The sequence below is a fragment of the Pseudomonas fragi genome, assembly GCF_025426255.1.
GTDB classification, from domain to species: domain Bacteria; phylum Pseudomonadota; class Gammaproteobacteria; order Pseudomonadales; family Pseudomonadaceae; genus Aquipseudomonas; species Aquipseudomonas kulmbachensis.
This window is the reverse complement of record NZ_CP104861.1, coordinates 4635001-4750343: the sequence shown is the minus strand read 5'-3', so window position 1 is coordinate 4750343 and position 115343 is coordinate 4635001. Positions and strand designations below refer to the sequence as shown.

Annotated in this window: 93 protein-coding genes, 1 rRNA gene and 1 pseudogene (2 of these 95 only partly in view); 36 read left to right on the top strand and 59 right to left on the bottom strand. The window is 59.0% G+C overall.

The features are described 5' to 3' along the window. From N7D90_RS21880 to urtA, 6 genes are all read right to left on the bottom strand, one after another. Positions 1 to 742, bottom strand: the 5' portion of a protein-coding gene (locus N7D90_RS21880; protein WP_261739930.1) for an urease accessory protein UreD. 98 nt of this gene lie to the left of the window's left edge; 742 of the gene's 840 nt are visible here — the first part of the coding sequence; it begins with the start codon at positions 740 to 742; its stop codon lies off the left edge, out of view. A gap of 33 nt (positions 743 to 775) precedes the next feature. Then, positions 776 to 1474, bottom strand: a complete 699-nt coding sequence (gene urtE / locus N7D90_RS21875) for an urea ABC transporter ATP-binding subunit UrtE (protein WP_261739929.1) — start codon at positions 1472 to 1474, stop codon at positions 776 to 778. Positions 1475 to 1612: 138 nt separating this feature from the next. Continuing rightward, the gene (urtD, locus tag N7D90_RS21870; RefSeq protein ID WP_261739928.1) at positions 1613 to 2458 is read right to left on the bottom strand and encodes an urea ABC transporter ATP-binding protein UrtD; all 846 of its coding nucleotides are present in this window, start codon (positions 2456 to 2458) and stop codon (positions 1613 to 1615) included. Continuing rightward, on the bottom strand, positions 2455 to 3534 hold the full coding sequence (urtC, locus tag N7D90_RS21865; protein ID WP_261739927.1) for an urea ABC transporter permease subunit UrtC: 1080 nt from the start codon (positions 3532 to 3534) through the stop codon (positions 2455 to 2457). The genes urtD and urtC overlap by 4 nt, the downstream gene beginning before the upstream one ends. Beyond that, the gene (gene urtB, locus N7D90_RS21860; protein ID WP_261739926.1) at positions 3534 to 5036 is read right to left on the bottom strand and encodes an urea ABC transporter permease subunit UrtB; all 1503 of its coding nucleotides are present in this window, start codon (positions 5034 to 5036) and stop codon (positions 3534 to 3536) included. The genes urtC and urtB overlap by 1 nt, the downstream gene beginning before the upstream one ends. Before the next feature lie 148 nt (positions 5037 to 5184). Next, positions 5185 to 6450, bottom strand: coding sequence for an urea ABC transporter substrate-binding protein (urtA, locus tag N7D90_RS21855; RefSeq protein ID WP_261739925.1), 1266 nt, complete (start codon positions 6448 to 6450; stop codon positions 5185 to 5187). A gap of 361 nt (positions 6451 to 6811) precedes the next feature. Here urtA and N7D90_RS21850 point away from each other — a divergent pair, with 361 nt between their 5' ends. Next, positions 6812 to 10243, top strand: coding sequence for a DUF4329 domain-containing protein (locus tag N7D90_RS21850; protein ID WP_261739924.1), 3432 nt, complete (start codon positions 6812 to 6814; stop codon positions 10241 to 10243). Here the strand turns inward: N7D90_RS21850 and N7D90_RS21845 are convergent. The 14 genes from N7D90_RS21845 to cbiE form a co-directional block, all read right to left on the bottom strand. Then, positions 10240 to 11250, bottom strand: coding sequence for a FecCD family ABC transporter permease (locus N7D90_RS21845; RefSeq protein WP_261739923.1), 1011 nt, complete (start codon positions 11248 to 11250; stop codon positions 10240 to 10242). The genes N7D90_RS21850 and N7D90_RS21845 overlap by 4 nt on opposite strands. Then, positions 11247 to 12197 (bottom strand): ABC transporter substrate-binding protein, encoded by a 951-nt coding sequence (locus tag N7D90_RS21840; protein ID WP_261739922.1) that lies wholly within the window; start codon positions 12195 to 12197, stop codon positions 11247 to 11249. Before N7D90_RS21840 ends, N7D90_RS21845 begins: the two co-directional genes overlap by 4 nt. Next, entirely contained in the window at positions 12194 to 12982 is a 789-nt protein-coding gene (locus tag N7D90_RS21835; protein ID WP_261739921.1) for an ABC transporter ATP-binding protein, read from the bottom strand. Before N7D90_RS21835 ends, N7D90_RS21840 begins: the two co-directional genes overlap by 4 nt. Before the next feature lie 84 nt (positions 12983 to 13066). Further along, a complete protein-coding gene (locus tag N7D90_RS21830) occupies positions 13067 to 15193 on the bottom strand; it encodes a TonB-dependent receptor (protein WP_261739920.1) in 2127 nt (708 codons plus the stop codon). A gap of 164 nt (positions 15194 to 15357) precedes the next feature. Next, positions 15358 to 16734 carry a PepSY-associated TM helix domain-containing protein gene (locus N7D90_RS21825; protein WP_261739919.1) on the bottom strand — a complete coding sequence of 459 codons (1377 nt, stop codon included), beginning with the start codon at positions 16732 to 16734 and terminating at the stop codon, positions 15358 to 15360. A gap of 140 nt (positions 16735 to 16874) precedes the next feature. Beyond that, a complete protein-coding gene (locus N7D90_RS21820; RefSeq protein WP_261739918.1) occupies positions 16875 to 18953 on the bottom strand; it encodes a TonB-dependent copper receptor in 2079 nt (692 codons plus the stop codon). 93 nt (positions 18954 to 19046) lie between these two features. After that, positions 19047 to 19424, bottom strand: coding sequence for a DUF2946 domain-containing protein (locus N7D90_RS21815; RefSeq protein ID WP_261739917.1), 378 nt, complete (start codon positions 19422 to 19424; stop codon positions 19047 to 19049). A 48-nt stretch (positions 19425 to 19472) separates the two neighbouring features. After that, on the bottom strand, positions 19473 to 19967 hold the full coding sequence (locus N7D90_RS21810; protein WP_261739916.1) for a copper chaperone PCu(A)C: 495 nt from the start codon (positions 19965 to 19967) through the stop codon (positions 19473 to 19475). A gap of 49 nt (positions 19968 to 20016) precedes the next feature. Next, positions 20017 to 20415, bottom strand: a complete 399-nt coding sequence (locus N7D90_RS21805) for a DUF2946 domain-containing protein (RefSeq protein ID WP_261739915.1) — start codon at positions 20413 to 20415, stop codon at positions 20017 to 20019. 104 nt (positions 20416 to 20519) lie between these two features. After that, complete coding sequence (locus tag N7D90_RS21800; RefSeq protein ID WP_261739914.1) at positions 20520 to 20843, bottom strand: DNA-binding protein; 324 nt, start codon at positions 20841 to 20843, stop codon at positions 20520 to 20522. 5 nt (positions 20844 to 20848) lie between these two features. Then, positions 20849 to 21187 (bottom strand): type II toxin-antitoxin system RelE/ParE family toxin, encoded by a 339-nt coding sequence (locus N7D90_RS21795; protein ID WP_261742506.1) that lies wholly within the window; start codon positions 21185 to 21187, stop codon positions 20849 to 20851. A gap of 48 nt (positions 21188 to 21235) precedes the next feature. After that, on the bottom strand, positions 21236 to 21964 hold the full coding sequence (locus N7D90_RS21790) for a cobalt-precorrin-6A reductase (RefSeq protein ID WP_261739913.1): 729 nt from the start codon (positions 21962 to 21964) through the stop codon (positions 21236 to 21238). Beyond that, complete coding sequence (locus tag N7D90_RS21785) at positions 21961 to 23058, bottom strand: cobalt-precorrin-5B (C(1))-methyltransferase (protein ID WP_261739912.1); 1098 nt, start codon at positions 23056 to 23058, stop codon at positions 21961 to 21963. The genes N7D90_RS21790 and N7D90_RS21785 overlap by 4 nt, the downstream gene beginning before the upstream one ends. Next, a complete protein-coding gene (gene cbiE / locus N7D90_RS21780) occupies positions 23051 to 24259 on the bottom strand; it encodes a precorrin-6y C5,15-methyltransferase (decarboxylating) subunit CbiE (protein ID WP_261739911.1) in 1209 nt (402 codons plus the stop codon). The genes N7D90_RS21785 and cbiE overlap by 8 nt, the downstream gene beginning before the upstream one ends. Before the next feature lie 287 nt (positions 24260 to 24546). Here cbiE and N7D90_RS21775 point away from each other — a divergent pair, with 287 nt between their 5' ends. From N7D90_RS21775 to cobJ, 5 genes are all read left to right on the top strand, one after another. Next, positions 24547 to 29742 carry a dermonecrotic toxin domain-containing protein gene (locus tag N7D90_RS21775; RefSeq protein ID WP_261739910.1) on the top strand — a complete coding sequence of 1732 codons (5196 nt, stop codon included), beginning with the start codon at positions 24547 to 24549 and terminating at the stop codon, positions 29740 to 29742. A 90-nt stretch (positions 29743 to 29832) separates the two neighbouring features. Next, positions 29833 to 31164, top strand: coding sequence for a precorrin-3B synthase (cobG, locus tag N7D90_RS21770; protein ID WP_261739909.1), 1332 nt, complete (start codon positions 29833 to 29835; stop codon positions 31162 to 31164). After that, positions 31157 to 31783, top strand: a complete 627-nt coding sequence (locus N7D90_RS21765; protein ID WP_261739908.1) for a precorrin-8X methylmutase — start codon at positions 31157 to 31159, stop codon at positions 31781 to 31783. Before cobG ends, N7D90_RS21765 begins: the two co-directional genes overlap by 8 nt. Beyond that, positions 31783 to 32514 (top strand): precorrin-2 C(20)-methyltransferase, encoded by a 732-nt coding sequence (locus tag N7D90_RS21760; RefSeq protein ID WP_261739907.1) that lies wholly within the window; start codon positions 31783 to 31785, stop codon positions 32512 to 32514. The genes N7D90_RS21765 and N7D90_RS21760 overlap by 1 nt, the downstream gene beginning before the upstream one ends. Next, positions 32511 to 34175 (top strand): precorrin-3B C(17)-methyltransferase, encoded by a 1665-nt coding sequence (gene cobJ, locus N7D90_RS21755; RefSeq protein WP_261739906.1) that lies wholly within the window; start codon positions 32511 to 32513, stop codon positions 34173 to 34175. The genes N7D90_RS21760 and cobJ overlap by 4 nt, the downstream gene beginning before the upstream one ends. 165 nt (positions 34176 to 34340) lie before the next feature. On the opposite strand, the gene N7D90_RS21750 is transcribed toward cobJ, so the two are convergent. The 14 genes and pseudogenes from N7D90_RS21750 to N7D90_RS21685 form a co-directional block, all read right to left on the bottom strand. Continuing rightward, a complete protein-coding gene (locus tag N7D90_RS21750; RefSeq protein WP_261739905.1) occupies positions 34341 to 34937 on the bottom strand; it encodes a MarC family protein in 597 nt (198 codons plus the stop codon). A 57-nt stretch (positions 34938 to 34994) separates the two neighbouring features. After that, complete coding sequence (locus tag N7D90_RS21745; RefSeq protein WP_261739904.1) at positions 34995 to 37775, bottom strand: hybrid sensor histidine kinase/response regulator; 2781 nt, start codon at positions 37773 to 37775, stop codon at positions 34995 to 34997. Between the two features lie 99 nt (positions 37776 to 37874). Next, a complete protein-coding gene (gene purD / locus N7D90_RS21740) occupies positions 37875 to 39173 on the bottom strand; it encodes a phosphoribosylamine--glycine ligase (protein ID WP_261739903.1) in 1299 nt (432 codons plus the stop codon). A 180-nt stretch (positions 39174 to 39353) separates the two neighbouring features. After that, positions 39354 to 40961, bottom strand: a complete 1608-nt coding sequence (purH, locus tag N7D90_RS21735; protein WP_261739902.1) for a bifunctional phosphoribosylaminoimidazolecarboxamide formyltransferase/IMP cyclohydrolase — start codon at positions 40959 to 40961, stop codon at positions 39354 to 39356. An 81-nt stretch (positions 40962 to 41042) separates the two neighbouring features. Continuing rightward, complete coding sequence (gene fis / locus N7D90_RS21730; protein ID WP_019408796.1) at positions 41043 to 41363, bottom strand: DNA-binding transcriptional regulator Fis; 321 nt, start codon at positions 41361 to 41363, stop codon at positions 41043 to 41045. After that, positions 41360 to 42373, bottom strand: coding sequence for a tRNA dihydrouridine synthase DusB (dusB, locus tag N7D90_RS21725; RefSeq protein ID WP_261739901.1), 1014 nt, complete (start codon positions 42371 to 42373; stop codon positions 41360 to 41362). Before dusB ends, fis begins: the two co-directional genes overlap by 4 nt. 217 nt (positions 42374 to 42590) lie before the next feature. Beyond that, positions 42591 to 43823: a DUF3426 domain-containing protein gene (locus N7D90_RS21720; RefSeq protein ID WP_261739900.1), complete on the bottom strand. Its 1233-nt coding sequence runs from the start codon at positions 43821 to 43823 to the stop codon at positions 42591 to 42593. 77 nt (positions 43824 to 43900) lie between these two features. Next, complete coding sequence (prmA, locus tag N7D90_RS21715; RefSeq protein WP_261739899.1) at positions 43901 to 44779, bottom strand: 50S ribosomal protein L11 methyltransferase; 879 nt, start codon at positions 44777 to 44779, stop codon at positions 43901 to 43903. A 285-nt stretch (positions 44780 to 45064) separates the two neighbouring features. Next, complete coding sequence (accC, locus tag N7D90_RS21710; protein WP_046810401.1) at positions 45065 to 46423, bottom strand: acetyl-CoA carboxylase biotin carboxylase subunit; 1359 nt, start codon at positions 46421 to 46423, stop codon at positions 45065 to 45067. A 17-nt stretch (positions 46424 to 46440) separates the two neighbouring features. Beyond that, on the bottom strand, positions 46441 to 46899 hold the full coding sequence (gene accB, locus N7D90_RS21705) for an acetyl-CoA carboxylase biotin carboxyl carrier protein (RefSeq protein ID WP_095001030.1): 459 nt from the start codon (positions 46897 to 46899) through the stop codon (positions 46441 to 46443). Between the two features lie 25 nt (positions 46900 to 46924). Next, on the bottom strand, positions 46925 to 47380 hold the full coding sequence (gene aroQ / locus N7D90_RS21700) for a type II 3-dehydroquinate dehydratase (RefSeq protein WP_048360251.1): 456 nt from the start codon (positions 47378 to 47380) through the stop codon (positions 46925 to 46927). Between the two features lie 130 nt (positions 47381 to 47510). Next, complete coding sequence (locus N7D90_RS21695; protein WP_261739898.1) at positions 47511 to 49277, bottom strand: protein-disulfide reductase DsbD; 1767 nt, start codon at positions 49275 to 49277, stop codon at positions 47511 to 47513. Between the two features lie 220 nt (positions 49278 to 49497). After that, positions 49498 to 50013, bottom strand: a pseudogene (locus N7D90_RS24750) (methyl-accepting chemotaxis protein); the annotation flags it as partial. Positions 50014 to 51538: 1525 nt separating this feature from the next. After that, positions 51539 to 53182, bottom strand: coding sequence for a PleD family two-component system response regulator (locus tag N7D90_RS21685; protein ID WP_261739896.1), 1644 nt, complete (start codon positions 53180 to 53182; stop codon positions 51539 to 51541). A 258-nt stretch (positions 53183 to 53440) separates the two neighbouring features. Here N7D90_RS21685 and N7D90_RS21680 point away from each other — a divergent pair, with 258 nt between their 5' ends. The 4 genes from N7D90_RS21680 to speA all read left to right on the top strand — a co-directional run bounded on the left by N7D90_RS21680 (position 53441) and on the right by speA (position 57840). Continuing rightward, positions 53441 to 54508, top strand: coding sequence for a DUF2333 family protein (locus tag N7D90_RS21680; protein ID WP_261739895.1), 1068 nt, complete (start codon positions 53441 to 53443; stop codon positions 54506 to 54508). Between the two features lie 3 nt (positions 54509 to 54511). Beyond that, positions 54512 to 55054, top strand: coding sequence for an NUDIX hydrolase (locus N7D90_RS21675; protein ID WP_261739894.1), 543 nt, complete (start codon positions 54512 to 54514; stop codon positions 55052 to 55054). Positions 55055 to 55342: 288 nt separating this feature from the next. Continuing rightward, a complete protein-coding gene (locus N7D90_RS21670; RefSeq protein ID WP_261739893.1) occupies positions 55343 to 55714 on the top strand; it encodes a translation initiation factor Sui1 in 372 nt (123 codons plus the stop codon). A gap of 206 nt (positions 55715 to 55920) precedes the next feature. Further along, on the top strand, positions 55921 to 57840 hold the full coding sequence (gene speA, locus N7D90_RS21665) for an arginine decarboxylase (RefSeq protein WP_261739892.1): 1920 nt from the start codon (positions 55921 to 55923) through the stop codon (positions 57838 to 57840). 77 nt (positions 57841 to 57917) lie between these two features. On the opposite strand, the gene N7D90_RS21660 is transcribed toward speA, so the two are convergent. Next, the gene (locus N7D90_RS21660; protein WP_261739891.1) at positions 57918 to 59261 is read right to left on the bottom strand and encodes an MATE family efflux transporter; all 1344 of its coding nucleotides are present in this window, start codon (positions 59259 to 59261) and stop codon (positions 57918 to 57920) included. A 249-nt stretch (positions 59262 to 59510) separates the two neighbouring features. Here N7D90_RS21660 and N7D90_RS21655 point away from each other — a divergent pair, with 249 nt between their 5' ends. Then, positions 59511 to 64400 (top strand): alpha-2-macroglobulin family protein, encoded by a 4890-nt coding sequence (locus N7D90_RS21655; protein WP_261739890.1) that lies wholly within the window; start codon positions 59511 to 59513, stop codon positions 64398 to 64400. Between the two features lie 180 nt (positions 64401 to 64580). Here the strand turns inward: N7D90_RS21655 and N7D90_RS21650 are convergent, their stop codons facing one another. Continuing rightward, on the bottom strand, positions 64581 to 64874 hold the full coding sequence (locus N7D90_RS21650) for a hypothetical protein (RefSeq protein WP_261739889.1): 294 nt from the start codon (positions 64872 to 64874) through the stop codon (positions 64581 to 64583). A gap of 84 nt (positions 64875 to 64958) precedes the next feature. Between N7D90_RS21650 and pbpC the strand changes: the two genes are divergently transcribed. From pbpC to N7D90_RS21635, 3 genes are all read left to right on the top strand, one after another. Further along, on the top strand, positions 64959 to 67250 hold the full coding sequence (gene pbpC, locus N7D90_RS21645; RefSeq protein ID WP_410012335.1) for a peptidoglycan glycosyltransferase PbpC: 2292 nt from the start codon (positions 64959 to 64961) through the stop codon (positions 67248 to 67250). Between the two features lie 319 nt (positions 67251 to 67569). Continuing rightward, positions 67570 to 68847: a collagen-like triple helix repeat-containing protein gene (locus tag N7D90_RS21640; RefSeq protein WP_261739887.1), complete on the top strand. Its 1278-nt coding sequence runs from the start codon at positions 67570 to 67572 to the stop codon at positions 68845 to 68847. Positions 68848 to 69038: 191 nt separating this feature from the next. After that, positions 69039 to 70721 carry a ShlB/FhaC/HecB family hemolysin secretion/activation protein gene (locus N7D90_RS21635; protein WP_261739886.1) on the top strand — a complete coding sequence of 561 codons (1683 nt, stop codon included), beginning with the start codon at positions 69039 to 69041 and terminating at the stop codon, positions 70719 to 70721. Between the two features lie 133 nt (positions 70722 to 70854). Here the strand turns inward: N7D90_RS21635 and N7D90_RS21630 are convergent, their stop codons facing one another. Next, a complete protein-coding gene (locus N7D90_RS21630; RefSeq protein ID WP_261739885.1) occupies positions 70855 to 71262 on the bottom strand; it encodes a response regulator in 408 nt (135 codons plus the stop codon). A 49-nt stretch (positions 71263 to 71311) separates the two neighbouring features. Beyond that, positions 71312 to 71533 carry a Flp family type IVb pilin gene (locus N7D90_RS21625; protein WP_261739884.1) on the bottom strand — a complete coding sequence of 74 codons (222 nt, stop codon included), beginning with the start codon at positions 71531 to 71533 and terminating at the stop codon, positions 71312 to 71314. Between the two features lie 330 nt (positions 71534 to 71863). Here N7D90_RS21625 and cpaB point away from each other — a divergent pair, with 330 nt between their 5' ends. From cpaB to N7D90_RS21585, 8 genes are read left to right on the top strand one after another with little or no spacing between them, the layout of a single operon-like run. Beyond that, a complete protein-coding gene (gene cpaB, locus N7D90_RS21620) occupies positions 71864 to 72790 on the top strand; it encodes a Flp pilus assembly protein CpaB (RefSeq protein WP_261739883.1) in 927 nt (308 codons plus the stop codon). Positions 72791 to 72829: 39 nt separating this feature from the next. Further along, positions 72830 to 74056, top strand: a complete 1227-nt coding sequence (locus tag N7D90_RS21615; RefSeq protein WP_261739882.1) for a type II and III secretion system protein family protein — start codon at positions 72830 to 72832, stop codon at positions 74054 to 74056. Continuing rightward, positions 74053 to 75252 carry a pilus assembly protein gene (locus tag N7D90_RS21610; protein WP_261739881.1) on the top strand — a complete coding sequence of 400 codons (1200 nt, stop codon included), beginning with the start codon at positions 74053 to 74055 and terminating at the stop codon, positions 75250 to 75252. The genes N7D90_RS21615 and N7D90_RS21610 overlap by 4 nt, the downstream gene beginning before the upstream one ends. Then, a complete protein-coding gene (locus tag N7D90_RS21605) occupies positions 75249 to 76523 on the top strand; it encodes a CpaF family protein (RefSeq protein WP_261739880.1) in 1275 nt (424 codons plus the stop codon). Before N7D90_RS21610 ends, N7D90_RS21605 begins: the two co-directional genes overlap by 4 nt. Before the next feature lie 9 nt (positions 76524 to 76532). Next, entirely contained in the window at positions 76533 to 77417 is an 885-nt protein-coding gene (locus N7D90_RS21600) for a type II secretion system F family protein (RefSeq protein WP_261739879.1), read from the top strand. A 1-nt stretch (position 77418) separates the two neighbouring features. Beyond that, a complete protein-coding gene (locus N7D90_RS21595) occupies positions 77419 to 78303 on the top strand; it encodes a type II secretion system F family protein (protein ID WP_261739878.1) in 885 nt (294 codons plus the stop codon). Between the two features lie 14 nt (positions 78304 to 78317). Further along, the gene (locus N7D90_RS21590) at positions 78318 to 79007 is read left to right on the top strand and encodes a tetratricopeptide repeat protein (RefSeq protein ID WP_261739877.1); all 690 of its coding nucleotides are present in this window, start codon (positions 78318 to 78320) and stop codon (positions 79005 to 79007) included. A gap of 17 nt (positions 79008 to 79024) precedes the next feature. After that, on the top strand, positions 79025 to 79291 hold the full coding sequence (locus N7D90_RS21585; RefSeq protein ID WP_261739876.1) for a DUF3613 domain-containing protein: 267 nt from the start codon (positions 79025 to 79027) through the stop codon (positions 79289 to 79291). A gap of 119 nt (positions 79292 to 79410) precedes the next feature. On the opposite strand, the gene N7D90_RS21580 is transcribed toward N7D90_RS21585, so the two are convergent. Both N7D90_RS21580 and N7D90_RS21575 read right to left on the bottom strand, forming a co-directional pair. Then, positions 79411 to 80199 (bottom strand): response regulator transcription factor, encoded by a 789-nt coding sequence (locus N7D90_RS21580; protein ID WP_261739875.1) that lies wholly within the window; start codon positions 80197 to 80199, stop codon positions 79411 to 79413. A gap of 117 nt (positions 80200 to 80316) precedes the next feature. Further along, positions 80317 to 80790 carry a prepilin peptidase gene (locus N7D90_RS21575; RefSeq protein ID WP_261739874.1) on the bottom strand — a complete coding sequence of 158 codons (474 nt, stop codon included), beginning with the start codon at positions 80788 to 80790 and terminating at the stop codon, positions 80317 to 80319. Between the two features lie 71 nt (positions 80791 to 80861). Here N7D90_RS21575 and N7D90_RS21570 point away from each other — a divergent pair, with 71 nt between their 5' ends. Further along, positions 80862 to 81308 carry a TadE/TadG family type IV pilus assembly protein gene (locus N7D90_RS21570; RefSeq protein ID WP_261739873.1) on the top strand — a complete coding sequence of 149 codons (447 nt, stop codon included), beginning with the start codon at positions 80862 to 80864 and terminating at the stop codon, positions 81306 to 81308. Further along, positions 81295 to 84042, top strand: coding sequence for a PAS domain-containing sensor histidine kinase (locus tag N7D90_RS21565; protein WP_261742505.1), 2748 nt, complete (start codon positions 81295 to 81297; stop codon positions 84040 to 84042). Before N7D90_RS21570 ends, N7D90_RS21565 begins: the two co-directional genes overlap by 14 nt. Before the next feature lie 207 nt (positions 84043 to 84249). Here the strand turns inward: N7D90_RS21565 and N7D90_RS21560 are convergent, their stop codons facing one another. From N7D90_RS21560 to N7D90_RS21530, 7 genes are all read right to left on the bottom strand, one after another. After that, a complete protein-coding gene (locus tag N7D90_RS21560) occupies positions 84250 to 86244 on the bottom strand; it encodes a pilus assembly protein TadG-related protein (RefSeq protein WP_261739872.1) in 1995 nt (664 codons plus the stop codon). 244 nt (positions 86245 to 86488) lie between these two features. Further along, positions 86489 to 87076 carry a DUF4136 domain-containing protein gene (locus N7D90_RS21555; protein ID WP_261739871.1) on the bottom strand — a complete coding sequence of 196 codons (588 nt, stop codon included), beginning with the start codon at positions 87074 to 87076 and terminating at the stop codon, positions 86489 to 86491. A gap of 20 nt (positions 87077 to 87096) precedes the next feature. Further along, positions 87097 to 87711, bottom strand: coding sequence for a DUF4136 domain-containing protein (locus tag N7D90_RS21550; protein WP_261739870.1), 615 nt, complete (start codon positions 87709 to 87711; stop codon positions 87097 to 87099). Between the two features lie 20 nt (positions 87712 to 87731). Beyond that, positions 87732 to 88481: a methyltransferase domain-containing protein gene (locus tag N7D90_RS21545; RefSeq protein ID WP_261739869.1), complete on the bottom strand. Its 750-nt coding sequence runs from the start codon at positions 88479 to 88481 to the stop codon at positions 87732 to 87734. Continuing rightward, positions 88478 to 88783, bottom strand: a complete 306-nt coding sequence (locus N7D90_RS21540; protein WP_261739868.1) for a nucleotide pyrophosphohydrolase — start codon at positions 88781 to 88783, stop codon at positions 88478 to 88480. The genes N7D90_RS21545 and N7D90_RS21540 overlap by 4 nt, the downstream gene beginning before the upstream one ends. A gap of 153 nt (positions 88784 to 88936) precedes the next feature. Next, positions 88937 to 89791 carry a MaoC family dehydratase gene (locus N7D90_RS21535; protein ID WP_261739867.1) on the bottom strand — a complete coding sequence of 285 codons (855 nt, stop codon included), beginning with the start codon at positions 89789 to 89791 and terminating at the stop codon, positions 88937 to 88939. A 3-nt stretch (positions 89792 to 89794) separates the two neighbouring features. Continuing rightward, positions 89795 to 91147 carry a 3-oxoacyl-ACP reductase gene (locus N7D90_RS21530; RefSeq protein ID WP_261739866.1) on the bottom strand — a complete coding sequence of 451 codons (1353 nt, stop codon included), beginning with the start codon at positions 91145 to 91147 and terminating at the stop codon, positions 89795 to 89797. Positions 91148 to 91269: 122 nt separating this feature from the next. Here N7D90_RS21530 and N7D90_RS21525 point away from each other — a divergent pair, with 122 nt between their 5' ends. Next, positions 91270 to 92544 (top strand): acetyl-CoA C-acetyltransferase, encoded by a 1275-nt coding sequence (locus N7D90_RS21525; protein WP_261739865.1) that lies wholly within the window; start codon positions 91270 to 91272, stop codon positions 92542 to 92544. A 137-nt stretch (positions 92545 to 92681) separates the two neighbouring features. Here the strand turns inward: N7D90_RS21525 and N7D90_RS21520 are convergent, their stop codons facing one another. Continuing rightward, complete coding sequence (locus tag N7D90_RS21520) at positions 92682 to 93734, bottom strand: bile acid:sodium symporter family protein (protein WP_261739864.1); 1053 nt, start codon at positions 93732 to 93734, stop codon at positions 92682 to 92684. 82 nt (positions 93735 to 93816) lie between these two features. On the opposite strand from N7D90_RS21520, the gene N7D90_RS21515 reads away from it, so the two are divergent. Together N7D90_RS21515 and N7D90_RS21510 are read left to right on the top strand one after the other, a co-directional pair. Beyond that, positions 93817 to 94611 (top strand): AraC family transcriptional regulator, encoded by a 795-nt coding sequence (locus N7D90_RS21515; protein ID WP_261739863.1) that lies wholly within the window; start codon positions 93817 to 93819, stop codon positions 94609 to 94611. A 126-nt stretch (positions 94612 to 94737) separates the two neighbouring features. Continuing rightward, complete coding sequence (locus N7D90_RS21510) at positions 94738 to 95631, top strand: PA4780 family RIO1-like protein kinase (RefSeq protein ID WP_261739862.1); 894 nt, start codon at positions 94738 to 94740, stop codon at positions 95629 to 95631. Positions 95632 to 95729: 98 nt separating this feature from the next. Here the strand turns inward: N7D90_RS21510 and N7D90_RS21505 are convergent, their stop codons facing one another. Continuing rightward, a complete protein-coding gene (locus N7D90_RS21505; RefSeq protein WP_261739861.1) occupies positions 95730 to 96593 on the bottom strand; it encodes an MBL fold metallo-hydrolase in 864 nt (287 codons plus the stop codon). Between the two features lie 92 nt (positions 96594 to 96685). Here N7D90_RS21505 and N7D90_RS21500 point away from each other — a divergent pair, with 92 nt between their 5' ends. From N7D90_RS21500 to N7D90_RS21490, 3 genes are read left to right on the top strand one after another with little or no spacing between them, the layout of a single operon-like run. Continuing rightward, the gene (locus N7D90_RS21500) at positions 96686 to 97015 is read left to right on the top strand and encodes an ArsR/SmtB family transcription factor (RefSeq protein ID WP_133079610.1); all 330 of its coding nucleotides are present in this window, start codon (positions 96686 to 96688) and stop codon (positions 97013 to 97015) included. 43 nt (positions 97016 to 97058) lie between these two features. Continuing rightward, the gene (locus tag N7D90_RS21495) at positions 97059 to 98624 is read left to right on the top strand and encodes a bifunctional protein tyrosine phosphatase family protein/NAD(P)/FAD-dependent oxidoreductase (RefSeq protein WP_261739860.1); all 1566 of its coding nucleotides are present in this window, start codon (positions 97059 to 97061) and stop codon (positions 98622 to 98624) included. 8 nt (positions 98625 to 98632) lie between these two features. Continuing rightward, complete coding sequence (locus N7D90_RS21490; RefSeq protein WP_261739859.1) at positions 98633 to 99430, top strand: sulfite exporter TauE/SafE family protein; 798 nt, start codon at positions 98633 to 98635, stop codon at positions 99428 to 99430. Between the two features lie 158 nt (positions 99431 to 99588). Here N7D90_RS21490 and cueR read toward each other — a convergent pair whose 3' ends face one another. The 3 genes from cueR to N7D90_RS21475 form a co-directional block, all read right to left on the bottom strand. Continuing rightward, positions 99589 to 100005: a Cu(I)-responsive transcriptional regulator gene (gene cueR, locus N7D90_RS21485; protein ID WP_261739858.1), complete on the bottom strand. Its 417-nt coding sequence runs from the start codon at positions 100003 to 100005 to the stop codon at positions 99589 to 99591. 13 nt (positions 100006 to 100018) lie between these two features. Then, positions 100019 to 102367, bottom strand: coding sequence for a heavy metal translocating P-type ATPase (locus tag N7D90_RS21480; protein WP_261742504.1), 2349 nt, complete (start codon positions 102365 to 102367; stop codon positions 100019 to 100021). 123 nt (positions 102368 to 102490) lie between these two features. Then, positions 102491 to 102871, bottom strand: coding sequence for a hypothetical protein (locus tag N7D90_RS21475; RefSeq protein ID WP_261739857.1), 381 nt, complete (start codon positions 102869 to 102871; stop codon positions 102491 to 102493). Positions 102872 to 103017: 146 nt separating this feature from the next. On the opposite strand from N7D90_RS21475, the gene N7D90_RS21470 reads away from it, so the two are divergent. Further along, on the top strand, positions 103018 to 103218 hold the full coding sequence (locus N7D90_RS21470) for a heavy-metal-associated domain-containing protein (protein WP_261739856.1): 201 nt from the start codon (positions 103018 to 103020) through the stop codon (positions 103216 to 103218). A 264-nt stretch (positions 103219 to 103482) separates the two neighbouring features. Beyond that, positions 103483 to 104679, top strand: a complete 1197-nt coding sequence (locus tag N7D90_RS21465) for a multidrug effflux MFS transporter (RefSeq protein ID WP_261739855.1) — start codon at positions 103483 to 103485, stop codon at positions 104677 to 104679. A 1-nt stretch (position 104680) separates the two neighbouring features. Here the strand turns inward: N7D90_RS21465 and N7D90_RS21460 are convergent, their stop codons facing one another. Both N7D90_RS21460 and N7D90_RS21455 read right to left on the bottom strand, forming a co-directional pair. After that, a complete protein-coding gene (locus N7D90_RS21460) occupies positions 104681 to 104851 on the bottom strand; it encodes a hypothetical protein (protein WP_261739854.1) in 171 nt (56 codons plus the stop codon). A 123-nt stretch (positions 104852 to 104974) separates the two neighbouring features. Continuing rightward, positions 104975 to 105988 carry a zinc-binding alcohol dehydrogenase family protein gene (locus N7D90_RS21455; protein WP_261739853.1) on the bottom strand — a complete coding sequence of 338 codons (1014 nt, stop codon included), beginning with the start codon at positions 105986 to 105988 and terminating at the stop codon, positions 104975 to 104977. Positions 105989 to 106112: 124 nt separating this feature from the next. Between N7D90_RS21455 and N7D90_RS21450 the strand changes: the two genes are divergently transcribed. Then, a complete protein-coding gene (locus N7D90_RS21450) occupies positions 106113 to 107018 on the top strand; it encodes a LysR family transcriptional regulator (RefSeq protein ID WP_261739852.1) in 906 nt (301 codons plus the stop codon). A gap of 124 nt (positions 107019 to 107142) precedes the next feature. Here the strand turns inward: N7D90_RS21450 and N7D90_RS21445 are convergent, their stop codons facing one another. The 5 genes from N7D90_RS21445 to N7D90_RS21425 all read right to left on the bottom strand — a co-directional run bounded on the left by N7D90_RS21445 (position 107143) and on the right by N7D90_RS21425 (position 111265). After that, positions 107143 to 108096, bottom strand: a complete 954-nt coding sequence (locus tag N7D90_RS21445) for an adenosine deaminase (RefSeq protein WP_261739851.1) — start codon at positions 108094 to 108096, stop codon at positions 107143 to 107145. Positions 108097 to 108191: 95 nt separating this feature from the next. After that, complete coding sequence (locus tag N7D90_RS21440; protein ID WP_261739850.1) at positions 108192 to 108878, bottom strand: SDR family oxidoreductase; 687 nt, start codon at positions 108876 to 108878, stop codon at positions 108192 to 108194. Positions 108879 to 109035: 157 nt separating this feature from the next. Beyond that, a complete protein-coding gene (locus N7D90_RS21435) occupies positions 109036 to 109638 on the bottom strand; it encodes an IMPACT family protein (RefSeq protein ID WP_261739849.1) in 603 nt (200 codons plus the stop codon). Positions 109639 to 109651: 13 nt separating this feature from the next. Then, positions 109652 to 110302 (bottom strand): TetR/AcrR family transcriptional regulator, encoded by a 651-nt coding sequence (locus tag N7D90_RS21430; protein ID WP_261739848.1) that lies wholly within the window; start codon positions 110300 to 110302, stop codon positions 109652 to 109654. 42 nt (positions 110303 to 110344) lie between these two features. Further along, positions 110345 to 111265 (bottom strand): LysR family transcriptional regulator, encoded by a 921-nt coding sequence (locus N7D90_RS21425; protein ID WP_019825763.1) that lies wholly within the window; start codon positions 111263 to 111265, stop codon positions 110345 to 110347. Between the two features lie 124 nt (positions 111266 to 111389). Between N7D90_RS21425 and N7D90_RS21420 the strand changes: the two genes are divergently transcribed. The 3 genes from N7D90_RS21420 to N7D90_RS21410 form a co-directional block, all read left to right on the top strand. Further along, positions 111390 to 112739, top strand: a complete 1350-nt coding sequence (locus tag N7D90_RS21420) for an aspartate aminotransferase family protein (protein ID WP_261739847.1) — start codon at positions 111390 to 111392, stop codon at positions 112737 to 112739. A gap of 82 nt (positions 112740 to 112821) precedes the next feature. Further along, the gene (locus N7D90_RS21415) at positions 112822 to 114315 is read left to right on the top strand and encodes a CoA-acylating methylmalonate-semialdehyde dehydrogenase (RefSeq protein WP_261739846.1); all 1494 of its coding nucleotides are present in this window, start codon (positions 112822 to 112824) and stop codon (positions 114313 to 114315) included. Between the two features lie 568 nt (positions 114316 to 114883). Then, positions 114884 to 115343, top strand: a 16S ribosomal RNA gene (locus N7D90_RS21410); it runs 1077 nt beyond the window's last position.

Sequence of the window (115343 nt, the reverse complement as noted above, 5' to 3'; positions counted from 1 at the left end):
CTTCACCCGCCAGACAGCGGGCTACCAGCAAACCCGATAATTGGGTCAAGTCACCGCGCACCGGATTGGGCAGCGAGCGACAGGTTTCCAGCAGCTCGGAACTGATTTCACCTGTCACCAGCAAGGTGGCGAACACTGGGTTGCCGTCCAGGCCTATCGGTGAATCCAGCAACCCGTCGCCACCCACAATGCGCTGGCGCTCATGCCAGAGCAACTGGCCATCGCGGCGAATATCCAGCCGCGATTGAAAGTGCCCGCGCTCAAAACGCTCGCCGCTGGCCAGTCGTCCCAGCGCTACCATGTCCCAGTAAAACAGCCGCGCATCGCCTTCAAGGTCGATGCGGGTGGTGAGCTCGGCCTGGGCGGCGCTGAACACGATGGTTTCTTGCGGTAGCCATTCGAGGGTCGCACCTGCGGCCACTTTCAAGCTTACGTTCTGATAGGCAGGGCCCGCTGCGCGATACCACTTGGCCGCGCCGGGGCTGGTCAGTTGTGCCCAGGCACCGGGGCCGACACTGGCGCTGATATTCAGCTGGTCGCCACCGGCCATCCCGCCCGGTGGGTGGACGATGATGTGCTGGCAAACTTCAGGGCCTTCGGCGTACAGGTGCTTCTGCACCCGCAGCGGGCCAAGGTGGCGGCGCAGGACAGGGCGCGTGCTGTCGCCAAAACGGCCATAGCCCAGCTCCAGCTCGGCATGCCAGCTGGGGGTGAACAATGCAGTGTTGGCGGGTAAGTTCATATGTAGGACTTTTCGCATTGATAACGTCGAAGATTAAATCGTAACCAGCCCGCGCACACCCTCTGTTTGCATATTTTCACCGCGGCCTTGCTGCACGATTTCGCCCCGTGACATCACCAGGTACTGGTCGGCCAATTCTTCGGCAAAATCATAAAATTGCTCCACCAGCAAAATCGCCATGTCCCCGCGTGCGGCGAGCATTTTGATTACGGCGCCGATTTCCTTGATCACCGAGGGCTGGATGCCTTCGGTGGGCTCGTCGAGGATCAGCAAGCGCGGGCGGCTGGCCAGGGCACGGCCGATGGCCAACTGTTGTTGCTGGCCGCCGGACAGGTCGCCGCCACGTCGATGCTTCATTTGCAGCAATACCGGGAACAGTTCGTAGATAAACGCAGGCACCTCTTTGGCCTCGCTGCCTGGGAAGCGCGACAGGCCCATCAGCAGGTTTTCTTCTACCGTCAGGCGTCCGAATATCTCCCGGCCTTGAGGTACGTAAGCGATCCCGGCGTGTACCCGCTGGTGAGGCTTGAGTGTGGTGATGGTTTGGCCTTCCCACTGCACATCGCCTTCCTTGACCGGCAGCAAACCCATCAGGCACTTGAGCAAGGTAGTTTTGCCCACGCCATTACGGCCCAGCAGGCAGGTGACCTCGCCGACTTTTACCTCGAAGGACAGCCCGCGCAGAGTGTGGCTGCCGCCGTAGAACTGATGCAGTTTTTCGACTTGAAGCATGTTTGGATTCCTTTTTAACTGCACCGAACCTGTAGCCGCTGCCGCAGGCTGCGATTGAACGCGAGCGGTCGCGCTCTTGAAGTGGTTGAAGCCCCTGCGGGCCTTATCGCAGCCTGCGGCAGCGGCTACAGGTATTCGTCAGCGGCCCAGATAAACCTCGATTACCCGTTCATCCGCCTGCACCTGCTCCAGCGAGCCTTCGGCCAATACACTGCCTTGGTGCAACACGGTGACGTGGTCGGCAATCGAGCCGACAAAGCCCATGTCGTGCTCCACCACCATCAGCGAATGCTTGCCTGCCAGGCTTTTGAACAGTTCTGCGGTGAACTCGGTTTCAGCGTCGGTCATGCCTGCCACCGGCTCATCCAGCAGTAACAGTTGGGGGTCCTGCATCAGCAGCATGCCGATCTCCAGAAACTGTTTTTGGCCGTGGGACAACAGCCCGGCCGGTCGATGGGCCGAGGTAGTCAGGCGGATGGTGTGCAGCACTTCGCCAATACGGTCTTTCTGCTCGCCACTCAGCTTGGCGCGCAGGCTGGCCCATACCGACTTGTCGGTTTTTTGCGCCAGCTCCAGATTTTCAAACACGCTCAGGGCTTCAAACACCGTGGGCTTCTGGAATTTGCGGCCGATTCCCGATTGCGCAATCTGCACCTCGCTCATCTGACGCAGGTCGAGGGTTTCGCCAAACCAGGCTTGCCCTGCGCTGGGGCGGGTCTTGCCGGTGATCACGTCCATCATCGTGGTCTTGCCCGCGCCATTGGGGCCGATGATGCAGCGCAGTTCGCCCACGCCGATATACAGGTTGAGGTTATTCAGCGCTTTGAAACCATCGAAGCTGACGCTGATATCTTCCAGGGTAAGGATGGTGCCGTGACGGGTATTGAGCCCCGAACCGGCGGCCTTGCCCAGACCGATAGCATCGCGGCTGCTGCCTGCGTCCTTGTTTGGTTCGAGGATAGGTTCGAGCATGAAATGCCTCATTGGTCGGCCCTTTTCTTCAGCAGGCCGATCACGCCTTTGGGCAGGTACAGGGTCACGACGATAAACAGCGCCCCCAGAAAGAACAGCCAATACTCAGGGAAGGCCACGGTGAACCAGCTCTTCATGCCATTGACCACCCCTGCGCCCAGCAGCGGGCCGATCAGGGTGCCGCGACCGCCCAAGGCGACCCATACCGCAGCTTCGATGGAGTTGGTCGGCGACATTTCACCGGGGTTGATGATGCCCACTTGCGGCACATACAAGGCCCCGGCCAAGCCGCACAGCACTGCGCTCAGCACCCAGACAAACAGCTTGAAGCCGCGCGGGTCGTAGCCGCAGAACATCAGGCGGTTTTCCGCATCGCGCAGGGCGGTCAGTACGCGGCCGAACTTGCTGCGCGCCAGGCGCCAGCCGAGAAACAGGCTGACGACCAGTAACAGCACGGTGGCGAAAAACAACGCAGCGCGGGTGCCGGGCTCGGTGATGCCAAAGCCCAGAATGCTGCGAAAGTTGGTAAAGCCGTTGTTGCCGCCAAAACCGGTTTCGTTGCGGAAAAACAGCAACATCCCGGCGAAGGTCAGGGCCTGGGTCATGATCGAGAAGTACACGCCCTTGATCCGCGAGCGAAAGGCGAAAAAGCCGAACACCAGCGCCAGCAAACCGGGGGCCAGCACCACCAGGCACATGGCCCACCAGAAATGCTCGGTGCCGACCCAGTACCAGGGCAATTCGGTCCAGGACAAAAAGGTCATGAATGCCGGTAGCTCATCGCCTGAGGCCTGACGCATCAAGTACATGCCCATTGCGTAGCCGCCCAGGGCGAAGAACAAGCCGTGGCCCAGGGACAGCAGCCCGGCGTAGCCCCACACCAGATCCAGCGCCAGCGCGACGATGGCGTAACAGAGAATCTTGCCCACCAGCGTCAGGGTATAGGCCGAGACCTGGAATGGGCTGTCGGCGGGCAGCAGCGAGAGCAGCGGCAATGCCAGCAGCACCAGCAGAATCAAGGCGCCCGCCAGGGTTGTGAGCCTGGGGCCGGCTTTTTGTGCAGCAGTGACCATCAGAGGCTGATTCATCAGTCGATCACCCGTCCTTTTAGCGCGAAGAGCCCTTGCGGACGCTTCTGGATAAACAGAATGATCAGCCCCAGGATCAGGATTTTGCCCAGTACGGCGCCGATCTGCGGTTCAAGAATCTTGTTCGCGATACCCAGGCCGAAGGCCGCGTAAACCGTGCCCGCCAGTTGCCCGACGCCGCCCAGTACCACCACCAGAAACGAGTCGATGATGTAGCCCTGACCCAAGTCCGGGCCGACGTTGCCGACCTGGCTCAAGGCCACGCCGCCCAGCCCGGCGATCCCCGAGCCCAGGCCGAAGGCGAGCATGTCCACGCGCCCGGTGGGTACGCCGCAGCAGGCGGCCATGTTGCGGTTCTGGGTCACGGCGCGCACGTTGAGGCCCAAGCGGGTTTTGTTCAGCAGCAGCCAGGTCAGGAACACCACGGCCAAGGCGAAAACGATGATCACCAGCCGGTTGTACGGCAGCACCAGGTTAGGCAGCACTTGCAGCCCGCCCGACAGCCAGGCCGGGTTGGCCACTTCGACGTTTTGCGCACCGAACATCACCCGCACCAGTTGGATCAGGATCAGGCTGATACCCCAGGTCGCGAGCAGGGTCTCCAGCGGTCGGCCGTAGAGGTGACGAATGATGGTGCGCTCCAGCACCATGCCCACAACCGCGGTGACGAAGAACGCCACCGGCAATGCGAGCAACGGGTAGTACTCGATGGCACCGGGGGCAAAACGCTGGAACAGCAACTGCACGCAGTAAGTGGAATAGGCGCCCAGCATCAGCATTTCGCCGTGGGCCATGTTGATCACGCCCAGCAGGCCGAAGGTGATAGCCAGGCCGAGGGCCGCCAGCAGCAGGATCGAACCCAGGGACAAGCCGCTGAAAGCCTGCCCCAACAGGTCGCCGATCAGCAGTTTGCGTTTGACTTGCGCCAGGCTGGTTTCGGCTGCGGTGTGCACCGTGGCATCAGTTTCGACACCCGGTTGCAGCAGGGCTTCAAGGCGGGTACGAGCCAGTGGCTCGCCGGTTTCACCAAGCAGGCGCACGGCGGCCAGACGCACGGCCGGGTCGGCATCGACCAGTTGCAGATTGGCCAGCGCCAGGCTCAGTGCCGCATGTACATCACTGTCGCTTTCGCCAGCCAGTTGCTGGTCGAGGAATTTGAGTTGCGCAGGCTTTGCGGACTTTTGCAGCTGCTGTGCCGCGCTCAAGCGCAGCGTCGGATCGGCTGCCAGCAACTGATGACTGGCCAGCGCCGTATCGATCAGGCCGCGCAGGCGGTTGTTCAGGCGCAGGGTTTTGGTTTGGCCATCGACGGTGAGCTGGCCCTGTTGCAGGCTGTTGATCAGTTCGATGCGGGCAGGAACGGGTTGTGCCGCCCAGCTTTCCAGCAGTTGGGCTTGCTGGCTGTTGTTGGCGACGGCGAAGTCGCTGGCGTCATCGGCGTTGGCGGCCAATGGCAGCAACAGCAGCAACGCCAGAATGAGGCGGTAGAGGGCAGTAGGCATAACAAATGTCCTGATCATGCACGGACGTTGTGGGAGCTGGCTTGCCTGCGATGGCATCGCTGCGGTGTATCAGATACACCTAGTTGTTTGCATCGCAGGCAAGCCAGCTCCCACATTGACCGCACCAGACAAAAAAGTGTGGCGGGGCTTAGTTACTCTTCACCGCGTAATCCGGCTTTTTGTCATTGCCAGGAATGTATGGGCTCCATGGCTGGGCGCGGACCGGGCCTTCGGTTTGCCACACCACGCTGAACTGACCGTCAGGCTGTATCTCGCCGATCATCACCGGCTTGTGCAGGTGGTGGTTCGTCTTGTCCATAGTCAGGGTGTAGCCCGATGGCGCGGCAAAGGTCTGGCCGGCCAGCGCTTCGCGAACCTTGTCGACATCGGTGGACTTGGCTTTTTCTGCCGCTTGGGCCCACATGTGAATGCCCACGTATGTAGCTTCCATCGGGTCGTTGGTTACCGCTTTGTCAGCGCCCGGCAGGTTGTGCTTCTTGGCGTAGGCTTTCCAGTCGGCGACGAATTTTTCATTGACCGGGTTCTCAACCGACTGGAAGTAGTTCCACGCCGCCAGGTTGCCCACCAACGGTTTGGTGTCGATACCGCGCAGTTCTTCTTCGCCCACCGAGAACGCGATGACCGGAACGTCGGTGGCCTTCAGGCCCTGGTTGGCCAGCTCTTTATAGAACGGCACGTTGGAGTCGCCGTTGACCGTGGAGATCACCGCGGTTTTGCCGCCCGCCGAGAATTTTTTGATGTTGGACACGATGGTCTGGTAATCGCTGTGGCCGAACGGGGTATAGACCTCGTCGATATCCTTGTCGGCTACGCCTTTGGAGTGCAGGAAGGCACGGAGGATTTTATTGGTGGTGCGCGGGTAAACGTAGTCGGTACCCAGTAATACAAAGCGCTTGGCGCTGCCGCCATCTTCGCTCATCAGGTATTCAACCGCCGGGATCGCTTGCTGGTTGGGCGCAGCCCCGGTGTAGAACACGTTGGGTGACATCTCTTCACCTTCGTATTGCACCGGGTAGAACAGCAGGCCGTTGAGCTCTTCGAATACCGGCAATACCGATTTGCGCGACACCGACGTCCAGCAGCCAAACACCACGGCCACCTTATCCTGGGTCAGTAACTGGCGACCCTTTTCCGCGAACAGCGGCCAGTTGGATGCCGGATCGACCACGACCGCTTCGAGCATCTTGCCGTTGACCCCGCCCTTGGCGTTGATCTCGTCGATGGTCATCAGCGCCATGTCTTTAAGTGAAGTTTCAGAGATCGCCATGGTCCCGGACAGCGAATGCAGAATGCCGACCTTGATGGTCTCGGCGGCCTGAAGGGTCCAGGACATACCCATGGCGGCAATCGAGGCCGAAAGGGTGAAAGCTTTGATCAAGCTGCGACGCTTCATGGTGCGATCTCCAGGTATCTGATTTTTTAGTGTCGATCCGAATACCTGAAGGTATTTGCAAGGGGTGTGCCGTGATGGGAAAAAGGCTCTGCAACAGGGCTTTGCGCGAAAAAAAGGCGTGCTCGCGCACCAAGTGGGGGCTTTAAAGGCAGGTGGGTGCACGGCGTGCGCTGCCTTGGTGCTGCGTGCACCAGGGCAGGGAAATATTTAGTTAATACCGATCCAGCGAGGTACCGGCGAAGGATGAAGCTTCCCTCTATCCAGAGAAAAGCCAAATGGAACTTTCAGATCAGTTGTCCCGTGACAAGACCGTACAACTGCCGAGTCTGAGCCCGCCCTTTTTAATCAAGGAAGCACAGCCATGAACACTCCTCGCAACCGCGAAAAACGGCTTGCCCGACCCGCTATAACGGCCCGGCTCCCGGCGTTGAGTCCGGCCTTTGTCAGCGCCGATGATGCCGCCCGGTTCGCTCATCGGTTGATTGGTGATTTTCGCTCGGCCGAATATGGCGGCGTCATCTTGAAAGACGCGCAGGGCTTCTACTATGCGACCCGCCCGGTAAAAGGCAAAACCGGTGCTTTCGATCCGACACTGGTGATCTCAACCAACCCGCAAGGCCACTTTATCCAGCCCTCTGGTTACACCTGTTATGCCTTGTATCACTCGCACCCGGATAACTATGACGCGTTGAAGCGTGGCTTCGGGCGCTGGACCGAGTCGCAGGTACATATCGCAGTGAATTTCTTTTCCAACATTGATGTATTGCTCAACAGTCAGAATGCCTATTTTGCGCGGGTGCACTATTTGTCGGGGGTCAATGGCTCACTGATCAAATATGTCGCCAGCGGATCAGCTCGGGAACGAGCATTGGCAGTGCGTATCGGCGAGGATTCGAGCAAGGGGATTTTAACCTTCAACAGCGCCGTGGGGTTTGTTGAGGCCGCCGCGGCAGCCGGTGACCTGAGCGTGATCCAGTCCAGCGAAGTCTGGGACGGAAAACTCGGGGTGATGGGCGCCGATTACCGGCCATTCACGCCCAAGGCCCTGCAGGATATTGCGCCGGTCATCATTGCCCAGCCTGCCTTTGGCCCGACATTCAGCAGCGCGGAGCTGGCGCTCAAGGATGTCAGGGCGCGCATTCATCAAACCAGCGAGAGCCTCTATGGGGTGATTCTCAAGCGCAAGGGGGTGGGGTTTTTCATCGCTTCTGAGCCGGTTACCGGCGAAACGGATTTTGCATTGCAGCGCATCTTCGGTCGCGACACGGCAGGCAGGCTGCGATTTCCTGAGCAGTTTGACTTGATTGGGGTTTATTGCAGCGATGGCTTTTATCGCGACCCCAGCCTTATGCCCGCCGAAGAAGTGTCGATTTTCAAAAATTTCGTATACCCGCAAACCCTGGCCAAAGGTATTGAGGCGGTCCGGTCGCTGGCGGGAGTAGGGGCCAAACGGTCGCTGGCGCTGTATATCTCGACCCGCGACGGCGCGCTGTTGAAATACGTATCGACCTTTGCCTCGAGCGAACAGAAATTTCTGGCCCGGTTGCCCGAAGGTGAGGGCCAAGGCCTGGCCATTTTGCGTGACATGCTGGGGGGCGTTTATAAAACGACAACCTGTATTCGTGAGCTGGCCGGTGCGGGTGAGTTGAGCGTGCTGCACAGTAGTGACCTGTGGCGCTCTGAAGGCCGGGTTGATGCTGGCTGGGAACCCTATGAAGGGTTTTACCGTCGAGACATGGGGCCGTCCTTTGTCACCCCGGACGATGCTGCCCGCTACGCTCACAAACAAATAGCCAGTCGCACAGCCAGTGTCTATGGCGGCTTGATCTACCAGCGGCTGGATAACCGTTTTGTCGCGACTGAACCCTTGAAGGGCAAAAACGAGACTTTTGACGCCTCGATGGTGTACCCGGCCGAGTTGGCCAGGTTTGTGCCCGCGGGCTGTTCTGTGGTGGCGGTCTATCACAGCCACCGTGTGCATCCGTTGCAATTATGGCGCTCAAAAGATGAAGAAAAACTGTTTCGCAACATGCTTGAGCCCGATGAGGTTTACGACGCAATCCGCAATCGTGACTGGGCCGCAATCCGATATTTTTCAGCGCAGGACGGTGCTTTGCTCAAGTACACCCCCAGCGGCTCACCCCAGGAAGCCGTGCTTGGGGCGCAGCTCGCACCTCCTGCTGACCATCCCGAACGCGTGCGGCACAACACGATGGCAATGGCCATGCGCGGCAACTCGAAAAAGCCCAGCGAGTACATCGCGCTTGTGGCCAAAACCGGGGATTTGCAACTTGTGGTTGGCAGTGCCCTGTGGGGTAGCCCCGGTAAAATTACAGATGGATGGCGGCCTGGAATCGACAGTGGGCAGGCAGTGCAACCGCCGGCACTGAGCCCGGTTTTTGCGCAATCGAAAGACGCCGTGCGCCATGTCCATGAACAGATGGGCGCCCGCCAGTCCGGTCAGTACGGGCTGGTCCTGCGCAGCACTCACAGCGAGGAGTATGTGACGACGCTGGCGCTGGAGGGCGGCGACTTCAGTATGGATCGGCTGTATCAGCGGGATGATCTGACCGGCAGCTACAAACTGCCTGCGGGTTTTAAACCGTTGGCGGTGTATGTGGCAGCGCCTGGGCAGATCGACCTGCAGGGCCATCTCCCCGACAAGCGGGTTTACGAAGGGTTTATTTCACCTTTGGATCTGGTCAAGGGCTTGCAGCTGGCGATCAATCTCCAGAGCCAGACCGATTTTTTGGGGGGCAATTCGGTCCTGTATATCTCGACTGCAGACGGGGCCTTGCTGCGGTTTGCCAGCGCTCTGGATGCGACCCAATTGTCTGCGGGAATATTCAAAAACGCCGGGCAAGTGCTGCTGGACCAATTGACCGCGCGCAGGCTGACGCCCGTTGAATATGTGCGCCAGGTAGCAATGGCGGGGCGTCTTGAGGTGCTGGTAACCAATGGGGTCTGGGCCCATGCCGGCCCGGTATCGGGCGGCTGGCAACCCTTTGGTGCGCAAGTCGGGGGCAGGCCCGAGCGTTCGATCAGACAGTTTCCCGCGAGCCCGGTGTTCAGCTATCCAAACGATGCGGCCCGTTATGTACATGGCAAGATCAAACAACCCCATACCCTCAATATCCTTGGGGGGATTTTGCACCACCCGGCTTACAACACTTACGTAGCGCTCGACCCGGTGGTAAATGGCGAGCCGGTAAATGTCGCAGAAACCCTGCTTGAAACTCATCGCGTCACTCCCGGTGCGTCTTCGCCCAGGGTAGTGCTGCCCGAAGGATTCAAGCTGGCCAGCCTGTATTTCTCGCGCGATATGCGTAACCGCAATGCTGCGGGAGAAGTTGAAACCCTGCTGTTGCGTAACATCCCATGGCCGGAAGATATCTGTTACGCCACCCATACCCTGGACCTCAGGGGGCTGGGAGTCGCTTACCTGTATGTGTCGACCGACGATGGTGGGCTTTTGAGGTATTGGCGGGGGAGCCAGGAGGCCAGGTTCCAGCTGTGCAACACAGTGATTGGCGATGGCTGGTCAGCCTTGGGGTATTTCGAAGAGAACAGTCAGGCGACGCCAGTGAACATGCTGCCCAGCGATATGCTGACCCATGTACTCAATTCTGGTGGGATGCATGTTTTGGTGACCAGCAGCAGTTGGCCACTTGCCGGGATTATTGCTTCAGGGCACACAGTTCGGGCTCAGCCCGAGGCATTCGATTACGAGGGCTCGACGCCGGGCCTGCCAGTGGCAGACTTGAAAGTCGGCCCCCTGCGTGACGAGCTTTAACGCTTGCGCATCAAGCCAATAAAAAACAGGCCGCCAATCGCCGCCGTGGCCACGCCAATGGGCAGGTCCTCGGGGGCGATCAGGGTGCGCGCCGCCACATCGACCCACACCAGAAACACGCTACCCAGCAGTGCCGATACAGGCAGCAAACGCCGATGCTCGGCGCCCACCAAGCGCCGGGCGATGTGCGGGATCATCAGGCCGACAAAGCCGATCGAGCCGCTGATGGCCACCAGTACGCCGGTCATCAGCGAGGCGATCAGAAACACCCGCAGGCGCACGTTGCGCGCATTCAAACCGAGGGTGACGGCGGTCTGTTCGCCCGCCATCAGCGCGTTCAGCGGGCGGGCCATGCCGAGCAATAACACCAGCCCCAGCAGCACGCTGGCGCTGGGGATGGCCAACAGTTCCCAGCGTGCCAACCCCAGGCCGCCGAGCATCCAGAACAGCACGGCGGAGCTGGCGCGATGGTCGCCCAGAAACAGCAGGGTATTGGCCACAGCCATCATTACAAACGACACGGCCACACCGCACAGCAGCAGGCGGTCGCTGTCGAGCCGGCCGTGACGGCTGGCGATGGCCAGCACCAGCAGCATGCTCAACAGGGCGCCGATAAAGGCAGCGATGGGCAAGGTCAGCAGGCCGACGATTTCACCCACATGCAGCACCACAATCACCGCACCCAGGGTGGCGCCGCTGGTGACGCCGAGCAGGTGCGGGTCGGCCAACGGATTGCGCGTCACGGCTTGCAGCACCGCACCGATCAACGCCAGTCCGGCGCCGACCAAGGCCCCGAGCAACATGCGCGGCACCCTGATCAGCCACACGATATGTTCCTGGCCAGCGCTCCAGTTCACCTCGCCAATGCCGAACAATTTGCTCAGCAAAATGTGCCACACCACCTCCACCGGCACCCGCGCCGGGCCAAAGCCCAGTGACACCACGCACGACACCAGCAGCAATGCGCCGAGGCCGATCAGCAACAGGGCGTAGCGGCGAGCCATCATTGTGGGTGGAAACCTTTGGCCAGGGTTTCTATCGCCAGCACGTTGTCGATGCCCGGTGTGGCTTGCACGTAGGGAATGACGATAAAGCGCTTGTTGCGGATCGCGTCCACCGATTGCAGGGCCGGATTGGTTTCAAGGAAACGCTGTTTTTGTTCGGCGCTTACTTCGCTGTAATCGACGATCACGATGACTTCGGGGTTGCGCTCGACCACGGTTTCCCAGTTGATGCGGGTCCAGCTGGCGTCGATGTCACTGAGGATATCGTTGCCGCCTGCGGCTTCGATCAGCGCATGAGGGATGCCCAGTTTGCCCGAGGTCATGGCGCGGTCTTCGCCGCTGTCATATAGAAACACCCGCGGCTTCGTGGCGGGCAGGGACTTTTGCACCTCGGCGATTTTTACCTGCATTTTCGCGATCAACGTATTGGCGCGCTCTTGTACGTCGAAGATTTTGCCCAGGTTGCGCAGGTCGTTGTAGGTGTCTTCCATGCTGGCGGGTGGGCGTTTCATCACAAAGGCGCAGGACTCGGTCAGCTCATAAACATTGATGCCCAGCGGGGTCAGGGTTTGCGGCGTCAAGTCGCCGCCCACGCGCATGCCGTAGTCCCAGCCAGCGAAGAAGAAATCGACGTTGGCATTGAGCAGGGTTTCAACCGAGGGATATTTGCTCGCCAGTTCCGGCAAGCCGTCGAGGATCACTTTCATCTCGGGAGTTACCGCCTTCCAGCCACTGATGCCACTGTAGCCAGCCATGCGCGGCTTGAGGCCCAGGGCGAGCATCATCTGCGTCATATTGATGTCATGGCTGACCGCGTGTTTCGGCGCTTGGTTGAAGGTTACGTCACGGTTGCAGCTTTTGATCGTCAGCGGGTATTTCGTGGCGTCGGCCTGGGCCAGTTGGGCGCCCAGCAAAATGCAAAGGCCGAGTGCAAGGGAGGTCAGCTTCATGGTCGGGTTATCCAGGTGATGCGCGGGTAGCCGGACAGCGGGTGATCGTCGATCAAAGCCGCAACGCCAAACACATCGCGCAGCAGTTCGACGGTCAGCACCTCGCGTGGAGTGCCGCTGGCGATGATTTTGCCGTGGTCGATCACATACAGGCGGTCGCAAAATGCGGCAGCCAGATTGAGGTCGTGGATGCTGGCCAAGGTGCCGATGTTCAGGCGTTTGACCAACTGCAGCAACTCCAGCTGATAGCGCGGGTCGAGGTGATTGGTCGGCTCGTCGAGGATTAGCAGTTCGGGCTGCTGGGCCAGGGCGCGGGCGAGGATCACCCGTTGCTTTTCACCGCCCGAGAGGGTGGCGAAGGCGTGGTCCTCAAAGCCGCTGAGGCCGACTGACTGCAGCGCGTTCCGGGCCAGTTGGCGATCGGCTTCGGTATCACCGTCGAACAGGCCTTTGTGCGGGGTGCGGCCCATGGCGACCACTTCGTCGACGGTCAGGCCAAAGGCGTCAGGGAATTCTTGCAACACCACGGCAATGCGTTGCGCGCACCAGCGCGGTGATTGCTGCCAGAGGCTGTGCGGGCCGAGGTGGACCGCGCCTGCCTCGGGTTTGCTGAAGCGATAGGCACAGCGCAACAGGCTGGTTTTACCGCTGCCGTTGGGCCCGATCAACCCCACAAACTCACCTGCCGCGACGTGCAGGTTGGCATCACGCAGCTGGAACTGGTGATGACAATGGCCATGGCCCAGAGGGGTCCAGGCGAGTTGGGTGAGGGTGAGGCGGGTCATAAATATCCGGTTGTGTTCTCGAAGAATCAAAAGCCCCTCAAACCGTCCCCTCTCCCGGAGGGAGAGGCGTGGTGAGGGCAGCGCTTAAAATGCGTAATCAGCCGTCACAAAGAACGAGCGCGGTTCGCCCATGATCCACTGTTGGCCGCCATTGTATTGGCTAACAGCGTACTGGCGGTCGAACAAATTGTTCAGGCGCAGTCCCAGGGTGGTTTTGGGCAGAGCTTTCCAGCTCACGGTAGCGTCGACCACGGTGTAGCTCGGCACTTCGACGTTGTTGGCCGTGTCGGCATAACGCGAGTCGACATAACGCACACCGGCTCCGGCATTCACGTCATCGGTAATGGCCTTGCTCAACCACAGGTTGGCGGTACGTCGCGGTACATCCGTGGGGCGATTGCCTTTGCGTGACACGCCTTCGTCATTAAACGAGTCGTACTGGGCGCGCACCACAGAGGCATTGGCTTGCAGCTGCCAGCGGTGCGGCAGTTGCAGATCAAGGCTGGCTTCCAGGCCATTGGAGGATTGCTCGCCGACTTGCAGGGTACGGGTGGAATCATTCGGGTCGGTGGTCAGCAAATCCTTTTTGATGATGTGGTACGCGGCGAGGGTCCATTCGCCTCGCTGGTCCCAGAACATCTGCTTGAAGCCGATTTCGGTCTGGCGGGCATGGGCCAGGCTGAAGTCTTGCTGCTTCTGATCCAGACTGATCAGCCCGCCCACGCCATCTACGCTGGTGGCCTGCTGGGCATAGACCGACATGTCTGGTGTCAACTCGTATACCAGGCCGACTTTCCAGCTATTGGCCGACAGGCCTCGGTCGCTGCGTTCGGTGGCTTTATCCAGAAAGAAATCATTGCGATCCAGATGCACGATATCGCGGCGCACGCCGGTGACCAGCGACAGTTGATCGGTCAGCTCGGTGCGATTTTCAGCGAACAGTGAAACCTGCTGCGTGGTGGAGGTGAATTGGTCGCGGTATGGCGACTGACTTTCAAACTCGCCCCGGTCCGGGTGGTACAGATCGATTGGCTGGCCGTTTGTGTTCACATCTGTATACGGCGAGTTGCTGTGCAGGTTGAAGTGGATACGGTTGTAGTCCGCGCCGACCAAGGTTCTGCTTTTAAGGCCGAACAGGTCGTGGTTGAGGATGAAGGTCTGGCGATCACCGACCTGTTCCTGTTCGTGCTTGATGCTGTAGTAACCGCTGCGCAGCAAGGTTTGCTGGCTTTCATTCCATGCGTGGTTTTCGGCGTTCTGCCAGCGGCGCTGGGCCTTGAGGTAGTACAGCTCGTTGCTGGCAGTGAGGTTGTCGTTGATCTGCCATTCGCTGTTCAGGCGCGTCCACTGGTCGTTGTAGTGCAGCTTGGCGTCACGCACGTTGTAGTTTTTGTCACGCAGGCTTTGGTGATATCGGCCATTGATCAGCGGTACACCGAAGTTGTTTTGCGGCTCCTGGTCGCCATAGTCGTGGCTCAGGGTGAATGCCAGATCATCATTGGCCTGCCAGCGCAGGGCGGCGCTGATAAAGGTATTTTCAGAGTTGCCGTGATCGATCCAACCATTGCTCTGGTTGTGATTGATATTCAAGCGGTAGCTCAGGGTGTCGGTCAGCGAACCGCCGCTGTCCAGCGCCTGTTGGCGGGTGTCGTAGGAGCCGTAGCCGACGCGCAGGTGGTTTTCGATTTCGCCGCTGAACGGTTTTTTCGGGAGCACGTTGATCACCGCACCCGTAGCGCCTTCGCCATACAGCACCGAAGCCGGGCCGCGCAGTACGTCGATGCGCTCAACCGACCAATCGTCCACCGGAAAGGTCACGGTGCCCGCGCCGCTGTACATGCGCACGCCGTCATACAGCTGCATCACCGAGCCTTCCCCGACAAAGCCGCGGGCCGAGTAGGCCGAGCCGCCGTTACCCGGCGTGCCGGTGTTGCTGATACCGGTGCTGCGGGTGACGGCGCTTTGCACACTGCGATCACCGCGGGCGCGGATTTGCGCACCCGTCAGGCTCTCAACGCTGGCCGGAGTTTCGAGGCTGTTGAGGTTCAGGCGCGAACCGGCGCTGGTGGCGGTCTTGAGGTCGATGCTTTCAAGATCGACTTCAGGGGCGGTAATGCTCGCGGCTGGCAACATCAGGGACGGGGCGCTGTCATCGGCCTGGGCGCTGTTTATCGCCAGCAGGCAGAGGCTGGACACTAGGTACTTGTTCATCGTGGCAGTGAGTCGCTTTTTTCGAGAGGTGTGCCCGCTGCCTCCTGGCGGCGGGTAATGGAGCTTAAATAGATTGTTATACAGTAACAACTATTTTGTGTCCGATACTGGCGCGCCAGTATAGGGAATGCTCTGGAATGCGCCTCTCGGATGACTCACGTTAGTTATGAGGAGTGCTCATGTTGGGGTTTTGAGCGAAAAACCATCAACAGGCGATCAAGCACCCAAACAGCGATCAACGATGCCCCCACCAGCGGAAACATCACGGCGAGGGCGAGCATGATCACAACCCCGGTCTTCCAGGTCGGCAATTCGTGACGTAGCGGCGGCACGCCCAAACGACCCTGCGGGCGACGTTTCCACCAGATCACCAGGCCGCTGACCGAGCTGAGCAGGATCATCAGGCACACCAGCAGAATCGCGATCTGGTTCAGTGAGCCGAAGAGCTTGCCCTCATGCAGCATCACGCCCATTTCCGTGGCGCGGGCAACGTTGCTGTAATGCTGCCAGCGCACGTCAGCCAGGACCTCGCCGGTGTATTGATCGACATGCAGGGTGGCGTCGTTGCGCGGGTCGTCGGCGAATACCGCGATGGTAAACACGCCGGTTGCGGTGGTGGGCAGGGTGATGCTGTAACCGGGTTCGACCTTGCGCTGGCTGGCGATGTTGACCAGATCTTGCAGCGTGATCTTGGGAGCAGCAGGGCCGCTGGGCATGGCGCCGTGGCCCATGTGCTCGGCGTGGGCGCCGGAGACTGGCATCGGGGTATTTTCCAGCGCCCAGGGCACGGTCTGGCGGGTGGCAGTATTGAGGCTGCGGGCTTCAACATCAGACTTGGGCACGTTGTTCCACATCGCTGCCGGAAACTGGTTCCAGACATCGGCGTATTGCTTGCCCCAGAAGCCGGTCCAGGTCATGCCGCTGACCAGCATAAATAGCAACAGGGCTGCGCCCCAGAAACCGGTTACGGCATGGAAGTCACGCCACAGCACCCGCCCGCGTCGGCCCAGGCGCGGCCACAGTATTCCGGCGGCCGATTGCCCGCGTGGCCACCACAGGTACAGACCGGAAACCACCAGCACCACGCCCCAGCCAGCAGCCAGTTCCACCAGCCGGTCGCCGAGGGTGCCGATCATCAACTCGCCATGCAGTGCCCGAGCCACGGCTTGCAGATTGAGCTTGGCATCCTGCTCGCCCAGCACTTCACCGCTGTAGGGGTTGATAAACACGTTAAGCTCGCGCCCGCCGTTGTGGATCACAAATTGAGCGCTGCGCTCCGGGTTGATTGGCGGCAGGTACTGGCTGATATGGCCCTGTGGATAAGCGGTTTGCACGCGCAGTAATTGCTGGTCGGCGCTGAGGCTGTGATGGCTGGGGCTGACGTTGAGCAGGTGGTCGTAGAGCAGGGGGTCGAGCTGGGGTTTGAACAGGTAAATAATCCCGGTCAGTGCCAGCAGGATCATGAATGGAGCAACAAACAGCCCGGCATAGAAATGCCAGCGCCAGGCCAGGTTGTAGAAAGACGGTGTTGGTTGGCTCATGTGAGCGGCTCCGCAAGGCTAAATACTTTTTGTTGAATCTGGGTCCTGTGGGAGCCAGCCTGCTCGCGATTCAGACGACGCGGTGTAACTGACACACCGCAGCGATCCCATCGCGAGCAGGCTCGCTCCCACAAGGCGGGTTAGAAGCTCACATCAACCTTGGTCCACAACGTGCGGCCCGGTTCATTGATCGGGGTCGGGTCGTTGGCCGGGAAGCCGTAACCGGCGTTGCCCGCCATGTTCAGGTGCTCGCTGTAGTTTTTATCCAGCAGGTTGTCGACCCCGGCGCTGACCTTGAGGTTCTTGTTTATGCGGTACGCGCCATTGAACGAGAACACGCCAAACCCGGCGCTCTTGTCGAAGTCCTTGCCCACCACGTTGCCCGCGTTACGGTCGATGCGGCCCTGGGGTGCCACTACTCGCCACAAGGCGCCCGCGCTCCAGTCGTCTTCGCTGTAGGTCAGGCCCAGGCGGGTGTCCAGCGGCGGCATTTGTGGCAGAGCCTTGCCGTCGGTGGTGTTTTTGCCCCAGGCATAGGCCAGGGTCGCGTCGGCTTTCCAGTTGGAGGTCAGTTGATAGGCCGCGCCCAGTTCACCGCCCATGATCCGCGCGTTGATGTTCTGTGCCTGGGACGCGCCCCTGGCGTAGTCGAACAGAATGTAGTCGCGGACTTCACCGGCATACACCGAGGCCCAGGCTTCCACGGTTGCGGTTTTGTATTGCAGGCCCATATCGAGTTGGGTGGTCTTTTCCGGTTTGATTGCATCGAACGCGTTCACCGAACCGGCAGGGCCCGAGCTTGGCGAAAACAGTTCCCAATAGTCCGGGAAACGCTGCACATGGCCCAGACCTGCATACAAGGTGGTCGGGCTGTCGGCCAGGTCATGCTCAAAACGGACAAAGCCGCTGGGCAGGGTGTCGGCGCGGGTCTGGTCGAGGGTCGGGTTGGGTTTGCTCATCATCCCCGAGCCGAGGCGGGCGCGGTAATCCTTGGCTGATGCACGGTCCAGGCGCGCGCCGGTAATTACCCGATCACGTTCGGCGGCGTACCAGGTCAGCTCGCCAAAGGCACCGTAGTTGTGGAAGTCGGCGTCCTTGCTCCAGTTCTGCTCCTTGTAGGTATCGATGCCCATACCCATGCGTTTGCGGTGTTCGTTGGTCTGTGCGTCGATGCCGCTGATCAACTGGTAATCGGCCCAGCGCCAGGTGGCCTTGATCCGTGCGCCGAGGGTGCGGCGGTCGACGTTGGACGCCATCGGCCCGGCCATCATGCCGGTGCCCGACGGGGTGCGCAGGGTGTAGTTGTCCATCACGTGGTCGGCGTAGTTGTAGTAGACCTGTGCTTCGATCTTGTCGAGAACGTCGCCGATATTGGATTTTTCAAAGCGCAGGCCAAGGCTTTCGCGCAGGTATTGGCTGCCGTCCATGCCGCGCCCGGCCGAACGTGCTTCGCCATCGCCCTTGCCGGCGGTGAGTTCCAGCAGGGTATCGGCATCCGGGGTCCAGCCGAGGGCGATATCACCGTTCCATTTGTCGTAGCGCGACGGCACGGTGTCGCCATTGCCGTCCTTGTAGTCGTCGGAGTGGGCCGTGTTGCCGATCACCCGTACATAGCCCAGCGGGCCACCGGCGGCGGCATCGATGGTTTTGTCGAAGCGGCCGTTGGAGCCTGCCAGCAGGCTGGCGTTGACCCGTGTGCCCAGTTCACCGAAGTGCTCGGGCTCACGCTCGAACAGGATGGTGCCCGCCGAAGCGCCAGGGCCCCAGAGCACGCTTTGCGGGCCTTTGATCACGGTGAGCTTGTCGTAGGTTTCCGGTGAGATATAGGACGTTGGTGCGTCCATGCGCCCGGGACAGGCGCCGAGCATTTCGCCGCCGTTGGTGAGGATCTTCAGGCGCGAGCCGAACATGCCGCGCAATACCGGGTCGCCATTGGTGCCGCCGTTGCGGATCATGGCGAAGCCTGGGATGGTCTTGAGGTAGTCGCCGCCGTCACTGGCGGGCACCGGCTGGCGCGGGTCCTTGGGGTTGGTGACCACGGTCAGGGGCGAGCTGGGGGCAATGGCGGTGATCACCAGCGGGCTCAGTTCATTAGTGTGCCCTGCATGTTCGTCGGCCAGTGCGGTGGACGCCAGCAATGCGCAGCACAGGGTGCTGAGGGCAAAGGGCAAAACCGCCTGGGCGTGAGGCAAACGGGAGGCAGCAGTAAAACGGGACATAAGCATTCCAATATTCAAGCGAATACAACCCGGCACCTGCGGCTGTCTAAAGCAGCGTATGCAGGTCGGCCAGATAATGAGTTGTGTCGAGGCTTAAAAGAATGCGGGTGGGGCTCGCGAGCGCGATCCGGGGAAGACCGGTTGCCGGGCATGGCCCAGCCGGGGGTTGGACGCCAGATAGCGCTTGGGCGCAGGCGCATCAAACAGGTTCAGGTCAACGCTGCCGGGCAGCGCCGGGCAACTGAACAGCAGGGTGCAGTAGCCGCACTTTTCCCATATCGCGTGGTGGTCGGTGGCAGGCTGTTTATGTTCGGCGTGCGCAGACATGTCCATGCTCATATCCATCGACATGGGCATGGACATGGACATGGAGCCGTGATGATCCATCGGCATCGCTTGGGAAATCAGCGGGCCGATAAAAATCATCAACATGGCAAACAGGCTCAGCCAACTGCCGCGAATTTGCGACATGGAGTGCCTGGCGCGAGGTTCGCGCACGGGGTTCAGAAACCTTGGCCGTTAGTGGGCGTGCATGTGTTCCATGCTGTCGGCCGGGGCTGTTTTCTGCACGTTGACTTCAACCGGCACCGCACCGGCTTTTTCAAAGTGCAGGGTCAGCGGGAAGTGCTTGCCGTCCTGCAGCAGGCTGCGATCCTTGAGGCCGAACATCATCACGTGGTACGCCATGGGCGCAAACGTCACGGTGCCGCCAGGCGGGACTTCGACGCTGGCCACCGGCAGCATTTTCATCAAGTCGCCCTCCATCACGTGCTGATGCAGCTCGGCCTTGTCGGCAATAGGGGTGTCGACACTGACCAGGCGATCGGCAGTGGTGCCGGTGTTGTGAATGACAAAATACGCGGCCACGGTCGGCGCGTTGGGCGGCAGCTCTTGCGACCACGGGTGGGCAATTTGTAGCGTGCCGCTTTTGTATTCGTGGGCGTTGGCAAAACAGGCAGGCAGCAATACAGCCGCCGCGATCAGGGCGTGCTTGAGCAGTGAGCGGTTCAACATGGCGATTCTCCGGAACGATTCAAAACGCAAAAGGAGTTGCGAGGCGCAATCAGACCAGAGGTGAGGCGCGGGGGTTGAGGCTCGGCCATTGCTGGCGCGGGGTAGGGCGTTTGAGGTGGTCGGGGATCAGGCTGTGGCCATGTTCGATGGCCGCAAAATACAAGGTGGGAATATGCGCGGGCAGAGCCACCAGCGGCGCAGAACCCGAGCAGCACCAGCAATGCTGCATGGTGGAGTGATCGTCTTGCTGGCTGTCGCCGACATCAATCTTGCCCAGCGACACGGCGACCATCTTGGTGCCGGTTGAGGTGCAAAAGCTGCTCCACATAAACTGTTCGGTGGCAGCAGGTTTAGCGTTACCCATCGCTCCGGCCGTCGACATGGCAAGCATGTTGAACAGCACTGCAAAGCAGGCGATCCAGGCAAATGCAAACCGTTGTCGGGACATGAGCAATTCCATGAGTGAGGCGATCAAGGTGGCTATTAAGCCTGAATGATCGGCGTAAGTAAAAAGAGCGGGTGCGGCTGAGTGTCACCGCACTGGAGTACGCGTCAGTGCGCCGGCACCGCATGTACCTCTATTTGAACCCCGAGATTGCTACGGATAACGGCAAAGATGGCCGCCAGATTGTCCATGCTCGGGTTGCCACTGACCGAGAGCATTCTATGCAGGCTCTTGCTGGGCTTGGCTGTTTCTTTGGACAGGCCTTCAAACCCCACGGTGGCATTGACCAGATCGCGAAGAATGACCCGCGCCATTTCTGGCTCGCCATTCAGGAAAAGAGTAGCGGCTTCATCGAGCAGAGCTTGAGCAAATGCGGGGTCGCGTTGGGCTCGCTCAGCAATTGTTTGCTTGAAACTTCTTGTGAGAGCCATAGCAATTACCTCGTGTGTTGCGTGGTGTTTTTTCGGCTTTTGTACTCGGCAATGAGTTTTTTAGCCTGTTTGATATCGTGTTTCTGGCTGGACTTGTCGCCACCGCCAAACAGGATGATCAAGCGTTTTCCTTCCTGTAACAAATAGATTCTATAGCCGGGGCCCCAATCGATGCGGTACTCCCCCAAGCCTTCAAACCACTTTATGTTCGAAGTGTTGCCCATCTCCATGCGCAAAATTGCTGTGGATACCTTAGCTGCAGCATGGGCATCCAATGACAAAAACCAGCGCTCGAAAGGGCTGGTTTTATCTTGACCGCAATATTCTTCTACGGAGATCGTCATGCCGCTAAAGGTAACAAATAAGTTACCATACGGCAAGGGCGATGAAATTCATGCGTAATGAAGTGCTCTTAAAGTCGTCAGTAACTCATCAGCCAGCACAAACTCCCGATCAACCCTCGCCAGCTCCGGCCGCTTGAGGATCAACACCGGTACTCCACGCTCGCGGGCGACTTCCAGTTTGGGTTCGGTGGCGCTGCTGCCGCTGTTTTTGCTGATCAGTACATCAATCTGGCGCTGCTCGAACAATGCTCGCTCTTCGTCGAGCAGAAACGGCCCGCGTGCGCCGATCACCTCGCAACGTTCATTGCCGGGGTACTGATCCAGAGCGCGCAAGGTCCAGAACTGGTGCTCGGGGATCTCATGCAGATGCTCCAGCGGTTCGCGGCCCAGGGTGAACAGCGGGCGTTTGAATGGTCTCAAGGCTTCGACCAGTTCGGCCCAATCCGCCACTTCCCGCCAGTCATCACCGGCTTGTGCAACCCACTCCGGGCGCCGCAGGGCCCAGCACGGGATGGCGCTGGCTGCAGCGGCAAGAGCTGCGTTACGGCTGATTTGTGCCGCGTAGGGGTGGGTCGCATCCAGCAGCAAGTCGATGCCCTCGTCGGCAATATACCGGGCCAGACCTTCTGCGCCGCCATAACCACCAACCCGTACTTCACAACGCAAATCGGTAGGCACGCGACCGACCCCGGCCAGGCTGTAGACGTGTTGGGGGCCGAGCGTGCGGGCGATGGCCAGCGCTTCGGTGACGCCACCGAGCAACAATATCCGTTTCATGCAAAAGCTCCGGCGTGGCCAACGATGCCGCCTTGGCGGTCGATGGCGAACACTTCAATCTGTACCTGGGCAGGCACCACGCTGCGGGCAAAATTCAGCGCGTGCTGGCATACCGCATCGCCCAAGGCGATACCGACCGCACTGGCCATCGCCAAGGCTTGTTGGCTGGTGTTGGCCTGGCGAATGGCTTCCTGTAGTTGTAGGTCGGCACCAACGGCAGCGGCCCATTGCGCCAGTTGCGGCAGGTCGATGCTGGAGTGACGGCTGTGCAGGTCCATATGGCCCGCAGCCAGCTTGCTGATCTTTCCGAAACCGCCGCAAATGCTCAACTTATCCACAGGGACTTTGCGCAAATGCTTGAGGACCGCGCCGACGAAGTCGCCCATTTCGATCAGGGCAATTTCCGGCAGGTTGTAGACCCGGCGCATGGTGTCTTCGCTGGCATTGCCGGTGCAGGCGGCGATATGCAGGTAGCCGTTGGTTTTGGCCACGTCGATGCCCTGGTGGATCGAGGCGATATAGGCCGCACACGAGAACGGGCGCACGATGCCGCTGGTGCCCAGAATCGACAGCCCGCCGAGAATCCCCAAGCGCGGGTTCATGGTTTTCAGGGCCAGTGCTTCGCCGTCTTGCACGTTTACGGTCACTTCAAAGCCGCCGCCGTAATTCAGCTCGGCTGCCAGTTGCTGCAAATGGTCGGTGATCATCTTGCGCGGTACCGGGTTGATTGCCGGTTCGCCCACGTTCAGTACCAGCCCTGGGCGGGTCACCGTACCGACGCCCCGCCCGGCGACAAAGCCGATGCCCGCTTCGGGCCGCAGGCGCACCCGCGAGTAGAGCAGTGCGCCGTGGGTCACGTCCGGGTCATCGCCTGCGTCCTTGATGGTGCCCGCTTCGGCGCCTGCTTCGCACAGGCGGCAGAATTCCAGACGCATCTGCACCTTTTTGCCTTTGGGCAGGGTGATCTCAACCGCGTCATGGCTGACGCCGCTGAGCAGCAAGCGGGCGGCGGCCAGGCTGGTGGCGGTGGCGCAGCTGCCGGTGGTCAGGCCACTGCGCAGCGGTGCGGGTTGTTCGGCGGTTTCGTCACGCATCGAGGGGCTTGGTCATGTCCAGAAGGGTAATCGGCAGCGCCTGGCGCCAGGTGTCGAACTCGCCCAGCGGTTGCGCCTGAGCGATATGAACCCGCGTCAGTTCGCCGCCGTGGCGTTCGCGCCAGCTCATCAGGAGCATTTCACTTTGCAGGGTGACGGCATTGGCCACCAGTCGCCCGCCGGGCTTGAGTTGCTGCCAGCAGGTGTCGAGCACGCCCTCGCGGGTCACGCCGCCACCGATAAAAATCGCGTCCGGGCGCTCCAGCCCGGCAAGGGCTTGCGGGGCCTTGCCGCGAATCAGTTGCAGGCCGGGAACGCCCAGAGCATCGCGGTTGTGTTCGATCAGTTGTTGGCGGCCCGCATCGGCTTCAATCGCCAGTGTGCGGCAGCTTGGCCAGGTGCGCATCCACTCGATACCGATTGAGCCGCTGCCCGCGCCCACATCCCACAGCAGTTGGCCGGGCAAGGGCGCAAGACGGGCGAGGGTGATGGCCCGCACATCGCGCTTGGTCAGTTGGCCGTCATGCTTGAAGGCCGAGTCAGGCAAGCCGCCACGGGATAGGGGCTGGGTCGAGGCATCGGCCTGGCATTCAATAGCGATCAGGTTGAGGGCTGCGATCGGCGGGTCGCTCCAGGCATTGGCGCAGGCTTCAACCCGGCGTTCCAGTGGGCCGCCAAGATGTTCCAGCACCGTCAGCCGGCTCGGGCCAAAACCCTGTTCGCGCAGCATCGCAGCAATAATGGCCGGGCTACTGCCATCGTTGCTCAACACCAACAAGCGCACGCCGCTGTGCAGATGGGCATTGAGAGCGGCTACTGGGCGCGCTACTACGGACAGCGTGACCACGTCCTGCAAAGCCCAGCCCAGTCGGGCGGCGGCCAGCGAAAAGGACGAAGGCGCTGACAGAACCTGCATTTCATCGCTCGGGACCAATCGTGCCAGGCTGGCACCGACGCCAAACAGCATCGGATCGCCGCTGGCCAGTACGCACACGGGTTCGCCGCGCATTGCCAGCACGGGGGCCAATGAAAACGGGCTGGGCCAGGTTTGGCGCTGGCCACGGATGCATGCAGGCAGCAGGTCGAGCTGGCGCTGGCCGCCCATCACGGTGCCAGCACTCAACAGCGCGCGGCGCGCAGTTTTGCCCAGACCGCTGAAGCCGTCTTCACCGATTCCCACAATTGTTAGCCAGGGCGACATGCCGATCCTCTTGGTGAACGCTGATTTATCCAACTGCCAGCGGGTTTCAAAGGCCCGTAGACAGGGCACGCATGATAGCGCGCCTTGGCCTGCAGGTGCCTTGCGCATAAAGCCACCGGGCGCAATGACGTGACCTTGGCGAAGATTGGGCGGGGCGCTGCAGCCGCGGTTACAACGGTTTGGTGTCGATAAGTATGTAATGCCTTTGCAATGGTGCCGTGGCTTAGCGTTTGAGTTCATTTTCAGGGCGCCCTTCAGGCTCGCCCGTCACGCTTGCGAGATGAACGATGAACGCTATCCCACGCCCGTTTTATGCAGAGCAGGCCTTGTATGAATGCTTCATGAACTGCCTGTCGCTCGCCGAGTTGGCGGGTGACCTCAGTGCTGCCGAAAGCAGCGCGCTGCGCAGTGCGGTAAAGGAAGACCACCCCACCGGGTCGGCGCAGGTGCACAGCCTGTTTGTGTCACGCAAGCAATGCCGCCCGGTGCACTGCGCGGGTGCCCTGCTGTGCCGACCAGGCAATGCCCCAGGCAGCGACGTTTTTTTATTTACCGTGACGGGCACGTTGCGACGGTTCGCCGACGAAAGTGCTTTGCGCCAGGCGCTCGAGCAGCAACTGGACGATCCCGAACAGCGCAGTGAGTTGTTGCGCTTGACCCCTCTGGACGTGCGCGCTGCTCTGATCACGCCTGGTGCGCTGACGCTCGACACCCGGCAGGTGCAATCACCGGTGATGCAGAATGTCAGTCAGGGTGTTAGCGACTTTTTAGTCAGTTGCCGGGTGCAGGCATTGGCCAGTCTGATCACTCTGCCTTCGTTACGCTCGGTCCTCGATACACAGTTGAGTCGTGCGCTGGCGCGGGAGTATCCAGGTTGGCTATTGGATTTTCAGACGATCTGGCTTCGCAGCAGCAGACGTGGGGAACACCCCACGCAGGAAGACCAGGTCACGACAGTAAGCTTGGGCACGGCGGCGCTGGATTTTTACCTGAAGGGTGAATTGCCCGCTGCCGATAGCCGAGAGATTTTGGGGTTGCCTGAGGGCGGCACCCATGAAGTTGAAACGCGCCTTGTTCGAGTGCTGTCGAGTGCAACCAAAGACCTGCCAAAGCGCATGCAGGCGGCTCTGGACACGTATTGGCAGGAGGCGGGTGCAGCGCAAGTCAGCCCGTTTGACCATTGTGTCGCCAGGCTCGGCGACCTGTTTTATCACCAGACGCTACAAGCCCTGCATGACCAGCAGATTACCCGGGAACAATTTGGCCATTTGCAGCAGATGTTTTCGGACGTTAATAACAACGCCCAGGTACAGGCTGCGCGTTTGGCGGTGTTTGATCCGACCAAGGGCGAGTTAGCCTTGTCAGGGGTGTTCAGTGTGTTTTTTCCGAAGCAGGAGAGCCCGGTTTTGTCATTTAGCGCAGCCCAAGGGTTGATCAAGCATGGCACTCGGGCGCGGTTCAAGAGTTGGCTGCTGTCGAGTTTGAGAACCCCTGCGACGTATGCATCGATTGCGCGCTACATCGCTTTGGATCAACGTGAGTCGCTCGCGGCAATGTCCGAGCTTCGATTGAGTGTCGAGCATATTTCCAGCGATGTATTCGCCGCTTGCGTGCAATCAATTCGCACCCGGCAGACCAGCGATTTCAATTTTCTGTTGCAGCAGCTCCGGGCCGGGCATGTCGCGCTGGCGGCGGTCGATCATGCACTCGATGTGCGGCAGTTGATCGACCCTGATCTGTTGGCGTTGAACAGCGGCGGGCGTTGGAGCAGCCGTTATGTGCCGGGTGCAAGCGGTTTTACCCCGGTACCGGACAGCCCCAGTGAGGTCGCCGATGTGCTGGGTTTGAAGTTGATGAACCTGAAGGCTCAGCGGGATGAGCTGCTGCGTTATTGGCCAACCCCATACTCATTTGCTTTGGCCAGGTTGCAGGAACCCATGATCCGGGCCGGGCATGGACGTCTGGATTTTTCCTGCGTGGTGATACAAGCTCGGGACAGCCACACGCCCGTTCGATCAGTGATGCTTGTCGATGCGCTATTGGAGCGGGTGACCGGTTATCGTCCGCTGCCGCTCAACCCTCAGGCGGTTGAGGCCGCTTTGCAATCAAGCAGCAGTGCCGAAGCCAAGCTGCTGAAAACCTTTGCCGGGACCAAGGTGCTGACGGTGCTGGATCAGGCCGCAATGGATTTCAGCGCCCAGTTCAAACAGCGGCTCCGGGGGTTCTTTTTTACCCCTTACAGCCCGCAGGGTCCGGATGCGCTGGCGCTCAGGCTAGCCACCTTGAGGGGCATGATGTTGCGTGCCGAGCTGCGCCTCATGCATCTGGACAACGCTCTTGGCTCGACTGACCGGGCAATCCTCAACACTGTACTGGACTATCCGGTGAGTGATCAGCGCCCGGCACTCAATCAGTTCGTACCGGATGTGCATGGCATCAGCTTGTCGTTTAACGGGGGGCAGGGGGCAATGGCTGTGGCCAATTGTTTTCTGGTCACCGAACGCGGCGGGCTTGAGTCTGCCAACGCAGGTCGTGCAATTGTCTGGACTCCGGCAGCAGGCTTTGAAGGATTTGATTGTTTGGACCATTGCATGGCGCACCTTGAAGCGCTTTTGCTGAGCAAGGTCCGGCGCTGGGAGTTGCTGGACAATGTGAGCACTGCCGAGCAGTCGGGCGTGTCGACGTATCTGGACGGCACGCGTTACTGGAAAGTGGCCGGGCAAAATCGCTGGCTTTACCTGGAGCCGATCGAGCAGGACTTCATCAGCCAATGCCAGATAGCTGCCATCAACAAGGTGCTGCAGGACATCGAACATGTGTGCCGTCTGGCCCGAAATACGCCGTTGTCGGCGCAGGCTTTTGAAAATACGGTGCAGAGCGCGTTGGTTGCAGGCCGGGCCGGGGTAATGCTGGAGCGGGTGATCGAAACGGCTCGTCTGCAACAGTTCAATACCTTGCTGCCCGCCTGGCTGAAAGCGGCCGCGCCAGACGAGCAACAGCAATACGCTCACCTGTTGCAGCGCTTTCAGAGTGCCGGGCAAGCCGATCAGAGTTACTTGCATGACATCCCGGAAATCACCGAGTTTTCACGAGCGGCTCTGGCGTCTCGCCTGAACACCGACTTTCCTGGCCAAGGGCTGCAGCCGGATGCGATTGAGGTGGTGATCGACACCTATCTTGGCGCTCCTGTAGGCGTGGGCAATATTCCGTCTTTTTTGCCCGCGGCCACAACGCGTACTCACCAGAGCCTGACGCAGTTTGCCTTGAATGCTTTTTACCGGCTCAACGCCGGGACGATGTCCTTGCACGGCCACGATGGCCGGGCGCTACCTGCGTTGCTGGACGCCACTTATGTGCGTCAGTTAACCCGGCAACTGGATATCGGCGCTCAGTACCAAACCTTGCTCAAGACCAGACTTGCGCCCGGTAACGATGGCGTTGCACTGCGCCAGCAACAATTTGCCGAGCATTTACGGCTGCAAGTGATTGAGCAGGCATTGCGCGAGAAGCTGATCGACCCGAGAAAGGAAACCTCCTGGCGCTATTTGCAGCATGTGATGGACATGCCCGATGGCTCGGCCCGCGAACCGCTGGACGGTGGCACGATCATCATTCGGCCCTTCGAGTTGATCGCAGAAGAGGGGGATGACCCGGACCGGGTCGCGGGTGTGTACCTGATCGGCCCCGCGGCACCCGAGGCCGGGCCGCAGATTTTGTGGGTCAACTACAGCGAGCAGTTTACGTTCCAGTCTTACGACAGCGACGCCGACGTGCTCGAAGACCTGCGCACCTCCACGCCTATGCAAAATCTGCTGCTGTCACGCATGTCAGCCTTTACCCGCAAGACTTACGCCAATGGCGGTTTTGTCGAACCGCATCTGGCGCGTTATATCAGCTCACCCATACCCGGTCTGTTGCTCAAGGCTTTGCCACCCACTCTGGCTAACCGCCCCATCGCGGGCAATTTGTTTCATGAACTGTACAAGGATAACTACCAATTGCTGCTGCAAATGGCTGCGGAGCAATCGAAAACGACGGCCGAAGCGAATTGGGAGTCTTTCAAGTACCTGTTCAGCCTGATCGTGCAGACTGCGCTGATGTTTCTCCCGGCCAAACTCAGTATTCCGTTGGTGGTTTGGCAGAGCATGGGGGCGCTAAATGAGGGCGTGGCCGCGGCAAGGCGGGGCACGTGGGGCGAGGCCGTGGGGGATTTTGCCCAGGCGCTGCTGATAACGGCCACCCGTCAACGCAGCGGCAAACATACCGAAGGCGTGACGCCGGAGCTGGCCCCACAAGCCGAGTTACAGCCTTTTCAGGTCAATGATGTGGCCCTGAAAGATCTGCACAGAGACCCCTCCACTCATGTTTACAGCGACCCGCGCAGCGGCTTCAACTATGTGCAGTTGGCCGGGCAAGTGTTTCGTCTCAAGGCCTGGCGCGAGCGCTGGCGCATTTTTATCGACGAACAGCTCGACGGCCCACTGCTGAAACTCGACGACAAGCAGCAGTGGGTTCTGGACACCCGCGAGCCGCTGTTGGGCGGCGGCCCGGTGTTTTCCAGAGCGATCATGGGCGGGTATGCCTTTACCTATGAAATGGAAGCCATTGGCATGGACAGTATTCAACGGCGTTTTCCTGAGAAGGCATTGAAGATCCGCGAGGCTCATGAGCTGGCGACTATCTACCTGCAACGCAGTCAAAACGCACTGCATACGCTGAACGAGGCGGGTGAGGTAAATGCTGATAACCGCGAACTGCTGGAGATTTTCTTTGATGTTGAGGCAATTGATCAAGCGATGCTCGAGCGGCTCAAACAAACGGTTGAGCCCATGCTTGCACGGTTTTTACATCCCGATATGGCGCCACTGACGTCAAGCAAATACGTGGTGTGTCGATCCCGGTTTGCGAACAATACTGTGGCTTTTGTCAACCTTGCGGACCCGAGCAAGCGTGTCTATTTGGCCGAGAAGTTCTTCGCCTCGGTGTTTGAATTACCCTATGCGTTAAATCACCCGTACTTGAAGCAGACCGAGCCACCGTTTGCGGTCAACCAGCACTATCGCGCCTCGTTCCTGTTGCACGAGATCAACCATCAAGTACTGAACACGGACGATATTTTTTATTCGAACCCGGGCTTCCCCTATCCCGATCTACTGGATGAGCGTACGGCCTATGGCAGCCGTCTTAAACAGCTCTGTGACGTCGCTCAGCAGTGCCATTCGCCGTACGTGGAGGAGCAGAGGCTGTTTCAGTCGTTCAATCCCGATACCCAGCAGTGGAGCGATATACCAAACGGTCCGGCCAAAAGCCATGTGAAAAAAATTGCCGGGGTGCAAACGCTGGCGCAAGCCCGTGAGGTATTCACCAAGGACCCCATGAAACGTATCGATTTGATGCTGGCCAATGCTGACACGGTAGTCTTGCTGATCAGCCGTCTGGGCCGTGTTCACCCGGTGTTCGCTGAGCCGCCTCAACCCATGTAGGTATTCCGTCCGGCAAGCTTTTCATGGGATTGCCCAAAGCAGGCATAATGCGCCACCTGCAATAGCCCATTGCCTGTTCTGGATAGCCCATTGACCCTGCCACTTGAATTGCCTGTCACGACTTCTGTGCGCCCTTCGGCTTGCCCGGGGTTACTGCGCATCGTTGCCGCGCTGGATGGCGGGATCTGCCGGGTCAAGCTGGACGGCGGCTCGATCACTGCACGGCAAGCCCGGGCGGTGGCTGATGTGGCCCAGCGTTATGCCAGCGGCGTGATCGAGGCGACCAATCGCGCCAACCTGCAGATTCGTGGTGTTGGGCCCAGGCAGCGTGAGCTGATTGAGCCCCTGCTGGCGGTGGGCCTAGGGCCTGCGACCGCAGCGGGTGATGATGTGCGCAACCTGATGCTCAGCCCTACTGCGGGCATCGACCCGCAGATGCAGTTCGATACGCGCCCGCTGGCCCGGCAAATACTCGCGAGTTTGCAAAGTACTGCGCGGTTTGCCGAGTTGTCGGCCAAGTTCGCGGTGCAACTGGACGGCGGCGAAGCATTGGCCATGCTCGAACACCCCCACGACCTGTGGTTGTCGGCGTTCGAGCACAATGGCCAGACGCTGCTGGCCTTTGGTCTGGCCGGGTGCCCGGGCCATGACCGGGCGCTGGCAGCGGTGCCGGTTGAGCACGGGCATGCGCTGGTGCTGGCAGTGTTGACGCTGTTTCTTGATCTGGCCCGCCCGGAACACACGCGGATGCGTCATTTGCTTAAGGAAGTTGCGCTCGCGGATTTTATGGCGCAGTTGGCGCAACGCCTCAGTGTGCCGCTGATGGTGCTGGCACAATGGCGGCGCGAAGGCACTGACGGGTTACGGCACATCGGGACTTATCCACAGATCGAGCAAGGCCGGGTCCATATCGGCGCCGTGCCTGCGCTGGGTCGGCTGGATGCCGCGACCCTGGCCGGGCTGGCTCAACTGGCAGAGACGTTCGGCGACGGCACGTTGCGCTTCACCCCTTGGCAAAGTGTGTTGCTGCCCAATGTTCAGGCGCAGGCTGCGCTCACGGTTACACGACAGTTAGAAGCCCTGGGGTTGCTCTGTGATGTACAGACCCCGCTGGCGCATCTGCTTGCCTGTACCGGTTCAAGCGCCTGCGCCAAAGGCCTGGCCGATACCAAACAGGACGCGCGTCAGCTGGCGGCCGTTTTGCAGCAACCGCACAACATACATCTGACTGGCTGCCTGCGCTCTTGCGCGGCGGCCCACGTTGCGCCGGTCACTTTGCTGGCCGTGGCGCCCGGTCATTACGACCTTTATTTACGTGCCCCAGAACAACCGGGTTTCGGTGTTCTGCGCGAGCGCAACCTTACTATTGAAGCGGCGGGCGCCTGGCTTGAGGCCCGCCAACGGAGCAACACCGATGATTGATTACATCCGCGATGGTCAAGAGATCTATCGCAACTCGTTCGCCATTATTCGTGCCGAGGCCAACCTCGCCAGTATCCCGGCGGATCTGGAAAAACTCGCGGTGCGAGTGATTCACGCCTGCGGCATGGTCGACGCTATCGAGGACCTGCGTTTTTCGCCGGGCGCGGGCAAGGCCGGACGCGATGCACTGGCTGCTGGCGCGGCAATCTTGTGCGATGCGCGCATGGTTTCCGAAGGTGTGACCCGTACCCGTTTGCCGGCCAACAACCCGGTGATCTGTACCCTGCGTGAAGAAGGCGTGCCTGAGCTGGCGCTGGAGAAGGGCAACACCCGCTCGGCGGTGGCCCTTGAACTGTGGCGTCCGTATCTGGAAGGCAGCGTGGTGGTGATCGGAAACGCGCCGACCGCGCTGTTTTACCTGCTGGAAATGATCGATGCCGGGGCACCTAAACCGGCGCTGATTCTGGGCTTTCCGGTCGGCTTTGTCGGCGCAGCTGAATCCAAGGCCATGCTCGCGGCGGACAGTCGCGGCGTACCGTTTGTGATCATGCAGGGCCGCCGAGGCGGCAGCGCGATGGCTGCCGCCGCGGTCAACGCACTGGCGACGGAGATCGAATAATGACGCAACCAGGACGTTTGATCGGTTTGGGCGTTGGTCCCGGTGACCCGGAGCTGATTACCGTGAAAGCCTTGCGCTTGCTGCGCGAGTCGCCGGTGGTGGCGTACTTCGTCGCCAAAGGCAAAAAGGGCAATGCTTTCGGCATTATCGAAGCCCATCTGCAAGACGCGCAAACGCAGATGCCGCTGGTGTACCCGGTGACTACTGAAGTGTTGCCGGAACCGTTGTCGTACGAACAAGTGATCAGCGATTTCTACGATCAGGCGGCTGTTGAAGTGGCCGTGCATCTGGAAGCCGGGCGCGATGTGGCGGTGATCTGCGAAGGCGACCCGTTCTTCTACGGCTCCTATATGTACCTGCACGACCGTCTGGCCCAGCGTTTTGAGGCTCAGGTGGTGCCGGGTGTGTGCTCGATGTTGGGCGGGGCTTCGGTACTGGGCGTGCCGCTGGTGTATCGCAACCAGAGCCTGTCGGTGCTCTCGGGTGTGCTGCCCCACGACGAACTCAAGTCGCGCCTGGCGGTTGCCGATGCGGCGGTGATCATGAAACTGGGGCGCAACTTTCATAAAGTGCGCGAAGTACTGGGTGAGCTGGGCCTGGCCGAGCGTGCGCTATACGTTGAGCGCGCCACCATGAGCAATCAGAAAATCGTGCCGCTCAATGAAGTGGAACCGATGTCTTCGCCGTACTTCTCGCTGATTATCGTGCCGGGCGAGCGGTGGCAAGGATGAATCGACCAGCACCGGCCATTGTCATCCTGGGCAGTGGCAGCTTGAACACCGCTCGGCGTATTCAACAGTGCTGCTCAGAGGCGCTGATTTATGGTCTGGCAGGGCGGGTTGAGGACGTTGACCGCAGTTACAGTGATTTTGGTGCCACCCTGCGTGAGCTGTATCAGCAGGGCACACCGATTATTGCGTTGTGCGCGGCGGGAATTGTGATTCGCACGCTGGCGCCGTTGCTGCTGGAGAAGGGCGCCGAGCCGCCGGTACTGGCCGTTGCCGAAGACGCCAGCGCGGTCGTACCGCTGCTGGGCGGGCTGGGCGGGGTGAACGATCTGGCACGGGAAATCGCTGCCGGCTTGGGCATTGCTCCTGCGATCACCACCAGCGGTGAACTGCGCTTTGGCACCTGCCTGCTTAACCCGCCGAGCGGCTACGCCTTGGGCGATCTGGAATTGGGCAAGCGCTTTGTGTCTGACCTGCTGGCGGGCGAGCCGGTGCGTATCGAAGGTGATGCACCGTGGCTGGTCAGCGCGCAGTTGCCTGAAAGTCAGCAGGCACGTCTGAGTATTCATATCGGCAGTGCCGAGCGTGAACCGGCGGCTGATGAGCTGTTGATCTATCCGCGCAATGTGCTGCTGAAGGCAAGTGCTGAAGTCTCGGCGCAGACGATTCGCGAGGCTTTGCACGAGGCGAAGCTGGCCTGGCAATCGCTGGCGTGCATCGTTGCGCCCGACACCTTGATGGGCAGCGCGCAGTTGCGTGAAACGGCCCTCGAATTGGCTGTGCCGCTTCGGTTTGTCAGCGCTGCCGAGCAACTGCCTGTGGACTGGCGCGAGTCGGGTAGCGGGCTAAAGTTGGGCGTAGCACTCGCACCACTGGACCCACAGCAGATTGGCCGGACGCGTGGACGCTTGGCCGTTATCGGCCTGGGCCCCGGCGCTGCCGAGCTGATGGTGCCTGCGGTCAAAGCCGAACTGGCCCGGGCCAATGATGTGTTGGGTTACGAAACCTATGTGCGCATGGCCGGGCCGTTTCGCGCTGATCAGGTGCTGCATTGCACCGATAACCGAGAAGAAATGCAGCGTGCTCGACATGCCTTTGAGCTGGCGGCACAAGGTCGTTCGGTCGTGGTGGTGTCTTCGGGTGATCCCGGCGTATTTGCCATGGCCGCTGCAGTGCTTGAGGCCTTGCACGAGTCTACTGAACCGCAGTGGCACAGCGTCGACCTGGAGATCCTGCCGGGCGTATCGGCTTCGTTGGCAACTGCTGCACAGGCGGGTGCGCCGCTGGGGCATGACTTCTGCGTAATGTCGCTGTCGGACAATCTCAAGCCGTGGAGCATCATTGAAAAGCGTCTGGACCTGGCATCCGAGGCGGACCTGGCCCTGGCGTTCTACAATCCGATCTCCCGTTCACGACCGTGGCAGTTGGGGGTTGCGCTGGATATCGTGCGCCGTCATCGCACGGCGCAAACGCCTGTGGTGCTGGGGCGCGATATCGGCCGTCCAGGCCAGACCCTGCGCGTGATTACGTTGGGTGACTTGACGCCGGATCAAGTAGATATGCGCACCATGGTGCTGATTGGTTCGTCGACCACCTGCACCTTCCCGCGTGCCGATGGCACACAGTGGGTGTATACGCCGCGCTGGTATGGCGAAAAGCCTTGAGCACAACCGTAGCAGCTGCCGAAGGGACGAGGCTGCGTCCGGCTGCGAAGCAGTCGTAAAACCATTCGGCTTTGGTGAATCAGTTGCACCGTGCTTGCCGGTTTTACGACGATTGCATCGTCGAACGCAGCCTCGTGCCTACGGCAGCTGCTACGCAGACTTTGTTCAAGGGACCATATAGCCCCGAACCCCGGTAAAGATGATTTGCGCTGCGAGGGCGCATACAAACAGGCCCATCAGGCGGCTTACGATCTGTAAGCCCTGCTCGCCCAGAATTCCCTCGATCTTGTTGGAAAGGTAAAGCACCACGCCGACCGTCAGGCTGGCCAGGGCAATACTGACGATAGCCATGAGCTTGTCGTCCCAATGGGGCTGGGTGATGCCCATGACCAGCAGCGCACCAATGGTGCCGGGGCCAACGGTGAGCGGGATGGTCAACGGCACAATGGTTACGTCTTGCTGCACGTTGTCAGTCTGAACCACAGACTTGCCTTGGGCCATGCCCAGTGCCGAGATAAACAGCACGCTGCCGGCACCGATGCGGAACGCGTCAACGGTGATGCCAAACACGCTGAAAATGGTGCGCCCGAACAGATAGAGCAGCACGCTGGAGATCAGCGTGGCCAGGGCCACTTTCCAGGCCAGGCGGCGGCGCTCCTTGTTCGAGTAACCCCGGGTCAGGCTGATAAAACACGACAGTACGAAGAACGGGCTATAGAGCACCAGCATCTTCAAATACACACTGAACAACACATGGAGCATGGTCTGAGCTCACATCGAAGGGGGGCGCGCAAAGTTTATCAGGGGATTGAGTGTATGTTAGGACAGTTGTGCCCTGGATTGACGCAACTCACGCTGTTCGACCCAGAATTCCACCAGTTCACGCAGTTGCGACAGCTCCACGGGTTTTGACATGTGCCCGTCCATGCCTGCCTGTCGAGCGCGTTCCTTGTGCTCGGTAAGGATGTGCGCGGTCAACGCAACCACCGGGGTGCGTACCCGCTGATGGCTGACTTCCCAAGCGCGCAATTGCTCGGTAGCGGAAAAACCGTCCAGTACCGGCATTTCACAGTCCATCAGAACCAGGTCGTAGCGCTGGGTTTTCATCGCTTTCAGCGCTTCCTCGCCATTGCAGGCGGTGTCCGGGTGCAGGTTGAGCTTGCCAAGCATGCCGCGAATGACCTTGGTCGAGATGTTGTTGTCTTCGGCCACCAGAATACGGAAGTCACCGGGCACTGATACGGGTACGGCCGCCGGGCCATTGGCAGAGGTGTGCGCGGCGGTATGCCCCTTGTTGCGCTGGGTCAGTTCATCGGCCAAGGTGGTTTTGAGGGTGTAACCGGCCACTGGCTTGGCGAGGATGCGCTTGATCCCGCAGTTGCGCGCAATGATCTTGCTCGGCGCGTTGCTGATACCTGTGAGCATGACCAGCAGGATGTCGTGGTTGAGGCTCGGGTCTTCCTTGATCTTGGCGGCCAGTTGCATGCCCGTCATGCCAGGCATGTTCTGGTCCAGCAGGACGATGTCGAAGTAATCACGCAAGTGCGCCTTGGTGCGCAGCAAGGCCAGAGCCTCCTTGCCCGATGCCGCGGCACTGACGTTCAGGCCCCAGGCGGAGCACTGTTGTACCAGCACTTTGCGGCAGGTGTCGTTGTCGTCGACCACCAACACCCGTGCGCCCTTGAGCGGGCTGTCCAGATCGGAAGTCGGGTGCTCAAGGTGTTGCGGGTCCAGAGGCAGGGTCAGCCACAGATTGCTGCCGGTGGTTTGCCCGGGTTTGATCCCGAACTCGCCGCCCATCAACAGGATCAGCTGGCGCGCGATGACCAAGCCCAAATGGCCACCGAGGCGGGTTGCCGCGAGGAAGTTCTTGCTGTGCAACTCGGCATGCAACAGGGCGTCACGCTCCTGCTCATCCATCGGTTGGCCGGAGTCTTGAATGGCAATGCGCAGGCGTGGCGGGCCGCTGCGCTCCTCCAGTGCGACAACGATAAGAATCTCGCCCTCGTCGGTCTTTTTCAGGGAGTTCTCGAGCAGGCTGAGCAAGGTCTGGCGCAGGCGGGTGGGGTCACCGCTGATCACCCGTGGCACTTGTGGCTGGATAAAACTGATGAGCTCGACGTTCTGCTGTTCGGCTTTGGTGCGGAAAATACTCAGGCAGTCTTCGATCAGGGCATTGAGGTCGAACTGTACGTCGTCGAGCTCGATTTGCCCCGATTCGAGCTTGGAGATATCGAGAATTTCGTTAATCAGCGTCAGCAGCTCGTTGCCCGCACTGTGGATGGTTTGTACGTAATCGCGTTGTTTGACCGACAGTGGTGTACCCAGCAGCAGCTCGGTCATGCCCAGTACGCCGTTCATGGGGGTGCGGATTTCATGGCTGATCTTGGCCAGGAACTCGGCCTTGGCACTTACCTCGGCGTTACTGGCAGCCAGGTCGCGGCTGATGCTGAATTGCGCATCGGTGATGCCGCGATTGCGCTCGCTCAAGGCGATGCTCATCAGCAAACCGCTGGTGCAGATCACCATCATCAGCGCCAGAACCAGCTCCTGCGGTGCGATCAGGGTCAGGCCCAGCAGTGCGGGGAGGATCACCAGGGTGCCGATATTGAAAAACACCATCGCCATGACAAACATGCGCGCCGGTCGGTAGCCTTTTTGCCAGTGGTAAACCGCAACCGCCAGAATGCTCAGGCTCGCCAGTCCGACCAGAGCGTAGGTCATCAGGTTCAGTGGCAGGTCATCGATAAACAGCAGTAGCAGGCCGCCGAGGCTGATGATCAGAATGTTTAGCAACAGCAGTTTGTGCAGCGGATGTGAGCCACGGTTCGAGAAAAAGTGATAGGTAAACATCAACCCGCAAGGTGCGGTCAGCAGCAGGGCCAGGTAGGCACCGGGGATTTGTGCGCCTTGCCACTGCGGGAGCCAGGGGTCCAGCAGGTTCAGGAACAGCGCCGAACTGGCCATGAGCAGGATTTCACAAATCGCAAGCCACAGGCTGCTGGGCGAGCGGCTAAAGGAAAAGCGAATCAGGTTGTGCAACACCAGCATTGCCATGCAACCGAGCAACAGACCATAGAGCAAGGGCTTGCCCTGGCTGGCGGCCAGCATGACGGCAGTGTCGAGGGTAATGTGGGGACGTAACTGGTGGTCCGAGACCATGCGCAGGTAAACATCCAGGGCTTCATGACTTTGCGGTAAAGGCAGTAGGTAGTCACTGCTTGGCACAGGCTTGCTGCTGAGGGGCAGTGAGTTGCCGGTGACGATTTCGCTGATCAGCTTTTGATCGTCAAAGACATACATGTCCAGGCGCGAGAGGTCGGGGGCGAACACCCGCAGAATTTGTTCGTGCCTGTCGGGTTGCAAGCGTACCCGCAGCCATAGGGCTTCACCGGGCTCAGCAGGGGTTAGCCGGGCAAGATCGACGGGACTGAACTGGCTGGATAGCCGTGCGGAGCGCACATCGCTCAGTTGCAGTGTGCCCTGAGGGTCAGAGAGGACCGACCAACTGGTGGCTGATGCCGCCTGCACCGACGTTATACCGAGTACAGAAGCCATCAGAGCGACGGTAAAAGCTATGGCAATCCTGAGCCAGCGCACGGCGAAATCCCTTCGTAAAGTGAAGCCAGATGATAACTATGCGCGGGCCTGGAATAGTTAGGCAAGGGCCAATGGCCCTTACCTATCCATGTGGATTGCTTATTCCTGGTTCTCACCGCGTTCGCGTGCAATGGCTCGGTAGCCAATATCGTTGCGGTAGAAACAACCGTCCCACTCGATGGCCTTGGCCAGCGCGTAAGCTTTTTGCTGCGCCCCTTCAACGGTGTCACCCATTGCGGTTGCGCACAGTACGCGGCCGCCCGAGGTCACGACTTCACCGGCTGCATTAAGCGCAGTACCGGCATGGAACACTTTGCCTTCCAGCTTGGCGGCTGCGTCCAGACCGTGGATTACTGCGCCTTTGGCATAATCGCCAGGGTAGCCGCCAGCAGCCAGGACAATGCCCAGGCTTGGACGCGGGTCCCATTGTGCTTCAACCTTGTCCAGCGCTTGAGCCAGTGCGGCTTCGATCAGCAGTACCAGGCTCGATTGCAGGCGTAGCATCACCGGCTGAGTTTCCGGGTCGCCAAAGCGGCAGTTGAACTCGATGACTTTCGGGTTGCCGGCTTTGTCGATCATCAGGCCTGCGTACAGGAAGCCGGTGTAGACGTTGCCTTCTTCAGCCATGCCGCGCACGGTCGGCCAGATCACCAGATCCATCACGCGCTGGTGAACTTCGGCGGTGACTACCGGGGCCGGGGAGTAAGCACCCATGCCGCCGGTGTTCGGACCGGTGTCAGCGTCGCCAACACGTTTGTGGTCCTGGCTGGTGGCCATTGGTAGAACGTTCTTGCCGTCGACCATCACGATAAAGCTGGCTTCTTCGCCGTCGAGGAACTCTTCGATGACCACGCGCGAACCGGCTTCGCCAAACGCATTGCCCGCGAGCATGTCGCGTACGGCGTCTTCGGCTTCGGTCAGGGTCATGGCGACGATCACGCCTTTGCCCGCGGCCAGGCCGTCGGCCTTGATCACGATTGGCGCGCCGACTTTTTGCAGGTAAGCCAGAGCTGGTTCGATTTCAGTGAAGTTCTGGTAGTCGGCAGTCGGGATCTTGTGACGCGCCAGGAAGTCCTTGGTGAATGCCTTGGAGCCTTCCAGCTGAGCGGCACCAGCGGTAGGGCCGAAGCAGTCCAGGCCACGGGCACGGAACAGATCAACCACACCGGCAACCAGTGGCACTTCCGGGCCAACAATGGTCAGGGAAACATTTTTCTCGGCAAAGTCAGCCAGTTGCTCAAGGGCCAGCACGTCGATGGCGACGTTCTCGCACTTGGCTTCGATGGCGGTGCCGGCGTTGCCCGGGGCAACGAATACTTTGGCGACACGTGGGTCCTGAGCTACTTTCCAGGCCAGTGCGTGTTCGCGGCCACCGCTGCCAATGATCAAAACATTCATTTCAAAAACCTCGGATGACGCTGAATTCTGTGGAAACGCGGGTCAGACCTTGTAGCCGCTGCCGCCAGGCTGCGATCAACCGCGAAGCGGTTGCAGGATGTTCAGATCGCTGAAGACCTTTTGGGTCTTATCGCAGCCTTCGGCAGCGGCTACATGGTTCGTGGCGTCTGCAAAAAGTGTTTAGTGACGGAAGTGGCGCATGCCGGTGAAGACCATGGCAATACCAGCTTCGTCTGCTGCTGCAATCACTTCGTTGTCACGCATCGAGCCGCCCGGCTGGATCACTGCAGTGATACCGGCCTTGGCTGCGTTGTCGATGCCGTCACGGAACGGGAAGAATGCGTCCGATGCCATTACGGCGCCTTGTACTTGCAGACCCGCGTGTTCAGCCTTGATCGCGGCAATACGGGCCGAGTTTACGCGGCTCATCTGACCTGCGCCGACACCGATGGTCTGACGGCCCTTGGCGTAGACGATGGCGTTGGACTTCACGTATTTGGCTACTTTCCAGGCGAAGATCAGGTCGTTGATCTCTTGCTCGGTCGGTGCGCGCTTGGTCACGACTTTAAGGTCTTCACTGCCGATCATTTCGATGTCACGGCTCTGAACCAGCAGGCCGCCGTTAACACGCTTGAAGTCCCAGGCCGGGGCACGGTCTGCGCTCCACTCACCGCAGGCCAGCAGGCGTACGTTGGCTTTGGCTGCCACGATGGCGCGGGCTTCTTCGCTCACGGACGGGGCGATGATCACTTCAACGAACTGACGCTCAACGATGGCCTTGGCCGTTTCAGCGTCCAACTCGCGGTTGAAGGCGATGATGCCGCCGAAAGCCGATTCGGTGTCAGTGGCGTAGGCCAGCTCGTAGGCTTGGCGAATGCCGCCTTCTGCGTCCGGGCTTACGGCCACGCCACACGGGTTGGCGTGCTTGACGATCACACAGGCTGGCTTAACAAAGCTTTTTACACATTCCAGCGCAGCGTCGGTGTCGGCTACGTTGTTGAACGACAGCTCTTTGCCTTGCAGCTGGGTCGCGGTGGCGATGCTGACTTCAGTCGGCTTGGCTTCAACGTAGAACGCCGCTTTCTGGTGCGGGTTCTCGCCGTAGCGCATTTCCTGGGCCTTGATGAACTGGCTGTTGAAGGTACGCGGGAACAGGCTGCGATCTTCTGTGCTCAGGGTCTCGGCGGCCTGGTTCACTGTACCCAGGTAGTTGGCGATCATGCCGTCGTAGGCAGCGGTGTGCTCGAAGGCCTTGAGCATCAGGTCGAAACGCTGTGCGTAGGTCAGGCCGCCGGCCTTGAGGTTTTCCAGAACGTTGGCGTAATCGCTGGCATTCACCACGATGGCCACGTCTTTGTGGTTTTTGGCCGCCGAGCGAACCATGGTCGGGCCGCCGATATCGATGTTCTCGATGGCGGTCGGCAGGTCGCAGCCTGGTTTGGAGATGGTGGCTTCAAACGGGTAGAGGTTAACGGCTACCAGGTCGATCGGCTTGATGCCGTGCTCGTTCATGATGTCGTCGTCGATGCCGCGACGGCCCAAAATGCCGCCGTGGATTTTCGGGTGCAGGGTTTTAACCCGACCGTCCATCATTTCTGCAAAACCGGTGTAGTCAGCGACTTCAACAGCGGCTACGCCGTTGTCTTGCAGCAGCTTGAACGTACCGCCTGTGGACAGGATCTCGACGCCGAGGGCTTCCAGTTCACGGGCGAAATCAAGGATTCCGGTTTTGTCGGAAACGCTGATTAGAGCGCGGCGGATCGGCAGGCGGGTAGTCTGATCGGTCATCTCGATTTCCATCAAAAGCAAAGGAGTCAGCAAAAAAGGCGGCCTGTTTTATCAGGACGCCTTTCAGGTTTGATTGAATGCTTACAGCAGATCGTACTGTTTGAGCTTTTTGCGCAAGGTGCCGCGATTGAGGCCCAGCATCTCGGAGGCCTTGGTCTGGTTGCCCTTGACGTAGTTCATGACGCACTCGAGAAGGGGGGCCTCGACTTCGGAAAGTACCAGGTTGTAGACGTCCGTGACTTCAGCGCCCTCCAGGTGGGCGAAATAATTGTGCAGCGCCTTCTCGACACTCCCGCGAAGGGTCTGACCTTCTTCGCTCGGTGTATTGAGGTGCTGTTTCAAGTTGACGTTGTCGCTCACGGGCGTTGTTCCACTCACTAATGTCTCGGTCATCATCGTCATGCGGCCACCCATCCCTCGTCCCCTGTCACCAGGCTCTTGTGTCGTTCGGCGAAAAACGCCTGAACGTTGGCGCATTGTGCTTCCGTATCTTCTAAACGATTGAAGTGGGCGCGAAACTCCTTGGCGCCCGGCAAGGTTGCCAGATACCAGCCGACATGCTTGCGGGCGATGCGTACGCCCAAAACCTCCCCATAGAAGGTGTGCAATGCAGTCAGATGCTCTAGCAGAATACGTTCCACTTCGCTCATCTGCGGTGCCGGCAGCAGTTGCCCGGTACGCAAAAAATGATCAACTTCGCGGAAAATCCAGGGCCGCCCCTGGGCTGCCCTGCCAATCAATAGTCCGTCAGCCCCGGTTGCGTTCAATACATGCAGGGCCTTTTGCGGTGAATCGATGTCGCCGTTGGCAAAAACCGGTATCGACACCGCCTGCTTGATCGCGGCGATGGTGTCGTACTCGGCTTCGCCGGTGTACAGGTCGGCACGGGTTCTGCCGTGTACCGCCAGAGCAGTGATCCCGGCTTGTTCGGCGATTTTTGCCACCGTCAGGCCGTTCTTGTTGTCCCGGTCCCAGCCGGTACGGATCTTCAGGGTGACCGGCACATCAACTGCAGCCACAACGGCCTGCAGGATCTCGTTCACCAATGCTTCATCTTTCAGTAACGCGGAGCCGGCGGCCTTGTTGCAGACCTTCTTCGCCGGGCAACCCATGTTGATATCAATAATCTGTGCGCCCAGTTCCACATTGGCCCTGGCGGCGTCTGCCAGCATTTGCGCGTCACCGCCGGCGATCTGTACCGAGCGCGGCTCGGGATCACCGTCGTGAATCATGCGCAGGCGCGATTTGCGGCTGTTCCAGAGACTCATGTCGCTGGTGACCATTTCCGAAACAACCAGGCCTGCACCCATCCGTCGACAAAGCTGACGAAAGGGCTGGTCGGTGACGCCCGCCATAGGGGCGAGAATCAAACCGTTGTGCAATGTATATGGGCCGATGCGTACCGCCGACATAGGACTTCCCTGTTGTGGGGCCGGATCTTGGGAGTTCGAAAAAGGGTTGGCATGATACCCGCTCTCGATGACTGGTTAAAGACGCAATTGGATGAATTTTGAACAATTGGAGCTGAAGGTTAGCTACAAGCCTCAAGCGACAAGCTGCAAGACACAGCAAATTTGCATTTCGCTTCTAACTTGCCGCTTGAAGCTAGCAACTAAAAGCGCAGCGCGCTCATTCCGGGGAATGAAAACTCAGGCTGTAGTTAACGGCCTTTGGACCCGGGTCGAGGATGTCCAGGGCAATGTGGATAGGGGTTTGCGGGGGCATCTCGGCCTTGGGCAGATCGCCGCTCAGGTATTCGCCGGGCTTGAACCGACGACTGGCGATCATTTTGCCGTTGAGGTCAGCAAAGCGTAGCTCCAGCAGCGGGAAAGGTTGGGAGAAGGGCGCGCGGTTGTAGAGGATTGCATCCACCACCAGCGCTCCGGCGAATTCGGGGTGGCTGCGTACCACCAGATTGCTGCTTTTGATCCGGTCGATATCCACTTTGGACGGCACCGTACAGCCGATTTGCGGGCACAGTTGCTGGAAGATCGGACGGTATTGGTCCTGACGCGCCAGCTCGTCGAAGTGATTGGCAATGTACTGCCCGGCCAGTGCCGCGCCAGCCAGGAGTGCCAGCAGGGTCCAGAGCAGGCGTTTGCCCCACGGCGAGCGGCGTTTTTGCCAGTCCAGGTGCAATGGGTCGTCGACCAGGTCAAGCAACGCTTCTTCGCGCATGCCCGGTTCGTTGCGCTTGCGTTTGCCTTTGCCTTTGCTGACAGGTGCCAGTTCAGGGAGTTCGTCGTCCTCGTCATCGGTGGCCGACAGATGTTCGCCCGGCAGCGGATCGAGGTCGTCGTCCAGCGAAAGCTGGAGCGGCGGGGTATCGTCCGGTTCGTCAATGTCCAGTGACAGGGACGGCTCGGTCCGTCCGGTTTCAGCGAGCTCTACGGCTTTTTCGGCAACTTTGGCGGTCTCTGCACGGTCTGCCGCTGACTCACTGAACAGGCTATCAGACCATTCACCTTCTTCAGTGTCAGGGGTGTCGCGACGAGCACTCAGTGAGCTGCTTTTTGGCTTGTGCGGCTGGCCGAAGCTTTTGCTGGGCTGGATTTCACGCTCTTCGAGCCTGGCCAGTTCTTCGTCCAGATCCAGATGGTCGAGGTCCAGTTCGCTCGCTTGCCAAGGGGCCGGACTGGCCGCCTTGGGGGTGGCGGGCGGCTCGACAGCCTCGGGTTCTGGCGTTGCGACGACAGGCGGCTGCTCTGTTTCAGTGCTGCTGTTGAGCAGTTGCTGTGCAGCGTTGAACACTTGCAGGCAGGCGCCACAGCGCACCACTCCGCGTGCCACGCTCAATTGAGCGTGGCTGACGCGAAAGCTGGTCTGGCAATGTGGGCACTGTGTAACGAAGCTATCGCTCATGCGGCCATCCGAATTAGGCAAGCGTGCATTGTAGGGGCTGTACCTGCTTCATTGCGAGCCGAGTGCGCGGATTGAACTTAGCGCCGACGGCCGCTGATGCGCACCCAGCCATCGCGATTGGCAATCGGGTCCAGATCGAAGTCTTTGGCGTATGCCGCAGCGACTTCTTCGCCCTGTTCGGCGAGGATGCCCGACAGTGCCAGACGGCCGCCCGGCTTGACCAGGCTCGACAGTTGCGGGGCCAGGGAAACCAGCGGGCCAGCCAGAATATTGGCAACCACTACATCGGCCTGAACCTGTGGCAGGTCCTCGGGCAGGTACAGTGGGAACAGTTCTTCGGCGATGTTGTTGCGCCCGGCGTTATCGCGGGAGGCTTCCAGTGCCTGCACGTCGATATCGGTGCCGATGGCCTCTTTGGCGCCCAACAGCAGGGCGGCAATCGCCAAAATCCCCGAGCCGCAGCCGAAGTCCAGCACGTTGCAGTCTTTCAGGTCCTGACCGTCGAGCCATTCCAGGCACAGTGCGGTGGTCGGGTGGGTGCCGGTGCCGAAGGCCAGGCCCGGATCGAGCAACAGGTTGACCGCGTCAGGCTCGGGAGCAGCGTGCCAGCTTGGCACGATCCACAGGCGCTGGCCGAAGCGCATCGGGTGGAAGTTGTCCATCCAGCTGCGTTCCCAGTCCTGGTCTTCGATAACTTCTGCGTGGTGTTCAGGCAGTGGCGAGCCGGTCAGCAGTTCCAGATGGGACAGCACGAGTTCGGCTTCGGTGCCGCCTTCGAACAATGCCAGCAAGTGGGTGTGCGACCACAGCGGTGTGGTGTTGAGCTCAGGTTCGAAGATTGGTTGGTCTTCGGCGTCCATGAACGTAACCGAAACAGCGCCGACTTCGAGGAACGCGTCTTCGTAGGTTTCGGCTTGTTCCGGGCTGATGGCGAGGCGTACTTGCAGCCAAGGCATGGCGGGCACCTTTGAAAAATAGGAGTGTGCAGCCGGTCGGGCTGCGAGAAGCGCGCAAGTTTACGCGAGCGGGCTGGCGGTGGGGTAATCAAAAACGATGAAAAGCCAGGTAGCCGCAGTTGTCCTGTTGTGGGAGCGGGCTTGCTCGCGATGGCATCACCTGCGGTCGACCTGCAATGCCAGGTCGTCTGTATCGCGAGCAAGCCCGCTCCCACAAGGGCGGTTGCGAGCCTCCCGCAAACAACAAAGCCGCTCGAAAGCGGCTTTGTTGACGGGAATACAAACTTACTTGTTAGCCAGTTTGTGTTCCAGGTAGTGAATGTTGACGCCGCCTTTACAGAAGCCTTCGTCATTCACCAGGTCGCGGTGCAGCGGGATGTTGGTTTTGATCCCGTCGACCACGATTTCGTCCAGGGCATTGCGCATGCGCGCCATGGCTTCGTCACGGGTCGAACCCCAGGTGATCAGCTTGCCGATCAGGGAGTCGTAGTTGGACGGAACCTTGTAGCCGCTGTACAGGTGCGAATCGACGCGAACGCCGTTACCGCCCGGAGCGTGGAAGTGCTTGACCATGCCAGGGCTCGGCATGAACGTCGCAGGGTCTTCCGCGTTGATCCGGCACTCCAGCGAGTGACCGTGAATGTTCACGTCAGCCTGGGTGAAGGACAGCTTGTTGCCGGCTGCGATGCTCAACATCTCTTTCAGGATGTCGATGCCAGTGACCATTTCGGACACCGGGTGCTCTACTTGCACACGAGTGTTCATCTCGATGAAGTAGAAACGACCGTTCTCGTACAGGAACTCGAAAGTACCCGCGCCGCGGTAGTTGATGTCAACGCAGGCCTTGACGCAGCGAGCCAGAACTTCAGCGCGTGCGGTTTCGTCGATACCCGGTGCCGGAGCTTCTTCCAGAACCTTCTGGTGACGACGTTGCAGCGAGCAATCGCGGTCGCCCAGGTGGATCGCGTTGCCCTGACCATCGGAAATTACCTGAACTTCCACGTGACGCGGGTTGGTCAGGTATTTTTCGAGGTAGACCATCGGGTTGCTGAACCAGGCGCCGGCTTCTTCGCGGGTCTGCTTGGCTGCTTCGATCAGGTCTTCTTCACGATGCACAACGCGCATGCCGCGACCACCGCCGCCGCCAGCGGCCTTGATGATCACCGGGTAGCCGACTTCGCGGCCGATGCGCAGCGCGGTTTCTTCGTCTTCCGGCAGTGGGCCGTCAGAACCTGGAACCGTGGGTACGCCTGCAGCGATCATGGCGTGCTTGGCCGATACCTTGTCGCCCATCAGGCGAATGGTGTCGGCTTTCGGGCCGATGAAGGCAAAGCCGGATTTCTCGACTTGCTCGGCGAAATCGGCGTTTTCAGCCAAAAAGCCGTAGCCCGGGTGAATCGCCGTGGCGCCGGTCACTTCAGCGGCCGCGATGATGGCCGGAATGTGCAGGTAAGACAGGTTGGCCGGTGCCGGACCGATGCAGACGGTTTCGTCTGCCAGGCCCAGGTGCATCAGCTCTTTGTCGGCAGTGGAGTACACCGCGACAGTCTTGATCCCCATTTCCTTGCACGCCCGCAGGATGCGCAAAGCAATCTCGCCACGGTTGGCGATCAGGACTTTTTCCAGCTTCTGAGGCTTCAACATCGTTGGCTCCCCGTGGTTCAAACGATGGTGAACAGCGGTTGGTCGAATTCAACCGGCTGACCGTTTTCTACCAGGATGGATTCGATAACACCGGCTTTTTCAGCCGTGATGTGGTTCATCATTTTCATCGCTTCAACGATGCAAATGGTGTCGCCGACCTTGACGGTCTGGCCAACTTCAACGAAGGCAGGCGAGGTTGGCGCCGGGGTACGGTAGAACGTACCGACCATTGGCGACTTGACCACAAAACCGTTCAGTTTTGGTGCGGCAGGTGCTTCAGTCACGGTAGCAACCGGAGCAACAGCTACTGGAGCTGCGGCAGGCGCTTGCATTGGAGCCGGAGCGTAGTACTGCTGAGCAGGAGTCTTGCTGTGACGGCTGATGCGTACGGACTCTTCGCCTTCTTTGATTTCCAACTCGTCGATGCCGGACTCTTCCAGCAGCTCGATCAGTTTCTTAACTTTACGGATATCCATGAATCGTCAACTCCCAATGGGTCTGTCAGGGGCGTTTAGCTTGTAGTTCAAGCTGTTCCAGGGCGGCCTCCAAGGCCAGTCGATAACCGCTGGCGCCAAGGCCGCAGATCACACCTACCGCAACGTCGGAGAAGTAGGAGTGATGGCGGAAAGGTTCGCGTTTGTGCACGTTAGACAAATGCACTTCGATGAATGGGATGCTCACTGCCAGCAACGCGTCACGTAATGCCACGCTGGTGTGAGTAAAAGCCGCCGGGTTGATCAGAATAAAGTCCACGCCTTCGTTGCGGGCAGCGTGTACGCGGTCGATCAATTCATACTCGGCATTGCTTTGCAGGTAGAGCAAGTGGTGACCGGCATCACGCGCCCGTTGTTCCAGGTCCTGATTGATTTGCGCCAGGGTGGTTGCGCCGTAGACGCCCGGCTCGCGGGTGCCGAGCAGGTTCAAGTTGGGGCCGTGTAGAACCAGGAAAGTCGCCATCTGCTGTTCCTTATTATCTGTGTGCAGTTGTCAGTGCCGGGCGACTATGCCGAAAACCGGATTCGCTGTCCAGTTAACTGCAATAGCCAGCACGATGACCGATGTTCGCGAAAAGTTTGTGACTGAAGCTCTAGATCTGGTCATTCGCGATGGCGACACGTTCGGCGAAGTCCGCTGCATTGATCTCACCGATGACCCGTTGGTCACTTTTTTCGGAACCGTTTTTGCCGAAGAACATCAGCGCAGGAGGGCCGAACAATGTGTAGCGGTCGAGCAGGGCGCGTTGCTCGGCATTGCTGGCAGTGATATCGAAGCGCACCAGCCGGTAACCCTTGAGCAGATCCAGCACGCGGGGGTTGTTCAGCACTTCGTGCTCAATCACTTTGCAACTGATACACCAGTCGGCGTACCAGTCCAGCAACAGCGGCTGGCCCGCGGCTTTGGCCTCGGCCAGTGCGTTGTCCAGCTCGGCCGCAGTACTGACGGTGAGCCATTGGCCGGCTGGTTGTACGGCGCTGGTCACTGCCGGGTTGGTGGGTTGCGCATGGCCGATGGGGTTGAATGGATCGCTTTGCCCGCTCAGGGCGCCGTACCAGCAGGCCAGCCCGTAGACCAGCAAAAACAGCCCCAGCAACTGGGCCAGACGCTGGCGCGGAGCTTTATAGGCGAACTCCAGGGTGCCGAGAAACAGACTCACGCCCGCCGCCAGTGCACCGATCAACAGCAGGGTCACTGGCCCAGGCAGCACGCGGCTGAGCAAGCCGATAGCCAGACCGAGCAGCAGCACGCCGATGGCGTTTTTCACACTCACCAGCCACGGTCCGCTTTTCGGCAGCCAGGCCGCGCCACCGGTGGCGACCAGCAGCAGTGGCGCACCCATGCCCAAGCCAAGAGCAAACAGCTTTAAGCCACCGCCCAGAGCATCGCCACTGGCACTGATATACAGCAAGGCTCCGGCCAGCGGTGCGGACACGCAAGGTGAAACCAGCAAGCTGGAGACCACTCCCAGCACGGCGGCGCCCCAAAGTGAGCCGCCTTGGGTACGGTTGGCCACACGGTCGAGACGGTTGCTGATGGCTTGCGGCAGTTTGAGTTCAAACACGCCAAACATGGCGAGGGCAAAAATCCCGAAGAACAGAGCAAATGGCGCCAGTACCCACACTGATTGCAGACGCGCCTGCAGATTGAGTTGCGCGCCGAACATGCCCATCAGTGCGCCCAGCAGGGCAAAACATGCCGCCATCGGCAGCACATAGGCCAACGACAGGCTGAAGCCGCGCAGGCCGCCGACCTGACCACGCAGCACCACGCCGGACAGGATCGGCAACATTGGCAGCACGCAGGGGGTAAATGTCAGGCCAAGCCCTGCGAGGAAAAACAGTGCCAGTTCGCGCCAGTTCCACGATTTTGTCGGTTCGTCGGAGGTCGTGACGGCGCTGCCATCGATGCTCAAGCGTTCGGTTTCAGGCGGGTAGCACAGGCCCTTGTCGGCGCAGCCCTGGTAGCTGACCACCAGCGTAAAGGGGCGTGAGTCGTTTGCCGGGCGCGGGATGTCTACATCGAGAATGCCGTGATAGACCTCGACGTCGCCAAAGTACTCATCGTGTTTTGCCTCGCCGGGTGGCAGTTGCGCAGTGCCCAGAGCGATATCGGCGGGTTCGGGCTTGAAGGCGAACTTGTGTCGATACAGGTAATAGCCTTCGGTAGGCACAAAGCGCAGCTTGATCGACTCGGGCGTGCTGCTGATCAGATTCAGCTTGAATGCTTCGCGTACCGGCAGAAAGTCGCTGCTGTTATTGATTGCGCCCAGGGTTGCACTGGGTCGGTTATCCAGCAACCCCGCGCCCATGGCAGGCACGGCAAACAGCAAACACAGGAGCAAAAACAGGCGGCGCATAGGAATCTCGCAAAGCAAACGTGCGGGCATGATAGCGGAGTTTGTGCGATGAAAACCGCGTAGCAGCTGCCGAAGGAACGAGGCTGCGTTCGGCGGCGAAGCCGTCGTAAAATCGGCAAATTTGGTTTGCCAGGTAAACCGCGCTGCCCGGTTTTACGATTGTTGCGCAATCGAACGCAGCCTCGTTCCTTCGGCAGCTGCTACGAATTTTGCCGGTGGCTTACACCCGAAACGCCTGCACGGCGGTGTTGAGCTCTGAGCCCAGCTCGAGCAATTGCTGGCTTTGGTTGCGGGCAATGCCGATACGTTGCAGGTTTTCGTCGCCCAGCACGTGAATGCGTTCACTGTGATCGCGGATCTCGCTGACCGCCCCGGTTTGTTGGGCGGTAACGTCGGCAATGCGCACGGCGGTGTCTGAGATGGTTGCTATCGCCGCGACAATTTCATCCAGTGCACCGTCTGCGGCCTGGGCTTGCTGCGCGGTGGCCTGGGCGTGGGTCACTTGTGCGCGGATGCCTTCAACTGATTGCCGGGCGGCCAGTTGAAGCCCGCCAATCAGGGTCTGGATCTCGTTGGTTGCACCTGCGGTGCGTTGCGCCAGGGAGCGGACTTCTTCGGCGACCACCGCAAAGCCACGGCCCATTTCACCGGCGCGAGCGGCTTCAATGGCGGCGTTGAGCGCCAGCAGGTTGGTCTGATCAGCAATGGAGCGAATCACCGTGAGTACCCCGCCAATGGTGGCCGACTCCTCTGCCAGACGCTCGATTGTCTGCGCGTTGCCTTGCACTTCGCCGACCAATGCATGCAGCCCGGTCAGGCTCTGGCCGATCACCCGTTGCCCCTGAGCCACGGCCAACCCGGCGCTGCGACTGGCATCGGCGGCCTGGCTGGCATCCCCCGCGACCTGAGAGATGGTCGCCTCCAACTCACCCAGAGCATCGCGGATTTGTGCGCTATCACCGGCTTGACGTTCAGCGCCGCCATGCAAGCCCGTGCTCAGCTCGGCCAGGGTCTGGCTGCTGCCGGCAACCTGCTCGGCATTCAGGCGCAGGGTGCCCACCAGGTTCACCAGATAGCTGCGCAAGCGATTGAGTGAGGATTCGATATCACGTAACTCGCGATTGGTTTTGCCCAGTTGAATGTCGTTGCTGAAGTCGCCTTCGGCCCAGGTCGACAGCAGCGGCGCCAGGTATGTCAGTACCCGCGCCAGTTTGCGCTGCAGGGTGTCGATCAGGAGTGCGATGAGCAGGATCAGGCCAATCATCAGGCCCTGGATCAGCCGAACTTCATTCTGGATTTGCCCATGCTCGGCGCGCACCACGGGTTCCAGCTCGGCGATGGCCTGTTGTACGGCGTCCAGTTTGAGGTGGGTGGCGGCGCTGAGCCGGGCACGTTGCTCGATTTGCGTGCGGGTGCGCTTGAGTTCCGCCGGGTAGCGGCTCAACAGGCTGTTGAGTTCGCGCTTGAGACCCACTCCGGCGTCCTCGGCTTGGGCCGTGTCGCTGGTTTCAAGGCCCATCATCGCGGCAAAGTCGTCAGTGCCCGAGGCGCTTTTGCTGCTGACGCCCAGCAGGGGCAGGGCGTCGATTTGTCGGGCCTGAAGCTGAATGCTGTCCAGCTCGCGCTCCACATCACCGGCCAGTTCACTGCGCCCGCTGCTGACCAGCTTGTCGCGGGCTAGGGACAGTTTGGCCAAGTGCTGCGAGGCGGTCAGCAGCAAAGGCAGATAGGCGCGGGCCTCGGTCGAGGCCGGATCGCTGGCATATTGGCTGAGCTGTTCGAGGCCGGCCCCCAGCTCACGTTCAGCTTGCAACAGCAAGGCCTGCGGGTCACCGGCCAGCTTGCCGGCGGCCAGCAGTTCGGTATTGCTGTAGGTGCTCAGGTTTTCGAGGCTGGGCCGCAGCGCATCGGCCAGTGCTGGCGGCAAAGGCTTGAGTTCGGCCTTGAGGGTCTCGAGCGCGCTGTTGGCATCGCTCAGGCGCAGGGCATCGCCGCTGGCAAGGTAGTCCTCGATATTGCGTGCCACTTTGTTCTGAAACTGCTGCGAGAGGCTCAAATAGCGCTCCATCAACAGAAAAGGGCGCTCCAGCGCCTGCTGCGACCACCACAGGGTTGCGCCCAGAGCGAGGCACACGGCGACCAGCAGCAGCGTATTGAGGTTGGTTAGCAGCTTCAGGCGCATGTGGATTCTTGCCTACTACACAGTCAGAAGCGGCAAAAGTTATTGCACTTGAGTTACAGCGGTGTGACGTGGGCGGGGATTACGAATAAATAGTGGCAATAGGCCTTAACTGGTGAAAGGGTTGCACCTGATTGCGGCCATTGTTCTTGGCCCTATACAGCGCTTCGTCTGCCTGGGAAGCCATCAGCAGGCTGTCTGCCTGGTCCTGCATCTGCACCAGGCCCGCGCTGAATGAGCACGCCAGGTCGGTGGGCTGCGCGGGGTAGAGAATCTCGGCAAAGCGTTGGCGAATCTGATCAAGCACCTTGTAGGCCGACTCCTGATCGGTGTCCGGCATCACAATCGCAAACTCTTCACCGCCATATCGGCCAATAAAATCGGTTTTGCGCAGTCGTTGCTTGAGAAACAGCGCCAGGCTTTTGATCACCCTATCGCCCATCGGATGGCCGTAGCCATCGTTGACGCGTTTGAAGTGATCCAGATCGAGCATGGCGAAACTCAGCGGACGATTTTCGCGGCGGGCGCGAAAGGTGCAGTCTTCAAGCAATTGCAGGATATGGGTGTGGTTGTACAGCCCGGTCAGGCTGTCACGTACCATCCGCGCCTTGAGGTGGCGAGCACGGACGGCGCGGTTGCGCACGGTGGTAATCAGATGGCGCGGCTGGATCGGTTTGGTCAGAAAGTCATCGCCGCCCTCGCTCATGGCATCGAGTTGTTTGTCCATGTCGTCTTCGGCCGACAGATAAATGATCGGCACACTGACGTAGCGGTCGTTGTGGCGGATCACCTTGGCCAACTCAGTGCCAGTACAGGTGGGCATATACATATCGAGGATGATCAGGTCCGGCTGGAATTGCGCCAGTTCGGCCATGGCCTGAATCGGATCAATCAATGTGCGGGTGACAATCCCGGCGCCGTTGAGCAAGCGCTCGGTGTGCAATGCCTGAGCCCGTGAGTCGTCGATGATCAGAACCCTGTAGGGTTCGTATTGGGCCACGCAGGTCAGTACCTCGATTTTTTCCATCAGGCTTGAAGCTTCGAGGGTGCCGGTAAAAAACGCTTGTCCACCTGCGCGCACGGCGGCCAGGCGGGTCGGAGTGTCGGTTTCATGCAAGCTGAAAAACAGCAGCGGGAGCTTTTGTTCGAGACCGACCTGGGCTTCGGCCGCCAGCTCCAGGCCCATTCCGGGGCCACTGAAGTCGACATCCATCACAATTGCTGCTGGATGGCGCTCCGCCATGGCGTGGCGAAAGGCGGTCAGGTTGCCGAATGCTTGGGCGCTGAGCTCAAAAAAATCCAGTTGCTTGGCCAGTCGGTCCGCGCGCTCCAGGTCTTGTAGCAGGATATACACCGGCTTGCGCAGCGGTGGCAGGCAGACGTGGGGCATCAGATCGTCCTGGCGCAGACCGGTGCGCGACAGGCGCTGCATCAAACGGTTGAGCTCGGTGATGATCTTGCTGCTCAGGCGACTGTGATTGGCCGCCATGTCTTGTAGTGCAACGTTGATGCCCCGGGCCAGCTCGATGTGTTCCGGTTGCTCGAAGCGTTCGGCAAAACGCAGCAGGCGCGAATTGGCGTCGTCGAGTTCTGCCAGCCCTGCAGCGGACCATTGGTTGGCCTGCAAACGTTGCCATATCTCAAGAATCTGGCGTGCCTGATGCGTGACCCGTTGGGCAAAGTGGTTTTTCAGGCGTTCGCGACTGGGGTCTTCTTGCTCGGTCATATCCTGGCTGCTGGGCAAAGAGGGCATGCTCAAATCGAATGATGGCCCTATGCTAGCACCTCGCTCCAAATGTACGAGTTTCTCCTTGAAATTAACTGTCGGGCAGCCATGTTGCCCATCCATGTTCTATAGTGCCGGGCGTATATGGCCCCTGCGATCCTGCAGATAACCTGGCCTCGATTTAAAAGCGTGCAGCAAGGCACGATGGGTTAGGGTTGTGGTCGAACCGTTGAATCAAGCATTTGAAAGGACATAGCCATGCTGGACTGGAAAAAACGTGAGGGCACAGCCCGCGAGTCGGTCAAAGAGACGAAAACACAGTCGCGTGGTTATTTCAAAAGCATCCTGTTGAGCCGCTCAATCGCAGTGCTGGTAGGTATCTATGTCGTGGTCTGCCTGGGATTTGGCTGGTACTGGAGCCAGGAGCCGGACCTCTTTCCCGTGCAGCAAAACGCTCAGTTAGCTGCCGAGAAAGAAGGCAAGCAGATGGTGCCGGGCTTCACGACCGTCGAAACCCTGAAAACCGTCGCCGGGACATTGCTCAACAAGCCGGGCGGCTATCTGTCCAATGACCGTTTTCCACCGGGCATTTTTCTGGACAACATTCCAAGCTGGGAATATGGCGTGCTGGTGCAAGTGCGCGACTTGACCCGCGCCCTGCGCAAGGATTTCGCCCGTTCGCAGTCGCAGTCGGCTGAAGACGCGGATCTGGCCAAGGCTGAGCCGCGCTTCAACTTCGACAATAAAAGCTGGATGCTGCCTTCCAGCGAATCCGAATACCAGGAAGGCATCAACTCCCTGAGCCGTTATCAGGCGCGCCTGTCTGACCCGAACCAGAAAAATGCACTGTTCTATGCCCGTGCCGATAACCTGAACAACTGGCTGGGCGATGTGGGCACCCGCTTGGGTTCATTGTCGCAACGCCTGTCGGCCAGCGTAGGGCGGGTCAAGCTCAACAGCGCGCTGAAGACTGAAAGCCTGCAACCTGGCCAGGTTCCGGTGGTTGACGAAGAAGTGGTCGAAACACCGTGGATGCAGATCGATAACGTGTTCTACGAAGCCCGCGGTCAGGCCTGGGCCTTGTCGCACTTGCTGCGTGCCATTGAGGTCGACTTCGCTGATGTGCTGGCCAAAAAGAACGCCACGGTGAGCGTGCGCCAGATCATTCGCGAGCTGGAAGCAGCGCAAGAGCCGGTCTGGAGCCCGATGATCCTTAATGGTAGCGGTTATGGTGTGCTGGCTAACCACTCGCTGGTCATGGCCAACTACATTTCCCGCGCCAACGCGGCGGTCATGGATCTTCGTCAATTGCTGTCGCAAGGCTAAATCATGCCTATTTCAGCCTTGGAGGCCGCGCACCGTGCGGCCTCCGATGTCGAGCAAGTGGCTTGGGTCGATCGCGACGACCACCTGCTGGGCGGCTTGCCGCGCCGCGAACTGCGTGAACGCGGCCTGATCGGTCGCGGTACGTTCATCCTCTTGTTCAACTCTGCCGGGGAACTCTGCGTGCATCAGCGCACCCTGAGCAAAGCGTTATATCCCGGATTTTGGGATGTGGCGGCGGGCGGTATGGTCGGGGTTGATGAAACCTACGCCGAATCAGCCGCCCGTGAACTGGCAGAAGAACTGGGCGTGAGTGGTGTGGCGCTGACGGCTCACGAACGGTTTTACTTCGAGGGCCCGCAAAACCATCTGTGGTGCGCGGTGTTTTCGGCCGTGTGGGACGGCCCGCTGCAGGTGCAACCCGAGGAAGTACAGAGCGCCTGCTTTATGCCGGTGGCCGAGGCGTTGCGCCTGAGCGGGCAGCAGCCTTACTGCCCGGATTCGCTGGATGCGCTCAAGCGTTACCTTACCCAAATCAACACGGCGTAGGTCGCTGCGCAGTTGCCCCTGTGGGAGCGAGCCTGCTCGCGAATGCCGTTCGCGAGCAGGCTCGCTCCTACGGTTGAAGTCCATGTGGCCCTTGCGCAGATTTTTACGCCGATTGGCTATTGGGCAGCAGCGATTTTGTCGTTACACTGCGCGACCTTTTTCAGGCTCAGGCGTTTTTCCCGCTTGAGTTGCGCTGCCCCTGCCAGAGTGGGGCTTCGCGGTCGGTATACCTTGGCGCAACAGCGTCATGCACCGGCCAATTATTTGTCCTCCGAATGAGGATTGCCGGTGGCCAAAAAAGCCGCATCCTTCGCCGCCCTTGGTGGCTTGGTATTTTCCACCGACGCAGGTCGTCACTGTCCGGACTGTCGCCAGCCAGTAGACGCCTGTACCTGCAAACAAACCCTGATCCCCGAAGGTGATGGCATTGCTCGCGTGCGTCGTGAAAGCAAGGGCCGTGGCGGCAAGACGGTGACCACCATCACCGGCGTGCCGCTGCCTGAAGACGCGCTCAAGGAGCTGGCCACCACGTTGAAAAAACGTTGCGGTACCGGCGGGGCGCTGAAAGACGGGATCATCGAGATCCAGGGCGATCACGTCGAGCTGTTGCTTGGCGAGTTGCTCAAACACGGATTCAAAGCCAAGAAATCCGGCGGCTAGCAGCCTCTGTGAAAACCACCGCGCAGTTGGTCTGACGCCTTCAAGGGCTGTCAGATTGTGCTCGCCATGGTTTTCACAGAGCCTGTTATCACGGGTTTCTAAACTCGGCGCTGTTGTCAGGGTCTGACTAATCGTCACTTTCACACTTTAGACTGCACCAGCCTGCTTTCAGGCTGGGCTATTTGACTTATTTATAGGGGACTTCGATGTCCGTACGACGCACACGCAAAGACGATGGCAGCCAATGGACAGTTGCGGACAGCCGCAGCGTTTATGGGATTCGCCATTGGGGGGCCGGGTATTTCGCGATCAATGAAGCCGGTCGCGTAGAAGTCCGTCCGAACGGCCCGAACAGCTCGCCCATCGACCTGTACGAGCAAGTCGACGAACTGCGCAAGAACAGCGGTTTGTCCTTGCCGTTGCTGGTGCGTTTCCCGGATATCCTGCAAGACCGTGTACGCCAGCTGACCGGCGCCTTCGATGCCAATATCGAGCGCTTGGAATACCAGAGCAAGTACACCGCGCTGTACCCGATCAAGGTGAACCAGCAAGAAGCCGTGATCGAAAACATCATCGCCACCAAAGATGTGTCGATTGGCCTTGAAGCCGGCTCCAAGCCTGAGCTGCTGGCCGTGCTGGCGCTGGCCCCGAAAGGCGGCACCATCGTCTGCAACGGTTACAAGGACCGCGAGTTCATCCGTCTGGCACTGATGGGCCAGAAGTTGGGCCACAACGTCTTTATCGTGATCGAGAAAGAATCCGAAGTAGACCTGGTGATCGAAGAAGCGGCCTCGCTCAAGGTCAAGCCACAGGTGGGTCTGCGCGTACGTCTGTCGTCCCTTGCTTCGAGCAAGTGGGCTGACACCGGCGGCGAGAAATCCAAGTTCGGTTTGTCTGCCGCGCAGTTGCTGTCGGTGGTTGAGCGTTTCCGCACTGCGGGTCTGGATCAAGGCATCCGCCTGCTGCACTTTCATATGGGCTCGCAGATCGCCAACCTGGCGGACTACCAGCACGGTTTCAAGGAAGCGATTCGTTACTACGGTGAACTGCGCAACCTCGGCCTGCCGGTTGACCATATCGACGTGGGCGGCGGTCTGGGCGTGGACTACGACGGTACGCACTCGCGCAACGCCAGCTCGATCAACTACGACATGGACGATTACGCCGGTGTTGTAGTGGGCATGTTGAAGGAGTTCTGCGATGCGCAAAACCTGCCGCACCCGAACATCTTTTCTGAAAGCGGTCGCTCCCTGACCGCACACCACGCCATGCTGGTGGTGCAAGTGACCGACGTCGAGAAGCACAACGACGACGTGCCGGTTATCGAGAACAAGGAAAACCTGCCGGAAACCGTGCAGTGGCTGGTGGACCTGCTGGGCCCGACCGACATTGAAATGGTCACCGAAACTTACTGGCGTGCCACGCACTACATGAGCGACATCGCTGCCCAGTACGCCGACGGCAAAATCAACCTGGCGGAAAAAGCCCTGGCCGAGCAGTGCTACTTCGCTGTGTGCCGTCGCCTGCATAACTCGTTGAAAGCGCGTCAACGTTCCCACCGTCAGGTGCTGGACGAACTCAACGACAAGCTGGCCGACAAGTACATCTGCAACTTCTCGGTGTTCCAGAGCCTGCCGGACACTTGGGCGATTGGCCAGGTACTGCCGATCCTGCCGCTGCATCGTCTCGACGAAGAGCCGCTGCGCCGTGCTGTGCTGCAAGACCTGACCTGCGACTCCGACGGCAAGATCAAGCAATACGTCGACGAGCAGAGCATCGAGACCAGCCTGCCGGTTCACGGGTTGAACGAAGGCGAAGACTACTTGCTGGGTATCTTCCTGGTGGGCGCTTACCAGGAAATTCTCGGTGACATGCACAACCTGTTCGGTGATACCGACTCGGTGAACATCTACCAGAACGCCGATGGCAGCGTGTACCACGCCGGGATCGAGACCCACGACACCATCGAAGACATGCTGCGCTACGTGCATTTGTCGCCTGAAGAGCTGATGAACCACTACCGCGACAAAGTGGCCAGTGCCAACATCAGCGCCAAAGAGCGTACCCAGTACCTGGATGCGCTGCGTCTGGGCCTGACCCGTTCGTCGTACCTGTCGAGCCACTGATTGCCCGACACAGTCCTCGCTGACTGAAAAACGCTGACCTGCGCACTGCGCGGGTCAGCGTTTTTTTTTGCCTCGGTTCAGGCGCCGAACCATTGATCCTTGCGCTGCATGCGCCACGCATAAATGCCCAGGGTCAGGCTGCGCAGCACCATAAACAGCAGAAAACTTATCCACAGCCCGTGGTTGCCATAGCCGTGCAGTGCCCAAGCGACGGGGAGGGCGATAATCACGCTGATGACCATTGCATCGCGCATTTCCCGGGCGCGGGTGGCGCCGATAAACAGCCCGTCGAGCAAATAGCTCCACACTGCAATCAGCGGTAGCAAGGCCAGATACGGCAGGTACTGGAAGGCTGTTTCACGCACGCTCGGGATGTCGCTTTGCATCTCGATAAACAGATGCCCGCCCAACAGGAACAGCAGCGCAAAGGCCAGGCTGGCCAGCAGCGACCAGCCGCAGGCCACCACCATCGAACGGCGCAAAGCAGTGCGATCGCGAGCGCCGATTGCATGTCCGCATAGCGCCTCGACGGCGTGCGCCAGACCGTCCAGGGCATGGGCGGCCAACAACAGGCCATTGAGCAACAGCGCATTGGCCGCCACCGTGGCGTCGCCCAAGCGGGCACCTTGCAAGGTGATGGCAAAAAACACCGATTGCAGCAGCAGGCTGCGGATAAAAATATCGCGGTTGACCCCCAGCAGTGGCTTCCAGTTGTGCCAAACGCGCAAGGCGGCCCACACCAGCGTGCCGGGAAATTTGCGCAATGCTCCGCGTGTCAGCCACAAACCGAGCAGGGCGCCGCTCCACTCGGCAATCACCGAAGCCCGCGCCGAACCGGCCACGCCCCAGTCCAGACCGAGTACAAACCACAGGTTGAGTGCGATATTGACCAGATTGGTGGTCAATAGAATCGCCAGTGGCGCTCGGGCGTTTTGCGTGCCCAGAAACCAGCCCACCAGGGCATAACTGGCCAGGGCAGCCGGTAAGCCAAACAGGCGGATATAGAAGAAGTCCAGGGCCAGGGCGTGCAGTTCGGCCGAGGGCTGCATCAGGCTCAGCGCCACCCCGCTGAATGGAATCGCGATGGCCCCCAGCAGCATCGACAGCAATACACTGAGCAACAAGCCTTGCAGCAGGATTTGCCGCAGAGCGGTGCCATCTCCACGGCCTGCGGCCTGCGCGGAGAAGCCGGTGGTGCCCATGCGCAAGAAGCCCATCATCCAGGCCAGGAAGATATACAGGCTGGCGCCCACGGCCACCGCGCCCAGTTGATGCGCGTGGGGCAGGTGGCCGATCACGGTGCTGTCGACCAGCGCCACCAGCGGCACGGAAATATTCGACAGGATCATCGGCGCTGCCAGCGCCCACACTCGGCGATGGGTCGGTCGGTCACGCCAGTCGGCGAGTAGAGAAGATGACATGCAGGCTCCTTTGGGGAGCGTGATTGTAACCTGTGGGAGCGGGCTTGCTCGCGATGCAGACAACGCGGTCTGATCGGTTGGCCGCAGTGATGCCATCGCGAGCAAGCCCGCTCCCACCCAAAAGCCGGGCCAGCATCTGCGGGGGAGAACCAATCCCCTGTTCCACAGTCAATCTGACCAGTGCGCCTGTGGTTCATGGCGCGCTGTTATATAGTCGACCCCTTCAATGCCCAGTCAAACGAGTACACCATGCTTAACAAAGGATTGTTCCTGGCCTGCACGCTGGCGCTGTTGAGCGCTTGTGATTCTTCCAGTGTCGACAAACCCGCAGCGCCCAAGGTTGCCGCGAGCCAGTCGGCCAAACCGGTGCAGGACGTCAAGGTCCTGGCCGAACGCTATGCCGGGCGCGAGTTGAGTGTGGTGGATGTGTCCGAAGTGCAACTGGACGGTGCCAGCACCTTGTCCGTCAGCTTTTCGGTACCACTCAATCCAGAGCAGAACTTCGCGGACACGCTGCATCTGGTGGATGCCAAAACCGGCAAGGTCGATGGCGCCTGGGAGCTGTCGGATAACCTCATGGAGCTGCGCCTGCGCCACCTTGAGCCACAGCGCAAACTGATCCTCACCGTTGACCCCGGTCTGCGCGCCGTCAACGACGCCAAACTGGCCGCCGAATACGTCAGCCGCCTTGAAACCCGCGACCTGCAGCCCACGGTCGGTTTCGCCAGTCGTGGCAACTTGCTGCCCACCCGCCTGGCCGAAGGCCTGCCGGTGATCGCGCTGAACGTCGACAAGGTAGATGTCGAGTTCTTCCGGGTTAAACCCGAATCACTGCCGGCATTTCTTAGCCAATGGGGTCGCAACAGCAGCCTGCAAAGCTACGAAGCCAAGGACCTGCTGAACATGGCCGATCTGGTGTACGGCGCTCGCTTTGACTTGAACCCGGCGCGTAATACCCGTGAAACCCTGATCCTGCCGACTTCCGGGATCAAGCCTTTGCAGCAGCCGGGGGTGTATCTGGCGGTGATGACTGCGTCGGGCAGTTATAGCTATTCGACCCCGGCGACCTTGTTCACCCTCAGCGACATTGGCCTTTCCGTCCATCGCTACCAGAAGCGCCTGGATGTCTTCACCCAAGCGCTGGAAGGCGGCAGCGCCCTGGCCGGTGTCGAGCTGGAGTTGCTCGACGGCAAAGGCCAGATGCTTGGTCAGGGTAAAACCGCCAAGGACGGTCACGCGCAACTGGCCCTGCCACCCAAGGCCGAAGTGCTGGTGGCGCGTCAAGGTGATCAGACCAGCTTGCTGCGTTTGAATACGGCAGCGCTGGACTTGGCCGAGTTCGATATTGGTGGCCCGCAAGCGCACCCGTTGCAGTTCTTTGTGTTTGGCCCGCGGGATTTGTATCGTCCCGGTGAAACCGTACTGCTCAATGCCTTGCTGCGCGACCGTGACGGCAACCCGGTCAAGCCGCAGCCGGTCAGCGTTGAAGTGCGCCGTCCGGACGAACAGGTCAGCCGCAAGTTTGTCTGGTCGCCGGATGCCTCGGGTCTGTATCAGTACCCACTGCAACTGGCTAGCGAAGCACCGACCGGGCGCTGGCAACTGGTGTTCGATTTCGGCGATGGCAAGCCGCAGCTGTATGAGTTTTTGGTCGAGGATTTTTTGCCCGAGCGCATGGCGCTGGAGCTTAAAGGCAGCGACACGCCGCTGAGCCCTGAGCAAACGGCTGAAATTCAGGTGACGGGCCGTTACCTGTACGGCGCTCCGGCAGCGGGCAATCGCTTGAGCGGTCAGGTCTATGTGCGGCCATTGCGCGAGGCGGTCAGCGCCTTGCCGGGTTATCAGTTTGGTTCGGTAACAGAAACCGAACTGACTCAGGATCTGGAACTGGACGAAAGCGTCCTCAATGCCGAAGGCAAGGAAACCATCAGCCTTGAAAGTCAGTGGAGCGATGCCAAATCGCCGCTTCAATTGATTGTTCAAGCCAGCTTGCAAGAGTCTGGCGGGCGCCCGATTACTCGGCGTCTGGTGCAGCCGGTGTGGCCTGCGGAACGACTACCGGGGATTCGCGGTTTGTTTGAGGGCACTGAAACCGATGGCGATGGTCCGGTTGAATTTGAACTGTTGGTTGCCGACAGCCAGGGCAACAAGCTGGCCGCCGATAACCTCAAAGTGCGACTGGTGCGCGAGCGCCGCGACTACTACTGGAACTACTCGGACAACGATGGCTGGAGCTATCACTACAACGAGAAGTTTTTGAACCTTAACGAAGAAACCCTCAGCCTCAAGGCGGGCGACACCGCCAAGGTCAGTTTCCCGGTGGAGTGGGGCCCTTACCGGGTTGAAGTCGAAGACCCGAAAACCGGCTTGATCAGCAGCCTGCGTTTCTGGGCTGGTTATCGTGCCCAGGACAACGCCGAAGGTGGTGCCGTGCGCCCCGATCAGGTCAAGCTGGCGCTGGACAAGGCCGCCTATGCCGATGGCGACACGGCCAAAGTCACGGTCACACCACCTGCGGCAGGTAAGGGTTACTTGTTGGTTGAAGGCAGCGATGGCCCGCTGTGGTGGGAAGAAATCGAAGTGCCCGCCGAAGGTAAAGCCTTCGACATCAAGCTCGACCCGAGCTGGGCGCGTCACGACTTGTACATCAGCGCACTGGTCATTCGCCCCGGTGAACGCAAGACCAATATCACCCCTAAGCGTGCTGTTGGTGTATTGCACCTGCCGATCGATCGCAGCCAGCGCAAGTTGGCGCTGAGCCTGGACGCGCCGCAAAAAATGCGTCCCAAGCAACCGCTGACGGTAAAAATCCAGGCTAAAAACGCCGATGGCAGCATCCCCAAGCAAGCCCATGTACTGCTGGCCGCAGTGGATGTGGGCGTACTCAATATCACTGAATACCCAACCCCTGACCCATTCGCCAGCCTGTTTGGGCGCAAGGCCTATGGCGCGGACCAACTGGATATCTACGGGCAACTGATCGAAGCCGGGCAGGGCCGTCTGGCCAGTCTGGCGTTCGGTGGTGATGCGGCGCTGGCCAAGGGCGGCAAGCGACCTGCCACCAGCGTGACCATCGTCGCGCTGCAAAGCGCACCGGTGACGTTGAACGAACAGGGCGAAGGCCAAATCAGTGTGGATATCCCCGACTTCAACGGCGAACTGCGGTTGATGGCCCAGGCCTGGACCGATGATCGTTACGGCATGGCCGAAGGTAAAACCGTGGTCGCCGCGCCGCTGGTGGCCGAGCTGGCCGCACCGCGCTTTTTAGCTGGTGGTGACGAGACCCGGCTGGCGTTGGACTTGTCCAACCTCACCGACAAACCGCAAACCCTGCAAGTGAAGCTCAACACTGAGGGCCAACTGAGCCTGCTGGGCGATGCGACGCAAAACGTGACGCTGAGCCCCGGCCAGCGCAGCACCTTGCAGGTGCCGGTCAAGGCCCTTGGTGGTTATGGCACGGGTCAGGTCAAGGTGACGGTCAACGGTCTTGATCTGCCGGGTGAAACCCTGGCACCGTTCACCCGAGAGTGGACCCTGGGTGTACGCCCGGCGTATCCAGCTTTGCTCAAGCATTACCGCGCTGTGCTCAACGATCAACCGTGGAGCCTGCCCGACGTCGAGCTGCAAGCCTTTGAACCGGCCGGGCGCGAAGCCTTGCTCAGCTTGTCGAGCCGTCCGCCGCTGAACCTTGGCGAGCAGATCCGGGCGCTCAAGGCCTACCCGTACGGCTGCTCCGAACAAACCACCAGCGGCCTGTACCCGGCGCTGTATGCCGATGCCGCGTTACTGCAACGGCTGGGCCTTGAAGGCGAGCCGGACGCGGAGCGCAAACGCAAAATCGAATTAGGCATCGAGCGCCTGCTGGGGATGCAGCGTTACAACGGCAGTTTTGGCCTGTGGGGTGCAGACGGTCAGGAAGAATACTGGCTCAGCGCCTATGTCACCGACTTCCTGCTACGCGCCCGCGATCAAGGCTACGCGGTGCCGCCCGAAGCGCTGAAAAAGGCCAGCCAGCGTTTGCTGCGCTATGTGCAGGAACGCAACCTGATCGAAGCCGACTACAGCGAAAACCTCGAACACACCCGCTTTGCGGTGCAGGCGTATGCGGCGATGGTTTTGGCCCGTAGCCAGCAAGCTCCGCTGGGGGCCCTGCGCAGCATCTTTGAACGGCGCAGCGATGCCCGTTCGGGCCTGCCATTGGTGCAGTTGTCGATTGCCCTGCAGAAGATGGGCGATCAGCCGCGAGCCGATCAGGCGCTGGTGGCAGGCCTGGCCGTGACTCGCAAGGCGGATCAATGGCTGGGCGATTACGGCAGCCCGCTGCGCGATCAGGCGTTGATTTTGGCCCTGCTGGAAGAAAACAACCTGATGAGCGGCCAGCGCGAGCAACGTTTATTCGATCTGTCCGATCAACTGGCGGCGAGCCAATGGTTGTCGACCCAGGAGCGCAATTCGTTGTTCCTCGCCGGTCGCGATCTGCTGAGCAAACCTGAAGCCAGCTGGACAGCGCAGCTCACCAGTGGCAGCCAGACCCGCGAGCTGAACAACGCCCAATCGGGCATCAAGCTCGATGGGCCGTTGCTGGCCTCGCCCCTGACCTTGCGCAACCAGGGCAGCACGCCGATTTATCAACAGCTGACGATTTCGGGCTATCCACAGCAAGCCCCGGCGGCGGGTGGCGAGAACATGAGTATTCGCCGTGATTATCTAGGCATGAACGGTGAGCCGCTGGACCTCAAGGCGCTGAAAAGTGGTGATCTGGTACTGGTGCATCTGGCCGTTACGGCCAAGCAGCAGGTGCCGGATGCGCTGGTGGTCGACTTGCTGCCTGCGGGCCTGGAGCTGGAAAACCAGAACCTGGGCCAGAGCGCGGCCAGCCTTGAAAACGCCAGTACCCAGGTCAAGCAATGGCGTGAGTCGATGCAGAACGCCAGCGTAGAGCATCAGGAATATCGCGATGACCGTTACGTGGCGGCACTGAAACTGGATGGCTATGGCACCACGCACCTGCTGTACCTGGCCCGTGCCGTGACCCCAGGGACATACCGCGTACCGCCACCACAAGTGGAATCGATGTACCGTCCCAACTGGCAGGCCGTGGGCGAAACACCAGGGGATATGGTGATCAAGGGCCGGTAATCATGTTTGTGTAGCCGCTGCCGCAGGCTGCGATGGGTTGCGAAGCAACCCCAAACAAAGTCCTGTGGCCCTTGGCGCAGCCTTCGGCAGCGGCTACAGAGATACTTCAAGCGTGGGAGCGAGCCTGCTCGCTCCCACTGGGGCTTGACCTGGAACAGAGTATCTACGGGGTTTGGGTGTTTAGCTGATGATCCAGCTAAGTACCCACAACCCCAGTAGTAACCAAATCACCCCGCCGATGATCGAGGCGCGCATAAAGGCGCGTACGGCGTTGTATAAAAACAGTAGGCCGATCACCAAAATGGCAATGCTGATAATCGAGGTTTCCATGCCCAGCGCACGGCCAAGACCGTCGACAAAGTTACTGCCGGCGTGGCTCAGGCCACTGAAAATGCCACCCAATCCTTCAACGATAAAGCGAATGATGGCCCCGAACATTTGCCCCAGGCTTTCGAAAAACCCTTCAACTTGCATGTGTGTATCCCGATGAGTAAGGCGGCCACTTTGCCAGATATCGACCGTGGGCGGCTACGCATCGTGAGCTGGATAGTCGCTTGCCTGTTGCTGGTGTGCACATTGCTGTGGCTGGCTGACCGAATTTGGCCGCTGCCCTTGCCCCAGGATGATCAGGCCCGCGTGGTGTTGGCCGAAGACGGTACGCCGTTATGGCGCTTTGCCGATGCCAACGGCGTGTGGCGCTACCCGGTGCAACCCAGTGAAGTGTCGCCGCTGTACCTGGATGCCTTGCTGACTTACGAGGATCGCTGGTTTTATCAGCACCCAGGGGTCAACCCTTTGGCGCTGGGGCGCGCGGCCTGGCAAAACCTTACCGGCGGGCGGGTGTTGTCGGGCGGCAGCACTCTGTCGATGCAGGTTGCGCGTTTGCTTGATCCCCACGAGCGCACGCTGCCCGGCAAGCTGCGTCAGCTGTGGCGCACCGCGCAGCTGGAATGGCACCTGTCCAAGGATCAAATTCTCACCCTGTACCTCAATCGCGCACCGTTTGGCGGCACTCTGCAGGGCGTTGCGGCGGCCAGTTGGGCGTATCTGGGCAAGTCCCCGCTGCAGCTCACCCATTCTGAGGCCGCGTTGCTCGCTGTGTTGCCGCAAGCGCCGAGCCGTCTGCGTCCCGACCGTCACCCGGGGCGGGCGCAAGTGGCGCGGGACAAAGTGTTGCGCCGCCTGGCCGAGTACCGGGTATGGCCGCAGTCGGCCGTGAACGAGGCGCTGGAAGAACCGCTGCTGCTGGCGCCGCGTCTGGAACCGAGCCTGGCGCCGCTGCTGGCGCGGCGGCTTAATCGGCCCAACAGTCCAGCGTTGATTCGCACCACGATTGACGCCAACTTGCAGCGCCGACTCGAAGACCTGTTGTTGGGCTGGCGCGCCCGTTTACCCGAGCACACTTCGGCGGCCATCGTAGTGGTCGAAACCGAGAGCATGGCGGTACGCGCCTATCTGGGCTCGGTGGATATCAACGATACGCGTCGCTTTGGCCACGTCGACATGATCACAGCCATGCGCTCGCCGGGCTCTACGCTCAAGCCGTTCTTGTATGGAATGGCTATGGATGCCGGGCTGATCCACTCCGAATCGCTGCTGCAGGATGTACCCCGACGCTATGGCGACTACCGTCCGGGCAATTTTTCCATGGGTTTTAGCGGGCCGGTCTCGGCCAGTGCGGCGCTGGTCACTTCGTTGAATCTGCCCGCCGTGCAGTTGCTGGAAGCGTATGGCACCAAGCGCTTTGCCGCCGATATGCGCAATGGAGGTGTGCCATTGAGTTTGCCGGCATTGGCCGAGCCCAATCTGGCGTTGATCCTCGGCGGTGCCGGCAGTCGTCTGGAGGATCTGGTCAGCGGCTACAGCGCCCTGGCGAGAGAAGGTCGCAGCGCCAATTTGCGTCTGCAACCGAGTGACCCGTTACACGAGCGACGCATGCTCTCGCCCGGTGCAGCGTGGATTATCCGGCGCATCCTCAGTGGTCAGGCGCGCCCCGATCGCGACCCGCACGCCGAATTGGTGCAGCGCCCCCTGCTGGCCTGGAAGACCGGAACCAGCTACGGCTTTCGCGATGCCCTCGCGATAGGGGTAGCGCCGCGCTACTTGATCGGCGTGTGGATTGGCCGCCCGGATGGCACGCCCGTGCCGGGGCAGTTTGGTCTGGCGTCGGCGGCGCCCTTGATGTTGCAAGTACACGATGTGCTGAGTAACCGCGACAGCCAGCGCGGTATTGTCGCGCCAGTGCAGGCCGTGCCGGCCAGCGTCGCAGTGGCTGCGATTTGCTGGCCGCTGGGTCAGCCCATGAACAAGGGCAATCCCGATTGCCGTCGCCAGCGTTTTGCCTGGACGCTGGATCACACCACGCCCCCGACCTTGCTTGCAGCGGATCAACCACTGGGTGTGGGCCTGCGTGAAACCATTTGGGTCAACCCGCAGGGCTTGCGCGTGGCAGCGCAATGCGCCGGTGCGCAGCTGCGTGAAGTGGTGTTATGGCCTGCACCGCTGGAACCCTGGCTACCCCGTGTCGAACGGCGTGAGGCGCGGTTGCCGCAGGCCTCCAGGCAATGCCCGCCCCCGGCCTTGAATGCGGCTGCGCCGCTGTCGATTGTTGGTGTACGCGACGGTGACCGCCTGCGTCGTCCGGCAGCCAGTCAGGAAGTGTTGCGCCTGGCGTTATCGGCCTTGGGCGGAGACGGTCGGCGCTGGTGGTTTATGAACGGTGCCCCGTTGGGTGTCAGCACTCGGCAAGAGGTGCTCAACACCACGCTGCAACAGACGGGCCGTTATGAACTCAGTGTGCTCGATGAAACCGGGCAGACGGCGCGTGTTGAATTCAGCCTGGTGGAATAAGTGGCAGTTTCCGGTTTTTTGCACCCTACGCGTCAGCGGGCAGGCCATTAATTATGCCTATATCTAAAGTGGGCTTGTCGCGCTCGGTTACTTGTTGGGTGAGCAATAACATTGATAAATAAAGTTGTTTTGTCGTCGAGTAGATCCAAAGTATTAGTCCATAAGGTGGATGCGCTCGTCTGTATATAAGGGGTTAATACCAAGTTGTGAATTGTTTGATTTTGCTCGTGGCGTTGTCATGTCTGTAACCGATGAAATTATCCCTGACGCAGAACAGGGAAGTTTCGAACTCAGGCATAACAGGTGCAGGGCATTGATCATGAACACTCAACTTTGGTTGAAAACCAGTACGGCTTTGCTGTTGGTAATGACCGTCAGCCTGGCAGGTTGCAGCAGCGGCGGTGGCGGTTCCAAGAGCTATGTGGCTAGCAATAGCGGCTCTGGCGGTGGTGGCTCCGGTGGTGGCGGAACTGGCGGTGGTGGTACTGGTGGTGGCGGAACGGGCGGCGGCGGTACAGGCGGTGGAGGTACTGGTGGTGGCGGAACTGGCGGTGGTGGCACGGGCGGTGGCGGAACCGGCGGTGGTACAGGCGCCACGCCTCTGGTGACAGGTCAGGTCGTAGGGCAAGTCGGTACAGCCGTAGGTGGCGTGGGCAGTACTGTCAGCGGTCTGGGTAGCACGTTGAACGGCGTCCCGGTCGTCAGCACCCTGGGTGGCGGTCTGGTGGTGAATACTGGCAATGCGGTGACCTCCGTGACGGATGGTCTTACCCACGGTCTGGGCACACTGGGCACCGACAAGGACTCGCTTGGCCTTACCGTGGCGGGTGCCACCCATGCGGTCAGTGATGTAGGCAAAGGCGTCTCGTCAGTTGGTACGGGCTTGAGCACTGTGCTCGATAACACCCCGATCAGTCAGATCCCGCTGGTGGGCGGCGTCGTCGGCAAGGTGACCGACACCACAGGCGGACTGGTAAATAAAGTGGGCACTACCGTGACCATGCTCGGCAATACACTGACCACCAACGTGACCAGTGGCCAATTGGGGCAGGTCACCGGTGGTGTGAATGACAAAGTCCTGGTGCCGGTCATTTCACTGGTGGAAAACGTCACGGGCAAAGTGGGCACGACCACAGGTCTCGGGGCTCCCGTGGACGGTTTGTTGAACAAGGTCGGCGGCGTTGTCGGTGGGCTCGGCACCAAAGTGGCAACAACCGGCGACAACAACCCGGTGACCTCCCTGGTTGGCGGCGTGCTGATCGGTGTGGGCGGTGTGGCTGACAAGGCGGGTGGTTACGTGAACCCGGCGTCCGGCAATGGCACAGGTACGGCTACTGGTCTGGGTGGTCTTGGCGGATTGTTGGGTCTTGGAGCAGTCGCCGGTACAGGTTCAGGTAGTGGTACTGGTGCTGGCCAAGGCGGCTTGCTAGGTCTGGGCGGTGGTGGCTTGCTGGGTATCAAACTGGATTCAAGCAACAACAACTCAGTGGGTGCGACGGTAGGTGCGGGTGGTGGTGCAACAGGTGGTTTAGGTGGTCTGGGTGGTGCTCTTGGGGGAGTGCTTGGCGGGTTGGGCAACTTGGGCAAGAAAAACTGACGCTATTGCACCTGGCCGGTTCGACGGCCGTATCTACAGCGCCTACGCTTGGTTGGGACGGGAGATTCGGATGAGTCTCTCGTCTTTTTTCATGTACAGGTTGTAGGACTGATGCTGGGGCAACTTCACGAAACACTCAAAAAAGATGAAGTCCCTTCGTCATGCCGCTGTAGTTGAACATGGAGAGTCTTATGCGTAATTGCATTCCTTTTTTATTCTTGGCACTGGCCCCGCATGCAGGTGCCGACATCCTTCCGCGTTTCCTCAACAGCAACGACAGCATGCAAAGCTTGCCCACGCCCAACTTGCCGGTAGACGCTTATCGCCCGTCAGCGCCTGCGCTGGAGTTGCCCAAGGCGGGTGCCGCCGAGGCTCAGCCATTGTTGATGGGTACCCGGCTGACCATCCGCAAGTTGCAGATTGAAGGCGGTACGGTCTACCCGCTGCCGGAATTGGCCGCGGTGTTCAAGCCGTTGTTGGGCCATGAAATCACCTTGGCGCAATTGATTGAGGTGACGCGCGGCATTACCCAGCGCTACCAGACTGACGGCTATTTGCTCTCGTATGCATTTTTGCCACAGCAGGATTTCGATCAGGGGCTGGTACGTGTGGTACTGGTAGAAGGCTATATCCGTGATTACCAGGTTGACGGTGATGTTGGACGGGTCAAAGGCTTTATTGATGAGCTGGTAGACAAGCTCAAGGGCGAGCGCCCGCTGACCCGTAAAACCTTTGATCGCTATAGCACGCTGATGAGCCGGATTCCCGGCGTGACCTTGCAGGCGCAAGTACCTCCGCCTGGCACCACCGACGGTGCATCGACATTGCATATTGGTGCCAGCCGTAAACCGTTCACTACCAGCATGAGCTTTGTCGAAGGCAGTCGCGATAGTACTCAGGCACTGTTCGGGGCCAGCAGCAACTCGCAAACGGCCATGGCTGAACAGCTGACCCTGAGCGGTTTGTTTCCCCCGGGCAAAGACAAGGAGCACTACTACCGCCTCGATTACAGCCAGTACTTGAACGCCGAAGGCACACAGCTAAGCGTGTATGGCGCCAGTTATCGCAGTGATCCGAGCACCAGTATCGCTACCAGCGATGGTTTTGAGCTCAAGCCCCATCGTGAGAATGACCGTTTCTCGATAGGCGTCAGCCATCCGCTGATAGCCGCGCCTGATCAATGGCTGAGCGTCGCCGCCCGGTTGTATGGGGTGAACGACACTACTGACTACAACGTGGTCGGTTATGGGCAGACCATCAGCGAAAAAACCAACGTGCGCGCACTGGCGTATGAAGGCGATTGGCGCAAGTCCGATGCCAGGCAGTTACGCATCTTGAGTGCCGGTGTGTACCAAGGGATCGATGGTTTGGGGGCCAAAAGCGAGAGTAATCTGACCGGCAGCCACTACGATCTGGACTTCTTCCGGTTGCGTTTGTCGGGGGTGCAAAGTGACGGCTTTCTGGATAACTGGCAGGGCGTAATGTCAGGTGCCTTGTACTGGACCGACGACAGTTTGCCTGACAGCGAGCGCGCAGTATTTGGCGGGCAGAACTTCGGCCGTGGCTATCCGGACGATCAGGCTTCGGGGGACAAGGGTTGGGGGGTGGCCTATGAACTGAACTACAGCTTTAACCGTGACGGGGAATGGGTGAAGTTGCTGCAACCTTATGCGGTACTGGACAGGGCCAAGACCTGGTACAACGAACTGCCATTAAAAGGTTCAGACATGTCTTCGGCGTCCGTGGGGATGCGTTTTGGTGACAGGCGTTATTACAACATTGCTCTGGAAGTTGCCAAGCCGATGTCTGATATTGCGCTGGACAGCTTTAACCGTAGCCCGCGTTATACGTTGAGCTTTAGTTACCAGTTGTAGGGGTATATATGTAGCTTGGCGGAACCGTTTAACCCCACGGAAGTTGTTGGTAATTGTGGTCTTTCAAGAGTTGGAAGATTACGGTTTTCGGCAACTTTTGTGGGGTTTTTGTACGGCGAAAATATAATTAAGGTCAGGGTTGGTGCAACGGGGGAGGCGAGGGGAAGAGGGTGTTTAGAGTATCTAGCAGACGCACGTGGTAGATGGGTTTGCGGAACAGATCCAGTACGTGCAGGCGCAACAGATCGCTGACATCGCCCATGTCGGCGTGCCCGGAAATAACGATGACCGGTAAATGCTGGCGCGATGCATGTTCCTGCAGGCGCTTGATCAGCGCTATGCCGCTTTCTTCCGGCATGCGCAGGTCAGTGATGACCAGTGCAATATCCGAATGCCGGGCCAACTGCTGAAGGGCGAGTCTGACTGACGTTGCCGTAAAGCAACCAAAGCCCTCGCCCTCCAACAGCTCAGCCAACTCCAGCAGTGCGTCCTCTTCGTCATCCACCAGAAGGAGCTGTTGGCGCGGCGAAGAGGTGCTCATAGTAATGACTCATAGTGAGTTATAAAGTTGGCGGCCCCACTAAACGTTATCAGGCCGGAGGTGTGAGTCCGGTTTTAATAGTGGTGAATACGTTTTTTACAGCAGTTTGTATGTCGGGTGAGAACCCGGCAATAACAACGGCTACCATCGCAGCAATAACAGCGTACTCAATACCCGAAGCACCGTCAGTACGTTGGACGAACTGTTTGACCTGGCGCGACAAGAATACCTGAGTAGGCACGTACACTCTCAGAACAGTATTTAACATCATCTGACTTCTCCTTAGTGCACCGAGGTGGGCACTGCAATGGTGCGGCTTGATTGCGATCTGCCATCACAGCATTGGCAATAAAGTATTTTAAAGCAACTGTAACAATGGACTAATCATAAAGTATTAATTCTAATTAGCCGTCGAAAAGTGTGTGTTAAATCAAATTATTAAAAATTAAGTAAAGATTTTTAGTTCCAATAATGGCATTTTGATTTCTCTGCGCTATTTTCAAGTAACGAAGTGGGTTGCATCGGCGTTATTTGTTCATAGCTGCCTGATTGCGAATTGGTTTTTTAGTCTGCAGTACGCCGTAAGAAAGGGAGTTTGTGCATGAACAATCGACGCAGTTTAATACTCGCCGCGATTTTGTTTGTTGGGGCTATTGCTGCCGGTTATTGGGGCCTGGTATTGAGTCGGCAACAGCCGATAGCTGCACTTCCGGTCACTCAGGTAATCGAGCAGGGAGTGGTGGCGGCTGAAGACACGACCCGCAAGCCAGTGGTGGTTTTAGCCCATGACGTGCCTCCGCATGTGGCCTTGACGGCCGCCGATGTGACCCTGGAGAAATTGACCACTGTGCCTGCCGGCAGCCTCACCGCGATTGATCAGGCGGTGGGCCGTACCCCTTGGCGTAGCCTGAGTGCAGGTACTTGGCTCAATGAGCAGAGCTTTGATATGGGCGGCCCGTTGGCGCGGATGATTCGCCCCAATGAACGCGCACTGGCGGTAGCGATTGACGAAGTGACCGGCGCGGGCGGGCAGCTAACGCCGGGTGACTACGTCGATATCCTGCTGTTTCTGCGGCAGGACACCGCCAACCCGCAGCAATCGGCTCAGGTGGTATTGCCTGCGGTTCGCGTGTTGAGCGTGGGGGATGATTTGGGTCTGACCAACGATGGTCAACTGGCCTCCCAGCCGAAGAGTGCCGAGGAAGCGCTCAAGCAGGAACAGCGTCGTGCCAGCGCGCGCACCGCAGTACTGGCGGTTCCTGAGCCACTGCTCAATCAACTGATGCTTGCCACACAGGCCGGCACTCTGCGTCTGGCGGTGCGCAGCGCTCAGGAGCAGCGTTTGAGCAAGTATTGGGCGGGCGAACAGGAGGCTTCCAATAACCTCGATAACGCCAAGCGCAGCCTTTATCAGTTCAATCAGTTAGCCATGTCCGGCCCGGTAAAAGGCCCTGTCACTGGCAACCCCGGCGGCGCCCCTCGTGTGCGCGGTATCGAAATTATTCGCGGCAACCAAACGGCTAAGTAGCCTGCCCGATAAAAATCCTGATCTTCAAGGAAGCCCAGCATGAGCCATCGTTGCGTTCCGTTGTACAAGCGTGCTGTCTGGACTCTGATCTTGAGCAGCCTGCCTTTCGAAATGGCCTTGGCCGTTCCAAATAATTGCGCGGCACTCAGCCAGTTTCCAGCGGTACTGGAAGTGGCCCAGGGTGGCCAGCAGGCACAGGATTCGCCAGTCAGCATTTCCCGTATTGCGGTGGGTGACCCGACCATCGCCGATGTTCACGCCAATGGCAGTAATGCCTTTTTGCTCACCGGCATGGCGCCAGGTACTACCAGCCTGATGGTTTGGACCGCCTGCTCGAAAACCCCTCGCCAGAGCATGATATTCGTCAAGGGCAAGGCCACCGGGGGCTTTACCAGTGCCTCACTGTCACCGTCAGAAGACTCCACGCTGCCGGTACAGGTACAAACCGATATTCGCTTTGTCGAAGTCAGCCGCACCAAGTTGCAGGAAGCCAGTACCTCGATCTTTGGTATGGGCAGCAACTTTTTGTTCGGCTCTCCGGGTTCATTCCTCAGTACGGCTGAGGGGGTGATCACGGGCGGTCCTGTTGCCAACAGCAAGTATTTCAACATCGGTTTTGGCGGTGGCAAGGTCAAGGCCATGATCAACGCTCTGGAAGGCAGCGGTTTTGCCTACACCCTGGCGCGACCAAGCCTGGTGGCAATGAGCGGGCAGAGTGCGACCTTTCTCGCCGGTGGTGAAGTGCCGATTCCTGTGCCCAGCAGCGGCAGCGATAACGTCTCGATCGAGTACAAGGAGTTTGGTATCCGTCTGACGCTGACCCCAACCGTGGTCGGGCGTGATCGCGTCATGCTTAAAGTGGCGCCAGAGGTTAGTGAACTGGACTACACAAATGCGGTGAATATCGCCGGGACGCTAGTACCGGGCCTTACGGTTCGTCGTACGGACACCAGCATCTCCCTGGCCGACGGCGAGAGCTTTGTGATCAGTGGTTTGATCAGTTCGCGCAATACCTCACAGGTGAATAAATTCCCGGGGCTGGGAGATATCCCGATTCTTGGCGCGTTTTTCCGCGACTCCAACATCAGTCGCGAAGAGAAAGAGCTGCTGATGATCGTGACGCCGCACCTGGTTCAACCGTTGGCGGCCAATGCGCAGCTGCCGTCCTTGCCCGGTGAAAATCTACGCAATTACGACCCTAACTGGTATCGCTTGTATTTCCTCGATAACGGCAATGCCAATCGCCGTAGTGGGTTATCACAATGAGCCAAAACCTGAGCCAGACGTTTCTCGCGCTAACGCGCAACAACACCGATCTTGAATGGTTGCAAGGTGCGCTGGCGCCGCTGGGGCAAGTGGTAGGTGCAGGCAGCAGTAGCCTGGACGAACTGCTGGCATTGGTGGATGTGACCTTTGCCGGGTTGATTTTTGTCGGCCTGGACCGCGACAAGGTGGTGGCCCAGTGCGCGCTGATTGAAGGCGCACTGGAAGCCAAACCGATGCTGGCCATAGTTGCCCTGGGCGACGGCATGGACAACCAGTTGGTGCTGAACGCCATGCGTGCGGGCGCCAGGGATTTTGTGGCCTACGGTTCGCGTTCCAGTGAGGTGGCGGGGCTGGTTCGGCGCTTGAGCAAGCGCTTGCCTGCAGTCGCGCCGAATGCTGAGCTGGGTGGCCTGAGTGTGCTGTTCAGTGCGCAATGCAATGCCGACGGCGCGTTGCTCGCCAGCCACCTGGGGCTGGTGGTGCAAAAGCATGATCAAAAAACCCTGTTCCTGGACCTGGGCGTGCCCCGTGGTGATGGCCTGGCATTGATGGGGCTTGAGAGTTCGTTCTTTTTTGGCGATGCCTTGCGCCATCTGCGACGCCTGGACAGCACCTTGATTGACAGCGCCTTTACCAAGGCCGCGGGCGGTCTGCGGATTTTGGCCCACAGTGACAACGACGAGCCTCTGGAACTTACCAGCGCTGCCGAGTTGTATATGTTGCTTAGCGCCTTGCGTCAGCACTTTCAGCACATTGTGGTGAACCTCACGGGGCAGCCCGACAGTGAGGCATTACGCACGTTCGTCAGTCATTGCGACACCCTGCTCTGGTACACCGACCAAAGTGTGCTCGACTGCCGTCGTAACCTGGACGTGCTCAGCCTTTGGCGCGCCAAGGGCATGAAGCTGGAGCACGCGGGGTTGTTGGTCGATCGTTATCTGCGCGGTGTGGCACCTGATGCCAACGCGCTGGCCAAGAGTTTTGGCTTTCCGGTTCTGGCAACGCTGCCGTTGAGCCCGGAACTGCGGATCAATGCCAAAAATCAGGCCGCCACCTTGTTTGATCTGGGCCCGCGAGAAGCCCTGAGTCTGGGCCTGAAAAAACTCGGTGAGCGGCTATCCAGGCGTTCGCAGTTGCCCGGGCAGGTATCGTCCGGGCCTGCCATGTGGTTGAACCGCCTGTGGGGCTCAAAATGACCAATGAACAGTTGTTCGGCTCTGGCCTGTACAAAGACGGTCATGCGGATCACGACGGGCTGAAACTGGTACTGCATCGCTACATCATTGATGCCATTGAGGAGACCGGGAAAAACCTGCTGGAAGATTCGCGTCTGGTTCTGGCGCAGTTTGTCACCGAGCGGGTTGCGGAGTATGTGTCGCGCCTGCACCTGGCTATTTCCCGTTATGAGATGGAGCGGCTGGCCGAAGAAATCGTCGATGAATTGACCGGTTTTGGCCCGCTTGAAGTACTGCTGCGAGACCCTGCCGTTACCGAAATTCTGGTCAACGGCCCGTATCGGGTGTTCGTTGAACGCGAGGGTTTGCTGAGTCAAAGCGACCTGCGTTTTATCGACGATCATCACGTCGAACGGGTCATGCAGCGCATCCTGGCACCGCTGGGTCGGCGCCTGGACGAATCCTCGCCGATGGTCGATGCGCGCATGCCCGATGGCAGCCGGGTGAACGCGATCATTCCGCCGATTGCGCTGGATGGTCCTTGCCTGTCGATTCGAAAGTTTCGCAAGGACATGCTTAAAAGCAGCGACCTGGTGGCGATGCAAACCATCGACCAGTCGATCTTCGAGTTTTTCCAGGAGTCGGTGGGCAAGCGCTGCAATATCTTGATCAGCGGCGGTACTGGCACCGGTAAAACCACACTGCTGAATATTTTGAGCCAGCTGATCAACCCTCACGAACGGCTGGTCACCATCGAAGACGTGGCTGAATTGCAGCTGGGTCACCCTCACGTAGTACGCCTTGAAACGCGTCCGCCAAATGCCGAAGGGCATGGCGAAGTCAAAGCCAGCGACTTGATTCGCAACGCCCTGCGGATGCGTCCGGACCGCATCATCCTCGGCGAGATCCGGGGTGTGGAAGTGCTTGATGTATTGACGGCGATGAACACCGGTCACGATGGTTCGATGAGCACCGTGCACGCCAACACCGCGCAGGATGCGTTGTTGCGTCTGGAAACTCTGGTCGGCCTGACGGGCCGCACAGTGGCGGAAAAAACCTTGCGCCAGATGATCTGCGCCGCACTCGACGTGATCATCCAGCTCACGCGTATGCCGGATGGCCGGCGTTGTGTCAGTGAGGTGCTGGAGGTGGTGGGGGTGCGTGACGATGTGTATGTGACCAACACCCTGTTCCGGCTGGATAAGCGCACTGGCTTTGGCTTTATGCGTGAAGCCGTGAACCCGGCAGGCGACAAGTTGCGTCGTGATCCCATTTTGAATGCTCACGGCTGAGGTGCACCCATGATCCCGGCCTTACTGCTTTTTACCATCAGCTTTTTGATGTTCGCGTTTTCGCTGAGCTTGGTGTACCGCGCCCTGCGTGACCCGACTACCAGCCGGGTGCTGGACCGTTTGGGTGTCGACCAGCCGCAACTGGCGGAAAAGATCCAGGGCGTGGCTTGGCTGGATCGGACTTTTCTACAGGCCGGTCTGGGCCGCCCTTCCGAACGCCTGGGTTTATGGTTGGGGCTCTGGGCCGCTGCGGTAGTGGTGGGTGGTTTGCTCGGTGGCTGGGTGTTTTTACTCGCGCTGCTGGTGTTGCCGCCGTTGTTGGTGTGGCTATTTGTCAGATGGCGATATCACCGCCGGGTGGGGCGCATGGTGGGGCAGCTGCCACAGTTGCTCGATCACTGTGTCCGTAGCCTGAAGGCGGGGCGCACCTTGGTCGATGCGGTACTGCATGCCATAGATTCATCCCGTGATCCGCTCAAAAGCAGTATCAGCCGGGTGTCGCGAAATGTGCAGTTGGGGGCGAGTTTACCCGAGGCGGTGCAGGACTTTGCCGAGCTGTATGAGCGCGATGAATTTCGCATGTTTGCCCTTGGCCTGAAGGTTAACCATCGCTACGGCGGTAACGCCAGTGAGTTGCTGGACAACCTGATCGTGCTGATTCGAGAGCGTGAACAAGGGGCTCGCAAGTTGAAGGCCATGACGGGTGAAACCCGCGTGACGGCGCTGGTACTGGGCCTGTTGCCGCTGTTGGTGTGCGGCTTTTTTCTGGGTACCAACCCGACTTACATGGTCAAGATGTGGCAAGACATTAGTGGTCAGCACTTGCTGCTATCGGCCTTGGCCATGCAGGTATTTGGCAGTCTAGCGCTGTGGCGCATGGTGCGGAGCGTATGACATGGCCTATTTGATTTGCGCAGTTTTACTGTTGGGCGCTATGGCGCTGTTGCTAAACAACGTGATCCAGGATCGCCTGCGTCAGCAGCGGGTGATGCAGCGCCTGGAAGGTGACAAGACCGGGCCGGGCAAACTCAGCCTGTGGATGCGGGCGGTGGGCAACAGCAAGTTTGGTCAGCGCTCGGTTTCGCTGGATAACGAGACTCAGATCCTGCTCAACCGCGTGGGTTGGCGCACGGCCAGTCAGCGTTCGTTGTTTGCCGCCTTTCAGGTATGTACGCCGGTGGCCTTTGCCGGGCTGGTGTTTCTGGGGCATGAGTTGTTCTTTCCCAAGGCAGGCAACCTGTTGGCGGTACTGCTGTTGGCTTTGGCATTGGGGTATTTGATCCCCAAGCGGCTGTTGGCCTACGCGGCGAAACAACGGCAGCAGGAAGTGGCGGTGGAGGTTTCAACCTTTATCCCGTTACTGCGCATTCTGTTTGAGTCGGGCATGGCGGTTGAACAGGCGTTACGCGTGCTGAGCCAGGAGGCCAGGCAACTGCTGCCGGTGCTGACTGGCGAGTTGCGGGTAGTGCTGGCCCGAGTGGACTCGGGGCTGGAGTTGAGCCAGGAGCTGAGCAAGACCGCGAGCTTGCTGGAAGTAGATGAGTTCAATGACACCTGCGTGATCCTGCTGCAGTTGATTCAACAGGGTGGCGGCGCGATGAAATCGCTGCAGGCGCTCAAGGAGTTGCTCGACGACCGGCGCATGACACGTATGGAGGAATACATCTCCAAGATGTCCGCCAAGATGTCGGTAGTGATGATGGTGTTTCTGTTCCCCGCGCTAATGATCGTATTGGCCGGGCCGAGTTTTGTCGCGATCTCACGAGCCTTTGCCTCTTGATCAGGAGTATGAGCATGAAACTTGTCATCGTCGTGTGTGGGCTGCTGATGCTGGGTGGCTGTGCGACAGGGGGGCAGAGCAATCCGCCGTGGCTGGCCATGAGCGGTAGCTGCGCCAAATTGAGTAGCGAGCAGGAACTGTCGCTGAACCTGGCGGATGACATGGCCAAGGAGGGCAAGCTGCACGCCAGCCTGGCCAATCTGCAAAACCTGCCGGAGCGTTCCGCGCAGGTACAACTACGCAAGGCGCGGATCTATCGCCAGTTGGGCCGAAGTGAAGCTGAACCCTTGTACCGGGGGTTGTTGGGGGGGTGTCTGGCCGCTGAAGGGGAGCATGGGCTGGGCCAGTTGGCAGCGGGGCGCGGCGATAACGCACTGGCAACCACCTACCTTGAGCGTGCGTCGCGACTTGCGCCGACCGATGCCAAGATTCGCAATGACATGGGGGTGGTGTACCTCAATCAACGCCGGGTTGATGAGGCCCGGTTTGAGTTTTTGACTGCTCTGGAGCTCAAGCAGGACGACTCGCTGGCGGCGCTGAATCTGGTGACCTTGCTGATTTACCAGGATCAGTGGAAACAGGCTGCCGAACTGGTGACCCGTGCCGGATTGACACCCGAGCAGGTGAGTGATGCTCAGTCCCGGGCACAGGAATTGAAGACCCAAGCCAAGACAGCCAGCAACCAGGTGGCTGCAATCAAATAATCTGTTGGAGGTTTGCCATGACTTTTTCTATTCGTGTGGGGGTGCTGTTGGCCCTGCTGCCGCTAGGCGCGCTGGCCATCGAGCCTGGCCCTGCGGCCAAAAACCAGCAGCAAACCGAAAACTGGTTGCAGCTTCAGATCAGTGGTCAGGCCCAATCGCCGATACGCCAGGTTGCCACCCCGGCAGAGCGAGAGCTAAGCCTGCAACGCTGGCTGGACAGCTACAAGCATCCAATTCCCGAGTATTACAAACAGGATGAAGGGGGTACAGCCAAGCAGAATTGAGTGTGCACTTTGTGGGGGGGGCGGCTGTTTTAGTGATTTAGTCCGGCTCCCACAGTTGTTGTGCAACAACACATTCTGTGGGAGCTGGCTTGCGAGCTATTCAGGCCGCTAGTCAGCGATTAATACGCAGTCTGTCGGTGGTGATTGGAAGGGGCATTAGGGGACAGGGCAAGAGCCAGTTGGGTGCGATTGTTCATGTGGGTCAGGCGCAGTACTTGAGACACGTAGAGCTTGACCGTGTTTTCGGTAATGCCCAGATCGCAGGCGATCTGGTAGTTGGTCTGGCCTTTGCTGACCAGCTTGGCGACGTCCAGTTGGCGCGGCGATAGTTGTTTGAAAATCGTCGGGATCTGTTGCCAGGTGCCCTCATTTGAGTCTTGTGGACTTGAGGGTTGATAGTCGGATTGCGGAGGGCGTCTAGCAGACTCCATGTCTTGATACAGTTCGTCAATCGACTCTGCCAGGTTCTGCAGTTTTTGGTTCAGGTGGCCCAGCTGATCGCTCTTGTGGCGTTCGCGCAAGCTGGCTTCCTGACGCTGGAGGCCCTCAAGCAGCTCATTCAGATCGACCGGCTTTTGATAGTAGTCGGCAATGCCGATACGCAAGGCTTTGATCACATCCTGCTTGTCTGCTCGACCGGTCAGCAAAATGCTTTCAAACGCGCGGTGTTTACCGGCGAGTTTTTGCAAGTGCTGGGTCAGTTCGATGCCATTCATTTCTGGCATGTGCAGGTCGCACAGCACCAGACCTATCAGTGGGTCGGCAACGAAGGCACTGATGGCTTCACTGCTTGAGTTGCAAGGCACGCAACGGTAACCGCTGCTTTCCAGAAACTCGCACAGCTCTTCGACAATCAACGGCTGATCGTCTACCACGAGTATTTTTATTAGAGTTTGGGACTTGTTCACACGCTTCTCCTTCCTGGTAAACCAATCAGGGACTTCTTTGTCCACTCATTTGAGGCGACTGATTTAAACGTAGACCTACTTTACGACTATGTACAAGGCGTTAACCCCGCAAATCAATTAGTTAAGAAGCACCATTGTCAGGGTAAATCCCCCTAACAGGAAGGGCGCAAAGGGATGCTTTTTTGACGCAAGGCCTTTCATGTCAAATGAATGGATCTTAACTCGTTGATTCACTAAAGGCAGGGCTTTTGACGCGAGCAACCACAACACACCGGCACACAGACCGGCACCGATAATGGTGCCCAGAACTGTCGGACGATCGGTTGCCAGCGCGAGTGCAATGAGTAGTTTTACATCACCGGCACCCAGCTTGTTCAGTGCATAACCGGGCAGTGTCAGCAGCAGGACAATCAGCAACGCCCAGCCTCCTTCGGCTGCGCTTGCCCCGAGCCAGGTATGGCCTGTCCAGAGTAAATACAGCAACGCCAGAGCCGCCGCCCCAAAGGTCAGGATATTGGCAATCTGGCGTTGGATAAGGTCTTGAACGGAGCAAGCAGCGAGCCACAGAAATACAACACATAACGGAATCACGTAAATGGCCTCCCTTTTTTACCAGTGATTCTATGATGATATTAGTTTTGATTGTCAGGGTAGATGCAGTCATGAAAACAAGACTTCCCAAAAAGCAGAAAGGCGCCGCTGCGATCGAGTTCGCCCTGGTGTTTGTGATTTTTTTTACGGTGCTTTATGGCGTGCTCAGCTACAGCTTGCCGCTGTTACTGATGCAGTCATTCAACAATGCGACCGCCGAAGCGGTGCGTCGCAGCATGGCGGTTGATCCGGCGGCAGCGAACTATGGGAGTGTGGTGGAGACGTTGGCCAAAAGCGTTCTGAGCGAGAAGCTGACCTGGGTGCCTGCCGCGTTGAAAGACAGTCTGGCCCCGGCCGCTTCTTACAACGACGCCACCAAGATACTGACAGCCAGCGTTAGTCTGCCGGCCGAGGCCCTGAACTCCATCATGCCTGTGCTCAAACTGGGGAGCATCACCGTGCCTGACCTGCCTGCCAAGCTGATGGCCCAATCGAGTGTCAAACTTGTCAACCCGTGAAGGGCTGTTCGGGCGGTTGTTGGGGCGGACCAACGAGCGCTTGCCTGAATCCAGCGGGCCGCAATCACGTACCGATACGGGCATCCAGTTGCTGCTCGATCAGCAGGGCTACGTCATTGAGATTCGTGGCCTGCAGCGTTACGGCCTGGCGCGGGCTACCGGCGACGGCGCACCGCGTTTGTTGCTCAGCTATCTGGTGCCGGGCAGTACGCAGGCACTTGAAGGCGTACCGGCAGACTGGGTGGGGCACAGCCTCGACCTGGACTTTCAATGCGCCGGGCTGCGGGTGGTGCATACCCGGGGCTGGATTCAGCCTCAGGCCGAGGGCTGGCTTTTACAGTTGCTGGATATCAGCGACTTACGACTCGGCAGCCAGCAGGCCCGCAGCCGTGAGCGCTGTACACAATTGATTCTCGGTTTGAGCGCACAATTGCGCCAGTGCAGTGTGGTGCGCTTGCCTGAAGTGATGCACGAGGCGCTACGCAGCGTGGCCCAGCATGGGCGTGTGCCCTGCATGGCATTGGCTCTGCGTGATGATGCGCAGTCTGCCTGGCACATGCACAGCACTTATCACGCCTTTGATGCACCGCAACTGTGGATGCCAGAGCAAAGCCTGGGCAGCCTGCTCGACCCGCTCAGTGGGGCCTCGCCCATGCGTGTTGAGCGCGACGGCAACCCGAGGCTCAACGACCTGTTTGGTAATGCCGACGGCGTGCTGGTGCCCTACAGCGATCAGCAAGGCCTGTGTGCCTGGCTGATGCTGGGTTTTTACCCGGCCTCCTTGCATGGCCCGCAGATGAGCGAAAGTGACTGGCTGCAGGTGTGTGCCACGTTGGCTGCGCCGCTGCTGGATCGCTTGCGTGAGCAGCAGCACCTGCAACAGCGCGAGCGCATGGACGCCCTGCAAGGACTATTGGGCACGGGCTGGTGGGAGTGGTCGACAACCAGCGAGCTGTTGCAACTGGCTCCGCAGTTGGCCGCAAGCCTGGCGTCTACAGCCGAACAGCAGGTGTTGACCCGCGAGGCATGGTTGGCGCTGTTTCATCCTGCTGATCGGGATGAACTCAGTGGCCGCTTTAATGAACTGCTGGAACATGGCAAGGATCTGCTGTTGTTCGCGCGGGTGCATCAAACGCAAAGCGCGCAACCCACCCAGTGGTATCGGATACAGGGCCAGGTGCTGGGGAGCGGCACGAGACGGCGCATCGTGGGTTTTATGCTGGATGTCAGCGACATCAAAAACCAGCAGCAGCAAGTCGCTGCCGCCCATGCTCGGCTGGACAACCTGATAGCCAGTTCGCCTGCGGTGATTTACGTCCAGCGTTATGTCGAAGGCGCGCTGTTGCCTGCATTTTTCAGCGATAGCCTCAAGCCCCTGCTGGGCTGGACGTTACAGGAATGCACGGGTGCCACGTTGATCGAGTGGGTCCACCCCGATGATCGCGAGCACTATTTTGAGCGTACGCGCCAGTTGCTGCGCGAAGGCAGCACCCGTAGTCGGTATCGGCTGCGCGATCGGCGCGGCGATTATCACTGGCTGCTGGACGAGGCCAAGCTCTTGCGCGACGACCTGGGCTTGCCCGTTGAAGTAGTCGGCTTGTGGCTGGATATCACCGAGGCCACCGAAGCCGCCGAGCGGGTCAAAAACAGTGAAGAACGCTATCGGATTCTGGTCGAAGATTCGCCGGCCATGATCTGCCGTTACCTGCCTGACCTGACCCTGACCTTCGGCAATCAGCCGCTGGCCAGCTACCTGGAATGCACGACCGAGCAACTGCCGGGGATCAACCTGAGCAGTTGGCTATCGTGCGAACAGCGCGAGGCTTTTGTGCAGCGTATTGGTGGTTTGACTCCAGAGTCTCCCGTCAGCTCGGCTGAAATCAGCCTGCAACTGCCGGGTCGCGAATACGCCTGGTGGGTATGGTCGGACCGGGGCATCTTTGACGCCCAAGGCAACTTGCTGGAAGTGCAAGCCGTGGGCCGCGACAACACCGAGGTGCGCCGCTCGCAACAGCAACTGACCCACAGCGCAAAAATGGCCACCCTTGGCGAAATGGCCACGGGCCTGGCGCACGAAATCAACCAGCCGTTGAACGTGATCCGCATGGCCGTAGTTAACGTGCTCAAGCGTCTGAGCAGCGGTGATATACCCCTCGTTTACCTGCACGAAAAACTTACCCGTATCGATGGGCAGATCCAGCGTGCAGCACGTGTGGTAGACCACTTGCGCGTGTTTGGCCGCCGTTCCGAAATCGAACAGCAAGTGTTCAACCCGACACAGGCGATGGAAGGTTCCGTGGCCTTGCTCGGCGAAGGCTTGCGCGGCAAAGGCGTGGAACTGCGCAGCGAAGGCCAGGTGTGTGCCGTGCTGGTGCGTGGCCATATTGATCAGCTTGAGCAGGTGTTGATCAACCTGATGGTCAATGCCCGTGATGCGCTGATGAGCAAGCGCGAAACTGACCGCGACTTTGAGCCCTGGATTGTCCTTAGCGTCGAGTCCGATGCCCGGAGCGTGCGCCTGCAGGTAGATGACAACGCTGGCGGTATCGACCCGCGCCTGCTGGAGCGGATCTTTGAACCGTTCTTCACCACCAAGCCCATCGGGTTGGGCACAGGCCTGGGGTTGTCTGTGAGCTACGGCATTATCGACAACATGGGCGGGCGTCTAAGCGTCAGCAACACCGGGCACGGAGCCCGGTTCTGCGTGGAATTGCCGGTGGTCGAAGCGAGCTGACCTGTAGCCGCTGACGAGGTACGAGGCTGCGATGTGGGCCGCAGGACCACCGCATGGGACCGCTACGCGCCCCATCGCAGCCTCGCCTCGTCAGCGGCGACAGAGATACTTCAAGCGTGGGAGCGAGCCTGCTCGCGATCATTCGCGAGCAGGCTCGCTCCCACTGGGGCTTGACCTGGAACAGAGTATCTACAGGAGCGTCGTGGGCTAAAGCACCAGTTGGGCGCGGCCGCCTTGACCGCAGGTGAGATTGGCGCCGATTTCGGCGTTACCCAGGTTGATGCCTAAAGCTTGCAGCAAGGTATTTATGATGGGATCAAGCAAGGGGGCAAGCAGGAGCTTGAATGTTGAGGCCAGAGTACTGGTGATCGAATGAAGTGTGCCAGCGACGGTACTAAGAGCGTCGTTAGTAATGTTGGCAGTTTTGGGTATGTAAGAAACCAGTAATTGATTGTCCAGTGTGTTGCCTATGCTCTCTATTAGTTTTGTAGAGTTCAAGCTTTTATAAACGGGTGGCAAACCAACATTTTTCAAGTTTAAAGCGTCAGGAGAGTCGGGGGAGTTGTACGTTATAGGCTGTGAGTTGGCCCCGACTTGAGTCTGGAGTTTTAGTCCGAGCCCTCCGCCTGCACCGATTTGGGTAGGTGAACAGATGAAAGCGGCTATGCACTTTGTAATGTCAATGCTGATAAGTTTTACAGGCTCTATTGCGAGATAGGTTTTGTTGTTTATTTCAACCTTTGGAGGGAATGTTGCGTTTAATGGCGGGCTGCCGATGCTTAAATTGACTAATGCAGTCGAGGCCTGAATCGTCAGGCTTTTTGACGTGTTGCTTGAACAGCTATAGTCAGTGACGTAGCTGTTAGCACCGGCAGCATCTAGATAAATATCAAGCGAAGAGAAAAGACTCAATGAGGTTCTGTCTCCTTCAAGCAGGTTGCCTACGGCTCCAATCAAGTCCAAGTTTAATAATTTGTTTACTACGTTTGTAAGTGGCGACAGTATTGAGGTTAGCGTTGATGTAAGGTCAGAAACCAGTTTGAGTATGGCTAGATCTACGTGTACGTGCGTTTGGACTTGCGCTGTTCTTACCATTATTTGGTCGGCGTCTACCATAGGACGCTTTATTGCCAGTGCAGGATTCCCAATAGCAGATATTTGCGGGGGTTCTATAACTTTAACTGAAATTGCTATGTTGCCGACAAGAGGGACGTTGGTATTGACGGTCACAGCGGCCGCGTTTTTCCCATTTGACAGTTGAGCAACGCCTTGTAGCAGGTCGAATATGCTCATTTCTGTGTTTAGGCCCGCGCTTGGGGTCCCTGTTTCGATGTTAAGTAAATCACTCAGTTTCAAGAGTTGTGTGCTACTGGGTAGTAGACTGAGCTTAGTAAGGTTTTTAATCACTAAGTCCGCACCTGGGCCATTTTTTTTCAGTACGCTGACCGAAAGCGCATCCAGGAGTTGAGAAAGATGTAGGTTAGTGTTTAGTAGTTCGTCGGTACTTCCGATGTTCGTGTTTAAATCAAGTAGTGTGTTCAGATAACTGAGCAAGCTGATTTTGGTGTCTACTAGCCCATTCCAAGACACCGCGTCGAGTGTCAAAGTGCCGCCGAGCATCCCGCCAATAAGCGGGTTAAGAAGTGTTGATTGGTCGGAGCTGATTTTTACCAGTGAGCTGCGAATAGTCAACTGAGCCAATGGTGACCCACCATTGCTTCCCACTGCACTCGCCGTCAAGTTTGTAGCAGGGTCAAACCCGTCTTTTGAAAAAATGCTCCACAAGCCCCCCGCCACACTGGTGGGTACGGTCGTGGTGGCAATAACACGGATGGCGTCGGACTTGGTCTGGTCCGGCGTGAATACGCGCAACTGGGTGGCGCCATCGGTCTTCAGGGTGCCGCAGGTGGGGGTTATCGTTTGCCCGCTGCCGGGCGTGAAACCATTGCGGGTTGCGCTCTCCTTGGCGTAGGTCACGGCGGTAGCGCTGTTGCCACATGTTCCCCCCCGACTCACCACCTCCAACGCAGCCATATCCGCCACCCGTTGCAACTTGCGTTGCTCCAGGTACAAACGCCCGCTGTCGATTACCAACAGCATAAACAGCAGCACCATGCCAAGGGTGACGGCGGCCATCAAGCCGATTGCGCCACGCTGTTGCTGTGGACCAGTGAAACCTATACCGCGTAGTTGGGGAGACATCGAGCACTCCTGATGCTGGTATATGAACCAGCGCTAACTCTCCAAAGTTTCAGCGAGTGTAGCCAATAAGTGATCAGTGCGCTGGCCAGTTGCCAGTTTTATAGGCGCGATGTGAGCGATTAATCAAAAGCCAACGATAAATGACTTAAAATTTAGTGTGGGAGCTTACGTGTTCGCGAAAGTATTAATGCCAACTTACTTATATACATCGCGAACACGTTAGTGTTGTGTAAAACAGTCAGGCTTACTTGGGTGGGTAAGTACTCAGGATTTTAGTTACCGCGTCGCGAATCGCGGCGTCGCGTTCCGCTGGGGTCGGGCTGTTGTCGACGACTTTTTCGGCACTGCCGCGCCACACCAGTTTGCCGTCTTTGGCATCGATCAGGTCAATTTGCAGCGTGCCCACCTGATAGACCACATTGCGGGTTTCGTTGTACATCGGTGCGCCCCAGTTACCTTCCCACGGGCCACCCCAGTAACCACCCCAAGGTCCACCCCATGCACCGCCGTAGCCGTAATGGGTCACCACTTGTTCCTGGCGGTTGGCGACGATCAGCCAGGCCTGCACCAGAAGGTCCGGTTTGTTGCCCGCAGCCACCGGGCGCAGACCACGCTGGTCAAGTTGAGCGCTCACGGCCTGAATGATTCGTTGCTCGGTCAGGTCGCTTCTGAGCATCGGGCTATTGGGCTGATATTGCACGGCCGGTTCTTTCCAGGCCCAGGACTGGAATTTGGCGAAATCGACCGCAGGGTTGTAGTCGTGGCTGACCTGCAGGGTCTCGCAGGCGCTGAGCAGCAGGGCCAGGCCCAGTAATGCAATGCGACGTAGCATGATGCTTTCTCCGCTTCAACTTAATGGGGAGGATATGCCTGCACTGCCTTGTTCAGTGATTCGCGCAGGGCGTCACCGCGTTCGCTCAGGCTGCCTTTACTGCTGGTTTCTGCACTGGAACTCCATACGGGTTGGCCAGTTTTGCCGTCGTACAGGTTGAGCCGCACCACCATGACTTCTACCTCGTAGGTGCGTACTACGGGTACAGAGTTGTACATCCCGTACTGGTTGCCGTAACGGCCGTAACTGTTCCCATATCCGGTTCCATAACCATAGTCGTCCTGCACCTGACGCAGACGTTTTTCAGTGTGCAAATCAGCGCTGACCCACAGGTCCGCCGCCCGGCCGGGTTGTGCCGGGCGCAAGCCGCGCTGGTCCAGCGCATTGTTCACGGCTTCGGCGATTTGCGCCGAATCGGCCCATGCCGTGCCAACCGGCAAGCGGCCATTGAGCCAGGCCCAGCTCTGGTAGCGCCCGTAATCCCGCGGTGCCGCGGGGTAGGCACTCAGGTCCAGAGTATTGGCCGCTTGCGCCGGGGCTGGCGGCATAGGCATGGCACTTGCGGTGTATGGGTTAGGGCTTTGGCAAGCGCCCAGTCCCAGGCTTAAAACGATTAAGGCAGCGCGGCGATACATGATGTTCTCCCCAAGGCGATTCAAACCGGACGGCAAACCCAATGCAGATAACGTCCCAGCCCGGCAAAGGCGGGATGGCGACGGTGGGCCAGCTCCATTTCAACCAACGCATCAAGCTCTGCGCGAGCCTGAAACTCCACAGGCATGTAGTCGTGAAACACTCGTACGCCGCTTTGGGTTTCGACCTGCCACATGCCTTCGAGTGCCGTGGCCAGTTCCCGTGGATCGAGTGGCTGTTGCGGGGTAAGGCTCTGTTTTTCGCCAGCCATGTCGTTCTTGCGCATTTTGCGGAAGTGGCCTTTGAGCAGATTGCGATAGATCAACGCGTCACGGTTGTAAAACGCCAGTGACAGCCAGCCGTCCTTGGCCGTCAGTTGGTGCAGAACAGGCAGGATCGCGTGGGGTTCGGCCAGCCATTCCAGTACGGCGTGACACAACACCAGATCGTAGGGTTCGGTCAGCTGCCCCAGCAGTTCTTGCCACGGAGCCTGAATAAACGTACCGGTCTGGCCTGCCTCGGCAAAGCGCTGGCGAGCGCCTTCAAGCATGGGTGCGGCCGGCTCGGCGAGGGTTACATCGTGACCTTGTTGGGCCAGCCACAAAGACATATGGCCCAGCCCGGCGCCGATATCCAGCACCCGCAGCGGGCGCTTGGGCAGTGTTTGTTCGAGGTCGGCCTGAAGCACGGCCAAACGAATGGCTCCCTTGGCGCCGCCGTAGATTTTCTCGGCGAAGCGGGTGGCCAGTTGATCGAAGTGACGGTCACTCATTTGCTGAAACGCCTTTCGTTGTCGGCCAATTTGTTGCGCACCACTTCATTCATGTCCAGGCCCAACTCGGCGCACAGCAATACCAGGTACAGCACGATATCGCCCACTTCCTGGCCGGCGTGGGCGAGCTTGTCGGCGGGGAGCTGACGGGATTGGTCTTCACTCAGCCACTGGAAAATTTCCACCAGTTCGGCCATTTCGACACTGGCGGCCATGGCCAGGTTTTTCGGGCTGTGAAATTGCTTCCAGTCGTTGTTATCGCGGATGCGGTGCATGCGTTGCGTGAGTTCGTCGAGGTTCATCGAGGGTGTGCTCTCCAGAAGACGCAAAGCTTGCGGCGGAACGAGCATTGGCGCAAGTGAAAGGCACTACTCCCCCTGTGGGAGCGAGCCTGCTCGCGAAGGTCGGTAACCCTTCGCGAGCAGGCTTGCTGCCACAGCGGAATTAGCGATGAATCAACTGATCGGTCGCCAGTTACCGATCAAATGCACCAGGTCGTCATGCCCGTTGAGCTGGAAGTCACCACTGGAGCCCGCTTCGCTACAGAGCAGGATCACCTCGGCAGGCAAGCGGACCGGTTTTTTGAACGCGACGAAAATCTCCACATTGGCGGCTGGCAGGTGTGAGTTCAGAGCCGCCAGGGCGCGAGCCTCTATCCACAGGCCGTGGGCGATGGCGCTGGGCAGGCCAAACAGTTTGGCGCTGGCGGCGCTGAGGTGGATGGGGTTGTAGTCGCCCGACACTTTGGCGTACCGGCGCCCAATGTCGGCGGGCGCGTACCAGCGGGTCAGCTCGCCCAGGGAGACTGGCGCAGGCACTACGGGCTGCGGCACTTCGCCCGTCAGCTCAACACCTTTGCACAGCAGCGTGCTTTCGGCCTCCCATAATGGTCCCAGCTGGTCGTCGACCTGAGTCACCACATCGAAGGTTGCGCCCTTGGGATGCTTTTGCAGGTTGTGCACAGATACCCCGATGCGTAGCTGCGTCACGTTGCCCATGGGGCGCAGTAGCCGAATCCGATTTGTCAGATGAATCAGCCCAAGCAGTGGGAAGGGGAAGTCCTTACTGGTCAGTAATTGCATTTGCAGCCCGAAGGCCAGGACATGGGGGTAGGTAGGAGGAAGTAATGGGCTTGGCCCCAACGCGCACACATCGCGAAAGGCTGCCAATGGCTTGGCTTCAACCTCGACCCAACAGCGCACCCCCTGTTCTGGCAAGGTGCTGCCGGTGATCTTGCGCCGGGCTGCGGCGCGAGCGTACAGCGTGGGCAAGTGCGGCGGGCTGCTGAGGTCGAGCCACTTCACGGTCATGGTTCATGCTCCCAAAATGCTTTGCCCGCACACCCGCAGCGCCTGGCCACTGACTGCGCCCGTACCCGGCTGGCCGAGCCAGGCAACCGCTTCGGCGACGTCCTGCGGCTGGCCACCCTGGCCCAGCGAGCTCATGCGTCGACCCGCTTCGCGCAAGGCAAAGGGAATATGCGCGGTCATTTGGGTTTCGATAAACCCTGGGGCCACGGCGTTGATGCTGATCCCACGCTCGCCCAGGAGTGGTGCCCAGGCTTGGGCCAGACCGATCAGCCCGGCCTTGCTGGCGGCGTAGTTGGTCTGGCCGCGGTTACCGGCAATACCGCTGATGGACGCGAGCAGAATCACCCGGCCGTTATCACGCAGGGTGCCACTGTCGAGCAGGGCTTTGGTAAGCACTTGCGGGGCGTTGAGGTTGACAGCGAGCACCGCATCCCAGAACTCGGGGGTCATGTTGGCCAGGGTTTTGTCGCGGGTAATACCCGCGTTGTGCACCACGATATCGACGCCGTCTGCCAGGTGCTCGATCAGTTGTGCAGGAGCGTCGGTGGCACAGATGTCCAGCGCGATACTGCGCCCGCCCAAGCGTGCGGCCAAGGCATCAAGGTCGTTTTTGGCTGACGGCACGTCCAGCAGGATAAGTTCGGCGCCATCCCGGGCCAGGGTTTCGGCAATCGAGGCACCAATCCCGCGGGCGGCGCCGGTAACCAATGCCTTGCGCCCGGCCAGAGGGCGCGTCCAGTCCTGCACCTGAGCGGCGCAGGCGTTCAGACGCAGTACCTGGCCACTGATAAATGCACTTTTGGGAGAGAGGAAAAACCGCAGTGCGCCTTCAAGCTGGTCTTCGGCCCCTTCACCGACATACAGCAGTTGCAGGGTGCTGGCGTTGCGCAGCTCTTTGGCCAGCGAACGGCTGAAGCCTTCAAGCGCACGTTGGGCGCTGGCAGCGAATGGGTCACTTAGTGTTTCAGGCGCCCGGCCCAATATCACCATGTGCGTGCAGTCCTGCAGACTGCGCAGTAGTGGCTGGAAAAATTCGCGCAGTTGCTTGAGCTGATCGGTGTGCAGCAGCTCGCTGGCGTCGAACACCACGGCTTTGAGCTTTGGCCCCTGGCCAGGAATCCATGGCGTGGCGAGCAACGGTTCGGGACCATAGCTGAATACCGCATCGGTGAGCTTGTTGGCGAAGCGGTTAACCTTTTCGGCCAATGCGCCGCCGCCAATCAGCAGAGGCCCTTCGATGGGGCGCAGGCGCCCGGCTTGCCAGCGTTCCAGTCGTCCCGGTGACGGCAGCCCCAAAGCACCGACCAGACGCTGGCCGAGGGCTGAGTTGACGAAGTCGATATAACGGTCTGACATGGAACACTCTCCGACAGTTGGGGTTCAAAGGGTTGACCACAAACATGCCGTGGTCGTTCGTTATCAGCGATAAGGCCTACGCTTGTAACGATTAATGGATTTAAGAGAATAGGGTGAATCTTATGAGTCTGCGTCGTGTAGCAATTATTGGTGGTAACCGAATCCCGTTTGCCCGTGCCAACGGACCTTATGCGACCGCCAGTAATCAAGACATGCTGACGGCGGCGCTGGAGGGTTTGATCGAGCGTTACCACCTGCACGGGCTGCGCATGGGCGAGGTGGTAGCCGGGGCGGTGCTTAAGGACTCTCGGGACTTCAGCATGACCCGTGAGTGTGTACTGGGTTCGCGGTTGTCGCCGCAAACCCCGGCCTATGACCTGCAGCAAGCGTGCGGTACCGGTCTTGAAGCCGCGTTGCTGGTGGCCAACAAGATTGCTCTGGGGCAGATCGAGTGCGGCATTGCAGGGGGAGTGGACTCCGCCTCCGATGTGCCGATTGGTCTCAATGACGGGCTGCGTAAATGGCTGTTGCAGTTCAATCGTATCAAAACGCCTGTGGATAAGCTCAAAGCCCTGCTGCAATTGCGTCCTGGCTTCTTGAAACCCGAGTTTCCCCGTAATGGCGAGCCGCGTACCGGGCTGTCGATGGGCCAGCACTGCGAGTTGATGGCACAGGCCTGGAACATCCCCCGGGTCGAGCAGGACGAACTGGCCCTGCACAGTCATCAGGCGCTGACGGCGGCTTATCACGCGGGCTGGGAAGATGATTTGCTTACGCCTTTTCTGGGCTTGAGTCGCGATAACAACCTGCGGGCCGATCTGACCCTGGAGAAGCTGGCGGCGCTTAAACCGGTGTTCGAGCGCAGTGCCAAGGGCACGCTGACGGCGGGTAACTCCACGCCGCTGACCGATGGCGCATCGACGGTATTGCTGGGCAGTGAGGAATGGGCCAAGGAGCGGGGGCTGCCGGTTTTGGCGTACCTGCGTGATGGCGAAACAGCGGCTGTGGATTTTGTGCATGGCGCCGAAGGTTTGCTGATGGCCCCGGTGTATGCCGTCCCACGGCTGCTGGCGCGTAATGGCCTGACCTTGCAGGACTTTGACTACTACGAGATTCACGAGGCATTTGCCGCGCAGGTGTTGTGCACCTTGAAGGCCTGGGAAGATGCAGCCTACTGCAAAAGCCGTCTGGGTCTTGATGCACCTCTGGGCTCGATTGATCGCAGTAAACTCAACGTCAAAGGCAGCTCACTGGCGGTGGGGCACCCGTTTGCGGCGACGGGCGGACGCATCGTGACCAATATGTCCAAACTGCTGGCCACTGCCGGGCAGGGCCGAGGTCTGATCTCGATCTGCGCGGCGGGTGGGCAGGGCGTGACGGTGATAATTGAGCGGTAGGAGAGCTGCCCCCCTGACTTCCTGAGCCCTTGTAGCCGCTGAGGAGCGAAGCGAGGCTACGTTCGGCGACGAAGTCGTCGTTAAAGTCAGGTTGTGCGGTGTGTCAGGTGCTCCCGGTTCTCAGGATTTACGTTCGCTTAGCGCCCGATCGCAGCCTCGCTTCGCTCCTCAGCGGCTACAGGAATTGTGCGTGCGCGAACCTCCTGGCGGCTGCGAGTGGCGTAGCTTTCAGCCATCACCGAACACACGATCAGCTGTAATGGGTGGTAGATCATGATTGGCAGCAGAATCAGGCCCAGCCCAGGGTTGGCGCCGAAGATCAGGGCGGCCATTGGCGCACCGGCAGCCAGGGACTTTTTGCTGGCGCAGAACACCGCGGCGATTTCGTCGCTGGTGCTGAACTTCAAGGCGCGAGCAGTACGGGTGGTCATCCACAGGATGACGGCGAGCAGCACCGCACTGCCGATCAGTGCGCTGAAAATCACCGAAGTGCCTTGTTGTTGCCACATCCCCGAGACCATCGAGTTGCAGAACGCGGCGTAAACCAGCAGCAGAATCACCACCTTGTCGCAGATGTTGGTGTAGCGCTTGTGGCGGGCGAAAAAGCGCCCGAACAGCGGGCGTACCAGTTGGCCCAGCACCAGAGGCAGCAGCAGCATGGCGCACAGGTCGAGCAGGGTTGAACCCAGGTCGATGCCGCCCGCGCCGCTCCCCATCACAAAGCTGACCAGCAAGGGCGTGATGAAGATCCCCAGCACACTGGACAGGCTGGCGTTGAGAATCGCCGCCGGGACGTTGCCGCCTGCGCTGCCGGTGAGTGCCACCGAGGAGGAGATGGTCGAAGGCAGGGCGCACAGGTAGAAGAAACCCAGCATCAATAGCGGCGGGATATGCGCACCCAACAGCTTGTTGGCGATCACCCAGATCAGCGGGAAGACGATAAAGGTGAAGCCCTGCACCATAAAATGCAGGCGGATGTTTTTCAGACCGTGGCTGATTTGCTCGCTGGACAGGTTGACCCCATGCAGGAAAAACACCAAAAACACGCCAATATTGATGACCCACTCGGCGTGCATCCCACCGCCGGTGCTGCCGAAATGTGGAAACACATAAGCCAGGAATGTCGCCAGCAACATGCCGCACAGAAACCAGTCGGTGAACATTCGTTTGAGGTGTTTGAGCACAGGCATCGTTGCCACCGGAATATTGTAAGAATTGATGACTTAGCCTAACGTCGCAGGTATCAGACGTCTTGCGACATAAGGCCAATCAATGCCGCCAAACGGACAACGTGGGCCCCAGCGTGCCATTCCAGTGCTCGATGAGTTGCCGCGGCCGCTCTATGCCCGGGCTGAGAGTCTGGGGGCGGGGTCGTGGACGCCCCGTCATCGCCATGACTGGGTGCAATTTTCGTACGCTATCAGCGGTGTTCTGGGGGTGCATACCGACGAGGGCAGTTTTTTTGCGCCGCCGCAGTGGGGAATCTGGATTCCGGCCGGGCTGGAGCACGAAGTCATTACCTCGATGCGTGCTGAAATGCGCAGTCTGTATGTGCGCCGTGAAGACTGTCGGTGGGCGCCGCAGCATTGCCGGGTGTTGGAGGTCACGCCGCTGGCCAGGGAGTTGATCAAGCGATTTTGTGAATTACCGGTGGCCTACCCCGAAGGCGCAACCCCCGAACAGCGTCTGGTGCAGGTGTTGCTCGATCAGCTTGCGAGCTTGCCCGAGGTTGGGTTCTCGTTACCGTTGCCGCGTCATGCGCGGCTGCTGGCGTTATGCAATGAGTTGATCGAAAGTCCGGATACGGTAGTGACCTTAAGCCTGTGGGCTGAGCGCTTGGGAACGTCGGAAAAAACCCTGATGCGTTTATTTGCCCGAGAAACCGGTTTGAGCTTTCGCAGCTGGCGTCAGCGCATGCGTTTGCTCTCCTCGTTAAAAGGGCTGGAGGAGGGCACCAGCGTAACCAGCGCGGCGTTGTCCTGCGGTTATGATTCGACCTCGGCCTTTATTGCCGCGTTTAAGAAAATGTTCGGGTTTACCCCTGGCGAGTTATTTCGTCAGGGCTGAGTCGGTGCTCAAAACGGGTTGCTCGTCTATCATTCAAATCGTTTGCCCTCTCCCCGTGGTGAGTGGATTGCCGTATAACGAGTGACATTCGCGTGTTTGGTAATAAAGGACCCACAATAAAAGCTGATGAAGACTCCAAAACGCTTAGAACCCCTGATCGAAGACGGTCTGATCGACGAGGTGCTGCGCCCACTCATGAGTGGTAAAGAAGCAGCTGTGTACGTAGTCCGCTGCGGCAATGAGCTGCGATGCGCCAAGGTTTACAAGGAGGCTAACAAACGAAGTTTTCGCCAGGCTGCCGAATATCAGGAGGGCCGCAAGGTTCGCAACAGCCGTCAGGCTCGCGCGATGGCCAAGGGCTCGAAGTTCGGTCGCAAAGAAACCGAAGACGCTTGGCAGAACGCCGAAGTGGCTGCGCTGTTTCGTTTGGCTGGCGCTGGTGTCCGGGTTCCAAAACCGTTCGACTTCCTGGAAGGCGTGCTGTTGATGGAGCTGGTGGCGGATGAGTACGGTGATGCCGCTCCGCGATTGAATGACGTGGTGCTGGAACCGGATCAGGCGCGCGAATACCACGCCTTCCTGATTCAGCAGATCGTGCTGATGCTGTGTACCGGTCTGGTTCACGGCGACTTGTCCGAGTTCAACGTACTGTTGACGCCGACCGGCCCGGTGATTATCGACTTGCCGCAGGCAGTCGATGCCGCGGGCAACAACCATGCATTCACCATGCTGGAGCGTGACGTCGGCAACATGGCTTCTTACTTCGGGCGTTTTGCACCGGAGCTGAAGGGCACCAAGTACGCCAAGGAAATGTGGGCGCTTTATGAAGCAGCCACCTTGCACCCTGGCAGCGTGTTGACGGGCGAGTTTGACGAGCCGGACGAGCTGGCTGATGTCGGCGGTGTAATGCGCGAGATCGAAGCTGCACGCCTGGACGAAGCCTTCCGTCAGGCAGTACGTGCTGCGGATGATGCTCCACCGAGCAAGGCTGAAGAGCCGCCGCCACCGTGGATGCAGTAATTGGCTAAATAAAAAATCCGGCTCAGGCCGGATTTTTTATGTGCTCGAATCGTGTGCCTTGTGGGAGCGAGCCTGCTCGCTCCCACAAAGAGGGGATTTCAAAACCGGTTCAGTGGGATTTTCAGGCTGCACAAGCCACTTTCATCTGCGGGTGGCAGGTTGCCAGCGCGAATGTTGATCTGAATGGCCGGGATCAGCAGTGCAGGAACCCCAAGAGTGGCGTCGCGTGCCGTGCGCATGTCGACAAAACCCGTCAGATCGATGCTGTCGTTCACATGGATATTTCTGGCGCGTTGTTCGCCTACCGTCGTTGACCAGGTAGCTGCGCGCCCGGCTGGCGGGTAGTCATGGCACATGAACAGTCGGGTCTGTGCGGGTAAGGCCAGCAGGCGCTTGATCGATTGATACAACTGGCGTGCATCGCCCCCCGGAAAGTCGCAGCGGGCCGTGCCCACGTCAGGCATAAACAGGGTATCGCCGACGAACAGGCTGTCGTTCTCAACCTGATAAGCCATATCGGCCGGGGTGTGCCCCGGCACATGCAGTGCCTGTACCTGTAGTCGCCCGATGTGGAATAACTCGTCCGGTTCGAACAGCCGATCGAACTGCGAGCCGTCCAGTTTGAACTCGGGCTCAAGGTTGTAAATATCGCGAAATACCCCTTGAACCTGGGTGATAGCAGCGCCGATGCCGATCTGGCCGCCCAGTTTACGTTTCAGATAGGCGCTGGCAGACAAGTGGTCGGCGTGGGCGTGGGTTTCCAGTAGCCATTGCACCTTCAGCCCCTGTGCCTGCACGAACGCGGCGATATTGTCGGCGCTGGCGGTACTGATGCGACCGGCGGCGGCATCGTAGTCGAGCACCGGATCGATGATCGCGCACTCGCTGGCGCAGGCTTCATAGACCACGTAGCTCACGGTTGACGTCACTGGGTCGAAGAAACCTTGAATTTCGGGGAGCATGAGAGTCCTCGTGCAAGTCAAAAAATGTTCAATATATTGAAACATATATTATCGGGTCGTAGACTGTCGACCATCACGCCCCGGAGCTTTTCATGACTGCTCAGCTAACTAGCGAAGAAATCGGACTTCTGCGCGATTCTGCCTCCAAAGCCTGCACGCTTCTCAAGGCCTTGGCCAATGAAGATCGACTGCTGCTGCTCTGCCAACTGACCCAGGGTGAGCGCAATGTTGGCGAACTTGAAGCGTTGACGGGCATCCGTCAGCCCACCCTCTCGCAACAGCTGGGCGTGTTGCGCGATGAAGGCATGGTCAACACTCGAAGGATGGGGAAATATATTTTCTATTCACTCGCCAGCTTTGAAGTGGTTTCTGTGATGCAAACCCTGTCGGGTCTGTATTGCGGGCAGGCACTCAAAAAGTAACGCGCTCTCAATCCATTCATTTTTGTTGTGCCTGGAGTGCTCAATGGAGCAAAGCATCAAGCGAATCGACGCGTCATTTTCTGTGACCGGTCAGATCGAGCAGTCTGATCTCCAATTTTTGGCTGCGCAGGGTTTTGCCAGTGTGATCTGCAACCGCCCGGACCATGAAGGCGGACCAGAGCAACCGGAGCACGCATCCATGCAACAGGCAGCCCAGGCCCTGGGACTGAGCTTTGCCTACCTGCCGGTGCAGACCACTGGCGCGACACCCGAGCAGGCGCAGCAGTTGCGTCATTTGCTCAGCGAGCTGCCCAAACCTGTTCTGGCGTACTGCCGCACGGGCAATCGTTCTTCAAAACTCTTTGAGGCGGCCACCCAAGGCACGCGTGAGGCCAGGCAGTACGATGTGGTCGTGGTGGGCGGTGGTTCAGCCGGTATCTCGGTGTCGGCGAGCTTGTTGAAGCGCAACGCGGCGTTGCGTATCGCCGTGATCGAACCCAGTACCGAACACTATTACCAGCCCGCCTGGACGCTGGTAGGGGGCGGTGCCTACGATGTCAAAAATACGGTTCGGCCTACTGCTGCGGTGATGCCCAAAGGCGTTGCCTGGATCAAGGCGTCGCTGTGTGCGTTCGCCCCGCAGCGCAAGGTTGTGCTGCTCAGCGATGGTACTGAGCTGGGTTATCAGCAATTGATCGTTTGCCCAGGGCTGCAACTGGCCTGGGAAAATATCGAAGGTCTGGAAGAGACTCTGGGCAAAAACGGCGTCACATCCAACTATCGCCACGATCTGGCGCCCTACACTTGGGAGCTGGTGCGCAGCTTGCGTGGTGGCAAAGCGCTGTTTACTCAGCCGGGTATGCCAATCAAGTGTGCAGGCGCCCCGCAAAAGGCCATGTACCTGTCCTGTGATCATTGGCGCAAGCGTGGTGTTCTGGATTCGATTGCAGTGGAATTCAATTTGGCCGGGGCGGTGCTGTTTGGCGTCCCGGCTTTTGTCCCGCCGTTGATGAAGTACGTTGAGGCCTATAACGCCCAACTGGCTTTTCAGTCCAATCTGGTCAAGGTCGACGGGCCGGGCAAGACTGCCTGGTTTGATGTGATTGCCGCAGACGGTAGCGTAACCCGCGTCGAGAAAACCTTCGACATGTTGCATGTGGTGCCACCGCAGCAGGCCCCCGACGTGATCCGCCGCAGTGAGTTGGCTGACAAGGCGGGCTGGTTCGAAACCGACCCGGCAACCCTGCAACACCCGCGCTACCCTGAAATTTTCGCCTTGGGTGATGTTTGTAACACGCCCAATGCCAAGACCGCAGCGGCGACCCGCAAGCAAGCGGTCGTGGTGGCCGACAACCTCCTGGCACTGCGCAAGGGGGCGGTCTTGCCCAAGCGCTACGACGGCTACGGCTCCTGCCCGTTGACCGTGGAAAACGGCAAAGTGATCCTGGCCGAATTTGGCTATGGCGGGAAACTGCTGCCCACCTTCGCCCTTGACCCGACGGTGCCGCGCAAATCGGCCTGGCTGCTCAAGGCAACCTTGCTGCCGTGGTTCTACTGGCACGGCATGCTCAAAGGGCGCGAATGGTTCACTGACTGCAAGCCGGACTGAGCCTGACCATGTTGATTATTCTGTTGGGTATGTTGGTGGGTGTGGTGCTCGGATTGACGGGGGCCGGTGGCGGCATTTTGGCTATCCCGGCACTGACCCTGGGGCTGGGTTGGACCCTGGCGCAAGCCACACCGGTGGCATTGCTGGCGGTCGGTACGGCTGCGGCATTGGGCGCCCTGGATGGTCTGCGTAAAGGGTTGGTGCGTTACAAGGCCGCCGCATTGATGGCGATTGTGGGCTCGACGACCTCGCCGATCGGGCTTCACCTCGCCAGAATGATGCCCGCCAGGGTGCTGGTTTTGATGTTTAGCGCGGTGATGATGTTCGTCTCGGTGCGTATGTTTTTGCAGGCCAGAGCCGATGCGCGTGATGACGGCAGCATGGGGGCAATAGAAAAAAACTGCATGCTCAACCCGGCTACCGGGCGGCTGACCTGGAATGCTCGCTGCAGCATGACGCTGGTGTCGATTGGCGCCACCTCGGGTCTGCTGACGGGCTTATTGAGTGTGGGTGGCGGATTTTTGATCGTGCCTGCGTTTCGCAAATTCAGTGATGTGCGCATCCACGCCGTGGTGTCCACCTCGCTGATGGTGGTGGCGTTGGTATCGCTGGGCACATTGGGCAACCTGATGAGCCAGGGCGTAAGCCTGTCGAGTGAAGGCGTGGTGTTTATCGCGGCAACCCTGGCCGGGATGATTGCCGGCCGAGTGATTGCCCCCAAGGTTTCGGCCCAATGGCTACAGCAAGGCTTCGCGGCACTGTGCGCCGCGATCGGCCTGTTGATGCTCGCTAAAGTGGTCCTGTAGAGGCGTTACGGACTCCCGTAGCAGCTGCCGAGGAACGAAGGCTGCGTTCGGCGGCGAAGCCGTCGTAAAACCTGAGGTCGCGGTCTACCAGTTAAACTGTGGGCTCAGGTTTTACGATTGCTTCGCAATCGAACGCAGCCTCGTTCCTTCGGCAGCTGCTACAGGGCTTTCGCTCTGTTGAGGCAGCAGGCGCTCTCCAGATCCTTGAGAATCGGGCAGTCAGGGCGATGATCGCCCTGGCAGTTCTCGACCAGATCCTGCAGCGTGTCGCGCAGGCTGGTCAGTTCGGTAATCTTTTGATTCAACGCATCAATATGCTGGCGCGCCAGTGCCTTCACATCGCTGCTGGCGCGCTGGCGGTCTTGCCAGAGGGTCAGCAGCTTGCCGACTTCTTCCAGCGAAAACCCAAGGTCACGCGAGCGTTTGATAAACGCCAGGGTGTGCAGGTCGTCGTTGCTGTAAAGGCGGTAGCCGCTGTCACTGCGACTGGCGGGTTTGAGCAGGCCGATGGACTCGTAATAACGAATCATCTTGGCGCTCAAGCCGCTGTGTTTGGCGGCCTGGCCGATATTCATGACAGTTGCCTCCTTATTCAAGATCCTTGGGTTTCCAGAATTTGAGCAACAACGCGTTGCTGACCACGCTGACGCTGGAAAAGGCCATTGCCGCGCCCGCCAGCACCGGATTCAAAAAGCCGAAGGCGGCCAGTGGAATGCCGATTACGTTGTAGATAAACGCCCAAAACAGGTTTTGCCGGATTTTGGCGTAGGTCTTGCGGCTGATTTCCAATGCCGCAGGCACCAGTCGCGGGTCGCCGCGCATCAGGGTGATGCCCGCCGCATGCATTGCCACATCGGTGCCGCCGCCCATCGCGATGCCAATATCGGCCGCTGCCAGTGCCGGGGCATCGTTGATGCCGTCGCCGACCATCGCCACTACACCGGTTTTCTTCAGCTCAGCCACGGTTGCGGCCTTGTCGGCGGGCAACACTTCGGCGTGGACATCGGTAATCCCCAGCGCCTCGGCAACCACCTTGGCGCTGCCACGGTTGTCGCCGGTCAGCAGGTGGCTGCTGATGTGGCGTGCATTGAGCTGCTCGATGGCCGACAGGGCGCCCGGTTTCAGCGTGTCACCAAAGGCGAACAGGCCCAGCACTTGCGGTTGCGGGCTTTGCTCGATCAGCCACGACAGGGTACGACCTTCGGTTTCCCAGGCCTGGGCAGATTCGGCCAGCGACCCCGGGTTGAGGCCGGTTTCTTCCAGCAGACGGCGGTTTCCCAGTGCCAGGCGGCGGCCCTCCAGAGTGCCGGCAATGCCGCGTCCGGTCAGCGATTGGCTGTCGATCACATCCGGTACATTCAGACTGCGTGCGGCGCAGACATCCAGAACGGCTTTGGCCAGCGGGTGTTCGCTACCGCGTTGCAGGGCTCCCGCGGCTTGCAGCAAGTGCGCCTCATTACCGTCGAGTGCGCTGAAGTGGGCAATTTGCGGGGTGCCGGAGGTCAGGGTGCCGGTCTTGTCGAAAACCACGGCACTGACTTCGTGGGCGCGCTCGAGGGCTTCAGCGTCCTTGATTAAAATCCCGTGGCGAGCGGCGACACCGGTGCCGGCCATGATTGCGGTAGGGGTCGCCAGGCCTAGAGCGCAAGGGCAGGCGATAACCAATACCGCCACGGCGTTGATCAGCGCGGTTTCGATGGGGGCACCATAAAGCCACCAGCCGAGCAGCGTGGCGAGGGCGATCAGCAGTACCACGGGGACGAATACCTGGCTGACTTTATCCACCAGTTTCTGGATCGGCGCCTTGGCTGACTGCGCGTCTTCGACCAAGCGGATGATTCGCGCCAGTACGGTTTCAGTGCCCAGAGCCAGGGTCTTGATGATCAATCGGCCTTCGCCATTGATGGCGCCGCCGGTGACTTTATCCCCAGGCTGTTTCGGCACCGGCAGGCTTTCGCCGCTGATCAGGGCTTCGTCGGCATGGCTCTGGCCTTCAACCACTTCGCCATCCACCGGGAAGCGTTCGCCGGGTTTGACCAATACCAGATCATTGAGGCGCAGGTCGCTGATGGCAACGTCTTGTTCCTGTCCGTCGATCACGCGCAAGGCCCGTTCCGGGCGCAGGGCTTCCAGGGCGCGGATGGCGCTGGCAGTCTGGCGTTTGGCGCGGCTTTCAAGGTATTTGCCCAGCAGCACCAGAGCGATCACCACCGCCGAGGCTTCGAAATACAGATGCGGCATGCTGCCGGGCTCGGCGATGGCCCACTCATAAAGGCTCAGGCCATAGCCGGCGCTGGTGCCCAGAGCAACCAGCAGGTCCATATTGCCCGCACCGGCTTTGACGGCTTTCCAGGCGGCGACATAAAAGCGCGCACCGAGAATGAATTGCACCGGGGTAGCGAGCAGAAACTGGGCCCAGGCAGGCAGCATCCAATGCACGCCAAAAGGCGCGAGCAGCATCGGCAGTACCAGCGGCAATGCCAGCACAATGGCCAAGGTCAGCGCCCAGCGTTCGCGGTGCAGGCGTTTTTGCTGATCGTCTTCAGTGGCTTTTTCGGTTTGGTGCACGCTGGCGCCATAACCGGCCTGGCTGACAGCGTTTATCAGCAAACTTGTATCGACCTGGCCGAGTAGCTCGACATGGGCACGTTCTGTGGCGAGGTTAACGCTGACGCTTTTGACCCCCTGCACCTTGGCCAGGGCCTTTTCGACCCGCCCCGCACACGAGGCGCAGGTCATGCCGCTGATGTCCAGTTCCAGGCTATGGGCGGGCACGCTGTAACCTGCCTGATGCACGGCTTCGACCAATGCCGGCAAACTGTCCACAGGCGCTTCGATACGTGCCTGTTCAGTGGCCAGATTGACGCTCACTGAGCGCACGCCAGGGACTTTGGTCAGGGCTTTTTCTACACGCCCTGCGCAACTGGCACAGGTCATTCCATCAATCGGCAGATCGAATTGGGTGGGCACGAGCAGTCCTCCTCAAGAAGTTATCTATCCATAGAATCGACCTTGACCCCATGGGAAGGTCAAGGCTTCTTGCTGTTCGTTATCGCCCGCTCAATATTCCAGTTTGGCAGGCTTGAGGTACATGCCTTGTTTACCCAGGGCGATGCGGTATTTACGTACGTCACCGGCCTTGAGGGTGAATTGCTGTGCGGGTGGGACCAGCATGCCTGGCAAGCAACCGGGAGCTTGCCCGGGCAGCAGCTTGAGGCGGATATCGACGCTGGCCGCCGGCAAGTTAAAGGACAGCGCCTGCTCCTGAAACAATCGCCCGGCCAGTTGATCGTCGATATACACGCCGACCTCGCAGTTGGTCGGCACTTCAAGGCGCTCGCGAGAAATGATCAGCACGCCGTAGTCCTGATCGGCATTTGCCCACAGCGGCAAATTGGCAAGAGCCAAAAGGCTGACTAGGCTCAAAGCGGTCCAGCGCATGGCTAGGTATCCTGTTTTCAATCGCAAGGCCTGCAGCTTGGCCGAGCAGGGGATGGATTGCCAGTAAGCGAGTAAAACAACGGGCTTGACCTTGCCACAGTGGCAAGGTCGAAGCTTTAGTCATCACTCAGATAGGAGGCTTGATCATGCAAACGTTCAAAGTAGACGGTATGACCTGTGGTGGCTGTGTGGCTGCGGTGACCCGTGCGGTGCAGGCTGTGGATAAAGACGCGAAAGTCGACGTGGACCTGGCGAGCAAAACCGTCAAGGTGGACAGCAAGGTGTCGCCTTTGCAGATTATCGACGTGATCACCAATGCCGGGTTTGAAGCGCGTACAGCGCACTGATGTTGCGTAGCAGCTGCCGAAGGAACGAGGCTGCGTTCGGCGACGAAGCCGTCGTAAAACTTGCGTTCGCCTTCTATTCAGTTAAACGGCGGGTTCAGGTTTACGAGCGCTTCGCACTCGAACGCAGCCTCGTTCCTTCGGCAGCTGCTACAGGGATTTGTATCAAGCACTAAATATTTATTAGCTAGCTATCTTTATGTTCAAGTTCAGTATCCGCGGCTAGACTATCGGGCTGCACTAATTGCAGCACGATCTGGATACCTGATGAACCTTAGAACGATTCTGATTCTTGGCGCCTTGAGCGCTTTCGGTCCCCTGGCGATCGACTTTTATCTGCCTGGCTTTCCGGCGATGGCGCAAGCCTTTGCAACAGATGAGCAACATATTCAGCTCACGCTGGCGGTCTACTTTTTGGGCTTGTCCATCGGCCAACTGGCCTATGGCCCGATTGCTGACCGTTTCGGTCGACGCATTCCGCTGCTGGTGGGGGTTGGCCTGTTTACGCTGGCATCGTTGGCTTGCGCGTTTGCCCCAACTCTGGAATGGCTGATCGGTGCCCGATTCGTTCAGGCACTGGGTGGTTGCGCGGGTATGGTGCTGTCGCGGGCAATTGTCAGCGACAAGTGTGATGCTGTGGGTTCGGCCAAGGTCTTTTCGCAATTGATGCTGGTGATGGGGCTGGCCCCGATCCTGGCGCCGATGCTCGGTGGTGTGCTCGTCAACCTGCACGGCTGGCAATCGATTTTTATCGTATTGACCGGGTTCAGTGCCCTGGCCGCCCTTGCCGTGGCGTTGGGCTTACCGGAAAGCCTGCCGGCCAATGTACCGCGTCAGCCTCTGTCGGGAGCGTTGCGCCAATATGGTCGTTTGCTCAAGGACGGTGAATTTCTGGGGCATGCGCTCACCGGGGGGATCGCTATGGCCGGGATGTTTGCCTACATAGCCGGTTCGCCTTTCGTCTTTATCAAACTCTATGGCGTACCTGCCGAGCATTACGGTTGGCTGTTTGGCAGTAATGCTGCGGGCTTCATTCTGGTGGCGCAGGTTAACGCCCGCTTACTGGCCAAGCGCGGTCCGGCTTTTTTGCTGGCGCGTACGGTGTGGGTCTATCTGGCGGCGGGCCTGGTGTTGCTGGGGATCAGTGCGCTGCACACGGAGCAATTGTGGCCGCTGTTGATTCCGCTGTTTATCTGCATCGCCAGCTTGGGCTGCATCATTCCCAATGCTTCAGCCTGTGCCATGAGCGGGCAGGGCGCGCGAGCCGGTAGTGCTTCGGCGATGCTTGGCTGTTTGCAGTTCAGCGTGGCTGCGGCTGCAGCTTCATTGGTGGGTGTGTTGCACGATGGCAGCGCGATGCCGATGGCGCTGGTCATTACGTTATGCGGGGTTTTGGCTGTGGCTATCGCGATGGCGACCCGGCGTTTGTACACCGCCCGGATCGCCGCAGAGCAGTCGACCTGATTCAGCCTGCCAAACGTTCGGGCAGCCTGTGCGGGGCTTGCAGGCGAGATTGCAACTTATCCACAAAGGCACGGGCCTCGGATTCGCTACGAAAGTTAACGGCTTGCTGGTCGATTTGAACTTGCCATTGGCAGTCAGGGGATCTTGCTAACGCTTTTATCAGGATTTTCATTACGGGCCTCCTTCAGTTCGCAAAGGAGGCCAGTGTATGCCGAAATACTTGGGTAAATATGTCAGGGGTCAAGTCTCTGACTGACGGTTGAACGTTGGCCGCATCAGTCCCCTGACAGTTTTTTCAGAACCCCTCGAGCACAATTTTGCCTTTGGACTTACCGCTTTCCAGCAGTGCATGGGCGCGGCGCAGGTTGGCGGCGTTGATGGTGCCAAAGTGCTCGCCGACGGTCGTGCGCAAGGTGCCAGCATCGATCAGCTCGGCGACGCGATTGAGCAAGCGATGTTGCTCGATCATGTCCGCAGTCTCGAACAGCGAACGGGTGTACATGAACTCCCAGTGCAGTGACAGGCTCTTGCGCTTGAGCTTGGTGATATCCAGCGCCTTGGGATCGTCGATCAGCGCAAGTTTGCCTTGTGGTGCCAGGGCTTCGACCAACTGATCCAGATGCTGATCGGTTTGGGTCAGGCTGGCAACGTGGGTGACGGCGTTGATGGCGTGGCGCTTGAGTTCTTCGCTCAACGGCTGGCTGTGGTCGACAACAAGATCGGCACCCAGCTCGCGGACCCAGGTTTGGGTTTCAGGACGTGATGCGCTGCCAATCACCTTGAGTGCGGTCAGTTGGCTGGCCAGTTGCGTCAGGATCGAACCGACGCCCCCTGCCGCGCCGACAATCAGCAGGCTTTGCTGCTCATCGGTTTTGCCCTCGGTTACGCCAAGGCGCTCAAACAACAGTTCCCACGCGGTGATGGCAGTCAGCGGTAACGCTGCAGCCTGGGCGAAGTCGAGGCTTTTTGGCATGTGCCCGACGATCCGCTCATCAACTACGTGGCGTTCGCTGTTGGCCCCGGCACGGGCAATGGAGCCTGCGTAAAACACCTTGTCGCCAACTTTGAACAGGCTGACATCGCTGCCGACAGCCTTGACCACCCCGGCGACATCCCACCCCAGTACTTTTGCGCAGGCGCCTTCGGGCTGTACGTTCTGGCGGACTTTGGTGTCCACCGGGTTAACGGAAATGGCTTTGACCTCGACCAGCAAATCGCGCGGACCGGCAACCGGCTCAGGCAATTCGATGTCTTGCAGGGCCAGCGGGTCTTGAATGGGCAGCGAATGGTAGTAGGCGACAGCTTTCATGGGACATCTCCTGAAAATGGGTAAGAATCTGGTGATGATGATTAGCTATTTATCAGAATGATAAAACCGGCTAAAACAGCAGTCTCTTTCAATATTTTTTTGATAATGGCCGAGTGAGTCCTGGATGCTGCGTTTCGATGACCTGCAACTGTTTGTTCGCGCCGCCGATTTGGGCAGCCTCTCTGCCGCCGCACGGGTGATGGACATGTCGCCCGCAGTGGCCAGTGCGGCACTCAAGCGGATAGAGGCACAGTTGGGTGCGCGACTGCTGGCGCGCTCTACCCGTAGTTTGCGCCTGACAGCTGAGGGCGAAGGTTTTCTCGAGTATGCCCGTACGGCGCTAAGTAGCCTGGATGAAGGGCGGCGTTTATTGGCGCGTGGGCAAGATCAGGTCAGCGGTGTGTTACAGCTGTCGGCACCGTCCGACTTCGGGCGTAATTTGTTGCTGCCCTGGCTGGATGAATTTCAGCGTGAGCATCCGCAACTGACGGTGCGGCTGTTACTCGGTGACCGGATTGCCGATCTGTTTCGCCAGCCGGTGGATATTGCCTTGCGCTATGGCGAGCCGGAGGACTCCAGCCTGGTGGCATTGCCGGTGGCGCCGGACAATCGCCGGGTGCTGTGTGCATCTCCCGCCTACCTGGCGCGCAAGGGTGAGCCGCATCAGCTCGAGCAACTGCTGCAACACAACTGCCTGCTGTACATGCTCGGCACGCGGGTCCACGACCATTGGCAATTCAATGATGGCAAGCGCGAGTTGGGGCTGACGGTGAGTGGCAATCGTTTTAGTGACGATGCCGATGTGGTGCGCCTGTGGGCGGTGGCCGGGGAGGGCATTGCCTACAAGTCGTGGCTGGATGTGGCGGGGGATGTGACAGCAGGCAGGCTCAAGGTGCTATTGCCTGAACTGTTGTGCGAACGGGCTCCGCTCAATTTGCTCTGTGGTCATCGTGCGCAGTTGAGCAAACCGGTGAAGCTGCTGCGCGACATGCTCAGTGAGCGATGTAGGGCGTTATCTAGAACCCTGTAGATACTCTGTTCCAGGTCAAGCCCCTTGTGGGAGCGAGCCTGCTCGCGAAGAGCATTCGCGAGGAGGCTCGCTCCTACGCTTGAAGTATCCCTGCGGCAGCGGCTACAGGTCTGATCGGTTGGTATTAAGGCTTGACCAACCGCGCATCCAGGCTGTTTTGCGCCAGGCGTTTGGCCTGGTCCTGGGTCATGCCCAGATCGGTGTACAGCGCATGGAAGTTCTCGGTCATGTAGCCGCCGAAGTAGGCCGGATCATCGGAGTTGACGGTAACTTTCACGCCGCGCTCAAGCATGTCGAGAATGTTGTGCTGCGACATGTGATCGAACACGCAGAGCTTGGTATTGGACAACGGGCACACGGTCAACGGGATCTGCTCGTCGATGATGCGCTGCATCAGGCGCTCATCTTCAATGGCGCGTACACCGTGATCGATGCGCTGGATTTTCAGCAGATCCAGGGCTTCCCAGATGTATTCCGGTGGGCCTTCTTCACCTGCGTGGGCAACGGTCAGGAAGCCTTCATGGCGTGCCCGGTCGAATACGCGCTGGAACTTGCTCGGCGGGTGGCCCATTTCTGAACTGTCGAGACCAACGGCGACAAATGCATCGCGAAATGGCAGTGCCTGATCGAGGGTTTTTTCCGCTTCTTCTTCACTCAAGTGGCGCAGGAAGCTCAGGATCAGACCGCTGGTGATACCCAGTTGCTGCTCGCCATCCTTGAGTGCACTGGCGATGCCGTTGAGCACGACTTCGAACGGAACACCGCGGTCGGTATGGGTTTGCGGGTCGAAGAAGGGTTCGGTGTGAATGACGTTCTGTGCCTTGCAGCGCAACAGGTAGGCCCAGGTCAGGTCGTAGAAGTCCTGAGAGGTGCGCAGTACGTCCGCCCCTTTGTAATAGAGGTCGAGGAATTCTTGCAGGTTGTTGAAGGCGTACGCCTTACGCAAGGTTTCAACGTCGTTCCAGGGCAACGCGATCTTGTTGCGCTCGGCCAGCGAGAACAGCAACTCAGGCTCCAGAGAACCTTCAAGGTGCATGTGCAGTTCAGCTTTTGGCAGGGCGTTCAGCCAGTCATACATAAAAAATCTTCTCATCAAATCGGGTACAGATGGCGACATTCTACAGGCGGGAGGTGACACAAGTGAAAATCCCCCCGCCATTTGTCGCAGACCGCTTACCAGGGAATAGTCTGACCCTTGTAGTCGATAAAGTGATGGCCGCCTTTACCGGCAAAGACTTTGACCTGTTCAACCAGGCCGCGGGTGCTGGTTTGTACATCAATGTCGGCACCTTCGCCGCCCATATCGGTTTTTACCCAGCCCGGATGCATGGACAGCACGGTTGGATTGTTGTCACCCAATTCGTAGCGCACAAAGGTGTTGGTCATTGAGTTGAGCGCTGCCTTACTGGCCTTGTAGAGGGCCATCTCGGGGGCATCAGGGTGAGTGACGCTGCCGAGTACCGAACTCATAAATGCCAGGACACCACTGTCTTTTCGGACTTTGCTGACAAATTCGCGGGCCAGGTTGATTGGAGCCACGCTGTTGGTGAAAAACAACTGCCCCACTTCGGCCAGCGTGGCATTGCCCGACAGTTGATCATCCGGGCCTTTGACGCCGGCATTGATAAACAGCAGGTCGAAAACGTCGCTGTGCAACGTATTGCTCAATGCTTTGATGGCCTGCTTGCTGTCCATGTCCAGTCGCTCGATGCGTACCGGCCCCAGGGCTTTCAGTGCTTGCGCTTTACTGGGATCGCGGACTGTCGCCGTGACGGTCCAGCCATCGGCGAGCAGCTCTTTGACCAGACCCAGGCCCAAGCCACGTGAAGCTCCGATGATCAGTGCGTGTTTTGCTGTCATGAGTAGCGTCCTATAGAACGGTGATGGGGGTTGGTTAAAAAGCGTACAAGTGTGTCAAGCGCACACGGCACAAGGGCTGCAGCGGTATGTGCTCAGGTTATCCACAGGTGGGTGCACAGTGCCTGTGGGCAACTATTGATGCAGGAAAATAGCACTTTTATTCGTCAGCCTTAAAGGCGTGGCGGTGTAGCAAAATTCTGCCGCGACTGAGGTCGGCCAGTTGCTGTTGCGCAAGAACAATCTGTTCTTCGGCTAATGCCAGTCGCAGGTCAACGCCATTGGCGGTGAATGCCTCGTCGATGACCAAGCCGTTCAGTTCGGCCAGGCGCAGCTTTACCAGTGCCAGCTCGCTGAAGCTGCACGAACAGTTGAGCGCTACCCGGCTGACCAAAGGCAGTTTTTCGGCGCTTTGCAGGCATTTGTTCGCGCCGCCGCCATAGGCGCGAGCCAGTCCGCCGGTGCCGAGCTGGATACCGCCATACCAGCGGATGACCAGCACGGCGACCTGGTCGCAGTCCTGGGCCTCAATGGCCGAGAGTATCGGGCGTCCTGCTGTGCCGCCGGGCTCGCCGTCATCGCTGCTGCGGTATTGATCCCCAAGCTTCCAGGCCCAGCAATTGTGCGAAGCATTCAGGTCACTGTGCAGCTCGATAAAGTCGAGAGCTTGTTGGGCGCTGGTGATAGGCGCGGCAAAGGTGATAAAGCGGCTTTTACGGATTTCTTCGCGGTATTCGCAAAGTCCCGTGAGGGTAGAAGACATGTCGGTTCCAGGCTCAGGCAGTGGGCGTCAGGCCGCAGCCTTTGAGAATGATGCGAGTCAGGTTGTCACTGGCCACTTGCATGTCCTGTTTGGTCAGGTGCGTGCGGCCTGATACGCGGCAAATCTGGGTCGAAAAGTCGGCGTAATGCTGGGTGCTGCCCCACAGCAGGAAAATCAGGTGTACCGGGTCGACCGGATCCATCTTGCCAGCGTCGATCCAGGCTTGAAACACCGCCGCTCGACCTTGAAACCAGGCTCTGTAGTCTTGAGTGAAGTACTCGGTCAGACAGGCCCCGCCGCTGATGATTTCCATCGCAAATACACGCGAGGCCTGGGGCTGTCGGCGTGAGAACTCCATCTTGGCGTGAATGTACTGAGTCAGTGCTTGAGCCGGGTCATCTTCAGCGGTCAGGGCATTAAAAGTGCTGTCCCATAATTCGATGATATTGCTCAGAACAGCGATATACAGCCCCAGCTTGTTGCGGAAGTAGTAGTGCAGATTGGCTTTGGGCAGCCCAGCGCCAAGGGCGATGGCATTCATGCTTGCGCCTTTGAAACCATAACGGGCAAATTCATCCTCGGCGGCCTTGAGAATGGCCTGTTCGTTTTTCTGGCGAATACGACTGGGAGGCTTGCCATCATGGGCGGGGACTTCAAAGGTCATGGGCGTTCCAGGCAATCTGTGGGTGTAGCGAAGTTTTTCACGTTAGCGCGTCGCTTCCAGGCTCTCAAGAAAACTTTCCAGTACCAGATGCGGGCGACGACCTTTACGCGTGACGGATGCCAGGCTCAAATCATAAAAGCGCGTTTTGGCTTTAAGTGCTCGTAGTCTGCCCTGCTGAACCCACAGGCTGGCGTAATGGTCGGGCAAGTAACCAATATAGCGCCCGGTCAAAATCAAAAAAGCCATGCCTTCGCGGTCTGAAGCGCTGGCGGTGCAGTTGAGCGCTTGATAGTGAGCCTGAATATCGGAGGGCAAGCGGAAGGTGGGAGCGATGGCGTCTTGATCATTGAGCCGCGCATCCTCCAACTGCCGGTCGTCGACATAAAACAGCGGATGGCCCACTGCGCAATACAGCAGGGAGCGCTCGCTATAGAGCGGCTGATATTCCAGCCCGGACAAGGTGCTGGCCTGCGGCACAACGCCCACATGCAGACGCCCGTCGAGTACCCCTTGTTCTACTTCGTGGGGCGAGATCATGCGAATGTGGATTTGCACATCGGGGCCGCGCTCCTTGAGCTGGGCCAGAGCATGGGTGATGCGCATATGGGGCAGGGTGACGAGGTTGTCGGTCAGGCCAATGGTCAGTTCGCCGCGTAAATGCTGGTGCAGGCCGTTGACCTCTGTACGAAAACTTTCGAGCGCGCCGAGTAACTGCAAAGCTGACTGATAGACCTCGCGGCCTTCTTCTGTCAGCGAAAAGCCCGCCCGCCCACGTTGGCAAAGGCGCAAACCCAGGCGTTGCTCAAGATCACTCATCTGCTGGCTGATGGCTGAGCGCCCGATGCCCAGCACGGTCTCAGCCGCCGAGAACCCACCGCACTCCACGACACTGCGGAAAATACGCAGTAATCGAATATCAAAGTCGCTGACCTGGGCCAGTGCATCCGGACGACGGCTGCTCATAGTTTAGTGAACGCCTAACTAAAGGTTAGAAGAGTTGGATTTCATCGACTTTATAGGCGTGGCAATTTAGGTGCAACAACGCTTTCAACATCCCACGCCGCTTTTGCCTTGCGAGGTTTTGCTGATGAACATGCCCGAGAATGCCGAATTGAACGTGACCAGCCAGCTAAAGCTGGATGCTCACTGGATGCCTTACACCGCCAACCGTAACTTCCATCGTGACCCACGTTTTATCGTGGCCGCCAAAGGCAGTTATCTGACGGACGATAAGGGTCGGCAAATTTACGATTCACTGTCTGGTCTTTGGACTTGCGGTGCAGGGCATACCCGGACGGAAATCCAGGAAGCAGTGGCCAAGCAATTGGGCACCCTCGATTATTCTCCGGCGTTCCAGTACGGCCACCCATTGTCCTTCAAGCTGGCAGAGAAAATTACCGAGCTGACGCCGGGCAATCTCAATCACGTGTTCTTCACCGACTCGGGTTCGGAGTGTGCGGACACTGCAGTGAAAATGGTGCGTGCTTACTGGCGCCTGAAAGGCCAGTCGAGCAAAACCAAGATGATTGGTCGTGCTCGTGGTTATCACGGTGTGAACATCGCGGGCACTAGCCTGGGTGGTGTAAACGGCAACCGTAAATTGTTCGGTCAGGCGATGATGGACGTTGATCATCTGCCGCATACGCTGCTGGCGAGCAATGCGTTTTCTCGCGGCATGCCGGAGCTGGGTGGGATTGCTCTGGCCGATGAGCTGCTCAAACTGATCGAACTGCACGATGCCTCGAACATTGCAGCGGTGTTTGTGGAGCCGATGGCCGGTTCTGCCGGTGTTCTGGTTCCGCCGCAGGGTTATCTGAAACGTCTGCGTGAAATCTGCGATCAACACAACATCCTGTTGGTGTTCGATGAGGTGATTACCGGGTTTGGTCGTACAGGTTCGATGTTCGGTGCTGACAGCTTCGGTGTGACACCTGACTTGATGTGTATTGCCAAGCAAGTCACTAACGGTGCGATCCCTATGGGCGCCGTGATTGCGACCAGCGAGATTTATCACACGTTCATGAATCAACCGACGCCTGAGTACGCGGTTGAATTCCCGCATGGCTATACCTACTCGGCTCACCCAGTAGCGTGTGCTGCCGGTCTTGCTGCGCTTGATCTGCTGCAAAAGGAAAACCTGGTGCAGAGCGTGGCTGAAGTCGCGCCGCATTTTGAGAATTCGCTGCATGGTTTGAAGGGCGTGAAGAACGTCATCGATATTCGCAACTATGGCCTGGCAGGTGCGATTCAGATTGCACCGCGTGATGGCGATGCAATCGTGCGTCCATTCGATGCTGCGATGAAGCTGTGGAAAGCCGGTTTCTACGTGCGCTTTGGTGGAGACACCTTGCAGTTCGGGCCAACCTTCAACAGCAAGCCGCAAGAGCTTGATCGTTTGTTCGATGCTGTCGGCGAAGCTCTGAACCAGATCGACTGATCCTTCTATATAGAAGCGACACTAATTGCATTCACCCAGGCGCGCAGCGTTCGCGCCTGTGGACAACTTTTCTGGAGCATCCATGAGCACCATTCAACACTTGATCAATGGCGAACTGCTGAACGACTCCGGTCGTACCGCTGACGTGTACAACCCGTCGACCGGTAAAGTGATTCATCAGGTTCCATTGGCCAGCCGCGAGACCATTCAACAAGCTATTGATGCAGCCAAGGCCGCATTTCCGGCGTGGCGCAATACGCCTCCGGCCAAGCGTGCCCAGGTGATGTTCCGTTTCAAGCAATTGCTGGAGCAGAACGAAGCGCGGATCTCGCAGTTGATCAGCGAAGAACATGGCAAGACCCTGGAAGACGCAGCGGGTGAATTGAAGCGTGGTATCGAGAACGTCGAGTACGCCTGTTCAGCTCCTGAAATCTTGAAGGGCGAATACAGCCGCAACGTAGGGCCGAACATTGATGCCTGGTCGGACTTCCAGCCACTGGGCGTGGTTGCGGGCATTACGCCTTTCAACTTTCCGGCCATGGTTCCGCTGTGGATGTATCCATTGGCGATCGTGTGCGGTAACTGTTTCATTCTTAAGCCGTCGGAGCGTGATCCAAGCTCGACGCTGTTGATTGCTCAATTGTTGTTGGAAGCCGGGTTGCCAAAAGGCGTGATGAACGTGGTGCACGGCGACAAGTCTGCTGTGGATGCACTGATCGAAGCGCCAGAAGTCAAAGCACTCAGCTTTGTAGGTTCAACGCCGATCGCCGAGTACATCTACGCGGAAGGCACCAAGCGCGGAAAGCGCGTGCAGGCACTGGGCGGGGCGAAGAACCATGCGGTACTGATGCCGGATGCGGACCTGGATAACGCAGTCAGCGCATTGATGGGCGCGGCGTATGGTTCGTGCGGTGAGCGCTGCATGGCCATTTCGGTGGCTGTGTGTGTGGGCGATCAAGTGGCAGATGCCTTGGTGGCTAAACTTGTTCCGCAAATCAAGGCGCTCAAAATCGGTGCGGGTACTTCGTGCGGTCTGGACATGGGGCCATTGGTCACTAGCCAGGCGCGTGACAAGGTCAGCGGCTATGTCGATGATGGCGTGGCGGCAGGTGCCGAGCTGGTGGTAGATGGTCGTGGCCTGAGCATCAAGGATCATGAAGAAGGCTTCTTCCTGGGTGGCTGCCTGTTTGATCGCGTCACCCCTGAGATGCGTATCTATAAGGAAGAGATCTTCGGTCCGGTGCTGTGCATCGTACGGGTCAAGAGCCTGGAAGAGGCGATGCAACTGATCAATGATCACGAGTACGGGAATGGCACCTGCATTTTCACTCGTGATGGTGAAGCGGCTCGTTTGTTCTGCGATGAGATTGAAGTCGGGATGGTGGGGGTTAACGTTCCGCTGCCAGTACCTGTGGCATACCACAGCTTCGGCGGGTGGAAGCGCTCGTTGTTTGGCGACCTGCATGCTTACGGCCCGGACGGCGTGCGCTTTTACACGCGTCGCAAGGCGATTACTCAGCGCTGGCCTCAGCGGGCCAGTCATGAGGCATCGCAGTTTGCCTTCCCGAGTCTGTAAAGCTAACGGTAGCGCTATATAGAAGAAGAGAGGCCAGCCGTCAGGCTGGCCTCTGCTTTTAGGGCGCTTTTAAGCGCTATATGACAGAAATGTGAAACAAGTGCTTGACCCAGAATTCTAACGGCCTATAATTCGCCCACTTCCGGCGCAGTCGAAACGGAAAACTCCTTGAGTTTCAATGAGTTGGATTGGTTTTCGGCAGTGTCAGCTTCAAGTCATCGAAGCAGGAAATGAGGTGTTGACAGCAGCGTGTAACGCTGTAGAATTCGCCTCCCGCTAACGAGAGATCGAAAGCGCAAGTGGTTGATGTTACAAAGGAAACTTTGAAAACATCTTAAAATAACCGCTTGACAGCAACAGAGGCTGCTGTAGAATGCGCGCCTCGGTTCAGCGAAAGCTAACCAACCGCTCTTTAACAACTGAATCAAGCAATTCGTGTGGGTGCTTGTGGAGTCAGACTGATAGTCAACAAGATTATCAGCATCACAAGTTACTCCGCGAGAAATCAAAGATGTAACCAACGATTGCTGAGCCAAGTTTAGGGTTTCTTAAAAACCCAAAGATGTTTGAACTGAAGAGTTTGATCATGGCTCAGATTGAACGCTGGCGGCAGGCCTAACACATGCAAGTCGAGCGGTAGAGAGAAGCTTGCTTCTCTTGAGAGCGGCGGACGGGTGAGTAATACCTAGGAATCTGCCTGATAGTGGGGGATAACGTTCGGAAACGGACGCTAATACCGCATACGTCCTACGGGAGAAAGCAGGGGACCTTCGGGCCTTGCGCTATCAGATGAGCCTAGGTCGGATTAGCTAGTTGGTGAGGTAATGGCTCACCAAGGCTACGATCCGTAACTGGTCTGAGAGGATGATCAGTCACACTGGAACTGAGACACGGTCCAGACTCCTACGGGAGGCAGCAGTGGGGAATATTGGACAATGGGCGAAAGCCTGATCCAGCCATGCCGCGTGTGTGAAGAAGGTCTTCGGATTGTAAAGCACTTTAAGTTGGGAGGAAGGGCAGTTACCTAA

Excerpts from the sequence above, each read along its gene's own strand:
- cueR (WP_261739858.1), bottom strand. The coding sequence starts at position 100,005 with ATGAATATCGGCCAGGCCGCCAAACACAGCGGCTTGAGCGCCAAGATG.
- N7D90_RS21435 (WP_261739849.1), bottom strand. The coding sequence starts at position 109,638 with ATGTCTTCTACCCTCACGGGACTTTGCGAATACCGCGAAGAAATCCGT.
- N7D90_RS21830 (WP_261739920.1), bottom strand. The coding sequence starts at position 15,193 with ATGAACAAGTACCTAGTGTCCAGCCTCTGCCTGCTGGCGATAAACAGC.
- N7D90_RS21625 (WP_261739884.1), bottom strand. The coding sequence starts at position 71,533 with ATGATGTTAAATACTGTTCTGAGAGTGTACGTGCCTACTCAGGTATTC.
- speA (WP_261739892.1), top strand. The coding sequence starts at position 55,921 with ATGTCCGTACGACGCACACGCAAAGACGATGGCAGCCAATGGACAGTT.
- N7D90_RS21600 (WP_261739879.1), top strand. The coding sequence starts at position 76,533 with ATGATCCCGGCCTTACTGCTTTTTACCATCAGCTTTTTGATGTTCGCG.
- N7D90_RS21815 (WP_261739917.1), bottom strand. The coding sequence starts at position 19,424 with ATGTCGCAAATTCGCGGCAGTTGGCTGAGCCTGTTTGCCATGTTGATG.
- N7D90_RS21530 (WP_261739866.1), bottom strand. The coding sequence starts at position 91,147 with ATGTCAGACCGTTATATCGACTTCGTCAACTCAGCCCTCGGCCAGCGT.
- N7D90_RS21655 (WP_261739890.1), top strand. The coding sequence starts at position 59,511 with ATGCTTAACAAAGGATTGTTCCTGGCCTGCACGCTGGCGCTGTTGAGC.
- N7D90_RS21445 (WP_261739851.1), bottom strand. The coding sequence starts at position 108,096 with ATGTATGACTGGCTGAACGCCCTGCCAAAAGCTGAACTGCACATGCAC.
- N7D90_RS21785 (WP_261739912.1), bottom strand. The coding sequence starts at position 23,058 with ATGCGTGACGAAACCGCCGAACAACCCGCACCGCTGCGCAGTGGCCTG.
- N7D90_RS21615 (WP_261739882.1), top strand. The coding sequence starts at position 72,830 with ATGAGCCATCGTTGCGTTCCGTTGTACAAGCGTGCTGTCTGGACTCTG.
- urtD (WP_261739928.1), bottom strand. The coding sequence starts at position 2,458 with ATGAGGCATTTCATGCTCGAACCTATCCTCGAACCAAACAAGGACGCA.
- N7D90_RS21775 (WP_261739910.1), top strand. The coding sequence starts at position 24,547 with ATGAACGCTATCCCACGCCCGTTTTATGCAGAGCAGGCCTTGTATGAA.
- urtE (WP_261739929.1), bottom strand. The coding sequence starts at position 1,474 with ATGCTTCAAGTCGAAAAACTGCATCAGTTCTACGGCGGCAGCCACACT.
- N7D90_RS21455 (WP_261739853.1), bottom strand. The coding sequence starts at position 105,988 with ATGAAAGCTGTCGCCTACTACCATTCGCTGCCCATTCAAGACCCGCTG.
- N7D90_RS21420 (WP_261739847.1), top strand. The coding sequence starts at position 111,390 with ATGAACATGCCCGAGAATGCCGAATTGAACGTGACCAGCCAGCTAAAG.
- N7D90_RS21585 (WP_261739876.1), top strand. The coding sequence starts at position 79,025 with ATGACTTTTTCTATTCGTGTGGGGGTGCTGTTGGCCCTGCTGCCGCTA.
- N7D90_RS21685 (WP_261739896.1), bottom strand. The coding sequence starts at position 53,182 with ATGACCGAGCAAGAAGACCCCAGTCGCGAACGCCTGAAAAACCACTTT.
- N7D90_RS21425 (WP_019825763.1), bottom strand. The coding sequence starts at position 111,265 with ATGAGCAGCCGTCGTCCGGATGCACTGGCCCAGGTCAGCGACTTTGAT.
- N7D90_RS21760 (WP_261739907.1), top strand. The coding sequence starts at position 31,783 with ATGACGCAACCAGGACGTTTGATCGGTTTGGGCGTTGGTCCCGGTGAC.
- N7D90_RS21560 (WP_261739872.1), bottom strand. The coding sequence starts at position 86,244 with ATGTCTCCCCAACTACGCGGTATAGGTTTCACTGGTCCACAGCAACAG.
- N7D90_RS21540 (WP_261739868.1), bottom strand. The coding sequence starts at position 88,783 with ATGAACCTCGACGAACTCACGCAACGCATGCACCGCATCCGCGATAAC.
- N7D90_RS21550 (WP_261739870.1), bottom strand. The coding sequence starts at position 87,711 with ATGTATCGCCGCGCTGCCTTAATCGTTTTAAGCCTGGGACTGGGCGCT.
- N7D90_RS21555 (WP_261739871.1), bottom strand. The coding sequence starts at position 87,076 with ATGCTACGTCGCATTGCATTACTGGGCCTGGCCCTGCTGCTCAGCGCC.
- N7D90_RS21630 (WP_261739885.1), bottom strand. The coding sequence starts at position 71,262 with ATGAGCACCTCTTCGCCGCGCCAACAGCTCCTTCTGGTGGATGACGAA.
- N7D90_RS21440 (WP_261739850.1), bottom strand. The coding sequence starts at position 108,878 with ATGACAGCAAAACACGCACTGATCATCGGAGCTTCACGTGGCTTGGGC.
- N7D90_RS21480 (WP_261742504.1), bottom strand. The coding sequence starts at position 102,367 with ATGACCTGTGCCAGTTGCGCAGGGCGTGTAGAAAAAGCCCTGACCAAA.
- N7D90_RS21810 (WP_261739916.1), bottom strand. The coding sequence starts at position 19,967 with ATGTTGAACCGCTCACTGCTCAAGCACGCCCTGATCGCGGCGGCTGTA.
- N7D90_RS21840 (WP_261739922.1), bottom strand. The coding sequence starts at position 12,197 with ATGAAGCTGACCTCCCTTGCACTCGGCCTTTGCATTTTGCTGGGCGCC.
- N7D90_RS21610 (WP_261739881.1), top strand. The coding sequence starts at position 74,053 with ATGAGCCAAAACCTGAGCCAGACGTTTCTCGCGCTAACGCGCAACAAC.
- N7D90_RS21495 (WP_261739860.1), top strand. The coding sequence starts at position 97,059 with ATGGAGCAAAGCATCAAGCGAATCGACGCGTCATTTTCTGTGACCGGT.
- N7D90_RS21535 (WP_261739867.1), bottom strand. The coding sequence starts at position 89,791 with ATGACCGTGAAGTGGCTCGACCTCAGCAGCCCGCCGCACTTGCCCACG.
- N7D90_RS21490 (WP_261739859.1), top strand. The coding sequence starts at position 98,633 with ATGTTGATTATTCTGTTGGGTATGTTGGTGGGTGTGGTGCTCGGATTG.
- N7D90_RS21675 (WP_261739894.1), top strand. The coding sequence starts at position 54,512 with ATGCCTATTTCAGCCTTGGAGGCCGCGCACCGTGCGGCCTCCGATGTC.
- N7D90_RS21820 (WP_261739918.1), bottom strand. The coding sequence starts at position 18,953 with ATGTCCCGTTTTACTGCTGCCTCCCGTTTGCCTCACGCCCAGGCGGTT.
- accC (WP_046810401.1), bottom strand. The coding sequence starts at position 46,423 with ATGTTGAAGCCTCAGAAGCTGGAAAAAGTCCTGATCGCCAACCGTGGC.
- N7D90_RS21835 (WP_261739921.1), bottom strand. The coding sequence starts at position 12,982 with ATGACCCGCCTCACCCTCACCCAACTCGCCTGGACCCCTCTGGGCCAT.
- cbiE (WP_261739911.1), bottom strand. The coding sequence starts at position 24,259 with ATGTCGCCCTGGCTAACAATTGTGGGAATCGGTGAAGACGGCTTCAGC.
- N7D90_RS21720 (WP_261739900.1), bottom strand. The coding sequence starts at position 43,823 with ATGAGCGATAGCTTCGTTACACAGTGCCCACATTGCCAGACCAGCTTT.
- N7D90_RS21415 (WP_261739846.1), top strand. The coding sequence starts at position 112,822 with ATGAGCACCATTCAACACTTGATCAATGGCGAACTGCTGAACGACTCC.
- N7D90_RS21605 (WP_261739880.1), top strand. The coding sequence starts at position 75,249 with ATGACCAATGAACAGTTGTTCGGCTCTGGCCTGTACAAAGACGGTCAT.
- purD (WP_261739903.1), bottom strand. The coding sequence starts at position 39,173 with ATGAATGTTTTGATCATTGGCAGCGGTGGCCGCGAACACGCACTGGCC.
- N7D90_RS21845 (WP_261739923.1), bottom strand. The coding sequence starts at position 11,250 with ATGATGGCTCGCCGCTACGCCCTGTTGCTGATCGGCCTCGGCGCATTG.
- N7D90_RS21590 (WP_261739877.1), top strand. The coding sequence starts at position 78,318 with ATGAAACTTGTCATCGTCGTGTGTGGGCTGCTGATGCTGGGTGGCTGT.
- N7D90_RS21505 (WP_261739861.1), bottom strand. The coding sequence starts at position 96,593 with ATGCTCCCCGAAATTCAAGGTTTCTTCGACCCAGTGACGTCAACCGTG.
- prmA (WP_261739899.1), bottom strand. The coding sequence starts at position 44,779 with ATGCCTTGGCTGCAAGTACGCCTCGCCATCAGCCCGGAACAAGCCGAA.
- dusB (WP_261739901.1), bottom strand. The coding sequence starts at position 42,373 with ATGTCGGCGGTACGCATCGGCCCATATACATTGCACAACGGTTTGATT.
- N7D90_RS21805 (WP_261739915.1), bottom strand. The coding sequence starts at position 20,415 with ATGTCCCGACAACGGTTTGCATTTGCCTGGATCGCCTGCTTTGCAGTG.
- N7D90_RS21475 (WP_261739857.1), bottom strand. The coding sequence starts at position 102,871 with ATGCGCTGGACCGCTTTGAGCCTAGTCAGCCTTTTGGCTCTTGCCAAT.
- N7D90_RS21595 (WP_261739878.1), top strand. The coding sequence starts at position 77,419 with ATGGCCTATTTGATTTGCGCAGTTTTACTGTTGGGCGCTATGGCGCTG.
- N7D90_RS21850 (WP_261739924.1), top strand. The coding sequence starts at position 6,812 with ATGAACACTCCTCGCAACCGCGAAAAACGGCTTGCCCGACCCGCTATA.
- fis (WP_019408796.1), bottom strand. The coding sequence starts at position 41,363 with ATGACGATGATGACCGAGACATTAGTGAGTGGAACAACGCCCGTGAGC.
- N7D90_RS21450 (WP_261739852.1), top strand. The coding sequence starts at position 106,113 with ATGCTGCGTTTCGATGACCTGCAACTGTTTGTTCGCGCCGCCGATTTG.
- urtA (WP_261739925.1), bottom strand. The coding sequence starts at position 6,450 with ATGAAGCGTCGCAGCTTGATCAAAGCTTTCACCCTTTCGGCCTCGATT.
- N7D90_RS21695 (WP_261739898.1), bottom strand. The coding sequence starts at position 49,277 with ATGCGCCGCCTGTTTTTGCTCCTGTGTTTGCTGTTTGCCGTGCCTGCC.
- urtB (WP_261739926.1), bottom strand. The coding sequence starts at position 5,036 with ATGCCTACTGCCCTCTACCGCCTCATTCTGGCGTTGCTGCTGTTGCTG.
- N7D90_RS21660 (WP_261739891.1), bottom strand. The coding sequence starts at position 59,261 with ATGTCATCTTCTCTACTCGCCGACTGGCGTGACCGACCGACCCATCGC.
- N7D90_RS21525 (WP_261739865.1), top strand. The coding sequence starts at position 91,270 with ATGAGTCTGCGTCGTGTAGCAATTATTGGTGGTAACCGAATCCCGTTT.
- purH (WP_261739902.1), bottom strand. The coding sequence starts at position 40,961 with ATGACCGATCAGACTACCCGCCTGCCGATCCGCCGCGCTCTAATCAGC.
- N7D90_RS21570 (WP_261739873.1), top strand. The coding sequence starts at position 80,862 with ATGAAAACAAGACTTCCCAAAAAGCAGAAAGGCGCCGCTGCGATCGAG.
- N7D90_RS21470 (WP_261739856.1), top strand. The coding sequence starts at position 103,018 with ATGCAAACGTTCAAAGTAGACGGTATGACCTGTGGTGGCTGTGTGGCT.
- accB (WP_095001030.1), bottom strand. The coding sequence starts at position 46,899 with ATGGATATCCGTAAAGTTAAGAAACTGATCGAGCTGCTGGAAGAGTCC.
- N7D90_RS21790 (WP_261739913.1), bottom strand. The coding sequence starts at position 21,964 with ATGAAACGGATATTGTTGCTCGGTGGCGTCACCGAAGCGCTGGCCATC.
- N7D90_RS21460 (WP_261739854.1), bottom strand. The coding sequence starts at position 104,851 with ATGAAAATCCTGATAAAAGCGTTAGCAAGATCCCCTGACTGCCAATGG.
- N7D90_RS21515 (WP_261739863.1), top strand. The coding sequence starts at position 93,817 with ATGCCGCCAAACGGACAACGTGGGCCCCAGCGTGCCATTCCAGTGCTC.
- cpaB (WP_261739883.1), top strand. The coding sequence starts at position 71,864 with ATGAACAATCGACGCAGTTTAATACTCGCCGCGATTTTGTTTGTTGGG.
- urtC (WP_261739927.1), bottom strand. The coding sequence starts at position 3,534 with ATGAATCAGCCTCTGATGGTCACTGCTGCACAAAAAGCCGGCCCCAGG.
- cobJ (WP_261739906.1), top strand. The coding sequence starts at position 32,511 with ATGAATCGACCAGCACCGGCCATTGTCATCCTGGGCAGTGGCAGCTTG.
- N7D90_RS21795 (WP_261742506.1), bottom strand. The coding sequence starts at position 21,187 with ATGACGATCTCCGTAGAAGAATATTGCGGTCAAGATAAAACCAGCCCT.
- N7D90_RS21510 (WP_261739862.1), top strand. The coding sequence starts at position 94,738 with ATGAAGACTCCAAAACGCTTAGAACCCCTGATCGAAGACGGTCTGATC.
- N7D90_RS21545 (WP_261739869.1), bottom strand. The coding sequence starts at position 88,481 with ATGAGTGACCGTCACTTCGATCAACTGGCCACCCGCTTCGCCGAGAAA.
- N7D90_RS21800 (WP_261739914.1), bottom strand. The coding sequence starts at position 20,843 with ATGGCTCTCACAAGAAGTTTCAAGCAAACAATTGCTGAGCGAGCCCAA.
- N7D90_RS21765 (WP_261739908.1), top strand. The coding sequence starts at position 31,157 with ATGATTGATTACATCCGCGATGGTCAAGAGATCTATCGCAACTCGTTC.
- N7D90_RS21750 (WP_261739905.1), bottom strand. The coding sequence starts at position 34,937 with ATGCTCCATGTGTTGTTCAGTGTGTATTTGAAGATGCTGGTGCTCTAT.
- N7D90_RS21640 (WP_261739887.1), top strand. The coding sequence starts at position 67,570 with ATGAACACTCAACTTTGGTTGAAAACCAGTACGGCTTTGCTGTTGGTA.
- N7D90_RS21520 (WP_261739864.1), bottom strand. The coding sequence starts at position 93,734 with ATGCCTGTGCTCAAACACCTCAAACGAATGTTCACCGACTGGTTTCTG.
- N7D90_RS21465 (WP_261739855.1), top strand. The coding sequence starts at position 103,483 with ATGAACCTTAGAACGATTCTGATTCTTGGCGCCTTGAGCGCTTTCGGT.
- N7D90_RS21635 (WP_261739886.1), top strand. The coding sequence starts at position 69,039 with ATGCGTAATTGCATTCCTTTTTTATTCTTGGCACTGGCCCCGCATGCA.
- N7D90_RS21680 (WP_261739895.1), top strand. The coding sequence starts at position 53,441 with ATGCTGGACTGGAAAAAACGTGAGGGCACAGCCCGCGAGTCGGTCAAA.
- N7D90_RS21825 (WP_261739919.1), bottom strand. The coding sequence starts at position 16,734 with ATGAGCCAACCAACACCGTCTTTCTACAACCTGGCCTGGCGCTGGCAT.
- N7D90_RS21430 (WP_261739848.1), bottom strand. The coding sequence starts at position 110,302 with ATGACCTTTGAAGTCCCCGCCCATGATGGCAAGCCTCCCAGTCGTATT.
- aroQ (WP_048360251.1), bottom strand. The coding sequence starts at position 47,380 with ATGGCGACTTTCCTGGTTCTACACGGCCCCAACTTGAACCTGCTCGGC.
- N7D90_RS21500 (WP_133079610.1), top strand. The coding sequence starts at position 96,686 with ATGACTGCTCAGCTAACTAGCGAAGAAATCGGACTTCTGCGCGATTCT.
- N7D90_RS21650 (WP_261739889.1), bottom strand. The coding sequence starts at position 64,874 with ATGCAAGTTGAAGGGTTTTTCGAAAGCCTGGGGCAAATGTTCGGGGCC.